Below are 108,660 nucleotides of genomic sequence, written 5' to 3' on the forward strand. Positions count from 1 at the left end.
CGAACACGTGGTCTTGTCGCGCACCGCCCTGCTCGACGGCTTCCTCACGTTCTTCATCATCGCCGGCTTCGCCCTGCTTGTGGTGGACAGGGAACGCACCAGGGAACGGCTCATGGCCGCGGCCGCACTCGACCGTGCGGGGCTCGGCGGCGACCCACCCCCGCGGTTGCCCGGCGAGGGCCCGAACCTCGGCTTCCGCTGGTGGCGCCTCGCGGCCATCGTGACGCTGTCGCTCGGTGTCACGGTGAAGTGGAACGGCCTGTACTTCATGGCCGCGTTCCTCGTGCTGAGCGTGGTGTTCGACTGGTACGACCGCCGCGCCGCGGGCTACGAACAGTGGTTCCTGGGCGGATTCGTCCGCGCCATTCCCGCCTTCCTCACCACGGTGGTGGTGCTGCCCCTGGTGTATCTCGCGTCGTGGATCCCGTGGTTCACCTCGGAGAACTCGTGGGGAAGACGGTGGGCGGAGCAGAATCCCGGCGAGGGCGTGACCTGGCTTCCGGAATCCCTGCGTTCGCTGGTGCACTACCACCGCCAGATGTGGGACTTCCATAAGGGCCTCGACACACCTCACAACTACGAGTCGAACCCGTGGCTGTGGCCGTTCCAGTGGCGCCCCACCGCGTTCTACTTCGAGGACGCGCCCGATGCGGACTGCGGCGCCGAGCGCTGCGTCAGCGCCATCCACGCCGTGGGCGACCCCCTGGTGTGGTGGGTCGGCTTCGCCGTCCTGCTCTACGCGCTGTGGAGGGTGGTACGCCACCGCGACATGCTCGCGCTCACCCTCGCCGTGGGCTACCTCGCCGCGTGGGTGACGTGGCTGCCCTTTGCGCACCGCACCATCTTCACCTTCTACACCGTGACCTTGGCGCCGTTCGTGGTGCTGCTGGTGGTGTGGATGCTCCAACGCATCGCCCAACCTCCACGCCTCGACGGCGCGTGGAGCCCTCGAGGCCTCGCCATTGCGGGGACATACGTGGGCCTGGTGCTGGTCCTCGCGGGCTTCTTCGCGCCCGTGTGGGTGGGCGACGCCATCCCGTTCCAGTATTGGCAGGCGCATATGTGGCTGCCGTCCTGGATTTAGGCCTGTTACTGAGCGCGACGCTCAATCAGTCGCGACAGCACGATCGCCGACCGCGTCGAGTCCACCTGGCTGGGTGAGCGCACCTTCTCGAGGGCCAACTCGAGGTGCCGGGTGTCCGCCGCTCTCAGGGTGACCAGGGCATCGGCCTGGCCCGTCACGGTGGTGGCTTCGATGACCTCGGGGATATCGGTGAGGATGCGGCGCAGGCTCCTGCGGCGCGACGATGCCTCGGCAGAAGAGCCTCGACGTAGGCCTCGGTGCCGTGCCCCACTGCCTCGGGGTCCGTCACCACGGTGAAGCCGCGGATCACGCCGTCCGCCGTCATGCGGTCCACCCGCCGTTTGACGGCCGATGCCGACAGCCCTACCCGGGGACCGAGGTCCTGGTAGGCGGCGCGGCCGTCCTCGCGCAGCAGGTCGAGAATGCGGTGATCGAGAGCGTCCATGCGGTCCGCGCTCCTTCCGTGCACGCGCCGCGCGGTTGCGCCGCGATTCCCTCGATAGTTGCAGGAATCACGCGTCGTTTCTCGTTTTCGCGCGGGCGATCTTTGCGATCCTGGAGCCAGGAGGTGAACCATGGTGATGCTGGTGGACGTGCCGCGCATGGCGGCGTGGATTGGACAGGTGGGTCCCGAGGCCGCGATCGCGGGAATCCGGGCGCGGCTCGAGGCGGACTATCGACGCTGGCCCCAGTTCGACAAGACACCCCGCGTCGCCTCGCACTCACCCCTAGGCGTGATCGAACTCATGCCGATCGCCGACGCGGACCGGTATGCCTTCAAATACGTCAACGGTCACCCGTCGAATCCGATGCGCGGCTACCAGACCGTGACGGCGTTCGGCGCGCTCGCGGAGGTTCACCACGGCTATCCCCTCCTGGTCGCGGAGATGACGCTCCTGACCGCACTGCGGACCGCCGCCACGTCCGCGATGGCCGCGGCCGCACTCGCGCGTCCCGGCTCACGCACGATGGCACTCATCGGTAATGGCTCGCAAAGCGAATTTCAGGCGATCGGGATGCGGGACGCCCTCGGCATCGATCGCCTGCAGATCTGGGACACCGACCCCGCCGCGATGGACAAGATCTCCCGCAACCTGTCTCCGCTGGGCTTCGAGATCGTGCGCGCCACGAGCGCACAGGACGCCTGCGCGGGAGCAGATGTGGTCACCACCTGCACCGCGGACAAGGCCCTCGCACGCATCGTGGAGGATGCCTGGATCGGCCCCGGAACCCACCTCAACGCGATCGGAGGCGACTGCCCCGGCAAGACGGAGATCGACCCGGCGCTGCTGGAACGCAGCCAGATCTTCGTCGAATACACGCCCCAGACACGTATCGAAGGCGAGATCCAGCAACTCTCGGCCGATCACCCTGTGACCGAACTATGGACCGTGCTCGACGGCAGTTCGCCCGGCCGCACCGATCCCTCCGCCATCACCGTGTTCGACTCGGTGGGATTCGCCCTCGAGGACTTCTCGGCGCTGAACTACCTGGCCGATGCCGTGGCAGGCACGGAGTTCGCCGGGAGCATCGACCTGGTCGCCGCTCCGGATGACCCACGCGACCTGTACTCCCTCATCGCGGCGACCGAGGCACGCGACTCGTGGGGCGCATCGGCCGCCTGACGGAGCGCTCACCGTGGCGCGACGCCACGGCACTGGCACCATAGGCCTCATGAGTGACGACACCACGGAAGTTCCCAGCGCGGTCGCGCACGCCGCGCAGGCGGTCAAGGACGAACGCCCGGCGGCGTCCCCGCCTGCCTGGGTCAACACGTTCGTCTGGCAGGCGGCGTGGAAGGTCGTCATTGTGGTGGCCCTCGCCGCGGTCGCCGTCGCGGTCGTGCTGCAGCCTGCGCCACCTCATCGGGGTGCTCCTGATTTCGCTGTTCTTTGCGCTCGCGATCATTCCGGGCGTCGAGGCGCTCGTGAAGAAGTTCAACATGAGGCGCGGCGCGGCTGTGGGCATCATCTTCATCACCGCCATGGTCGCCGTGGTCCTCATGGTGGCGTTCCTCATCCCGGCCATCGTGCAGTTCGCCGAGGCGGTGGGCACGCACTTCAACGAATGGATGGATCAGGCTCAACGCCTGGTCGAGCGACCTTGTGGGCGGCGAGGTGGTGGACACCACCACCGCCGAGGAGGTCACGGCCCCCATGCTTCACGCGGTTCAGGCGTGGGGTGACAACGTCCTCGGCGTTCTGTCCAGCGGCCTTGGCCTGGTGTTCGACGTGTTTACGGTGCTGACGTTCACCTTCTACTTCGCCGCCGACTTCCCGCGTCTGCTGCGCGCCATCATGCGCAGGATGCCTCCCGAGCGTCAGCAGGTCGTCGGCTGGGTGGCGCGCACCTCGATCGAGCAGACCGGTGGCTACTTCTACTCGCGCCTGCTGCTGATGATCGTGTGCGGCACGGGCGCGTTCTTCGTGATGCTGCTGGTGGGCCTGCCGCTCGTGTACGCCCTGCCCATGGCGCTGTTCATGGGCTTCGTCTCCGAGTTCATCCCGTTCATCGGCACGTATCTCGGCGCCATCGTGCCGTCACTCGTGGTGCTGGCGGTCGAGGGCTTTGTGCCCACCCTCATCCTCGTGGCATACGTGCTGGTCTACCAGCAGATCGAGAACTACGTGCTGAACCCACGGCTCTCATCGAAGACCATGGAACTGAACGGAGCCGTCGCCTTCGGTGGCGCCATGGCCGGTGGAGCGATCGCGGGGCCCATGGGCGCGTTCATGGCGCTGCCCGTCGCGGCCCTCATCACCTCGATCGCGAAGAACACCGGCCGCACCTATGAGGTGGTGGCGCAGATCGAGGCGGCGGAGCCCCAGCCCGAGGACCAGTCCCCGAGCGATGAGGCCACGTCGCAGACGTAACGACGGCTGACAACACGACAGCGCCGGTGCGACTCCCCAGGGAGCCGCACCGGCGCTGTCGTCTTTGCGGCGAGTGTTACTCGCGGCGAGGATGTCCACGACGAACACGAGGGTCGAGCCACCCGGGATCGACGAGGTGTCGGTGTCGCCGTAGCCGAGGTCAGACGGGATGATCAGCATGACCTGGCTACCCACGGTCTGGCCGGACAGGCCGTCGACCCAGCCCTGGATCAGCGACGAGCCTGGACAGCACGAAGGATGCGGTCGCGCCACGGTCCCACGACGAGTCGAACTGATCGCCGTCCCAGATCCAGCCGGTGTAGTTCACGGTGACGGTGTCGCCCTCGGCGACCTCCTCGCCCTCACCCTTGATGAGGGTCTGGGCCACGAGCCGGTGGGCTCAGACTCGGCGGTCGAGAAGTCGACGCTCGGGGCGCCGGTGTCGTCGAGCGTGACGGTGGGAAGGCCCTCCTCCGGCGTCACCGTCTCACCCTCGGGGGCGGCCAGCGGCGTCACGGCGGACTGGACGGTCACGGCCATGAAGGTCGAGGCGCCCACGGTGCCGTCCTCGGCGGTGGTGCCGGGCGAACCGTATATGAGGTTGACGCCCACCTTCTGGCCCTGCAGCGCCTCGTACAGCACGGGGTCGAGGCCCGACTCGGAGTAGGTGAGGTCCTCGGTCGCGTCAGTGTCGTAGGTCGAGTAGGTGAGGGTCTGGTCCTCGCCGGACCAGACGGTGTAGGCCAGCGAGATGACCTGACCCTCGACGATGTCTTCGCCGTCGCCCTCGGCGACCACGCGTGCGGCGGTCGCGTCCACGGCGAGAGGGGCCTCGAACTCCAGCGACGGCGCGTCGCCGTCGGTCCAGGTGATCTCCTCGCCTGTGCCTCGGCGGCGGAGTTGTCGACGACGGCGTCAGCGGAGGCGGAGGTCGACGGCGAGGCCGATACGGAAGCATCGGCATCCGCGTCGGAACCGCTCGCGCAGGCGGTCAGGCCCAGCAGCGACACGGCACCAATGGCGGCGATGGTGGTCCAACGGGGTGAAATCAAGAGTGAAGGCTCCTCGATCAGCGCGCGAAGGCGCGGTACGTCCGGGCACAGTCCTGCCCTGGGGTCACGGTCAGTCAACCGATGAGCGCCCGCCATCGTTCCCAGCGACGCGCACTCCTAGCATTCTCTCAGGATCGCGCGGCGCGTCCCACCACCGTGGCCACGGCCCAAAAAAGGACATCGACGGCGGCGGACCAGACCCTGCTGACGATGACGACGAGGGCGGCCGTGGGCGCGGGCAGCACCACCAGCAGGAGGACCATCTGCGCCGCGTCGCGCGTGCCGAGTCCGCTCGGGACAAGCGGCGTCAGCATGCCCACGACGCCCGCGAAGCCGAATGCGCCCACGAGGAACAGCAGGTCGCCTGCGCCCGTCTCGGGCACGATGGCCTTGAGCAGCAGCGCATACGCCAGCCCCGAGACTGCGGCGCCCACGCCATACAGACCCAGCGATGAGCCGACGACGTCCCACCCCACGTGGGTGGCCTCGCCACGCTTCAGCAGACGGAAGCCGAGCGTGAGAAAGCGATTGAAGACGGGTGGCGTCATGGCGACGAAGCCGAGGACGGCACCGACGGCGACCAGGACCCGCAGGGTCGGCGAGATCTCACCGATGCGCGGGTCGAGCGCGAGGAGCGTGAGCGACACCGCGCCGACGGCGACGATCTGGGCGGCGGCCTCGACCAGGGTCGAGACGGCAAGCCGGGACTTGGAGACTCCCTGTTCCGCGGCCAGGTACACCTTGCCAGCGATCCAGGGGATGGTGCCCGGGATGTAGCGGGCGAGCCAGGCCTTGGCGTAGATGTCCGCCATCACGGCGAAGCGGGGCAGGTGCGCGGCTCCTAGCCGAGCGAGCACCACCCGCCACACGACGACCCCTAGGTAGCGGAACGCGAGGGCGACGAGCGACGCCACGATCACCCAGGCCCAGCCGACCTCGAGCCCATCGAGCGCATGCCAGTCCACGCTGGTGAGGAACCAGGCGAAGGCCGCGACGATGGCGGCGTAGAACACCCACCGCACGGCAATCGCCCACGGTCGCTGGGGCGACGGCGCCTCCACGTTCGCTGCCGAGGACTCCGCCGCTGCCGGGTCTGGCGCGACCGGTTCGGGGGCAGAGGGCTCACTCACCCGCGCACCGCCGCGGCAAAGTCCTCGCGAAGGGTGGCGCGCATGTCCGCGAGCGCGGCGGCGGTGCGCTCGCGCTGCTGAACGTCTGCGACCACCCCGGCGGCCATCGTGGTGAGGTCGGCGAGCGCATCGTCCTCAAGCAGCCGCTCGATCGGCCGGGTGTAGCCGGCGGCGCCCACCTGGTCCGCGTAGAGGCGGCCCTTGTCGACATAGAAGTAGGTCACCGTGGGCACACCCACGGAGGTGGCGACGATGCCCGCGTGGAGACGGAGAGCAACCATGACGTCGGCGCCCGCATAGACGGAACGAATCTGGCCGGGAGACAGCGCATCGTCGTCGAGCACGTGGACGGCCTCGGGGCGTGCGGCCCGCGCACGCAGGGCGTGGGCGTAGGCCGGGTCCTGGACCATGTGCATCGGCGCGAGCACCACGGCGCCGTGGCTGTCCACCAACGCATCGATCGCCTGGACGAGCCGGTCCGTCAGCAGGTCGGCATCGGGCTGGGGGCCTCGCGGCGCCAACGATGCGGCAGCCAGCCCCCTTGCGGTAGTGGAACCACTCGCGGGGCGCCACGATCGCGTAGCGCTCAGCCGGCGCGGCGACCGGCTCCAGGTCGGTGGCGTACACCGCACAGTCGAAACTCGCGGTGACGCGCTCGGCAGGAACGCCCCAGGCGATCAACTTGTCGCGCGACTCCGCGTCGCGGGTCAGGAAGGCACGGGTGCGTCGCACGGTCGCGGCGATCAGCCTGCGGCTCGAGGCGGCGGAGGTGGGGCCGATGCCCTGGAAGACCCCCACCAGGTTCCGGTTCGCGGTCCGCACGGCGGCCATCTTGACCGCCCAGTACCAGACGCCGAGCCGGTTCGTGTAGTCCTTGAGAAGGCTCGCCGCCACCCCACAGGACCAGGTCGGCGCGGCGCGCGGCGCGCATCAGCCGCAGCAGGTCGAGCGGTGACAGTGAGTGAATGTCCTGGTCGAGAGCGTCCGCATCGAACCAGGCACCGTCGCGCTCGGGCTGCTGCGACACGATGGTGATCCGCGCCTCGGGAAGGGTGTCTCGCACGAGCGCCACGAGCCCTGCCGCGATCGCGCGATCGCCACGGTTGGCCGCGAGGTCGGAGTTGATGACGAGCACCTTCACGCCGGTCATCCTTCCACGCCGTGCCGCTGGCTTGCCTCACGCATCCTGGCGAGCATCTCCGGGGCCAGGCGTTCCCAGGTGAGGGCCGATGCCCGCTCGCGTGCCGCCGTCGCGCGCACGTCGCGCTCGGCGGGCTCACGGGTCATCTCGGCAACGATGGCCGCGGCGAGCGCCTTGGCATTTCCGGCCGGGACGATGGTGACGACATCGGCGAGCAGGTCCTGCGCCCCGGAGGCGTCGGAGGCCACCACCAGCGCACCCCTGGCCAGCGCCTCGAGGGCCGCGACCGGTAGGCCGTCGGCGTCGCCGTCGGGGGCGACGATGGACGGGGCGGCGACGATTCCCGCCTCGGACTCAAGGGCCGCCTTCGCGTCGCCCGTGACGTAGCCGCGCAGTTCCACGCCGTCGAGACCGGCGGCCAGGCTCTCTAGCCGTGCGCGCTGGGGGCCATCGCCGCCGATGATGAGGCGGGCATCGGACACGACGTCGCGGACGAGCGGCCACGCCTCAAGGAGGACGTGAAGGCCCTTCTTCTCGACCAGGCGCGCGATGACCGCGACCGTGTGTGGGTCACCGGGCACCGGCGTGACCGCGGGCAGGCGCACGCCCATCGGCTCGATGTCCAGCGCAGCCCCCACGCCGTCGCGCGCGTCGCCGTCGAAGAAGGCCAGCAACTTCTGAGCCGTCTGCGGGCTGACGGCCGTCATGAACGCTGCGCGCTGCGTCACGGAACGGACCGTGCTGGCACCAAGGGGGCCGAGCCGCCTGAGGACCGCGACGTCCGAGGCGTGCGTGGTGAAACCGAACGGCACCCTCAGGCGCCGCGCAACCCCCGCGGCCACGATCGCCTGGGGAGTAAACCAGTGCGCGTAGATCACGTCCGCGCCGGTGGCGCGCACGGCACGCTTCAGGGCCCGCCTCTCCCCCGCGACGAGCAGCGGAACCACCCCGGCCATCGCCTTGCGCTCCGAGATCGCAGGCATGATGCCGCGCGCCGTCAGCGTCTCCCACCGGCGGGGCGCATACCCGAACCGGTCCTGCTGCACGCGGCCATCGGCCGACTCCGCACGCGGCCATGGGAGGGCGCGCGACGCGGGGGTGTGCGGCGCGAGGAGGGTAACCGTGACCGTCGGGTCAGCCTCCGCGAGCGCGAGCGCCTGGTCGAGGACAAAGCGCGGCACGGCATCGGCCGCGTGGGCCGGGAGCGTCGACGCGACCACCAGGATGTGCACGTGCCCACGGTAGTCGGTGCGCGTGCCGTCGCTAGATGCCGGCGTCTTGACCCTGCACGCGATCCTCGGCCCACGCCAGGAAGTCCTCGGCGGCGACGACGGGCTTGCCGTACTCGGCCGCCTTGCGCGCCTTGCCCGACTGCGTGCCACGCTCGGCAACCACCAGCACGTCGGTGCGGGTCTTGGTCACCGTCGCCACCGGCACAAGCCCGAGACCTTCGGCGATCGTCTCCATCCGGTCCCGGCCCAGCACTCCGTGCGCCGCTGTGACCACGGTGCCGGTGAAACACACCCTGGTTCCGTGCGTGAGGAGCGTCGCCACGTCCACGGGAGTCTCGATCTCGACGTCGTCAGGCACGATAGCGACCCCGAAGTGAGCCTCGGCGGCCCGCACGCGGTCGAGGGCGGCCTGGTCGCGGTCGATGACGCGCTCCCAGGCGAGGGCAAGGAACTGGGCAAGGACTGCGGCCGCATCGTCCTGCGCCGAGAGGTTTCCTCCCACCACGAATCCCTCGGGCCCGTCCACGCCGCCTGGCCCCGTGGTGCGCGCCATCAGGTATCCCGTTCCTCGCGGCAGCGGCGAGAAGCCCGTGCCGTTGCCCGCAAGCGGGTCCGAGGTGAACTCCTGCCAGCGGGCGGCGGCGTCCCGGATGGCTCGCGCGCGCTCCAGCGCGGTGGAGGCCGTGAGCCGCTCGCGTTCCTCGGCGGTGAAGGCTCCGCGCGGCACCTCTGCCCCGAGCGCCATCGGCTCGACGACGCCGTGGCGCTTGAGTTCAAAGTCGATCCAACCGAGTTGCTGGTCGATGCCCACCCCCACGGGCACCCTGCCCGCTAGCAGGGGCGACAGCGACGCCCATGCCTCGGCAAGCACCGGCGCGAGCCTGGACATCGCGCGTGGTCAGCCCCAACCGCGTCTGAGCCTCATAGAGGTCACTGGTGGGATTCACGACGGTCGTCGCCTCGTCTCCGTCGTCCGTGACCACGGCGATCTCGACGGGGCGCGGGCGATAGCGGTCGCCCACCTGCCCCACGGTCAGGACGGCCAGGTACGCCTCCCCCACCACGGCATCGGCCGACCGTGCCCCGCCGGTGAGGAAGCGCCGGATACGGACGTCCGTCTTGAGGTCGCGCGGAAGGACCGGACGCTTCAAGACCAGGCCGGCCAGGCTGGTGCAACGGCTCAGGGCCACATATAGGCGGCCATTGGCGAAGGTGCCGCCCGTGAGGTCGACCACCACATTCTCGAGCGTCTGACCCTGGCTCTTGTGAATCGTGATGGCCCACGCGAGCCTTCATGGGCAACTGTGTGAAGGTGCCGATCACCTCCCTGTCGAGCGATCCCCCCGAGAAGGTGGGCCGGGTGACGTCCCAGGTGTGGGGCTCGACATCGACCACGTCACCGCCGCGGGTCAGGACACGCACCAGCGGCCCATCGCGCGTGTCGAGCAGGGCGTCGACGCGTCCCAGTGTGCCGTTGACCCAACGGTCCAGGGGGTCGTTGCTGAGCAGCATCACCTGGGCACCCTCGGCGAGTTCAAGGGTCTCGTCGGCGGGGAGCTCGAAGCCATCCATGTCGCCACGCACGCTCGCGCGATAGGTGCGCCGCGGCGTCTCGAGGCGCTCCAGCATCTGCCGGTTGCGGGTGCGGACGATGCGGTTGGTGGTGGCGAGTGTCAGCCAGAACTCCGTATCGGGCGGCTCGAAATCGGGATCGGTGCGGGCGTTCAACTCACGGCGAGCGTCCTCGAGCAGCGCACCCTCGCGCACGGCGTTGAGGATGTCGACCAGGCGAGCGTCGCCGCGCTGGCGGAACACGTGAGTGAGGCTCGACCACGGGGAACGCGGCCTCGTCGAACCGGCGGGCGGAGAAGAAGTACGGGGTCCCGTAGCGCTCGTCGAAGTAGTCCACCTCGCCGTCGCGCACCACGGGGGCAGGCGATGGAGGTCGCCGACGAGGACCAGTTGCACCCCGCCGCACGGCTCGCCTGGGTGGGGCCCGAAGCGTTCGAGCGCCGCGACGAGGGCGTCGAACAGGTCCGCCCGCACCATCGAGGCCTCGTCCACGATGAGGATCTCAAGTTCCTTGAGGGTGGCCGCGAAGCGCGAGGGGTAGTAGCCGCGGCTACCGACGGTGTCCTCTGTGATGCCCATGGGGAACGAGAACAGGCGATGGATCGTGTAACCGTCGACGTTCAGCGCGGCGATGCCGGTGGGCGCAACGGTGACGGCCTTGCGTCCGGTGGTGGCCAGGAAGTGACGGATGAGAGTCGACTTTCCCGTCCCCGCACGGCCCGTCAGAAAGACGTTGGCGCCGGCGTGGAGGAGGGCGAGCGCGTGCTCGAACTCCTCGGTGAGCGTGATCGGTGGGACGCGCTCCTGCGACTGCGAGGTGCGGGCCTGGGCGCTCATGGTGGTGCGAGCCTATCCGCGCCTGCGCACCGCATGCCGCACAGCCGGGTTCCCACGTGGCCTCCCGTACTCTGACGGCCATGATCCCGGATCCCGCCACGGTCTACGCCATCGTCTCTGCGGTGCTCATCGTGGCAGCCATCATCGTCATCCCACCCCGTAGGCGTCCGACCGCGGGAACGGCCTGGATCCTCCTCATCGTCATCCTGCCCATACCCGGATGGCTGGCTTTCCTGCTGCTGGGGCACTACAAACTGCCCCGGGCGCGCCGCGACGTCCAGGCTCGCATCAACGCCACCATCGACGCACAGGTGGCGGAGGCCAAGAAACACATGGGGGACGGCGTCATCGACGCCGCCGTCAGCCCGGCGTACCGCTCCGTCGAGCGACTGGCGACGGACTACGGGCGCCTGCCCGTCATGGCGGGAAACTCCGTCGAGATCCTCACCGACTACGGCGCGTCGCTCGAGGCCATCGTGCGCGACATCGACGCCGCTCATCAGTCGGTGTGGGTCGAGTACTACGCGATGACCCTCGACGACACGACGCGGCCGTTCTTCGAGGCGCTCGCGGCGGCGAAGCGACGTGGAGTCGACGTCAGGGTGCTCTATGACACGTGGGGATCGCGGAGCCTACGACGGCAAGAAGCCCATGCTGCAGGCTCCTGGAGTCCGCGGGAATCGCGTACCGCGCCATCCTGCCGCTGCGCCTTCCCGGCAAGGGGTACGTCCGGCCCGACCTGCGCAATCACCGCAAGATCGTGGTAGTCGACAACGCGATCGGATACACGGGGTCGCAGAACATGATCGACCGCACCTACCACCGCAAGGACGACATCTACTACGACGAGTTGGTGGTCCGCGCCTCAGGACCGATCTCGCTCGAACTCGCCACCCTCTTCATGACCGACTGGGTCTCGGAAGGCGGCTCGTTCGACGATCCGATTCGGCCGATGAGCGGCGACCCGTCCGCCCTGCCGGGCAGGCTCCCTGCAGGTCCTGCCCAGCGGACCCGGCTTCGACGGCGAGAACAATCTCGCGGTTTTCACGCACCTGTTGCACCTGGCAAAGACCGACATCGTCATTGTGAACCCCTACTTCGTGCCGTCCGAGGCGCTGCTGGAAGCGATCGTCTCCGCCGCGCATCGGGGCGTGCGGGTGAGCATGATCAACTCGGAGGCAATGGATCAGTGGATGATCGGCTACGCGCAGCGCTCCTACTACGGTGTGCTGCTCGAGGCGGGGGTCGAGATCTACCTCTACAAGGCGCCCACCCTTCTGCACTCGAAGTACATCGTGGTCGACGGCGAGGTCGCGATCGTGGGCTCCAGCAACATGGATATGCGCTCGTTCGAGCTCAACTCCGAGCTCTCGCTGATCTCCTACGACGAGGCGGTCGCGAAGCAGATGACCGCCATCACGGCCACCTACCAGGCAGCATCGAACCGGCTCACGCTCGACGCGTGGCGTCAGCGGCCCCGGTACCGGCGAACGCTCGAAAACATCACGCGGCTCACGTCGGCGATCCAGTAGCGCCTCGGGGCCCGCTCGCGCGGTGCGACCTCGGCGTGCGGATGATATTGACCGCGTGGGCCGGGGCGTCGATGGCCTCGTAGGAGTGCGGGCCGTCGGCGGGGAACACGTGCATCTCGCCTTGGCTCACGGCACGCTCCTCGCCCGCCGTGCCTGCACGCACGCAGCCGGCCGTCACGATGATCTGCTCCATCACGCCGGACCCGTGGGCGTCCGAGCGGTGGATGGCGCCGGGGGTCAGCGCGAGCGCGAACACCTCGACCGTCGCGTCGGCGTCCTCGCGGACGTCGAGCAGCCGCGCCACGATGCCGGGTGACGCGACCTGTGCGCCCGCGCGCTCGGCCAGCAGTGCCGAGAGCGGCATGTCCAGGGTGTGAGCGAGGGCGTACAGCGTGGATAGCGTGGGGTTGCGCATGCCGTTCTCGATCTCGGACAACGACCCCTTGCCGATGCCTGCCGCGGCAGCCACTGCGCCGAGACTGAGGCCCCGCGCGGTGCGCGCCTGCCTCGCACGCAGACCCACCTCGACGGCAAGACCACCGCCGCCTGCTGGCGGGGTGGGGTCGAGTCCTGTGGGTGGCATGCCGCCACTGTAGCCGGGGTTCTGTTTGTGGAACAGTCGCGCTAGGGTTCCATCTATGGAACGCACAATGCTTCAGGCCGCCTCGACCGGCGTCGTCACGGCGCTCGTGGGATTCGGAAGGCTCCTTCGCAGTGGTGCTTGCCGGGCTCGGCGCCGTGGGGGCAACCGACGCTCAGGCCGCATCGGGCCTCATGGCGCTGTGCGTCACCCAAGCCATCGCGATGATCTACCTCTCGTGGCGGTATCGCATGCCGCTCACGATCGCGTGGTCCACGCCGGGCGCGGCCCTCCTCGCCACCCAGGGATACGTGGACGGCGGCTGGCCCGCCGCCGTGGGGGCCTTCCTCGTCACCGGCGTGCTGATCATCGCGTGCGGACTCCTCCGGCCGCTCGCGCGCCTGGTCGCGGCGATTCCCCCTCGCTCGCGCAGGCCATGCTCGCGGGCATCCTGCTGCCGCTGTGCCTCGCGCCCTTCCTCGCCCTCGAGCACGAGCCGTGGCTCGTCGGCGGGCTCCTGGCCGTCTGGGTCGTGCTGATGCGGTTCTCTCCGCGCGCGGCGACGCCGGTGACCTTCGCGATCGCGATCGCCGCCATCGCGGCGACCGCGGGCGGCGCATCTCTCGCGGCCCCGACGCTCACCTTCACGATGCCGACCCTCACCTGGCAGGCCGCCATCGGCATCGCCGTGCCCCTAACCATCGTGACGATGGCCTCGCAGAACGTGCCAGGCGTCGCCATTCTCGCGGCGCACGGCTACACGGTCCCCTGGCGCAGCGCGATGGTCACCACAGGCGTGGGCACGCTCATCGGCGCACCCGCCGGAGGGCATGCGATCAACCTCGCCGCCATCACCGCCGCACTCCCCGCCTCCGAGCAGGCCCACCCCGACCCGGAGCGCCGCTGGATCGCCACCAGCGCTGCGGGAGCGTCCTACCTCGTGCTCGCCCTGGCCGCGGGGTCGCTCACCGCCCTGATGGGTGACGCACCCGAAGGCCTCATCGAGGCCGTCGCGGGACTCGCGCTGCTGGCGACCTTCGCGACCGCCATCACAGGCGCCATGGCCGATGCCTCCGGCCGCATCCCCGCGGCCCTGACTCTCCTCATCGGCGCCTCGGGAATCGTGGTGGCCGGCATCGGCTCCGCGTTCTGGGCGCTCGTGGCGGGCCTCGTGGCACGCGCCCTGTGGGGCCGGACACGCTCCACGGAACCGAGCGCCAAGGAGGACGTGCGACCATCGTGACAGGGGCATCGGCCCGCGGCAGGAGGAATCACGTGACGACGGACGATGCCCCAGCACCCCACCTCTCGGCCGCCCACACGCTGATCGCCGGCCGCACTCTCGCCGTGCTGACGGGCGCGGGCCTGTCCACCGACTCAGGCATCCCCGACTACCGCGGCGCCAACTCGCCGCGGCGCACCCCCATGACGTTCCAGGACTTCGTGAGCGACGAGGCCCATCGGCGGCGGTACTGGGTGGGCTCCCACCTGGGGTGGAGGGCCTTCGCGGGCACCCAGCCCAATCCCGGACACACGGCCCTCGCCGCCCTCGAAGCGGCCGGACTGGTCACCGGCCTCATTACTCAGAACGTGGATGGGCTGCACCTGCGTGCGGGATCCCAGCGCGTCGTCGAACTCCACGGCCACATGCGCAGCGTCGTCTGCCTCGCCTGCCACACGGAGTTTTCCCGCGACGAGATCGCGGGCAGGCTCGAGCGCGACAACCCCGCGCTCGCGGTGCCCGATGCGGTCGAGCCTTGGCCCCGACGGCGATGTCCTGCCCCAGTCGTGGCAGCACGTCAGCGTGCCCGACTGCGACGTGTGCGGAGGCATCCTCAAGCCCGACGTGGTGTTCTTCGGCGAGCCTGGTCCCCGCGGAGAGGACTCGCGCCGCCGAGGCCATCGTCGACCAGGCCGAGGCGCTCGTGGTCGCGGGTTCGTCGCTCGCCGTGAACTCGGGCCTTCGCCTCGTGACGCGCGCCTCGCGCCGGGGCGTGCCGATCGTGATCATCAACCGCGGCGCCACCAAGGGCGACCGCCTCGCGGACCTCACCATCGATGCCGGCACGAGCGAGACCCTCGCCGTGTTGGCCGGGGTGCTGACGGCATCGGCCGTCTCCCGCTGAAAGACCCGTGCCGCTCACGGCCTCGCGAGGAAAGCGAAAGGGCCGCACCTTCCGGTGCGGCCCTTTTCCTTGGTGGAGCCTGAGGGGAATCGAACCCCTGACCTTCTCATTGCGAACGAGACGCGCTACCAACTGCGCCACAGCCCCAAGGCGGGAACTAGGTTATCACCCTCGCGGAGGTCCTGGACACCATCGCGCCCGCCCGACCGTCCTGCGGGATCGAGTGGCACCTTCGCGCGTTCGTGCCACTCGACCGCACATCTCGGAGCAACGAGCCGAGCGCACTACAGGCTCGCGGTGGACCACCTTGGCGCTCGTCTGCGCGGTCGCGAGCATGAGGATCTGGTCGATGTTGACGTGCTTGGGCCGCGACGCCACCCAGCGCACGGCATCGGCAATGTCCTCTGCCGTCATCGGCTGGACGCCCTCGTAGACCTTGGCGGCCTTGTCCTCGTCACCACCGAATCGCACGATCGAGAACTCTGTCTCCACCATTCCGGGGTCGATCTCGCTGACACGCACGGGCTGGCCGATGAGTTCGAGTCGCAGCACGCGCGTCAGCGCCGCCACGGCATGCTTCGCGGCGTTGTAGCCGCCACCGCCTTCGTACGGCTCGCGGGCCGCGATTGACCCGATAGTGATGACCTGGCCGTCGCCCGAGGCGATGAGGGCGGGCAGGAGCGCCTTCGTCATCCGCAAGGTTCCGAGCACGTTGACGTCGTACATCCGCTGCCACTCATCGACGTCGGCCTCGGCCACTGAGGCAGTGCCGAACGCTCCACCGGCGTTGTTGAGGAGAAGGTCGCAGCGCTCGATCGCGGCGCAGAACGCGTCGACGGAGGCCTCGTCGGTGACGTCCAGCGGGATGGCCGTGCCGCCGATCTCGGCCGCGAGCGCCTCGATCCTGTCCACGCGACGCGCGCCGATGACGACATCCCAGCCGTCCGCGGCCAGCGCCCGCGCACTGGCGGCACCGATCCCGCTCGAGGCTCCCGTAATCACCGCGGTCTTAGCCATGCCGACTCCCATCGTTTGTGAGGCTGTCCGCCGTCCAGTATCGACCCTCCCGCGAGAGCCACACACCGGCCGATAGCATGTGGCCGTACACGCACCTGACCTGGAGGCACCATGTCTCAGCAGTCCTTCCCGCACTCGCCCTTCGACACGATGGAGATCGATCCGGAGAAGATGGCCCGCTCGGCCATCAACGCGGCGCGCACGATGCTCGGCGTCCTGGGAGTCATCGGCATCCTCATCGGTGTGGCACTGCTCGTGTGGCCGGGTAAGTCGCTCGTCGTCGCCGCGACCTTCGCGGGCGTGTTCTTCGTGATCACCGGCGTGGTCCGCATCTCCGTCGGCATCTTCACCCGCGAGGTCTCGAGCGGCTTCCGCATCCTCAACCTGATCCTCGGCCTGTTCCTGCTGTTCGGCGGCATCGTCGCCCTGAAGAACCTGACGGCGGCCGCCGGCGTGCTGACCGTCATCACCGTGGTGCTGATCGGTATGGGCTGGTTCATCGAAGGCATCGCCACGCTCGCCCAGGCGGGCCGGGGCAAGAGCCGGGCATGGCCTGGGCCCGCGGTGCGATCTCGCTTATCGCGGGACTCGTGGTGATCATCGTCCCCACATGGTCCGCCCTCGCGCTCGTCGTCATGACCGGCGTGACCCTGGTACTCATCGGCATCATCGGCCTGGTGCAGGCCTTCTCCCTGGGCAAGAACCTGCCGCCCGTGGGTGAGCAGCACACCACCATCGACGGCTGAGCCTCGACGCGACTCCCGGCCCGCGCATCGGCCGCCCTCACCGGCGACCGGGCGCGGGCCTTCGCATGTCACCCTCAGCCCCACCTGCCGCACATGGCCACATTTGCGGCACTTCAGGGCCTAAGGAGCCGCACATGCGGCCGTGTGCGTCACGGGTGGGCGTGCGCGGAGTGTGGATGCGAAGCCGAGAGCATGCCCCAGAGTTAAAGCGTTCGTCACAATTCGGCAATGACGCCGCAATGCTCGCCACCTACCGTCACCGGTAGCGGCGCGGCCTCGGCCACGTCATGCTGGTGCCACACGACCCAAGGCGAGGTGCGCATGCTCGACGACGTGGACCCGTTTATCGGGGTGGATGCGACGGCCCTTCCCGAGCCGTCGGGTCTCGCCGCGACCTGGTGGTGGCCCAAGCCTCAGGTGGGCAACACGCACCCCGGCGCGGCCCACCCACTCGGCATGGTGTCCGCGTGCGCCTACTCGGGCGCCTACCCCACCGGCTACGGCCTCTACGAGCCTGTCGACCGAGGGCGTCCCCGCACCGCTCCACGGCCGCCTCGTCGCGAGCGGCTTCACCCACTTCCAGCAGTCCGGCACGGGCGCCATCCGCAAGTACTACAACTACATGCGCGTCACGCCGATGCTCGAGCCACTGGACGCCCTTGGCCGCACCTGGGACCTGGAGGACGAGGACGCCTCGCCGGGCCGCTACCGCGCCCGCCTCGAGTCCGGCATCACCGCCGAACTCACGGTCGGTCCCAAGTCCGCGGTGCACCGCTACACGTTCCCCGCGCATGCCGACGCCCGCGTGGTCATCGACATGTCGATGGGCGGGCTCGCGATCCCCTACGGCGCGACAGTCCCGCTGCGCGCACATCTCGAGTCCGTCGAACCTGGCGTCATGCAGGGCGAGATTGTGGTCGAGGGCGCACCGCTGGCGGTACACATCGAGTGCGACGTCGAGGGCTGGCGCCGCCTGCTGTGGTACGACCGGCGCCTCATGCCTGGCGGCTCCACGCTCGCGTTCGACCACATCCGTCCCACCACGTTGCGCCCCTTCGGGTTCATGTGGGCGGGCCCCACAAGTGAGGGCCAGAGCGTGGAGATCCGCATGGGGTTCTCGCTACGCGGCGTGGAGCAGGCGCGCAAGAACCTGGAACGGGACGGCGCCTCGGGCGGGCCGTCGTTCACGCGCCGCGCCCAGGCCACGCGGGCCTCATGGGATGAGGCCCTCAGCCGCATCCACGTCGATACCCACAATCCGGCTCGCCGCGAGGTCTTCGCCACGGCGATGTACCACTCGCTCATCAAGCCATCCTTCGCTCCGGACGAGAGCCCGTTTTGGCCGACCAAGGGCCCGTGGGTGTTCGACGTCTCCACCATGTGGGACATCTACCGCACGCAGTTGCCGCTCCTCACGGCGCTCGCCCCCGAGCGCGCCGTGGAACTCGCGAACGCCCTGCTCACCATCTGCGAGCAGGAAGGCAACCTGCCCATCGGCTATCGCATGGCCCGCGGTTCCGACAGGTTCGGCCGCCAAGGCAGCGCCCTCGCCCACACCTTCATCGTCGACCTCGCCAAGCCTTGGCCTTCCCGGCATCGACTGGGAGTGGGCGCTCGTCCATCTCGCAGGTGACCTACGCCGCACCTACGGCGAGGACTACCTCATCCACGGCGTCACTCATCCCATCAGCCACACGCTCGACATCGCGCACGGCTACTGGTGCACCGCTTACGTGGCGCGGATGATGGGCGACGACGCACTGGCCGCCGAGTTTGAGCGCCTCGCGGGACGCTGGCTGAACGCGTTCGACGAGTCCACGGGCCTCCTGCGCGACTCCACGTTCTATGAGGGCACCAAGCACAACTATTCGTTCCGCCTGGTGCATGACATGGCCACCCGCATCGCGCTCGCAGGCGGGGACGACGCCTTTGTCGCGCTCTTGGACGACTTCTTCGGATTCGGGGCCGATGCCGTGGTCCAGCCCGGTGTCGCGCCCGGCCTGGAGGAGATGACGGCCGGGTATGCCCTGGGGCGTTTCGAGGGCCTGAACAACGAGCCCGATATGGAGGCTCCGTGGGCTTACCACTACGCGGGACGGCCCGACCGCACCGCTGAGGTGGTGCACGCGATCGTGAACCACCAGTTCGGCACCGGCCGTGGTGGCCTCCCGGGCAACGACGACTCCGGCGGCCTGTCGAGTTGGTACGTGTGGGCCTCGCTCGGGATCTTCCCCGTCGCCGGCCAGTCGATCTTCCTGCTGCATCCGCCGTCGTTCCACTACTCGACCGTCGCGATGGCCCACGGCACCCTGACCATCGACACCTCGGGCTTCGTGGAACCCACGCCGGGAGGCGCGGTGCAGTACATCCAGTCCGCCAGCCTCAACGGAGAGGCGCTCGAGGGGTCGTGGGTCGATGCGGCCGCACTCCACGAGGGTGGACGCCTTCACCTGTCCCTTGGCCCCGAGCCGTCCGCTTGGGCCCGTGACGTCCGTCCCCCGTCCTGGGGTCCCATCAAGGAGGTACCCGCATGATCGCTCTGCCCGACCGCCGGCTTGTCATCGTGGTGCGCGCCGACCCTGTGATCTGCGGCCACTCGGGGAAGGCTCGCAACCTCGCCGAAGTTGCCCTCACTCGCGGCTTCGACGACGTACGGATCCTGACCTGGCCTCTGGACCGGCTCGAGGAGACGGGACTGCCCCTCAAGCCGCTCGACACCGTCCTGCCCTACTCGCCGGGCATCACCGTGGAACGGCCCGAGCCGGTCGGCGGCTACAAGATCCCCGACGGCCGCTACCTCGCAGGCCTCACCGGCCGGCTCATCGAACTGTTCACGGATGGCGTGCCAACGGTGTGCCTGTCGCTGTATCTGTCGCCTCACACGGTGGCGGTGGCCGATGCCGTGCGCGCCGCGCGCTCCACTGGCCTCCCGGTGAACGTCACCACGGTGGCCGAAGCGGTGGGGTCGGACGTCACCGACATCGTGCGCGCGTGCGTGGAGGACGATCGCTTCGGTGCGGCGGCGCACGTGCTGTCCAGCCTACCTCAGCCAGGACCACTGCGTCGCGGTGTCGGACTACACCAAGGACGTCATTGTCGAGGCCGCCACCGCGATCGACGAGCGCCACGGCACCCGGTTCGCGCCGCAGTGCGCCGCGCGCATCGCTGTGTCGTACCCCGCCATCGACACGGGGGCGTACACCTCGCTCGATCCCTCGGTAACGGATGCTCACCTTGCGGCGCGCGGCCTGTCGCGCGGCTCGTACGTGTTGTTCCTGTCGCGCCTAGGGCTCGCCAAGGGGGTGGAGGACCTCATCGACGGCTTCGCCGCCTCGATGACGCGGCACTCCCGCACGCTCGTGATCGCGGGTCGTGGACCCGATGCCGCGGCGCTACGCGAGTACGCGGCCTCGTCTGCGGCTGCAGAGAGCATCGTCTTCCTTGATGACGTGGGCGACGAGGAGAAGCCGCACCTGATGGCGGGCTGCGCGGCCTATGCGTTGCCGTCAAAGCCGCGGCCAGAGTTCACCGAGACGTTCGGCATCGCGCTCGTAGAGGAGATGCTCGCCGGAGGCGGCCCTGTCATCACGTGCGCCACGGGCGGCATCCCCGAGGCCGTGGGCGACACGGCACTGATGGTTCCCGTGGAGGACCCTGGCGCCATCGCCGCTGCCCTGGACCATGCGGTCCTCGGCATGACCGACGGCGAACGCGCGGCCCACCGCGAGCGGGCGCGCGAGCACGGCCTGCACTTCGACCGCGAGCGCGTGTTCGATCGCCTGATGGCGGGGGTGACGGCGGCCGTCTGAGGCGGTGCGACGGTGACGGGCCTAGGGGCTCGTCAGCGCTGAGCCCTCGGCGCCGTCACGCGTGCGCCAGGAGAGGTCGCGCTTAGGCGGAGGCGCGGCGGCGGCGCGCGAGAATCGCGTCGAGCGCGCCGGTGGTGGTGGCTGCCTCGTCGGCGGCGACGGCCTGGTCCTCCTGCGCCTCACCCCAGCGGGCGGCACGGGCGCGGGCGGCGTCGTAGTCCTCAGCGGAGATGGCGCGCGCCTCGCGCTGACGCACGGTGGGCTTCAGCGTGTACGACGGTGCGGGCATCTCGCGGGGGCTCCACGCCGCGGAGTCCTCGGGGGCAAGGCTCCTCGACGGCGTCGACCACCTCGGGGGCGGCGACGGGTGCGGGAGCAGCCAAGGGCGCGAGGTCCTCGGCGGTCACGATGCGGATGGCCTGAGTGGCGACGTCGGAGGGCTCGGCCTCGCGGCCCGCGGCACGCTCGCGACTCACCACGCGCAGGGCCTGAGTAGCGGTGGCGGCGGCCTCAACCTCGCGGGCGACGAGCAGCACTCGCTCGTCGGCACGGCGCTGCGCGGCGGCGGCACGGGCGCCCTGAGCCACCACACCCACCAGTACGGCGGTCGCGATGGCTCCCACCACGGCGGTGACGGCGGTCAGCGCGACGATGCTCCACGCGGCAACGGTCAGGACCGCGACGACGCCGGAGACGGCAAGGCGCCTCCGCGCCTGGGCGGCCCGCTCGGCAAGGATGCGCTGGCGGTCGCGGCGCAGGTGGAAAGACTCACGCTGAGCGAAGGTCGCGGCGCGGTCGAGCGGCCCCGACGGACGCGACATCGACTCCGCACGGGTGGACGATGCCTTGATGGCGCGCGTCGCTCCCGTGGCCAGCAGCGGCACCTCACCAGAATCCGTCGAGGGGCGCGTCGCGCCACGCTCAATACGCTCGGCGGAAGAGCGGACCACGCGCATCTGGGCGCTGTAGCGATCCTCGGTGCGCACGAGCGCGTACTCGGAGCGTTCCTTGATCTTCTGGGGAAGGACGTACGCCACGACGAGCCCGAGGGCGATGATGGCGAGAAGTCCGACCGGAACCATGACTCAGAACGGTACGGCCACAGGTGCACTCAGCCGTGCATGGCGCGCGGCGTGTCAGTCCCCTTGTGTCCAATATCGGCCGATGCGCGGCATGTCTTGAGTCCTCGCGAAGACGCGGTGGTCTCGCCACGCGCCGTCGATGTACAGATAGGACCGTCGCAGACCCTCATCGACGAAGCCCAGTTTCTCCGCGACCCGCAGCGAAGCGAAGTTTTCTGGTCGCACCGCAATCTCCAACCGATGCAGGCCGGCGGCGAACGCGTGGTCGGCCGCGAGCGCCACGGCGGTGGGGGTCACGCCCCTGCCCGCATGCGCCTGGTCCACCCAGTACCCGATGGATCCGCCACATTCGGCCCCCCACCGGATTCCCGCCACCGCAACGCGGCCCACGATCTCCCCCGCCACGGTCACCACGTAGGGCTGTGCGCTGCCCTCACGCCATTGCTTGCGTTCGCGCCTGACGAGACCCGCATATGTCAGGGGCGCCTCGCGTCGTCCTGGCGGAAGGATCGCCTCCCACGGCCGCAACCACTCGCGGTTGCGCGCACGCACGGCGTGCCACGCGCGCTCGTCGGAGCGGCGCAGTGGCCGCAGCGTCACGCCCCCGCGAGAGAGTTCCACGGGTGCCACGTCAGCCCCAATACGCACAACGCACCTGGTCGCCCGCGGCGACCTGGAGCCCCTGCACGCCGGACCACACCAGCGCATCGGCCCTGGCGAGGTCAGTGACGCTGAGGCGCGCGGCGGGAAGCGGGGTGGCCACGGCGACCCCGTCGACGTCGTCGAGGATCACGGGCGTGGGGCGCACCATCCCGGCGGGCACGGACCACCCCTGCGCGGCTCGCGCCACGACGGTGTCGCGTTCGCGGGTCCGGTGGCCGCACATGGCCCTCAGTGCGGGACGAACGCAGGCCTCGAACCCGATGGCGGCGGCGCCCGGGTGGCCGGGCAGCGCCACCACGGGCAGCACCCGGTCACCGAACTCGATGCCGCCCAACCCCTGCCTGCCGCCCGGCGCCAGGTCCAGATCCACCACCTGGAAGTCGCCCAGGCTGAGCCAGGACCGTCGCAACCGTGTCGCGCGGCCCGTCGGAAAGTCCGCCCGTGGTGATGAGCACATCGGCGCGGACCAGGCTGGTCCTCGATCGCGGCGCGCAACGCGCGGGGCTCATCGGGCACCGGGCCCACTCGGAACGCCTGCGCTCCCGCCCGGCGGATGAGTCCGGCAAGCAGGTGGCTGTTGGCGTCGGAGACCTCGGCACCCCGATGCCGGGCACCGGGATCGATGATCTCGTCGCCCACGGCGAGCACCACCACGCGCGGCACGGGGTGCACCCGAAGGCGCGGCATCCCGAGTGCGGCGGCGGCGGCCACCTGGCGCGGGCCCAGCCTGGTGCCCGCGGTCGCGAGAACCGTTCCTGCGGCGACGTCGGCCCCCACGGGAAGCACGCCCTGACCTGGCGCCACGGGCACCCCCACCGCCACCCTGGCGACGCCACCGTCGGTGGCGGCAAGCGCGACCACGGCATCGGCCCCACGGGGCAGCGGGGCCCCCGAGGGGATGCGAGCGGCCGTGGACGGGATGTGGGTGCGCGGCGAACGCGTCGCAAAGTCGATGTCGTACGAGACGGGGAGCACCGCGGGCGCATCGCCCCGGGCGCCGCTCACGTCCGCGGCAAGCACCGCGTACCCATCGAATTGCGCGACGGCGAAGGCGGGGACCGGCTCGCGCGCGACGATGTCCTCGGCGAGCGTCCCTCCCACGGCATCGGCGATGAGCACATCCATGGCCGGATTCGGGATGAGTGCCTGTGACACTGCGGCGTGATGGTCGGCCAGGCTCCGCGTCGTCATGCGGGCCATTGTCGTGTCCTGCGCACACGCCTCGCAACAATCGGCGCAATGTGAGGGACACGACACTCCACTGTCACATGGCACTGGCACAATGGATGGCATGACACCGCAGTCGGCCCACGGCACCCGTGCGCCCGCCCCGGAAGACGCCAAGGCCCAGGCGAGGGCATCGATCCGCAAGGACCGCTTGCACCGCTCCGCGCGGCGCAACGCCGAGCTCGCGGAGCGGCTTCGCGACCTCATCCTCGAGATCCCTGCGGTCGCGCAGGCACGATGCGTCTCCGTCTACGCCTCTCGCCCTCACGAGCCCGGCACCCTGCCGCTGATCTCCGCGCTCCACGAACGCGGAGTGCGCGTCCTCATCCCCCGCCTCGGCGACGGTCTCCAGCGCGGCTGGTCCACCTATCACGGTGCCGAGGACCTCGTGGAGCGCGCGCCCGGCCGCCCGCCCGAGCCGTCGGGTGACTTCCTGCCGTCGGAGGAACTCGCCCACGCCGATGTGGTGGTGGTGCCTGCGCTCGCTGCCGACTCCTACGGAACGCGGCTGGGTCAGGGTGGCGGCTGGTACGACCGCGCCCTCGAACTCGCGCGTCCCGATGCCCCGGTCATCGCGCTCACGTTCACGGCGGAGTTCCACGGCCCCGGTGAGACGGTGCTCCCGCGCGAGGATCACGACCTCCCGGTGACCATGGTTGTCACGCCCGAAGGCGTCACCGCCGTGCCCGCGTAGAATACGGACCATGCCCACGTACACCTACGCCTGCCGTGAGTGCGCCCACCGCTTCGACACGGTCCAGTCGATCCACGATGCCGCCCTCGAGACCTGCCCGGAGTGCGGCGGCGCGCTGCGTCGCGTGTTCGGCAACGTCGGAGTGACCTTCAAGGGTTCCGGCTTCTACCGCAACGACTCGCGCGAAGGCGCAAAGAAGAGCGCGTCGGCCTGACGCCCCGCCTCCGCTCACCAGTGCGGAGGCTTCTCCCTCAGGATCTCCTCGTCGCGAGAGCCGCCTTCGCGGCCGCCCCACGCCTCATCGGAGTCCTCCCATGCCTTGGTGGGGATAAGGGGGCGTTCGGCCCCCGCCACGCGCGGCTGGGCTGAGGACGGACGGCCAGCCGATGCCTGCGTCGCCGCCTCCGGTGTTGCTTCCGAAGTTGACTCCGGTGTTGCTTCCGAAGTTGACTCCGGAGCCTTCCTCTGGCGTCGCCGCGTCGCTCGGCGCTGCGGCGTCCTGATCGTCGGGCTCGCCCGCCGCTGACTCCTCAGGCTGCTGCGCCTCGCGCAGTGACTCCACCACGGGATCGTCTCCCTTGCCGTCTGATGTGGCGCTGACGCCTGCACTGGCCACCGCATCCGCCACCGCGAGAGTCGACAGGCCGATCGTCAACGGCTCGGGTTCCGCGGGCGCCTGGGGCTCCGGTGCGGTGAGGTCCGGCAGCGGGAGTGCCTGCTCGGGCTCGGGAAGGCCAAGGTCGAGCGACTCCTGCACTTGCTCGGGCTCGGTGGCGTTTTCGGGCAGCGCGGCGAGGACCTGTGCGGCCGCGGCATCGGGGTCCATGAAGACGTCGAGCGTCCACAGCGGCACCACGCGCCACCCCAGGCGCTCGAGCCCGGTGCGCTGACGCCGAATGCGATCGCGCAGCGAGACGGAGCCCGCGGCGGTGGCCTCATCCGTGACCACAGCAACGGTGTAGTCGCGGTCGTGACGGCCGCCCACCACCATGGGGATGGCATCGGCGCCGGTGCCGTAACGCACGTGGACGCCGTAGCCGTCGCGGCGCAGGCGCTGGGCCACGTCGGCAAGGAGCCAGTCGGACGGCGCAGGCTCGGGACGCTCGGGCGCCACCGGAGCGGCCTGGGCGGCCCGCAGCAGCTCGCGCAGATCCTCAACGCCGGTCGCGTCCTCACCGCCGATGCCCTCGAGCGAGGCCACGCCGAGCGTCGTGAAGACGGTGACATCGTGACTGGCCGAGGAGAGCGCCTGAACCAGCGACTCGCGGCCCCACTCCTGAGTAAGAGCCCCGAGGTGCGCCGGCGCGCGGCTGGCGCCGTCGGCGGCGAAGCCAAGCGTCACGATCACCTCGTGGACGTGGTGGCCGCCACCTTCGCCCAACACCTCGACGGGAACCTCGGCGAGGCGTTCGTCGCGCTCGTGGAGGGCGTCGCGCAGGCGCGCGGCATGAAGGCTCGTTGCCCGCGACGACCAGGAGGTCCGAGCGCGGCGCGGAATCGTACGCACGTGCCACGTGCGCCACGACGGCCTGCACCTCGGCGGCCGTCGACTCCACCACGTCCGTGCCCGCGACGGGCACACCCGTCGCATCGATCACGGTGACGTCGAGGCGGCCTTGGCCGCGAGCGGCCGGCTGCGTGGGAAGTGCCCTGCCGTACGCGACCTCGGCCAGGAGGGCGCTCACGCGCGGGTCACGCGGCTGAGGCGTGGCGTGCATCGTGACGCTGGGCAGCATCGCCGCCATGGCCGCCACCGCGGACCGGGTCGCCGAATGCGCGTCACCCACCACGACCACCTGCTTGGCGCGCGCGAGCGTGGGCACCAACTCAGCGAGCGCGAGCGACTCGGCGCCCACGATGACCGCGAGGTCCACGCATCGGGATGCCGGGGCCAGGCGCGAAACCTGCTCGGCCTTAGCGAGCATGACGGGCCTGAGGCTTGTCACGAGCGGCGCGAAGTCTCGCCACAGGCTCCTTGAAAGAGGCGTCGGCTCCCTCGACCAGCGCGGAGAAAAGGTCGCGCGCCAGATCGGGGTGGCGGGCGATGGCGCTGCGCCTGCGTTCCGCGGCGGCACGCATCAGGGGGCCGATGCGGGCGCCAGCGAAAGCGTCGTCGCGCGTGCGGAACTCCTCCATCGCCACACCGAGGGCGCCGTACTCGGTAAGCGTCGGGTCTGCGGTGACGATCGCGTCAAACGCGGCCGCCCACCATGCGAACTCGAGGTCGCGGCGAATCTGTTCGGGACCGGCACCACGCGCCCGCAGATCCGCGACGAGCGCCTCAAACCCTCCGGTCTCGACGTCGATGTCCACGTCGGAGACCTCGGAGGACTCAAGCGATCCCGGCACGCCAAGCGCGAGCCTGTCGAGGCGCTCGACGAGGTCATCCCACGGCTGCTCGGGGAGGTCGTCGGCGCCGGTGACGGCGGCGACAGTGGCGGCAATGGTGTCCCACTCGTGACGGGCACGCCCCACGCGCTCCACAAAGACGTCGTAGTCATCGGGGACCACCGGCCAGCCGCCCGCCGAGCAGTGCGACCGCCACGCGACAGCGAGGTCGTGGGCGCGCACCAGGTCCTCGTGCAGGGTGTCCTTGCTGCGGCCCGGGCGCAGTAGTTCGACGGCGCGTCGCACCAGGGCACGGCGGTCGCGGCGCGGAAGGTCCACGAAGCGCGACGATCCGTGCGGTGCCGTGGCGCCCACCAGGTCCGTCAGCGACCGGTGGAACACGGCGGGCGAGAAGATCTCAAGGATGTCTCGCAGATCCGCGAACATGTCGACCTGCGACGTCCAGTCCGCGAAGGACACGGCCTCGTCGACGCCGGTCTCATGAGCGGCAATCGCCGCCTCGGACCGCATCTTCGGAAGCGAACGCCCAAGGAACGCCGAGAGAGCCTTCGTCCAGTCGCGGGGCCTGCTCCGGCTCGGCGTGTCCGGTCCACCACGGGTCGATGCCGCTGAGGTCGAGCGCTCCGGAGCCGGCGGCCGTCTGCGCCGCGTCATCTGTCTCAGGCGCGTCGTCGGGGGCAAGCGCCCGAGCGAGCGCCGCCGCCACGGAGGCGAAGCCGTGCTCGGCGACCGCGATGGCGGCATCGACGCCGAGCCTCGCGGTCGTCTCGGGCGCGGGCGTCGCCGTGGTGACGCGCACGATCGCCTGCACGGCCTCGAACGCGCTGACACCCCAGGGCCGATGCGAGCGGTGCAGGGCGTCGAAACGGCGGTGAAGGCCGGCCCGCGCGCGCAGCAGTTCCTCACCCGCGCGACGCATGGCGGCATCGTCCACATGCGGCGTGCCCATGGTGATCGCCTCGAGCAGGCGCGTGCGCGCGCCGATGTTCCACGTCTGCACGGTGCCGTCGATGACCAGGTCACCCGCTCCGATGGCGCCGAGGCGGCGCGCGATGGCGCGCAGCGAGGCGTCCTCTCCGCCCACCACCATCACGGTGCGGCCCGAGGCCGCGCCGTCGGCTCCCACGGCGGCCGCGGTGCCCACGGCATCGGCCCCAGGTGGGGTCTGGAGGAACACGTCACGGCCCGTCGCGATGAGGTCGAGCGCGGCGAACTGCACGTCGTCAAGATCGCCAGCACCGCGCTCGGCGAACGGGTCACGATCGCCCTTGGGGAAGGCGGGAAGCGGCTCGGACAGGGCCGCGACGGCGTCGCGGTCGCCCGCGGCCGCCGCGATGATCGACGAAGCCGACAGGATGCTGTCGAGGTCATCAAGGTCGTCCAAGAGCCGCTGCTCGGGGTCGTCGTAGGCGCCGAGCACCAGACGGTCCCTCACGGTCACCGAGTCGCCGAGCAGATCGGTGCGCTCACGCACCGCATCCCACAGGGGGCGGGGGTCGAAGTCGCGGCCCGGAGTCACGGCAGGCAGGAACGGCGGCTGCTCGTCGCCGTTGCGTGCGGCCCTCTCGCGCAGCATCGCGACCACGATGGGGTTGACCCAGTTCTCGTCGCGCAGGGTGAGGTGAAGGTCACGCTCGCGGTAGCGCTCGAGCTCGACGGCGCGCAGCAGCAGCGGCATCTCGACGTCGTGCTCCGCCTCGCGCCACGCCAGCGTGCCGATCGCAATGGCGGCGGTCCACGCACCGGTGGCGGCCTTCACGCGTCCCGCTTCGTCAAGGATGACGCGTCCGCGGTGAAGAACGGTGTCGCGGGTGGCCTCGTCTCGCAACAGACTGGTCAGCGCGGTGGCGCGCCCCGCGAAGAGCCTGGGCAAGACCGGACGGGTGCGAGTGTCGCAGGTCGATGACGTTGGCGCTGGTCGCGACGAGGTCGCGCAGCGGCGACACTGTCGCCTGAGTCTGGAGCCTGCTCGCGCCATTCCTGCAAGGCGTCGGCGACGAGCGCTCGGCCGATGTAGTCCACCACTCCCCTACGGTATCCGCTTCGTTGCCAGGCTCCTGTGATTCCCACGCCGCGCACGGGCCTGCGACCGCACGCTACACGCCCCCGAAAGCGAGACAGTGCACGCCCGCTTGTTCAGCCGACGTGCACCGTTGGAGAGATTGTGTGCCTCGCGACACTTTTCGTCAAACTGGCGCCGCATCGGCCCTGGAACCGGTCCCAGACGTGCCGCATCCGCGCACCGGTACCCTCCCCACTCCGCGTAGGAACGCGGCGGGGTAGGTGCGGTGGGGTAGGTGAGGCGACGCAATGCGGTGGGTGACCCCGGGGCGAATCGCGGTGCTCTGGCGCCGCGGGGGAACGGCGCCGAGAGCGCGTCCGCTGGATCGCAGAATAAGAGTGCGCCTGGGCAGATTCGAACTGCCGACACCCGCTTTAGGAGAGCGGTGCTCTATCCCCTGAGCCTACAGGCGCGTGGGGCACCTACGAGGGTACCCGGTGCGGACAGCCCTCGGCGCAAGCGATGCCCCGAGCGGGGTCACCACCGTGCGTGCACGTGCTCCCTGATCTGGTCGTTGTAGATCTTCGCCAAGGCGGCGAGAGTCTCGTCGTCCAGGCCACCGAGCGCGCCTGCGGCGGCGTTGGCGCGCGCCTGAGCCGGGGTCGACGCACCGGGAATGATGGTCGCCACGCCCGTCTGGGCAATCCACGCGAGCGCGAACTGGGCCGTGGTCCATCCCTCGGGCGTCAGCGCGGCCACCTCACGCGCGGCGCGCACTCCGACGTCGTACGGCACCCCCGAGAACGTCTCACCGACGTCGAAAGCCTGCCCCTGGCGGTTGTACGACCGGTGGTCGCCTTCACCGAACCTGGTGTGCTCGTGATAGCGGCCGGAGAGGAGGCCCGATGCCAGCGGCACGCGCGCGATGATGCCCACGCCGGCCTCGCGCGCGGCGGTCACGACGTGCTCGAGGGGCTTGCGGCGGAAGATGTTGAGGATGATCTGGATCGAGGCGAGGTCCGGCTCCCTCAGGGCGGTCAGCGCCTCGTCGCAGGTCTCCACCGAGACCCCCACTGTGCCACTCGCCCCTCAGCCTGCAGCGTGCGGAGGTCATCGTAGGTCTGCGGATCCGCCAGCACCGAGCCTGGGAGGGCAGTGAAGTTGCACCAGATCGAGGGTGTCGACGCCGAGGTTCTCGCGGGAGCGGTCGGTCCATCGCCGGAAGTTGTCGAGCGTGTATGCACCGGCAACGTGAGGGTCCGCTCGCCTGCCCATCTTGGTCGCGACCACGATGGACGCGTCGCCGCGCTCGGCAAGGAAGCGTCCGACGGCGCGCTCGGAGCGGCCGTCGCCGTACACATCGGCGGTGTCGAAGAACGTGACGCCGGCGTCGGCAGCGGCATGGAGGATCTGCTGCGCGGTGTCGTCCTCGACATCACCCCAGTCGGCGCCGAGCCGCCAGCACCCCTGGCCGATGACGGAGACTTCGCGGCACAGGCGCGGCACCATGTTGGTCTGCATGGCACCAGGGTACGGCGAGCCGATGCGTCAGCATGCGACAACGGCCGCCGTCCCTGGCGGGAGCGGCGGCCGTTGTGACAAGCAGAGTTCCGGTCAGGTGACGCGGACGTAGGTGGGGTTCGACTGCCAGATCGCGCGGAACTGGATGGTCTTACCCGGACGCGGAGCGTCGATCTGCAGGTTGGGTCCGGCGTAGATGCCCACGTGACCGGGGGTGACGATGATGTCGCCCGGCTGGGGGTCCGAGACCACGGTGCCCACACCGTAGTAGGCGCCCGACGAGCGGGGCAGCGAAATGCCCAGGCTGGCCGTACACGTACGAGGTGAAGCCCGAGCAGTCGAAGCCGCTGGGGGAAGAGCCGCCGCTGACGTAGGGCACGCCCACGTACTTCGACGCCTCGGCGATCACGGCAGAGCCGGAGATCGCTGCGGTGACCGATGCCGAGTTCGACACCGGGCGCGACGAGCCTGCTCGACGACGAGCCTGCTCGACGACGAGTCGGACGAGTCATCGCTCGAGGTGGTCTCGGGGATGACGACCGGCTCAGGGTCTTCGGAGACGTCAATGTCCGGCGTCGCGACGTCGTAGTCGAGTTCGTCCGGAGCGGTCACCGATGCGGCGACGGAACCGAGATCGGCCGATGCGGCGTCGGCCTCGAGGGCCACTTCGCTCGTACCGGAGACCGCAGTCACGTCCTGGGAGACGAGAGCGGCCGCAGCGGCTCCCGTGAGGGGCACCACAACGAGTGCTGCACCGGCCGTAGCCGCCACCGCACGCGTCCTGGCGCGCATGTATCCGTACCTCAAAGTCCTTGCGTTCCTTCCGCGCAGCCATCCGCGCGTCGATGTTCCCGGCGCACCTGTCCCGAAGGGGGTCTTCGGAGCCATCTCAGGTGCCCGACGAGGTCGTGTCCTCTCGAGTAATAAGCGCCTATGTTACCTAATCGTGATGAAAACCCAAGTCCTGGATGCAGAACACATGCCTCGCGGCCTCCGGCACGAGGGTGATCTCGCCGGCTTCGGCGACCACCCGCACGCCCTCGTCCGCAGCGCTGATACAGACCGTCTCCCCAGGTACGAGGCCTACCAGGAGCGCATCCTCCAAGAAGCCGATAGCAGCCTGGGGGTTCTCCCCGATGCGCGTCACGGTGACCTGAGAAATTCCTTCGGCAACTGCCTGTTCGAGTGAGATCTGGGCCGCGACAGGCGCGGTCGGGGCGTCTTCGATGCCCAGGCTCGTCGAGGCCAGGAATGGGGTTGCCGTATGGCGAGACGCGGGGTTCGTCGAGCATCGTCACGAGGCGGCGCTCGACGCGGTCACTCATGACGTGCTCCCACCGGCACGCTTCTTCGTGCACGTACGGAAGATCAAGCCCGATGACGTCCACCAGGAGCCGCTCGGCGAGACGGTGCTTGCGCATCACCCGCATCGCGGTGCGTTCGCCGAGGCTCGGTGAGCCTCGAGCCGGCGATCCGCCGTGACGATGACGAGGCCGTCGCGTTCCATCCTCGCGATGGTCTGCGACACGGTGGGCCCGGAGTGCTCCAATTGCTCGGCGATGCGCGCGCGCATGGGCACCACACCGTCCTCGATGAGCCTCCCAGATGGTCCTCAGATACATCTCGGTGGTGTCGATGAGGTCGCTCATGAGGCGAACCGTCCCATGCCTCGGTACTCCCAGCCCGCGTCGATCCACGCCTCAGCGGGGAGGCAGTTGCGTCCGTCGATGATCCGGGGGCGGGACACGATGCTGCGCAGAGCGGCGGGATCGAGGTCGCGGAACTGCTGCCACTCCGTGGCCACGACCACGAGGTCAGCGTCGCGGCACGCGTCGAGAGCGTCGTCGCTGTAGGTCAGGGTGGGCCACACGCGGGCGGCGTTGGCGTTCGCCTGAGGGTCGTGGACCGTGACGTGAGCGCCACGCAGGTGCAGGCTTGCCTGCGACGTCGAGCGCGGGCGAGTCACGAATGTCGTCGCTCAACGGCTTAAAGGCTGCGCCCAGGACGGCGATGCGGGTGCCCGTGAGTTCGCCCAGGAGTTCCTCGGCCAACTCGACGGCGTGCTCCCTGCGGCGCATGTTGACCGTGTCCACCTCGCGCAGGAACGTGAGGGCCTGGTCGACGCCCAGGCTCGCCGGCGCGCGCCATGAATGCGCGGATGTCCTTGGGAAGGCAGCCGCCTCCGAAGCCCAGGCCCGCGCCAAGGAACTTGCGGCCGATGCGGGCGTCATGCCCGATCGCGTCCGCAAGATCGATCACGTCGGCCCCCGTCGCCTCGCACACCTCGGCGATGGCGTTGATGAACGAGATCTTGGTGGCGAGGAAGGCGTTGGCCGAGACCTTGACGAGTTCGGCCGTTGCCAGGTCGGTGGTGAGGAAGGGTGTCTCACGCGACAGCGCATCGGCGTACACGCGGCGCGCCACCTCCTCGACGCGTCCGGGACGCTCGGGGTCGATACCCACCACGATGCGGTCGGGGCGCAGGGTGTCCTCGACGGCGAAGCCTTCACGCAGGAACTCCGGGTTCCACCCCAGGCTGTGCGTCGTCGCCCACGGGGGCCAGTTCGCGCAGACGAGCGGCGAGACGGGCTGCGGTGCCGACGGGAACGGTCGACTTGCCCAGCAACGTCGCGGGCCGCTCGAGCATGGGGGCAAGCGTCTCGATGACCGCATCCACGTAGGTGAGGTCGGCCGCGTACTCGCCCTTGCGCTGCGGCGTGCCCACTCCAATGAAGTGGACATCGGCGAAGTCCGCGGCCTCAGCGGCGTCGGTCGTGAAGCGCAGGCGCCCGGACTCGACGTGCTTGCGCAGGAGTTCGGGCAGGCCGGGCTCGAAGAAGGGCACCTCGCCGGCGGAGAGGCGAGCGATCTTTTCGGCGTCGATATCGACGCCGATGACCTCGTGGCCGAGTTCGGCCATTCCCGCAGCATGGGTGGCACCGAGGTACCCGGTGCCGAACACAGACAGACGTTCAGCCATGTCGAAACCTTATCGGTCCGCGCCGACACCGTTCTCGGCAGCCTCGGGGGTGCGCGCCACCACCACGAGGCCATCGGCGCTCACCGTCACGTCACCCAGCGATGCCCTCGCGAAGATCGCCTGCCCGGCTGTCATCTTCTTGGTCTCACCGCCGGCGGCGACGATCGCCTCACCGGAGTGACACAGGACAATGCGCGGGGCAGCGGGAACCACGGCCTCACCGTCCTTCACGAGCGTCAGCGCGAACTCCTCCGCGGCCGTCACGAGATGGCGTGCCGCGCCGTCGAGCCTTCGCCACGGGCATCGAGGGCGGTGCGGGACGCGCGTCGGCGAGGGTCAGCAGCAGCGGCACGTCGACGTGCTTGGGCGTCAGCCCCGCACGCACCACATTGTCCGAGTTCGCCATGATCTCGAGGCCCACACCCGACTGATACGAATGCAGCACCCCTGCCCCCGTGTACACCGCCTCGCCCGGGTCCAGTTCGACAAGGTTGAGCGCGAGCGCCACCACGGCACCCGCATCGGCCGGGAAGAAGCCGAGAGCGTCGGCTGCGGCACGCAGCGACGTTCCGGGGGCCGATGCCGCTCCCACCGTGGCTAGCGCGGCAAACGTCGCGTCGTCGACCCCCTCCGTGAGGACGGAACGCAAGAACTCGGTGGCGTCCTCGGCCTCATCGAGAACGGCTGCCAGTTCCCACGCACGGTCCGTGTCGAGAGTCCGCAGGTCCGCCGCCACCCACTCGAGGGGGCGGATGCCTGCCAGCACGCGCATCGGCGTGATCGCCACCACCATCTCGGGCTTGTGGAAGGGGTCAAGGAAGGTGTGGGGTGCACCGCCGGTGCCGCGCTGCTCGAGCGCGAAGCCCTCACGTGCCTGATCGAGCGTGGGGTGCACCTGAATCGAGAGCGGCTTGGCGATCGCCAGGATCTTCAGGAGGTACGGAAGTCTGCCGCCCCAGCGCTGCGCCGCCTCGGCTCCCAGCATGTCCTCCGGCTGCTGTGCGATGCGCTCGTCGAGCGCCAACGGCAACGCCTCATCGGGCAAGGCCGACGGCGCCGAGGTGTGCGCGCCCCACCAGGCTTCGGCGCACGGCCGGCCGTCGGGCTCGGCGCCCAGAAAGCGCGGGATGTCGTCGGTGGTTCCCCAGTCGTAGTGCCGGATGACGGGAGTGATGCGTTGCACCCGCGACAGTCTGCCAGTCCCGCGCGCACTACGCTGGCGCCATGTCGAGCGAACTCACCATTCCTGCAGACCTCCTGCCTCGCGACGGCCGCTTCGGCTCGGGCCCCTCCCGCGTGCGCGACGAGCAGGTTCAGGCCATCGTGGCCGCGCAGCCGCGTCTGCTGGGAACCTCGCACCGCCAGGCTCCGGTGAAGTCGCTGGTGCGCGAGGTGCGTGAGGGGCTCGCCGCCCTGTACTCGTTGCCGGACGGCTACGAGGTGCTGCTGGGCAACGGTGGGTCCACCTCATTCTGGGACGCCGCAGCGTTCTCGCTGGTCGAGCGCCGCGCACAACACTGCGCGTTTGGAGAGTTCGGCGCGAAGTTTGCGAAGGCCACCACCACGGCTCCGCACCTGGAGGCGTCCGATGTCATCGAGGCGCCCGCAGGCGACGTAGCCGTCCCCTTGGCTCGTGACGGCGTCGACGTCTATGCGTGGCCGCATAACGAGACGTCGACGGGTGCCATGGCGCCCGTGGTGCGACCCGCCGGGATCGGCGACGCGCTCACGGTGATCGACGGCACATCGGCCGCCGGCGGATTGTTCCTCGACCCCACGCAGGCGGACGTGTACTACTTCGCCCCTCAGAAGAGCCTTCGGCTCGGACGGTGGCCTGTGGTTCGCGCTGGTGTCCCCCGCGGCGATCGAACGCATCGAGCGCATCGCGGCCTCCGGCCGCTACATCCCCGAGACCCTTGCCCTGAAGAACGCCCTGGATAACAGCCGCCTGGACCAGACGCTGAACACTCCCGCGCTGACCCCGCTGGTGATGATGCGCGAGCAGGCTCGCGTGGATGAACGGCAACGGCGGCATGGAGTTCGTGACGGGCCGCACCGCGGAGTCCGCACGCCGCATTTACACATGGGCCGATGCGACTCAATACACCGTGACCTTTGTCACACAGCCTTCAAACCGGTCCCAGGTGGTAGTACGGTCGACCTGCTCCCGCCGGTGGACTCGGCCCAGTTGAGGTCGGCCCTCCGTTCCGCGGGTGTGGTGGATATCGATCCTTACCGCAAGGCTCGGACGCAACCAGATCCGCGTCGGCATGTTCCCCTCTGTGGATCCTGACGACGTGTCCGCGCTCACGGCATCGATCGACTGGCTCGTGGAGAAATCTCTGACATGACTGAAACGCAGGACGTTCTCGACCCCCGGCGGCCCCGCCGCCGCACCGTCGCACTCGTCCTGCTAGGCATCACCCCGCTCGCCGTTGCGGGCACCGCGGGTGCGGCCGCCGGTCAGTGGCTTCCCCAGGAGGCGCCTGCCGTGGTCGCGGAGGCGACCACCACCACGCCCCCCGAGGCCGATGTCACGGCGGCGTTCGTCGCCCCCGGCGACGTCAAGAAGGTGGATCCAGCCTCGTCGGTCCAGCAGATCAAGGTGACGGTTCCCGAGCCCGTCGAGACGGTCGCACCGTCGACGCCGTCGTCGTCAGGCTCGACCTCGGGCGACTCCTCGTCCGGGAACTCGGGTTCCACGTCATCGAGCAACGACTCGTCGGACGGCGAGTCCTCGGGCGGTGGCTCGTCTACTGAGACGTCATCGAGCCCCTCATTCGAGGCTTACTGCTCGTCGCCGAGCGCGCCCGCGAGCGCGGCGGGCGGCGTCCAGGCACTCCTCGCCGCGGCGAACACCGAACGCGCACGCCTCGGCATCGGCGCCCTGAGTTGGAGCGGTTCCCTCGCCTCCGCGGCCGCATCGTGGTCGCAGTCGATGGCCTCCCAGGACGACTCGACGGACGGCACCATGGACGCCTTGGCTCACAACCCCAACCGGCCTGGAGCGGAGAACGTCGCCGTGAGTTACTCGAGCGGCGGCGTGAGCGAGTCCTCGGCATCGGGGCGCGCGCACTCGGGCTGGATGTACTCCAACGGCCACTGCCTCAACCTCATGAACCCCGCGTACACGCAGATGGGCGCGGGAGCCGCGACCACTTCGGACGGCACCACCGTCTACACCACCGCGAACTATCGCTAACGCCGGAGCCGTCGCGGCATCGGCGGGCTACCTGGAGGCGCTGGCGCCGCGTGCGATGGCGTCGGCGTCGCCCTTGTCACCACTGGGAATCCAACGCCACAGCGCCGCGGAGGCCACCACGCCGAGCGCTCCCACGCCCCACAGGGCGCCTGAGAGCGTGGCGGCCGCAACGCCGGACACCAGCGCAGGTCCAGCCATGCCGCCCACGTCCGCGAGCATCATCCATAGCCCCACGAACATGTCCCGCCCGGTGCTGGGCGCGACGTCGTTGCCGAGGGTCATGAGCACCCCGGAACCCCAGCCGTTGCCAATCCCCAGAACCAACGATGCAAGCGTGACGCCCGTGACGCTGTCGGTCATGGTGAGCGCCACCGTGCCGAGCGCGAGCGCAAGGGTGGAGGGCACGGCGGTCCAGACCCGCCCCCACCGGTCCATCACCACCCCCGCGGGGTAGAAGAGCAGCATGTCCACGGCCGCCGATGCGGAGAAGATGAGCGACACGGTGTGGTCCTCGACGCCCACCGACGCCGCCCACAGGGGAATCACGACGAGGCGCGCCGCGCGCACCGCGCCCGTGAGTCCCACCGCGAGGCCTAGGGAGCGCAAGGTGGCGAGGTTGTCGCGCATCACGTCGCGCGCCCGCGAGTGTGGGTGCGGGGACGGGGTACGGCGGGTGCGCCATGCGCCCGTCAGGCGCAGGGTCGCCATCGCCGCGACCACGGTGAGCGCAGCGAAGAGGTAAGACGCGTCGAGTCCGCGCCAGGCGATCACCGCGGCGCCGATGACGGGGCCGATGAAGTTGGAGATCCGCCACGTGCCAGCGAGCGTGGTGAACGCGCGGGCACGCGCGGCGTGCGGCACCGCGAGTGCGAGCCTGCCCCTGACGCGCCACGTGATAGGCCGCGTGACCGCCTCCCACCAGGACGATGCCGGCGAGCAGCCCTCCCAGCCGATCCGACAGCCCACACACCACGGCCCCGAGCGCGAGGGTCGCCAGCGACAGCATCGCGGCCCGCGCTGGCCCCAGGACACCGGTCAGTCGGCCTCCCCAGGCGCTGCCCGCGATGCGGCCGAGCGAGTACAACGCCACGGCGGCGGCCGCCATCGCGGCCGGCTTGTCGAGAGCCAGGACGGACAGCGCGAACAGGGGCAGCATCGCGCCAAGGCCGATCTCTGCGAGAAAGGTGGGCGCGTAGGTGGCGGTCGCGAGGCTGACGATCCTCGCGCGCCGCCCGGAAGATTCCGGCGTCGCCGGACTAGTCGCCTGTCGCCTCGGTACGCGGGGCATCGTCGGCCGATGCCGCGGTCGCCTCGGGCTCGGGATCAGCAGCCTCAGGCTCCGCCACCGGCTCGGGTTCCGCCACGGGCTCGGGGGCGACGGGCTCGGCGGCAACGGTCGCCTCGGGCTCGGGGGCACCCACCTCCGCCTCGGCTTCCGGCTCCGCAACGGCCTCAGGCTCCGACGCGGCTTCGGCTTCCGGCTCCGCAACGGACTCGGGCTCAGTCTCCGGCTCCGGCTGCACCGCGACGGGACCGCCGAGCACCATCTCCACGAGGGCCTCGGTGTCGAATACGGGGTCGTTCGCGGGCCACAGGGGGTTCGTGCGGTCAGGGGCCGCCTGCTGCTGCCCTCCGCACTCGTGGTCGACCGGGACAACGGTGCCGTCAAACGGGCACCACTTGTTGGCGCAGACGCCGAAGTGCAGTCGCATCGCTCCCGACAGGGGGATCACGAACTCACCCACGGCACCGGACGGCGTCGCCGACCGAGTCGAAGCCAGGTGAAGGTCCTGGGCTCGCTGGTTCCAGCGTTCGAAGGCCTCGTCGCGACCCACCGGACCAAGCACGCGCTCGCGTCCCAGGCCAAACTCCCAGATCGCGACCTCATCGGCCTCGTCGTCACCCGTGACGGTGTACCCGGGGACCAGGCGAGGGTCGCCATCGATCTTCGGTACTGCCATGCCGGGCTTGATGTCCCCGGGCTGGACGCGGTCGGCCCACGGCACCCACGGCGGCGACAGCAGTGCGTCATCGGCCGCGACCAGGTGAGCCTCACACACGCGTGCCTGCTTCAGGCGCGGGGCACGTGACAGCGTCACGGACCAGACCCACCCGCGGTACCCGGGCATCGTGCACCCAAACAGGTGCGTGACGAGCCTGTCCTCATCCTGATGAGAACCGAGGTGTTCGCCTACCCATTCAGCACCCTCGGCCACCTCGATGGCGGATTCGCGGGCAAGGTCGACGGCGGAGTCCAGCACTGCGTCCATGACGTGAGGTCACGCCTCCAGTTGATCGGCGACGGCGCGGAGCACGGACGCGACCTTCTGGCCGCGCTCACCGTCGGGGTAGCGGCCCCGACGCAGGGAGTTCGACACGCCATCGAGCATCTTGATGAGGTCCTCGACGATGACCGTCATCTCCTCGGGCTTCTTGCGAAGCCCCTGGGAGACGGTCTTGACGGGCTCCAGCAGGGTCACCGACAGCGCCGAGGGGCCACGACGCCCGTCAACGATCGAGAAGTCCACGCGGGTGCCCGGCTTGGGCGAGGGCGTGCCCGCGGGCAGCGCCGAGGCGTGGAGGAAGACCTCATCACCATCGTCGCTGGCGATGAAGCCGAACCCCTTGTCAGAGTCGAAAAACTTCACACGGCCGGTAGGCACATCTACCTCGCTGGTCTCATCGGGGTGCCGCGGATTCGGCACCCGGCCCAGTCTAGCCGCCCACCCCGACACGGCGGCGCGGCCGATGCACGAGCGCGCCGTCGGTGCTACGGTCACCCGGGCGCGGCACCCGGGTTTGCCTCCGGACGCCGCACCGACGCACACTGGAACTGCGCACACCGCGCGCACCAACTGGCTGAGGTGGAACATGGGCACGACCGTCATCCCCGGGTGGCTGGTCCCGGCGTACTCCCGCGCAGCAGTGGGCGCGGGTGCCACGGCCGACCCTCGCGACGTTCAGGCCGCCGGTGACCGGCTCGTGTACCGGTGGTCGGAGCCGACTCGGCGGTTCCACGGCATCGGCCATCTGGTGGATCTGTTGCAGTACGTTGACGAACTTCAGCAGGAGACCCAGCACCCGCACATCGTGCGACTGGCCGCCTGGTATCACGGCGCGATCTTCGATGCGGCGGAGCGCGCCGCGTATGCGAAGCGCGGCGGAGAGGACGAGGTCGCGAGCGCGCAGTACGCGCGCGACGAGTTGTCGCAGGCTGGACTCGAGGCTGCGGCGGTCGATAAGGTCGCCAATCTGGTGGCTGGCCTTGCGCGTCACGCCACGGGCCTCGGTGACGCGGCCGTCCTGTCCGATGCCGACCTCGCCGTGCTCGCGAGCGATCCTCAGCGCTACAAGCACTACGTGAAGTCGGTGCGCGAAGAGTATGCGCATATTCCTACCGAGCGTTTCCTTGCCGCACGCCGGGCGATCGTGACCAAGATCCTGTCGCGTGAACGCATCTATACGACGCCGCTGGGCCAGGGATGGGAGGCGCAGGCCAGGCAGAACCTCCAGGCCGAACTCGCATGGCTGAGCCGCGAGGACCAGGTGCTCCTCGACACCGCCGCCCTGGTCACACTCACCGAGGACCGCGCGCTCCACGCCTCGTCGGCGTCCTAGGTCTGTCTGCCTCGTCCCCAGGCTTCGCGGCGGCACGCTGTCCTCCACCGGCGAGACGCGTCCCGGCCGACGATGGAAGGTCGCCACCTAGCGTGATGAGAGTCATCCCACCCACACCAGAAGGAGACTCTCATGACCCGCTATCACGTTGACTCTGCCGAGGTCGCTCAGGCCGCGGCCGCAGCCCAGCAGTCGGGAAGCGGCATTCGTGCCGAGGTGGCCACCCTCGTGGGCCGCCTGTCCTCGTTGGAGGGCAGGCGGCAGGGCACCGCCTCGACGGCGTTCTCCCGAGCCCTCGACCAGTGGCGGTCCGCGCAGGCTCAGGTCGAGACGGCCCTGGAGTCCCTCTCCCAGGCGCTCAACCAGGCGGCAACCACCTACCAGGACGCCGAAGACGCGACCACGCGCCTGTTCGGCTAGTTCCGACGCCCGGCGTAGTCTCGCTCGGGTGACCGTCCTCATCGATCCCCCTTGTGGCCACGGCATGGCCGCGTGTGGGGGCACATGGTTTCGGACGTATCGCTCGACGAGGCTCCACGCGCTTGCGGCGTTGGCGGAGATCCCACCGAGGGCCTTCGACCGCGACCACTACGACGTGCCCGAGGAGCTCTACCCTCGCCTCACCGCGTTGGGCGCAGAACTCGTCGACACCCGTGAGTGGTGCGCAGGCTCCGGGCGTCGGGCCTGCGCGTGACCGCCGCCGCCCGCCGGTGACGCGCGCCGGTGACGCGCGCCATGGCGGGCCGCGGCGCCTGTCCCTGACGGTCCGAGCATCGTCCATGCACGACGAAGGCCCCAGGGGTTGAACCCTGGGGCCTTCGTACGTGAGTCAGCGTGTGGCGCTGAAGCGGTGTGGCTTAGAAGCCCATGCCGCCCATGTCGCCACCGCCGGCCGGCATGGCCGGCTCGGGCTCGGGGATGTCCGCGACGACGGCCTCGGTGGTGAGGAACAGAGCCGCGATCGACGCCGCGTTCTGCAGCGCCGAGCGGGTGACCTTCACCGGGTCGTTGACGCCGGCGGCGAGGAGGTCCTCGTACACACCGGTGGCCGCGTTCAGACCGTGGCCCACCTCGAGACCCTTGACCTTCTCGACGACAACGCCACCCTCAAGGCCGGCGTTGATCGCGATCTGGCGCAGCGGGGCCGAGATGGCGGCCTCGACGATGCGAGCACCAGTGGCCTCGTCACCCTCGAGGCTCAAGCGAGGCGAGCGCGGTGGCACCGGCCTGGATGAGGGCCACGCCGCCACCGGCGACGATGCCCTCTTCGACGGCAGCCTTCGCGTTGCGGACGGCGTCCTCAATGCGGTGCTTGCGCTCCTTGAGCCTCGACCTCGGTGGCCGCGCCCGCCTTGATGACGGCGACGCCACCTGCGAGCCTGGCGAGGCGCTCCTGGAGCCTTCTCGCGGTCGTAGTCCGAGTCCGAGTTCTCGATCTCGGCACGGATCTGGTTCACGCGACCGGCAACCTGCTCGTCCGAGCCGGCACCGTCCACGATGGTGGTGTCGTCCTTGGTCACGACGACCTTGCGGGCCTGGCCCAGCAGGTCGAGCGTGGCGCTCTCGAGCGACAGGCCCACCGACTCCGAGATGACCTGACCACCGGTGAGGATGGCCATGTCCTGCAGCATCGCCTTGCGACGGTCACCGAAGCCGGGCGCCTTGACGGCGACGACCTTGAGGTTGCCGCGCAGGCTTGTTGACGACCAGGGCCGCGAGGGCCTCGCCGTCGACGTCCTCGGCGATGATCGCGAGGGGCTTGCCGGCCTGCATGATCTTCTCGAGAACGGGCAGCAGGTCCTTGAGCGACGAGATCTTCGACTCGAGGAGGAGCACGTAGGCGTCCTCGAGGACAGCCTCCTGGCGCTCGCCGTCGGTGACGAAGTAGGGGTTCAGGTAGCCCTTGTCGAAGCGCATACCCTCGGTGGCTCGGCTCGATACCGAGCCTGGTAAGCCTCCTCGACGGTGATGACACCTTCCTTGCCGACCTTGTCCATCGCCTCGGCGATCTTGTCGCCGATCTCCTGCTCGCCGGCGGAGATGGCGGCGGTCGCGGCGATCTGCTCCTTGGTCTCGACCTCCTTGGCGGAGGCGAGGAGCTCTGCGGTCACGGCGGCGACGGCCTTCTCGATGCCCTTCTTCAGGGCGATCGGGTTGGCGCCTGCCGAGACGTTGCGCAGACCCTCGCGCACGAGCGCCTGGGCGAGAACGGTGGCGGTGGTGGTGCCGTCGCCAGCGACGTCGTCCGTCTTCTTGGCGACCTCCTTGACGAGCCTCAGCGCCGATCTTCTCGTACGGCTCCGACAGGCTCGATCTCCTTGGCGATGGAGACACCATCGTTGGTGATCGTGGGGGCGCCCCACTTCTTCTCGAGCACGACGTTGCGGCCCTTGGGGCCGAGGGTGACCTTGACGGCGTCAGCGAGGGCGTTCATGCCCCGCTCCATGCCGCGACGGGCCTCCTCATCGAAGGCAATCATCTTTGCCATGGGTGTGAGTCCTCTTTCGATGACGGTGGCTCGCGAGTCGCCCGCGACGGACGGCGCCGTGCTCCCACCGTTCACGTCACGATGGGGCCCTGCGCCTCGACTGCGAAGCCGAACTTCTTAGCACTCTCAGGGTGTGAGTGCTAATGCTGATTCTGGCACTCTCCCCTGGCGAGTGCAAACCCTTCACGCCCCGTTCACCCAGGGCGAGATTCGTTGGCTCGGCCGCCGCGCTCCGCGAAGCGGACGTGCGCTATGCGCGACCTGCGTCGAGGCGCGCTAGTTGGGGTCGGACGCGAGGAGAACTTCGATCTCAGCGCCGCCGGGAGTCCCGGATCCATCCACCGCTTCGATACCCAGGGCATCGGCGATGGCTTGGGCGGTGTCGGCGAGGCGATCGTCGTCGTAGGCGACCGTGTTCACACCGTCGGGGATGTCCGACGACGAGATGTTGTTCGCCTCCACATTGGTGAAGCCCTCGTCTTCGAGGATCGCCTGCTGCTCGCCGGCAAGGCCGGTGACACCTGCGCCATTGCGCACGTGCACCTGAGCGTCAAGCACGATTTCGGGCTCCGCCTCAGCCGAAGGCGAGGCGGAGGCGCTGGGCGAAGCAGACGCGGACGCAGACGCAGAGACTGACGGGCTCGCCGATGGCTCCGCGGAGGCCGACGGCTCCGACGACGCACTCGGGTCGGGCGTGGCGGTGACCGTCACGGACGGCTCGGAATCGTCGCCACCGCGGCCAGAGTTCCACACCAGGACGGCGATGCCGTAGGCAATGAGACCAGCCACCAGGAATGCGAGGATCGGGGGAAGCACGCGCGACCACCACGGGATGGGGCGGCGGTGGACGCCGACGGGCCCACCCTGGTCGGCGATTTCGTCGAACTCGTCGCGCTCGTATTCCTGTGGCACGGAGGTCAGCCTAACGAACCGAGGCCGTTCCCCACGCACGCGTGGAGCGGCCGCGCTGGCGCGCCGCCCGCATGCGTCGCAGGCGCTTGACCAACATCGGGTCCGCCTCGAGGCCCGCAGGCGAGTCAATCAGGGCGCCGAGGACCTGGTAATACTGCGTGCTCGACATCTGAAAAAGGTCGCGGATGGCATCTTCTTTTGCGCCCGCGTACTTCCACCACTGGCGCTCGAAGCGCAGGATGGCGGCGTCGCGTTCGGACAGACCCTCGGGGAGGTTCTCGTCGATCGCCGCGTCGCTCATGCGCCACCTCCTCGTGAGTGTTTCTCGCCGTGGTTCGTGTGCCAGCGTAGGGCCCGAACGGGACAAATCCGCGCAGGCACCCCGTGGCACACCTGCGCGGCGCGGCTAGGGTGGCCGCCATGATCCAGGCATGGCGTGACCAGGTGGGCCCGGGCTGGGTGGAGGCGCTTGAACCCGTCGCCGATGCCTTCGATGACGTAGCGGAATTCCTCGCCGACGAGGCCCGCGCCGGGCGAGAGGTTCTGCCCGCCCCAGCAGCAATCCTCCGCGCATTCTCCACGCCACTGAGTGACGTCCGGGTCCTCATCGTGGGGCAAGACCCCTATCCGACGCCTGGCGACGCCGTCGGCCTCGGCTTCTCCGTCGCCGCGGGCCACCGCCTGCCACCGTCGTTGCGCAACATCGCGAAGGAACTCGCGGATGACACGGGAGAACTCCTCGCCTCGGGCGACCTCAGCGCCTGGCAGGCTCAGGGCGTCTTGCTTCTCAACCGCGTGCTGACCGTCGCGCCGGGCGAGGCCGGCAGCCACCACGGACACGGCTGGGAGCAGATCACCGCGCGCGCCATCGAGGCACTCGTGGAGCGCGGCGGGCCCTTGGTCGCCGTGCTGTGGGGCAAGCCAGCCCAGACCCTGAGCCCGCTGCTGTCCGGCGTGCCGATCGTCGCATCGGCCCACCCCAGTCCCCTGTCCGCTCGCCGCGGCTTCCTCGGCTCGCGCCCGTTCTCGCGGGTCAATCGCCTGCTCGAGGAGCAGGGCTCGGCCCCGATCGAGTGGGCGACCTACGAAGGCCTGATGCTGGCCTAAGGCCCGCAGAACTGCCCGGTCTGGGCAACGGTCGTCACTCGAATCCCACCACTCAGGGTCTGGGCGCCCCAGGCCACATTCGGGTGCGTGACCACCACCTTCACCACCGGTCGCTGGCTGCAGGTGTAGCCCGTGGCGATGGCGCCACCCCCGTTGTACGGGGACAGCCGGTAAGACGATGTCGCGGGCGCGCCTTGGTAGGCGGCAAAGGCAGGATCGGCGAAGTTGAACACCAACAGAGAACGTGCTTGCACTGTGGAGAGGGCGTACTCGGCCAGCATGGTCGGAACAGTGCCGCCATCGAGCCACGGATTTCCCGGCGACACCGTGGGTGTCGTGGGGCATCGGACGCCCATACCGGCGGCGTCGAGCACGGGTGCGCCCTTCGAGTCCAGGCTGGTAGCAGGCGACGGGCCCGACGGGCGGGGTGGGATCTGTCACAGGCGCGGTCCAGGTCACGGGGAACACCCATCCGTTGACCTTGACCACTACGAACGCCACAGCGGCCGCGGTGAAGGAACTGGTCGTCACGGTCCGCGTCGCCTGGCCGGAGGCGGCCGAGGCCGTGCCCGTCGCCAGGGTCTGACCGCTGGCTCCGTGGACGTACACCGACGCCGCGAGGCCCTGACAGGCCGCGGGAATCGCCGAGAGACTCAGGGACGTCGCACTGGCCGATGCCGTGGTCGCCTTCAGCACGGCGGCGCCGCCGGAGTACACCGCGGCTGAGCACTTCTGGAGCACCGACACGGTGGGTTGGTAGGGCGCGGTGACATGGAGCCTGGGCCGCGCTGGCGGGGCTCACCCCGGCCGCGACCGTCAAAGCCGCGGCACACAGGAGCGCGGCGAAGGCCATGGGCGCCCGGCGCGAGGCAGGGGCGACGCTGGCGGGAGCCGCTGCCGTCGCCCTGGCTGTAGCCACCGCCGTCGCGTTGGCTGGGTCACCGTCGGGATCCTCGTCGGACTCGTCGTCATCACACTCGTCCTCGTCGCGCGCCGGCCACAGGAGGATGGCACCGCCGATGAACAGGAGAAACACCCACGTCAGGGGGTTGAGGACCCACACCGCGAGGTGACCCACGAGCGGGAGGTGGAGCCTGAACGACGCCCTTGACCTCGTCCCCGGTGGGCTCGAAGGGGTCGATGAAGTCGTTATTGTCGCCCTGGAGCACCCAGCCGGACTCGGCATCGCCGCCGATGATCCGGTGAACAATCTGGGCGCCCTCAAGCGAGGCGGGGGCGTACACGATGACGTCGCCCACCTGGGGCTCGACGTCACGCGCGATGACCATGTCCTTGGGGTCGTACGTGGGAAGCATCGACTCCCCCGACACGAGCACGTAGGACGTCAGCCCGCCAAGGGTCGCTGGCCAGGCGAGCCATCCCACGACGACCAGCAGCACCCACCCGACCGCTTCCGCGGTCACGCGGGCAGCCCGATGCAACCCGCCGGGGCGGGTGGCATCGGGCTGCTGCTGCGTCATCGTGGGTGAAGGCGACTGCTAGCCGATGACGACGGTGACGTCACCGAGGTCGGTCGAGATCGCGTTGCCTGCGAGGGCACCCGCGAACGTCGTGGTGCCGCCGGTCACGGTGGCCGCTGCCGCCGAGGTGAACAGCGTGGAACCGCCCGCGGACTCCACGATCACCGAGATGGGCTCGCCCACGCACTCGGCAGCGATACCCGCGACGGTGAGGTCGGTGAACTCCTGGGTGGCGGCGTCGTACGCGTAATCCACGTTGACCGCGGTGTCGCAGGCTCTCGAAGGTGTCCGAGCCGAGGGCAACCTCGTTGGTGGTGTTGACCGTCAGCGTCGATGCCGAGGCGACCGACAGACCGGCGACGCCGACGATGCCGAGCAGTACCGCGGCGAGCCTTGCGCTTGTTCTTGTTGTTCTGAGCCATCGCTATTCCTTTGCGTTGTCCGTGCACACGTCTTCCCTCAGTTCGGACGTGTGTCTCACGCAGGCCCGCTGCCGACCGACGGCCGGATGGTGACCTACTTCACATAGAGAGGCGTGAGACTTCGGATCATGACGCAACTCGCGTGGGATTTTTCACACGACAAGCGTAGACATGGCGATTTCGAGACCGGAACGTGACCTGTGGGAACCTTCACATGTTCGGAAATCGGGACAAAACGCCCACGCGACGAACGGCAACGTGAAGTGAGTCACACCGCGCGAAACGCGCGGGACGGCGCCGCTTGACGGCGGGGCGTGGACGAGGGGTGCAGCCAGAGGAGAGCCTGACAGCGGGACTCGAACCCGCAACCCCCGTATTACAAGTACGGTGCGCTACCAATTGCGCCATGCCAGCATCGGCGCGCAGGGCACGCCGTCGCCCAAGGATACCGAGCGCGGGCGGACACCCCCGCCCACGCAAAGACCCCGCCGGCCCACAAGGGGGCCGACGGGGTCGTCGCGTGAAGGCTTACTCGCCCGCGGACGGCGAGGGCGACGTGCTCGTCGGAGCCGTCACCACGATCTCGCCTGCACCCACCGCACGGGCGTACTCGAGCAGCGCGCCCTCCTGGAAGTACATGACGTCCGTCTCCTGGTCGAGCACCTTGCCGTCGGCAAAGGCGTCACCGGCGTCGGCCATCCGCATCATCGGAGTGCCGGAGATACCGTCCTGGTTCGACTGGTCCGTGGCGGCGATGACCCACTTGGTGAAGGTGCCGTCAACGAAGGTGTCGGCGACCTCCTGGGGCACGCCAGCCGTCACCGCGATGCTCGCGATCTGGTCGTCGGACAGGCCATCCGAGTTCTCCTCGGGCTGGTTCTCGTACATCGCGGCCTGGAAGGCGAGGAACGCCTCCGGCGCCTGGTCGGCAACCGTCGCGGCGGCGTTGGCCGCACGGGTCGAGAACTCGGTGCCGTTCGAGTAACGGTCGAGGATCGAGATGGGGTGGTAGTAGATCGCGACGTCGCCCTCTTCGCGCAGCGTGTCGAGGTCCGCCGCGTTGAGGTCCTCAAACTGACCACAGATGGGGCACATGAAGTCCTGGTAGATGTCCAGGCGAGCCGTACCTTCGGGCACGTCCTCGCCCGCCACGCCGCCGGTGCCCACCGCGATACCGCCGGTCACGTCCGCTGCTGCGGGGGCCACCACGTCATCGGAGTCCAGGGTCGGGATGTCGGACGAACGCACGATGAAGTAGACGATGCCCGCGAACAGCAGCACCACGGCGATGGCCGAGATTCCGATGATCGCGGCGGTGCGGCGCTCCTGCGCCTTCATCTGCGCCTGCGCGGCCTTGCGGGCCTGCGCTGCACGGTCGTTGCCCTGCGGCTTCTTGTTAGCCATGGTGCGGATTCCTCCGAAGGAATGGGTAGGTAATGAGCAGTGAGTCTAGACAGCCTTGGGAGACATCCAGGAGTCCAGCGAGAACTTCGATGCGGGCCAGATCGCGAGATACAGGCCGAGCACGATGAACCCGGCACGCTCCAGCATGTGCGCCGGGTAGTTGGTGGTGCCCTCGGCCACCTCGCCGCCGCCACCGAAGCAGCCGCAGTCGATCGACAGGCCCTGGCTCCACGCCCAGATCACGCCCGTCGCGAAGGCCGCCATCATGACAAGCCACACGATCGCGGCCCAGCGCGTGAACAGGCCCACGAGTAGCAGGGTCGCGAGGGCGAGCTCGAGGAACGGCAGCATGGTGCCGACGAACGGGACGATGGCCTCGGGCAGCAGGCGGTAGGCCCGCACCGCGATGATCGACTGGGGGATGTCGAGCAGGGGGATCGCCGCGGCGATCAGGATGCCCGCCATGGCCAGCCGCACCACAAGCGACAGCCAAGGCTGGACGGCGCTCCATCGATGAGCGACGGTCATGTACGGGCCTCCTCAAGGCGCGGTCACAGGCGGTTCCGCGGACGGAACTCGTCGCTTGAACGTACCGTAGGCATCGCGCGTTCCCAGGACCTTTGGTCCACCGCGATGGCCGATGCGCGGGTTACGCAGGCAGGTCAGGCAACGGCCACCACAGGGGCTCGACGAGCAGCAGGACCACCAGTGCCATGACGGCGAGCGCCGCGATCGCGACGATGACCCATGCCGTCGCAGGGCCGCGGCTCGGCGCCGCCGCGGCGGTCACCCGGTGCGCACCCTCGCGGGTCAACTCGGCCCACGGCCCCCACCACAAGGTCGCCTGCGCAGCGAGCGCCGCAACCACCAGCACGATCGCGTGGCCCCAACTCTGAGCCTCGGTACTTGACCCTGCCACCATCTCCGAGCCGACGAGCCACCAGCCGAGAGCCCCCACTCCGACGCCCACGATCGCTGCCAGCAGGATCGACGGCAGGGCCTCTCCCGTGGCCCGCAGAATGTGCCACGGCAGGCCGATGGTCTGCAGCGCCGCGTCGCCGCGTCGCTGACCTCGCCTGGCCCTGGCGGCCGCGAGCGCCAGCGCGCGGCGCTGCACGCCACGCACCACCACCGCGCACAGCACCATGAAGATGAAGGTGATGAACGGCGCAAAGGCCGCGGCCGATGCCGTGGCGAGGGCAAGCATCGCGATCACGAACTTGCGCCGGGGTGCGGCGGCCATGACGACCTGGGCGCTCCCGTCGCTGAGCAGGTCACCGAACTCGTCGACTCCCTCCTCGCTGCCGGGCTCCGCGGCGACACCGGTGGTGAACGTCTCGGTGAGGTCGCCATCGGCCCCCATCACTGCCGTGGGCGCCATGCCGGCGACCATGGTGGGCGCGATCTCGCCCGAGCGCGGCAGCACGGTGGTGGCTCCCCGCAGGGCGGCCACCACGTCTCGCGGGCCAGGGCGTGCACCGATGTCTCGGCCAAGGGCGGCCGTCAACGCCTCGACGCCCGGAAAGTCGGGCAGGTCAACCTTCGCCTCGAGGGTCTTCGAGATGGCCCCGGTGCCGGAGCCGAAGGGCGCGGTACCGGTCGCCGCATACGCGATGGTTGCCGCCCACGACCAGCGATCGGCCACCGCGCCGGGCTCCTCGCCATCGATCACCTCGGGAGCCACGTAGCCGGCCGTCCCCGAGACCAACCCGTCCCTGGTGAGGCGGTCATCCGTGGCGCGGTGCGAGAGCCCGAAGTCGATGAGAACGGGGCCGTCGGGCCCCATCATAATGTTGGATGGGGTCACGTCGCGGTGAATCACCCCGGACGCGTGCACCGCCTCGAGGGCCGAGGCCGTGCGATCGGCGACGTCCGCGAGGACGTCACCGCGCATCGGCCCGTTGTCCTGCACGTGGTCCCACAGGCTCTTGCCAGGGATGTACTCGAACACCACGAAGGTCTCATCGCCATCGAGCCTCTGCATCAAGAATCGAGGGCAGGGCCGGGTGCTTCAGCGACTGGAGGGCGTGGACCTCGCGCTCGAGGCGCAACGCCGCCACCTCGTCAGCGCGCGCGTCCACGAGCGAGCGCCGCCTCAGCCCCGCCGCCGTCGACCACCTTGTAGACAGCCCCAGAGCCGCCACGTCCCGCCTGCTCGACGACGCGGTAGCCGCCGATCTCGTCACCGGGCTCTCGACCTGCTGCTGCCATGCCAGCAACGCTACATGCAGGCCAGTTGGACTTGACGGAGCGGTGTGCGAAGATATCGGAAGCCGTCGCAATGGTTGCGCCGGTCAGTGTCATTGTGGACACCACACAGGCACTCTTCACCACGGATCGTCTGGCACGTACCTGCCAGTGAAGGGAAGCATCATTATGGCCACCGTTACCTTTGACAAGGCATCGAGGATCTACCCGGGCACCGAGCGCCCTGCTGTTGACTCGCTCGAGGCTCGACATCGCGGACGGCGAGTTCCTCGTTCTCGTCGGCCCCTCCGGTTGCGGAAAGTCCACGTCGCTGCGCATGCTCGCCGGCCTCGAGGACGTCGACAAGGGCTCCATCTGGGTCGGAGACCGCGAAGTCACGCACGTGCAGCCCAAGGACCGCGACATCGCGATGGTGTTCCAGTCCTATGCGCTCTACCCGCACATGACCGTTGCCGACAACATGGGCTTCGCGCTCAAGATCGCCAAGGTCGACAAGGCGGAGATCCGTCAGCGCGTCGAGGCAGCCGCCAAGATCCTGGACCTCACCGAGTACCTGGACCGCAAGCCCAAGGCCCTGTCCGGTGGTCAGCGCCAGCGTGTCGCCATGGGCCGCGCCATCGTGCGTCAGCCCCAGGTCTTCCTCATGGACGAGCCGCTGTCGAACCTCGACGCCAAGGCTCCGCGTGCAGACCCGTACCCAGATCGCCGCGCTGCAGCGTCGCCTGGGCACCACCACCGTCTACGTGACCCACGACCAGGTCGAGGCCCTCACCATGGGCGACCGCATCGCGGTCCTCAAGGACGGTCTCCTCCAGCAGGTCGGCACCCCGCGCGAGATGTACGACGCTCCCGCCAACGTGTTCGTCGCCGGCTTCATCGGCTCGCCCGCCATGAACATCTCGACGTTCGCCATCGAGGTGGCGCTGCCAACATCGGCGGCAACAAGATCGCCCTCGAGCGCGACGTCGTGGGCCGCATGACCGACGCGGACAACGGCCAGGCTCATCCTGGGCTTCCGTCCCGAGTCGCTCGACCGCGTGGCACCGAACACCGATGGCGCGTTCCCCGTTGAGGTCGTCGTCGTGGAGGAGCCTCGGCTCCGACGCGTTCGTCTACGGCCAGCCTGCCCCAGGCCCTCGCGGCCCCGGGTGCTGCGGTCAGCAACGACGGCCAGGTCATCGTGCGCGTTGACCCCCGCGACGTCCCCAAGAAGGGCGAGAACGTGTGGGTCAAGATCCGCAACGGCGAGCAGCACGTCTTCTCGTCGGCCACCTCGGACCGTCTCTCGGACGCGGTGACCACCGACAAGTCGGCGTCCGTCTGACTCCAGCAGTAGGCTTCACGCCGAGGGGCGGTCCGGGTTCACCCGGGCCGCCCCTCGGCCTTTGTCCTGCCGATGCCGTGGCGGGTCGACGACGCCATCCCGCCATGGCATCGGCCGGGCGTCATGGGCTGGCTCTAGAGTGGTGACATGCCCTTGAAGATCACCGGCGCCGTGGACCCTGAGCCTGCTCGATCTGCCGTGGTCGGTACCGCTCGAGACGTGGCCCAAGGACACCCTCGCCGCCCTGCCGCGCGGCATCTCCCGGCACGTGGTGCGGTTCGTGCGTTTCCGGGGGCGCGTGCTGGCGGTCAAGGAGACGGTCGCGCCCATCGCGCAGCGCGAGTTCGACATGCTGAAGGAACTGGGTCGCATGGGCGCCCCGTGCGTGGTGCCCTTCGCCGTGGTGGACGGTCGCGTCGACGGTGACGGCGAGGAACTGCCCGCCGCGCTCGTCACGGAGCATCTGCAGTTCTCGCTGCCCTACCGGGCCCTGTTCAGCCAGGCGCTGCGCGACGACACGCTCGGGCGCCTCATCGACGCGCTCGCCGTCCTCCTGGTCCGCCTGCACCTGCTCGGCTTCTACTGGGGAGACGTATCGCTGTCCAACGCCCTGTTCCGGCGCGACGCCGAGGCATTCTCGGCGTACCTGGTCGACGCGGAGACCGGCGACCTGCACCATGACCTCACCCCGGGTCAGCGCCACTACGACATCGACCTCGCACGGACCAACATCATCGGCGAGATGTTTGATCTGCAGGCGGCGGACGAACTCGACGACACCGTCGACCCCCTCGCCGTGGGCGACCGCATCGAGGAGCGCTACAAGGAGCCTGTGGGAGACCCTCACGGCCAAGCACACGTACCGCGAAAACGTCCGCAAGCACGTCGCGGAACGCGTCCAGGCGCTCAACGAGCCTGGGCTTCGACGTGGCCGAGGCTCGACATGAGCCAGACCTCCGACGGCTCGGAGCTCACCATCCGCCCCAAGGTCGTGGACGCGGGGCACCACTCCCGGCGCCTGCTTCGCCTGACCGGGCTCGACGTCCAGGAGAACCAGGCCCGACGCCTCCTGAACGACATGGACGAGTTTCGCGCTCTCACAGGCAACGAGGTGGACGAGGTGCTGGCGGCCCATGAGTGGCTCGCCGAGGTGTTCGAGCCGACGGTGCGCGCGGTCCCACGCGAGTTCCGCCGCAAGCTCGAACCCGCCCAGGTGTTCCACGAGGTCCTCGACCACCGCTGGTTCCTGGCGGAGAAGGACCCCGCCGTCACCATGCCCGCCGCGGTCGCGTCCTACGTGAAGAACGTGCTGGCGGCGCGCCCCGACGAGCAGTCGGTGCTGGGCCAGGAGATCTCGGTGGGCGACGATGAGGCGGGAACCGTGCCAGAGGCGCCCACCGTCACCACCATGATCCACGCGTGGCAGAGCCTGCCGCGCACCGGACAGCCTGGACTAGGCGCCTCGGCGCCCGCCGTCAACGACGGTGGGCGCGTCCCGCCTCGTACAGCGCGATCGATGCCGCCACGGAGGCGTTGAGGCTTTCCACCTCGCCGATGGGGATCGACACGATCTGGTCGCAGGTCTCGCGCACCAGGCGCGAGATGCCCGCGCCCTCGGAGCCCACCACGATCACCAGCGGCTCACCGAGCAGCGTGGACTCGTGCAGATCGACCTCACCGCCCGCATCGAGGCCGATGACGAACCGCCCTGCGCTCTTGTAGGTCTCGAGCGTGCGGGTGAGGTTGGTCGCGCGGGCCACGGGGATGCGGGCGGCCGCACCGGCGGACACCTTCCAGGCGGCCACCGTGACGCCCGCGGCGCGACGCTCGGGGACCACGATGCCGGCAGCGCCGAAGGCGGCGGCGGAACGCATGATCGCGCCGAGGTTGCGCGGGTCCTGGATGCCGTCGAGTACCGCGATGGGGGCATCGGACGCCAGCAGGTCTTCGGCGTCGGCGTACTCGTAGGACGGGACCTCGAGCGCGACGCCCTGGTGAGGCGACCCGCCAGCCATCGCGTCGAGGGTGGCCTTGGTGACCTCACGGACGTGCACACCGTGCTCCACGGCGAGCGACACGATCTCGGTGATGCGCGCATCGGCGTCAATGCGGTTGAAGATGCTCAAACCCGTGGACGGGACGTTCATGCGCAGCGCCTCGAGCACGCTGTTGCGGCCGATCGCGAGTTCCGCGGATGCCGACGTCCGGTCGCGCGGGGTCACGCGGCCCTTCGGCTTCTTCGCGGCCTCGACCTCGGCGCGCTTCTTCGCCTTGTAGGCCTTGTGATAGGGCCGGTCCTCGGCCTTCGGGGTGGGGCCCTTGCCCTCAAGCGCCTTGCGCCCGTGACCGCCGGTGCCGACCTGCGCGCCCTTCTTGGAGCCCGCGTTGCGAGTGGCGCCGCGGCGCTTCGAGTTACCTGCCATAGGGACAAGGGTAGTCGGACCGGGGCGTCCCCCTCGATTCGCAATCCGTTTGGCCCACACCTGTGACGCATGGGACGTATGCGAACAATGATTATGGGGCACCAGACACAGCCGCCACTTCAGCCCCACGCGTGGGCCAAACGGATCCCGTGCCGAACGGTGCGGGACGGGCGGTGCGGGCCGGGCGGGGCGGGGCGGGACGACCGGTGTGGCCGGCCGCCGGATGACGAGGGGGCTAGCCCTGCAGCGACCACCGGGCGCCGTCGGCGGCGTCCTCGATCACGATGCCGGCCTCGGCAAGGCGGTCGCGGATCGCATCGGCAGTGCCCCAGTCCTTGGCTGCACGCGCATCGGCCCTGGCCTGGATGTCAGCCTGCACCAACGAGTCGAGTGCCGTCATCGCGGCGCCAGCGCCCGAATCCGCCGACGCCCACGTCTCTCCCGCCGGGTCAAGCCCCAGCACGTCGAGCATGGCACGCACGGACAGCAGCGCCTCGGCGACCGCGGCCTCGTCCCCGCCGGTGAGCGCGGCATTGCCCGCACGGACCGTCTCGTGCACGTGCGCGAGGGCGCGCGGCACCGACAGGTCATCGTCCATGGCCTCCACGAACGCCTCGGGGAGGTCGGTGGCCTGCACCTGGGCAAGCGTCACGTCACCCACCCGATCCGAGGCCCGCTGAACGAAGCCCGCGAGGCGGTTCCAGGTCGCGGTGGCGTCCTCCATGGTCTGCTCCGAGTACTCGAGCATGGACCGGTAGTGAACCCCCGCCAGCGCCAGCCGCAGTGCCGCGGCCGGGTAGCGCGACAGCACCTCGGACACCAGCAGGCCGTTGCCGAGCGACTTCGACATCTTCGCCCCGGACTGCGTCACCCACGCAGAGTGCATCCACAGTTGCGCGAAGGCATAGCCGGCACCACGCGACTGCGCCTGCTCGTTCTCGTGGTGCGGGAAGCGCAGGTCGAGGCCTCCGCCGTGAATGTCGAACGCGTCGCCCAGGAACCGGCGCGCCATCGCGGAGCACTCGATGTGCCAGCCGGGCCGCCCCGGTCCCCACGGTGAGTCCCACGATGCCGTCTCGGGCTCCGAAGACTTCCTCGCCTTCCACAGCGCGAAGTCGCGCGGGTCGTGCTTGTCGTCAGCGGGGGCATCGGGCGCAGGCGTCAGGTCGTCGAGCGCCTGGCGGGTCAGCGAGCCGTAGTCGTCGAAGGATCGCACGTCGAAGTACACGGAACCCGAGAGCTCGTAGGCGTGGCCGCGCTCGACCAGGCGCTGCACCAGGGCGATGATCTCTGGGATGTGTCCCGTGGCGCGCGGCTCGGCGGCCGGGGGCTTCACTCCCACCGCAGCGTAGGCGGCCTGGAACTCGCGCTCATACGTCAGCGCCCACTGCCACCACGGCACGCCTGCCTCGGCGGCCTTGGCAAGCGTCTTGTCGTCGATGTCGGTGACGTTGCGCACCATGGTGACCTCGTGGCCGGTGCGCTCCAGCCAGCGCTGCAGCACGTCGAACGCGACGGCGCTACGCAGGTGACCGACGTGAGGAGAGCTCTGCACGGTGGGCCCGCACAGGTAGATGCCCACCTTCCCGGGCTCGAGCGGCGCGAAGGCACGCTCGGTACGGGTAGAGGTATCGAACAGCGTCAGAGTCACGCGAGCCAGGCTACCGGTCCGATGCGGGGAAGACGAGTGCCGTCGCGATCCCCGCGATCCCCTCGCCGCGGCCCGTCAGGCCAAGGCCGTCCGTGGTGGTTGCCGAGAGGCTGACCGGGGCGCCGATGGCTGCGCTCAGTACCGCCTCTGCCTCGGCTCGGCGCGGTGCCACCTTGGGACGGTTGCCCAGGACCTGCACCGCCACGTTGCCGATCTCGAAGCCCGCAGCGCGGACACGCCGGGCTGTCTCTTCCAGGAGCGCGACGCCGCTGGAGCCCGCCCATTCGGGCCGGTCGGTGCCGTAGTTCGAGCCGAGGTCACCAAGGCCCGCGGCGCTCAGGAGCGCGTCGCAGGCCGCGTGCGCGGCGCAGTCGCCGTCGGAATGGCCCGTCAGCGGGGTCTCGTCCGGCCAGGTCAGTCCTGCGAGAGCGAGGTCGCCGTCGCCGGGGGCGCCGAAGGCGTGAACGTCGACACCTTGGCCGATGCGGGGCATGGTCATGCGGGCTCCTTCGCCTGGGTGGCGACGGCCGATGCCAGCGCAAGGTCCAGCGGGCGCGTCACCTTAAACCCGCGTTCGTCGCCGGGAAGTTCGACGACCCGGAAACCCGCCGCGAGGGCGAGTTGGGCATCGTCGGTAGCAGCCGCATCGGCCGCCTGGGCATGCGCCGCGGTGGCCGCGGCCATCGTGAAGACCTGGGGGGTCTGGACGGCGCGCAACGCGTCACGGTCCACGGTGGCACCGAGTCCGCCATCGTTCGAGGCGGCGACGAGGGTATCGACGACGGGCACCACCGGGACGGCGCCATCGGCCCCGGCCTCGACGGCGGCGACAAGCGCGCGCATGACGGTCGCCGGTTGGAAGGCGCGCGCCGCGTCGTGGATGAGGACGATGCTCGCCTCGGCGGGCAGTGCCGCAAGGCCGGCAGCGACGGACTCCTGACGCTCCTCTCCGCCGGCCACCACCGTGGCGCGAGGAACGGCCGCCCGGAACTCCGCCAGGTGTGCGCTCGGCGCCGTGACGACCACGGCATCGGCCACCTGGAGGACAGCCTCGACAGCCCACACGACGAGCGGGCGCCCCTGGACCTCCACGAGGGCCTTGGGGACGTCCGCTCCCAATCGCGAACCCGAACCGGCGGCCGTGACGACCGCCGCGACGGTCACGACGCGAGGACCTCGTCGAGGCGCTTCTCGGCGGTGGGCTCGTCGCACTTCTCGGCCAGCGCGAGGCTCGCTCACGAGGATCTGGCGCGCCTTGTGCAGCATGCGCTTCTCGCCCGCGGACAGACCCTTGTCGGTGTCACGGCGGGACAGGTCACGGACCACCTCGGCCACGCGGATGACGTCGCCGGAGGCGAGCCTTCTCCACGTTGGCCTTGTAGCGACGCGACCAGTTGGTGGGCTCCTCGATGTAGGGCTCACGCAACACATCGAAGACCTTCTCGAGGCCTTCCTTGTCGACGACATCCCTCACGCCGACGAGGTCGACGTTCTCCGCGGGCACCTCAATGGTGAGGTCTCCCTGCGCCACCTTGAGTTTGAGGTAGGTCTTCTCCTCGCCCCGGATAACGCGCTTCTTGATGTCCTGGATCTGCGCCGCACCGTGGTGCGGGTAGACGACGGTCTCGCCGACGGCAAAGTTCATGGTGCTGTGTGCCCCTTCGTAGAGATTCATAGTCTAACATTCCGCCCCTGTGAATAACAGGGGCGTCATTTACCAGCGCGGCCCTCGCGCGCGCGTGGATCCGCGCGCGCGAGCAGAACAGACGGCCCGCGGTGCGCGGTGCCCGCGCGGGCCACTATCCTGGTCGCAGCCGTCTCCCCGGAAGGAACCGCAGTGAAGGCTCACCGTCCCCGCCCGACTCGCCGCCGCGTCGATGGCCGCCGTCGCGCTCGCCGGATGCTCCTACGTGAACCCCATCACGACTCACAAGAACTACTCGGCGTCCGATGGCACGCAGGCTCGTGGTGGGTGACGTCTCGGCGCTCAACCTCATCGTGTTGACCGCGGCCGAGGGCTCGCCCGCGACCCTCATCGGCACGCTCGTCAACGACACCGCCGAGGACATCGCCGTGGAGGTGTCGATCGACGGCGAGACGTCGACGTCCCTCACCCTCGAGGCGGACTCGACCCTCGCCTGGGCCCCCAGGACGGTGACGCCGAGGTCTCGGGCACCGCGACCGCCGCGCCCGGCTCCATCGTTGTCGTCGGCTTCACCGCCAACCTCTCCGAGGTTGATTCGGTGGACGTCCCCGTTCTCGACGGCACGCTGCCCGAGTACGCGGACACGCTGGCCGCTATCGGCTAGCCGCACAGCCTTCGTCGCGCCGGCCCCGCTTCCCTTCTGGGACGCGGGGCCGATGCGCGTGTGGGCACGGGTGTCCGAACGCCGCGCCTCACGATCTGTTTGGCCCCCGGCTGGGACCTGTGTGACCGCTGAGACCCGTGGGAATGCCCACGCGGCACAGGAACACACATCTGTCACCACCGTGGGCCAGACGGAGGGTGTGCTGGCGGGGTGGCCGGGGAGAGAGCCTGGCCCCTGCGGACCGCCCACATGACTACGGGGCGCCGATACCGCAGCACCGACGCCCCGAAGCGGGTCACGCGTGGATCAACCGAAGCGGCCCGAGATGTAGTCCTCGGTGGCCTTCTCCGACGGCGTGGAGAACATGGTGGGCGTGTCGTTCATCTCGATGAGCCTTGCCCGGCTTGCCGGTGCCCGCGATGTTGAAGAACGCCGTGCGGTCGGACACACGCGCGGCCTGCTGCATGTTGTGGGTCACGATCACGATCGTGTACTGGTCCTTGAGCTCCGCCATCAGGTCCTCGATCGCGAGGGTCGAGATGGGGTCAAGCGCGGAACAGGGCTCGTCCATCAAGAGCACGTCGGGCTTGATCGCGATCGCACGCGCAATGCACAGACGCTGCTGCTGACCGCCCGAGAGCGACGACCCCGGACGGTCGAGGCGGTCCTTGACCTCGTTCCAGAGGTTGGCGCCGCGCAGCGACTCCTCGACCAGGTCCTCGGCTTCCGACTTCGAGACGCGCTTGTTGTTGAGGCGGTAGCCGGCGATGACGTTCTCCGCGATCGACATCGTGGGGAACGGGTTGGGGCGCTGGAACACCATGCCCACGTGGCGGCGCACCGTCACCGGGTCCACGTTGTCGCCGTAGAGGTTCACACCGTCGATCAGCACCTCACCCTCGACGCGAGCGCCGGGGATGACCTCGTGCATGCGGTTCAGGGTGCGAAGGAAGGTGGACTTGCCACAGCCGGACGGGCCGATGAAGGCCGTGATCGACTTGGGCTCGATCGACAAGGACACGTCCTCGACGGCCAGGAAGTCGCCGTAGTAGACGTTCAGGTTGTTGATGTCGATGCGCTTGGTCACTGCTGGCTCCGGTTCTGGCTCTAGCGGCCGGACTTGGGGGAGAAGTACTTGGCGATGAGTCGGGCGATGAGGTTCAGCGCCATGACGATGAGGATCAGGACGAGCGCGGCGGCCCAGGCCCGGTACTCGGGGATGGCGGCAATGCAAGCAGCATCCTCGGGGCTACACGGCAGCGTGCCCTTCTCATACTCCGAGATGATGTACACGGGCAGGCTCATCATGCGGCCGTCGAACAGGTTCCAGTTGAGCGAGTCCGCGACGCCGACCGCCACCAGGAGCGGCGCGGTCTCGCCCACCACGCGGGCAATCGACAGCGTGATACCGGTGGTGATGCCCGCGATGGAGGTGCGCAGCACCACCTTGAGGACCGTCAGCCACTTCGGCACACCCAGCGCGTATGCGGCCTCGCGCAGGCTCGTTGGGCACGAGGCGCAGCATCTCCTCGCTCGAGCGCACCACGACGGGGATCATGAGCACGCTCAGCGCGATCGCGCCGACGATGCCCAGGCTTGGTGCCGGGACCCATCACGATGGCGAACAGCGAGTAGGCGAACAGGCCCGCGACGATCGACGGGATGCCGGTCATGACATCCACAAAGAAGGTGATCGCGCGCTGCAGCCAGCCGCTGCCGTACTCCACCAGGTAGATCGCAGTCAGCAGGCCGATCGGCACCGAGATGAGGGTCGCGGCGAGCGTCATCATCAAGGTGCCGACGATGGCGTGGCTGATGCCGCCGTACGGTGCGTCGCCACCGAAGATGCCGCGCATCGTCTGGTTGAGGAACTCGAAGTTGAAGCCCGCGTCCATGCCCTCCGCGTCGGAGATCATGAAGCGGTCGAGGCCCTTGACCACCACGGTGACGCACAGCCACACCAGCGGGATCACGGCCAGGATGAAGGCGCCATAGATCAGCGCCGTCATGGCGCGGTTCTTGGCGCGGCGCGAGGCGGAGATCTCGCCGAACGCGGAGGGTGCCTGGATAGCCATCAGTTCGCTCCCGAGAAGTCCTTGCGGCGCGACACAATCCAGCGCGCGAGCATGTTGACGAGCAGCGTGATCACAAACAGCGCGAGACCCATCGCGATCAGCGAGCCTCACACCCATGGCGTTGGCCTCGGGGAACTGCAGCGCGATGTAGGCCGCGATGGTGTTGTGCTGGTTGGGCTGCAGGATCTGGGCGCTGAAGGCTCAGTCCGGGGCTGATGATCATCAGGACGGCCATTGTCTCACCGAGCGCACGGCCAAGGCCCAGCATCGTCGCACCGATCATGCCGGAGCGGCCGAACGGGAAGACGGCCATCTTGATCATCTCCCAGCGGGTCGCACCCATGGCGAGCGCGGCCTCCTCGTGCAGGCTTGGGAGTCTGCAGGAACACCTCGCGCGAGACCGCCGTGATGATCGGCAGGATCATGATGGCGAGCACGATGCCAGCGCTCATGGCGACGCGACCCGTGAAGATGTCACCCGACTCCGGCGGAGCGAAGAGCGGGATGAAACCCAGGTAGTCCGCAAGGAACTGGTAAAACGGCGTGAGGAAGGGCACCAGCACCGCAACGCCCCACAGGCCGTAGACCACGGAGGGCACGGCCGCGAGCAGGTCGATGAGGTAGCCCAGTCCCTGCGCAAGCCTGCGCGGGGCGTAGTGCGAGATGAACAGCGCGATGCCGATGGACACCGGGGTGGAGATCAGCAGCGCGATGATCGAGATCACCAAGGTGCCGAAGATCAGGAAGCCGATGATCTCCATCAGCGACTGACCCGACTCGGGCTTGATGAACGACACCGACTCGCCCAGGCTCCTCCGCAGACGAGCCTGATCGCGGGCCACGCCTCGACAAGGAGGAACGTGGCAACCGCCGCGAGGGTGATGAGGATCAGGGCGCCGGCGCCGGTGGACAACCACCGGAACACTCGGTTCGCGGAGGCACCGGGATGGGTGCCGTAATCACTCGCGGCCTGGGCTTCAGGCGTCGAGGTGCTCGATGTCACGCGCGGGTCTCCCTCAGGGTGAACGTCGTGGGTGATGACAGAAGGCGGTGGGCCCACCCTAACCGGGCGGGCCCACCACCGTTAAGCCCTGTACTGGATTAGGAAGCCACTTCGATGCTGTCGAGGATCGAGGCGATCTGCGTCTGCAGGCTCCGCGGTCAGCGGCGCCGAGCCGGCGGCATCGGCCGAGACCTGCTGGCCCTCGGCGGAGGCGACGTACTTCTCGAAGCCGACGACCAGGTCGCGGGTCTCCTGGTCCGAGTACGACGAGCACACGATGTGGTAGGCTCACGAGGGTCAGGGGGTAGGCCGACGAGTCGGTCGTGGTGCGGTCGATGGCGTAGGCCAGGTCGTTCTCACCGTTGGCGTCCTCCGACAGCGGCGACGCGGCGACGATGTTCGCGGCGGCCTCGGCCGAGAAGGGCACGTACTCCTCGCCCACCTTCAGCGACACGGTGCCAAGCGAGCCTGCACGCGAGGCGTCGGCGTAGCCGATCGAGTTCGGGGTGGCGGTGACGCCCTCGACGAGTGCCGAGGTGCCGTCGAAGCCGACGCGCTGCGCGGAGGTCTCGGGGAACTCCTTCGAGGCCTCGTAGCCCCAGGCGCCGTCGCCGGCCTGCTCGAGGTAGTCGGTGAAGTTCTCGGACGTGCCGGACGAGTCCGAGCGGTGCGCGACCGTGATGGTCTCCGCGGGCAGGCTCGACGTCGGGGTTCTGGTCGGCGATGGCCGGGTCATCCCACGAGGTGATGACGCCGTCGAAGATCTTGGCGATGGTGCCCGCGTCGAGGTTGAGCGACGTGACGCCCTCGACGTTGAAGATCACCGCGACGGGCGAGATGTACATGGGGAGGTGGTAGGCGCCACCGTCGCCACAGACCTCAACGGCCTGCTCGTACTCGCCGGCCTCGAGGAGACCGTCGGAGCCGGCGAAGGGCACGGCGCCGGAGAGGAACTGCTCGATGCCGCCACCGGAGCCGACCGGGTCGTAGCCCACGGTCACGTCGGGGTTGGCTTCCTGGAACTTCGCGCGCCACGCGTCCATGGCCGACTCCTGCGACGACGCGCCAGCGCCCTGCAGGTTGCCCGCGAGCGCGGTGGTCTCGGTGCCCGCATCGGCGGTGGCCGACGAGGTGGCCTCGGCGGAAGCCGACTCCGACTCGGCGGGAGCCTCGTTCGAGGGCGAGCAAGCGGCCAGCGCGAACGTCAGCGCGGCAGCCGAGACAACGGCACCGCTGCGGTATGCGATCTTCACAGTCTTGATCCTCACATGGATGGAAATCTGCAATGTGCTCCGGCCCCTTGCCGGACGACTCCAAGGTAGGGACGCTAGGTAACGCCTCGAAGGGGTGAAACTGAACTCCGGGTGAACGTTGGGTGAACACGGCGGCCCTCGCCAGGCGTCGTGACCGTTTCGTGATGTAAGAACGGCCGATGCCCGGGTGCGGCGACGTCTGTCACCGCACCCGGGCATCGGCCCGCGCAATGCTGAGGCGAGTTACGCCTCGAAGGTGTACCCCACCCCGCGCACCGTCTGGATGAGCACCGGGTGCGACGGGTCGGCCTCGATGCGGCCGCGCAGACGCTTGATGTGGACGTCGAGGGTCTTGGTGTCGCCGAAGTAGTCGGCACCCCACACGCGGTCGATGATGACCTGGCGGGGCAGGACGCGGCCGGCGTTCTGCGCAAGCAGGTGCAGCAGCGAGAACTCCTTGGGCGGCAGCGACTGCACCTCCTCGCCACGCGTCACGGTGAGACGCTCGGGGTCGAGCGTGATGCCCGCCACGGTGAGGCGCTCGGGCTCGTCGGGGAAATCGACTGAGGCGGCGCTCTGGCGGCGCAGCACCGCCCGGATCCGCGCCACGAGGCTCGCGCGCCGAATAGGGCTTGGTGACGTAGTCATCGGCGCCCAGGCTCGAGGCCGATGATCTTGTCGACCTGATCGTCCTTGGCGGTCACCATGATGATGGGCACGTTGGAGCGCTCACGGATTTCGCGGAACACCTCGGTGCCGGACATGCGCGGAAGCATGAGGTCGAGGAGCACCACGTCCGCACCGTCACGCGTGAAGGCCTCCACGCCCTGCACGCCGTCCGCCGCGAGGATCACATCGAACCCCTCGCGACGCAGCAGGTACTTCAGGGAGTCGCGGTACGACTCCTCGTCCTCCACAACAAGGATGCGGGCCTCGCTCATTTCTCCTCCGGGTGTGCGCTGAGACGAATGGTGAAGGTCGAGCCGACTCCCGGCTTCGACCACAGTTCGACGGTGCCCGAATGCTGGAGCACCACATGCTTGACGATGGACAGACCGAGGCCGGTGCCTCCCGTGGAGCGCGAACGCGCGGCATCCACCCGGTAGAAGCGCTCGAAGATGCGTTCCTGGTCCTCGTTCGCGATGCCGATGCCCGCGTCAATGACCTTGAGGGTGGCGACGCCGTCGAGGTCTTCGAGGGACACGGTCACGTGGGCAGAGTCGTCGGAGTAGGCGATCGCGTTGTCCACGAGGTTGCGCACCGCCATCACGAGGAGGTCGTGGTCACCCATGACCCACGGACGCTCGCGCAGGCTCGGCAACGAGCGTCACCTGCTTGGACTCGGCGTGCATCTCCGCGCCCTCGCACACCTCCTCGACCACGGCCCCGAGATCGATGACGTGGTGATCGACCACGGACTCCCCGCCCTGCAGGCGGGAGATCTCGATGATCTCCTGGATCAGGCTTGGTGAGGCGGCGCGATTCCTTGCGGATCTTCTTGGCGAACTGACGGACCATGACCGAGTCATCGGGGTTCTCCTCGATGGTCTCGGCCAGCAGCGACAAGGCACCCACCGGCGTCTTGAGCCTCGTGCGACACGTTCACCGCGAACTCGCGGCGCGTGAGTTCGGCGGCGTGACGTTCGGTGTCGTCGTTCGCGACGGCGAGGGCCAGGTCATCCGACAGTGGGGTGACGCGCACGTGAACAACAGAGTCCACCCCCAGCACTCCCCTGCTGACCGTGACATCGTCCTCGCGCTCCGCATCGGCCGCCCACGCCGCCTCGGCGAGGTCCGCGACTCCGGGGTGCAGGGCACCGTCGGGGCGCGTCACGCCCAGGGCGCTGGCAGGCATGTTGGAGAACGCCGCGCGACGGTCACGGCGCACCAGGATCGCGCCCGAATGCAGGGCCGCGAGGACCTCACGGGTCCGATGCGGCACGAGGGTGTTGGCCTGAGTCGCCTTGCGGTCCTCGCGCCAGCGGTACAACGCGAAAGCCGCGGCGCCGAGGACTACGCCGGCCGCGAGGGCCAGCCAGTTCTCCAAGGTCATGTGGTCACAGTAACGAGCAGATGTCGAGTTCACCCAACGTTTCCCGAACGTCACCCGATGTTCACCAAGTGGTCGCGGCGACCCTTCCTGATCGTCACGGCCGGATGCCACACTAGGGGCGGACGCACGAAGCCTGAAGGAGAATCATGCGCACGCTGTTCAACGCAGAGATGTCGGACCTCGCCGGCGATCTCATCACCATGAGCCGCCACGTCGAGTCCGCGATCACGCGGGCCTCCGAGGCGCTGCTCACCCAGAATGTCGAGCCTGGCGCAGGCCGTCATCGCCGACGACGGCGCCCTCGACGAACTCGAGCGGACCGTCGACGAGCGCTGTGTGCTGCTCATCGCTCAGCAGCAGCCCGTGGGGCTCGACCTGCGCACCATCATCTCGTCGCTGCGGATTTCCGCGTCGCTCGAGCGCATGGGCGACCTGGCGCAGCACATCGCGGAGGCCGCACGCCGTGCGTTCCCGGAGTCCGCGGTGCACACGGGCCAGGAGGAGATCGTGGCAGGCATGGCGGAAGCCGCCAAGACCGCTGCCCGCGAGCCTCGTCACCCTCCTGGAGGAGCGTGACCTCAACACGGCGGCGGGCATCGTCTCCGACGACGACGCGCTCGACTCGCTGCACTCGCAGGCGTACAAGAAGCTGTTGTCGGCCGAGTACGACGGCACGGTGCAGGAGACCCTCGACATCGCGCTGCTCGCGCGCTTCTTCGAGCGCTTCGGTGACCACGCCGTCGCGGTCTCGCGCCAGATCGTCTATTTGGTCACGGGTGACCACTCCGGCTCGCGCTCGGTGTTCTAACCCGCCAGCCAGTCGCCACGAGGGCCCCGCACCGCGATGGTGCGGGGCCCTCGTGCGTGTCGGCACGCGCATCGTCCTGATTGCGCAGGGAAAGCGCCCGGGGACGACAACGGGGCCCCTGCCTGAGCAGGGGCCCCGTCCGCGGCCACCAATGAGAGGGTGACCGACCTCTCGACTGCCCGGAGTTCCGGGCGAGCCTTACTTCTTGCCCTGGTTCGCGACCGCCTGGATCGCGGCAGCAGCGGCGTCCGCGTCGAGGTAGGTGCCGCCGGCCTTGATCGGCTTGAGGGTGTCCTCGTCGAGCCTCGTACACCAGCGGGATGCCGGTGGGGACGTTCACGCCCACGATGTCGTCGTCGGCGATGCCGTCGAGGTGCTTGATGATGGCGCGCAGCGAGTTACCGTGCGCGGCCACGAGGACCGTCTTGCCGGCCTTGAGGTCGGGGACGATCTCGCCCTCCCAGTACGGCAGTGCGCGCTCGAGGACGTCCTTGAGGCACTCGGTCTGGGGGACGGGCTCGCCTGCGTAACGCGGGTCGCCGTCCTGGCCGAACTTGTTCTCGGCAGAGATGACGGGCGGCGGCACGTCGTAGGAGCGACGCCAGGTCATGAACTGCTCCTCGCCGAACTGCTCAAGGGTCTCGGCCTTGTTCTTGCCCTGGAGGTCACCGTAGTGACGCTCGTTGAGGCGCCAGTCGCGCTTCACGGGGATCCAGTGGCGGTCCGCGGCGTCGAGCGCGAGGTTCGCGGTCATGATCGCGCGACGCAGCAGCGACGTGTGCACCACGTCCGGAAGGAAGCCCTCGGCCTTGAGCAGGCTCGCCGCCGCGCTTGGCCTCGCCCCAACCCTTCTCGTTGAGCCTCGACGTCCACCCAGCCGGTGAACAGGTTCTTGGAGTTCCAGTCGCTCTCGCCGTGGCGGAGCAGGATCAGTGTGTACGTCATGGTTTCAGCCTAGCGCCGATGCGCCTGGCACGAGCCGGGACCGAGGGCTCAGGCGGGCATGACAAAGGCGGGGCTCGGCAACGGGGCCGATGCGTACGCCAACTCCTGCACGAGTCCCACCTCGGGCTCGGGTGCCAGGGCAAGAACATCGGCCAGTGCGTAGGTGCGGACCTCGTGCCCCCGCTCGCAGCCCACGTGGAGCCGGTCGCCGATCACCGCGAAATGACGCGGCCAGTATCCGGCGTCAAAGGAACCCCGGTAGCGAGCCTCGCCCTCGGGCGACAGGTCATGGACCGCGATGACGTCCGCGCCGCGTACGCCCACCAGCAGCACCTCACGGCCCGCGTGCTCGACGTGGAGGATGCCGGAGGAGTCGCGCGCGTCGGCGCTGCGCGCCGCCACAGTGGTCGCGGGGATCTCCGCGATGAGGTCCGCCTCGCCTGCGCCGTGGTCCCACCGCAGCGTGAGCACCGAGGTGGACAGGCTCCCCGAGGACGTAGATCAGTTCGCCGCGTACGGCGAGGTGGCGGGGTCCGGTGCCAGGGGGCAGTGTCGCGCCGATGCCGTGGTCGTCGAGCAGTCCGTCGGGCCGGATGGCGTAGCGGCGCAGTTCATCGGTCCCGAGGTCGCACACCAGGAGGTGATGGCGGCCGGGCGCATAGGCGACGAAATGGGCATGCGAGGCGTCCTGGCGGGCCTCGTACGGCCCCGTCCCCGCGTGCGCGAAGGACTGGGCGGGCGAGTTGTCGAGGAACAGCCCGTCTTCGCCCAGCCGGATCACCACGAGTTCCGAGGAGACGTAGTGCGCCACGTACAGCGTGAGGGCACCTCCTGCGAGGAGCGCATGGCAGGCCGATGCTCCGCCCGTGGGGATGGTGGCCGCGATCCGCGGTGCCTCCGGATCGCTCACGTCGATGGCGTGGATGGCCGATTCATCGGCCTCGGAGACCGCATAGACGAGCGGAAGACTCGGGTGCGCCACGAGCCACGAGGGAGCGTCGAGCGCCAGGACCAGGCGTGCATCGTCCGGGCTCTGCTTCCAGAGTCCCTCACCGGTGCCGGTGGGCGTCCCGAGCCCCGCCTCGGGGTAGGTGCCCCACCACAGTTGTTCCGACATGACGACCTCCATCTGTGAAGCGTTCGGCCCCGCTCCCAGTGGGGCGGGGCCGAACGCTGAGAAACGACTAGCGGGACGCGGCGTAGGCGTCGCGAACCTCGGTCGAAATACGACCGCGCTCCGAAACCTCGAAGCCGTTGTCCTTGGCCCACGCTCGAATCTTTGCGGTGTCACCGCGACGCGGAGTGGCGGCACGGGCAGCGCTGCGACGCGAGGTCACCTTGCGCGACACCGCAACCCACGGCTGAAATGCGGCGCGCAATTCATCGGCGTGCTCGGCCGAAAGATCAATCTCATAAGAGACGCCATCGAGGGCGAATCCGATGGTCTCGGTGGCGTCGCCACCATCAATATCGTCGACGAGAACGACCTTGACTCGCTGTGCCATGCGAAATCCTATTCTGTGGAAGGTATTCCTAGCGTCACATAACGGATATCAGTGCGTCAACTCGTCAAATAGGAATGCATTCCTGAGCAAAGGAATAGTCGCGCGCGATTACTGCGCGTTCTCCGCCGCCCGCGCGGCGGCATCGGCCTCTTCCTGGCGCGCCAAGGCCTGCCGTTCGTTGCGATCGGCCCGCACCACCGCACGCATGGCGAACCAAAACACCAGGCCCACGCCAATCGACGGAATGATGCCGACGGCCACGGCGGTCCAGTTCATGCTCACGCCTCCGAGGGCTTCACCAGCGGGAAGGTGATGGTCTCGCGAATGCCGAGGCCCGTCAGTGCCATCAGCAGGCGGTCCATGCCCATCCCCATGCCACCGGCGGGCGGCATCGCGTACTCCATCGCGGTGAGGAAGTCCTCGTCGAGCGGCATCGCCTCGTCGTCACCCTGGGCGGCCATCCGCGCCTGCTGCTCGAAACGCTCGCGCTGGATCACGGGGTCGACGAGCCCGAGTACGCGGTGGCGAGCCTCGAATCCTCGCACGTACAAGTCCCACTTCTCGACGATGCCGGGAATGGACCGGTGATCGCGGGTGAGCGGGCTGGTCTCCACCGGGAAGTCGCGCACAAACGTGGGCGCCGAGAGCGTGGACCCCACGTGGTGCTCCCACAGGCTCCTCGACCAGCCTTGCCGTGGTTGACGCGCTTGGGGTCCACGGACACCTCGACTGCATCGCACAGTGCCTGCAGCCGCTCGACCGTGGTCTCGGGAGTGATCTCCTCACCGAGCGCCTCCGACAGCGACCCATACATGGTCATTTCTGCCCACTGGCCGCCGAGGTCATACTCTTCGCCGTCCGCAAGGGTCACGGCGGTGGTGCCAAAGACGTCAGTCGCGGCGCCCTGAATGAGTTCGCGCGTCAGCGTCGCCATGGTGTTGTAGTCGCCATAGGCCTCATAGGCCTCCAGCATCGAAAACTCCGGCGAGTGCGACGAATCCGCGCCCTCATTGCGGAAGTTGCGGTTGATCTCGAAGACCTTCTCGACACCACCAACGACCGCCCGCTTGAGGAACAGTTCCGGGGCAATACGCATGTAAAGATCGATGTCATACGCATTCATGTGCGTAATGAACGGGCGCGCTGCGGCACCGCCGGGCTGCGTCTGCAGCATCGGCGTCTCGATCTCCAGGAATCCGCGCGAGTGCAGCGACTCACGAAGCGACCGCATCACGCCCGCACGGTGACGCACGGTGTCGCGGGCCAGCGGACGCGCGATGAGGTCCACGTAGCGCTGGCGCACGCGGGATTCCTCGGACAGTTCCTTGTGCAGCACCGGCAGCGGACGCAGCGCCTTGGCAGCCATCGCCCAGTCCGACGCGAACACCGAGACCTCGCCGCGACGCGACTTGATGGCGCGTCCCTTCGCGAAGAGGTGGTCACCAAGGTCGACGTCCGCCTTGAACGCGGCAAGCGACTCCTCGCCCACCTCGGCGAGCGACAGCATCACCTGGAGGCGCTCACCGGCGCCATCCTGGACGGTCGCGAAGCAGAGCCTTGCCGGTGTTGCGCACGAACACCACGCGGCCGGCGACCGCGACCACGTCGTCGGTCTCCTGGCCGTCCTCAAGGTCCGCGTAGGCGGCCTTCACGTCGGCGATCTCGTGTGTCCTGTCCACCGACACCGGGTATGCCTGGCCACCCTCGGCGATCAGGCGGTCGCGCTTGGCGCGGCGCACCTTCATCTGCTCGGGAAGGTCGTCGGCTACGGGGGCGTCAGTCACGTCAGTCACGCCCTCTAGGTTACCGGCGCGCGAGCGGGACCTGCGTGCGCACCCCTCCGCACCCCGCTCACCCCCTCCCGCCTCACTTTGAACCGAAACGGAGCCCGACACGCCGGGTGGGCCACCGCATCGGCCATCCGAACCCCGCGTGTCGCGGCGGAACTGGTTCAAATTGTGGGGAGGCGAGGGGAAAGGCGGGGAAGCGTGGGGCGGGCCGATGCCGTGGTCCCGCTGCGGACGCGGGGCTCAGTCGAGGTCGAGCGCCAGGTCGATGATGGGGCTCGAGTGCGTGAGCGCCCCGACCGACATGAAGTCCACGCCCGTCTCGCCGACGGCACGCGCGGATGCCAGCGTGAGCCCGCCGGTCGCCTCGAGACGGATGGGGCCCGCCTCGCCCTCGAGCCCGCGGATGACCTCGACGAGCCCACGGAGCCTGGTCGACCGCGAGGTTGTCGAGCATGAGGAAGCGTGCGCCTGCCGCGACGGCCTCGCGCGCCTGGTCCTCGGACTCGACCTCCACCTGGACCGGGACATCGGGGAATCGACGGCCGATGGCCTCGACGGCGCCCGTGATGGAACCCGCAGCGACGATGTGGTTGTCCTTCACCATCGCGCAGTCGAACAGGCCGAATCGCTTGTTGACACCGCCGCCCATGCGCACGGCGTACTTCTGCAGGCTCGCGCAGGCCCGGCGTGGTCTTGCGGGTGTCGAGTACCCGAGCGCCGGTGCCCGCGAGCGCGTCCACCCACAGGCGGGTGTGAGTGGCGACGCCCGTGGCGCGCGACAGGAAGTTCAGCATGGTGCGCTCGGCGATGAGGACCGCGTGGCCGGGCCCCTCGATCGAGGCGACGGCGGTGCCCGCCGCGAGGTGGTCACCATCTGCGGCGTGGAGCTCCACCTTGGGGTGGGGAAGGCTCAGCCGCTCGGCCACCTGGCTCAACGTCTCCTTGATGACGGGAGCACCCGCCAAAACGCCCTCGGTTCGCATCACGATGCGGCCCGCCACGGTGTCCCCCGCAGCGATGGTGGCCTGCGTGGTGACGTCGCGTCCCGGCTCGTCGCCGAGGTCCTCGTCAAGCGCCTGGGCCACGGCACCTGCCAGCCATGAAGCACTCAAGGGGCGCGTCTGGTCCTTGTCCTCCGGGTGCACGGGGCCGCCGGGGTGCGTCGTGTCATCAGCGTGAATCACGGCGTCTAGCGTAACCGCGACAGGAACTAGCACCGACCCCTTTTGGTCCTACGTCAGATCTGCAGCGGCGCGCGCAGCACCTGCAGGTCGCCGTCGGGATCGAGGTGGGTGGCCAGGCGCACCTTCCAGCGGGCATCGTCCGTGTCGGGGAAGTCCGTCCGGAGGTGACCGCCGCGCGTCTCCTCGCGCGCGTGGGCTGCGGCGACGAGTGCCGAGGCGCATGCGAGGACGTTGGAGGTCTCCCATTCGGCGATCTGCGGTTGCCCGGTGAGGGCTCCCTCGTGATGGAACCGGCCCCGGATGGCGGCGAGCCGCTCCCCTGCCCTCGCGAGCCCCGCGCCGTCCCGCACTGGACCAGCGCCCCGGTGAGCCAGCGACTGAATCTGCGGGCGCATCGTGGCCGGTACCAGGGCCGATGGACCCGGACGGTCCACGGGCTCACGCTGGGTGACGGTGCCATCGGACACGGTGGAGGCCGCATCTGCCGCCGCCCTCGCACCGAAGACGAGCCCCTCCAGAAGGCTGTTGGACGCGAGCCGGTTGGCGCCGTGCACACCCGTGCAGGCCGCCTCGCCGATCGCGTAGAGACCCTGCTGGGTGGTGCGGCCGCGAAGGTCGGTCAGGATGCCACCGGAGTGATAGTGCTGGGCGGGCGCCACGGGAATGAGATCGTGCGCCATGTCGATGCCGCGCTCCGCGAGGCGCTCCCAGATGGTCGGGAAGCGATCCTTGAGATACCGGGTGCCGAGGTGCCGGCAATCGAGGAAGACGTTCTCCGACCCTTCCTCCTCCATCATCGCGACGATTCCCTTGGACACCACGTCACGCGGCGCGAGCTCGGCCATCTCGTGACGCGCGACCATGAAGCGCTCGCCGGCGCCGTTCAGCAAGTAGGCGCCCTCGCCGCGCACCGCCTCGGAAATCAACGGCTGCTGGCCGCGAGCGCCGGCACCCTGCCACAGGACCGTGGGGTGGAATTGGACGAACTCGATATCGGCCACCGCGGCGCCGGCGCGCAGCGCGCTTGCCAGGCCGTCGCCCGTGGAGCCTCGCGGGGTTGGTGGAGGAGCGGAACACCTGGCCGATGCCGCCGGTGGCCATGATCACCGACTTGGCCAAGGCGGCGCCGACGCCGTCGCGGGAACCTTCGCCGATGATGTGCAGCGTGACGCCGCACACGGGGCCGGGACGGCCGTCGGCATCGGGCGCGGCGGTCAGGAGGTCCACCACCATCGCGTGCTCGATGACCTCGATGCCGGGATCGTTTCGCACGGCCTCGAGCCTGCGCGACCAGCGCGCGTGAGATCTCGGCGCCGGTCGCGTCGCCGCCCGCGTGCGCGATGCGGTCGCGGTGGTGGCCGCCCTCGCGCGACAAGGTGATGCCGCCATCGGGCCCCGTGTCGAAGTGCGCGCCGCGGGTGACGAGGTCCCGGACCCGGTCCGGCCCCTCCGTCACGAGGGCCCTCACCGCCTCGGGCGAACACAGGCCCGCGCCCGCGACGAGCGTGTCCTCGAGGTGCTCCTCCGGCGTGTCCTCCGGGTCGAGCGCCGCGGCGATGCCGCCCTGTGCCCACACCGTGGAGCCGGAGCTCAGGACGCCCTTGGTGACGACGAGCACGCGGTCCACTTTGGTGCGCAGTTCGAGGGCGGCCGTGAGTCCAGCGATCCCCGAGCCGACCACGAGCACGTCGGCGGAGATGGTCCAACCCGGTGTAGGCGCGGCAAGGTGACGCACAAAGGAGGTCATGGCCCCAACCTAGCGGCGTGCTCCCCGACAGTTTGAACCGCTGCAGGAGTCGACACGCCGAGCCAGCCGGCGCATCGGCCCTCCGTACCGGCGCGTCGCAGCGCGGAACGGTTCAAAGTGAGGGAGTTAGTGCTTGAACGCGTCCCAGCCCTGCTCGCGGAAGCCGTGAATCGGCACGCCGGAGCGCTCGAGCCCCGAGCCTTCCGGCACGGTGCCGGGGTCATCGCACTCGGAGACGATGCGGTTCTCGCCATCCACGAACACCACGTGAGGCTCAAACGTGCGCGCGTCGGCATCGGCGAGCATCCCGTAGGCGATGACGATGATGACGTCACCCGGCTTGACGAGGTGCGCGGCGGCGCCGTTGATGCAGATCTCGCCGCCGTCCGCCTCGCCGGGGATCGCATACGTCGTGAGGCGTGCGCCGTTCGTGACGTCCACCACGTCCACCTGCTGGCCAGGCAGCAGGTCCGCGTGCTCCATCAGGGTCGCGTCGATGGTGATCGAGCCCACGTAGTGCAGGTCGGCCTGGGTCACAGTGGCCCGATGAATCTTGGAGATCATCATGGGGCGCTGCAGCGATGTCATCGCTGGTCTCCTTCCGCGCAGCCGGTCAGCGGCCGACGCGCGTGGTGATGTTGTCGATCAGTCGGGTGTCGCCAACGCGCGCAGCAACGGCGATCACCACGTCTCCACGGTAGTCGCCCGCGAGCCTCGCTCGCGTCCGCAGGGTTCATGGCGACGAAGTAATCAAGGTTGACGCCCGGCTCTGCGGCCAGGACGGCGCGGCCCGCGGCGAGGACGTCGCTCAGGCTTGCGCCCTGCTCGGCAGCAGCGGCGGCGGCGAACACCGCACTGCTCAGGGCGAGCGCGCTCGTACGCTCCGCGGCGGACAGGAAGACGTTGCGGCTGGAACGAGCAAGGCCATCTTCGTCGCGTTGCGTCGCGACCGTGGCGATCTCGACAGGGATGTTCAGGTCGCGCACGAGGGCGCGCACCGCGATGACCTGCTGAGCATCCTTGGCGCCGAACACCGCCACGTGCGGCGAGGTCAGGTGGAGCAGGCTTGGCGACGACGGTGACGACCCCATCGAAGTGACCGGGACGTGCCGCTCCCTCGAGCACACGGCCGATAACACCGGCGCTGACGGACACCGCCGGCGCTCCGGAGGGATACATCTCCGCCTCCGACGGCGCGAAGACGGCATCGACCCCCAGCGGCTCGAGCAGAGCCAGATCGGCCTCGAGCGTGCGGGGATAGCGTTCATAGTCAGTCAACTCATCGAACTGCAAGGGGTTGACGAAGACCGTCACGATGACCTGGTCTCCCAGGTCCTTCGCGCGCCGGATGAGCGACAGGTGCCCCTCATGCAGCGCCCCCATGGTCATCACGACCACACGGCGCTCCCCTCGGGGAAGAGCGGCGAGGTCGGCTGCGGTCCTGGTGAGGATCATGAGTCCATTGTCGCGCGACCGCCGGCCCCGCTCACACCACTCAGCCCTCGGCCCCGAGCGCGGCGATGATGTCGGCGTACTGCGCGGGGCCGATGCGACCGCCGGACAGCGCCAGGTCCGCCGTCGCGCGTGCCATCGCGCGATACGCAAACAACGCCTCGTCCTGGCCACGCAGGGCCGCGACATGCGCCGCCACCGTCCCGGCGTCACCGCGCACCACCGGACCCGTCAGCGTCGTCACCGCGCCCGGCGCCTCCCCCAGCGCGCCGTCGACAGACGCGTGCACTAGCGGGCCGAGCACGCGACCGGGCTCCTCGATACCCAGTCGCGCCAGGATGCCGCCCGCTTGGCTCACCGCCGTGACCACGTGATTCGCGCCGTGCACCAGGGCCGCGTGATACGCAGGCCGGTCCCGGTCATCGAGCACGAGCGGCTCGCCTCCCATCTCCACGGCGAGCGCCTGGGCGATGGGCAGCAGCGGCGCCGGTCCCGAGACAGCGAACGCCGCCCCCGTCATCCTCGTGAGGTCCAGCGACGTGCCCGTAAAGGTCATCGCGGGATGGATCGCGAGCGCCATCGCGCCGGCCCCCTGCGCATCGGCGAGCGCCTCGGTGCCGAGCCGACCGGACGTGTGCACCACAATCTGCCCGCCGCGCCACGCCCCCAGCGACGCCAGGCCCGCGCTGACGGCGGCGATCGAGTCATCGGGAACCGTCAACAACACCAGATCCGCGGCGCGCACCACCGCCTCCGGATCCATGACCGGCACCCCCGGCAGCAGCGCGTCGATACGGGCAAGGGACTCCTCCGACACCCCACTCGCCGCGACCACGTCGTGCTCCGCCTGCCGCAGTGCCGCACCAAGGACGGCCCCCACCCGTCCGGCGCCCACGATGCCCACCGCGAGGCGGCCGGGGCGGCTCATGCGCTCTCCGCAATCCCGACCGCGGACATCCACTGCTCAGGCGTCTGACGTCGGCGACCCTCCGCTGCCCGCAGCGCCTGTGCCTCCATCAGGCTCCACGGCATCGGCCACATCCAGATGCTGCGCCACCGGACGTACCGGCCCATTCGTCGAATGCACCGTGAAGGTGGCGACGCCGCGTGCACGCTGCAGCGGACCCTGCTCCAGGCCGAGCGACTGGGTGCGCTCATGGGGCACCACAAACACATCGCGCACCAGCCAGCCCCGACGAATCAGCAGGGCCCGCTCGGTCGCCTTGACCCCCGGTAACGCCACTGCAGCGGGTCAAACAATCGCGCACGTGTCGACGCCGCCGTAAAGCCGCCCTCATCGCCGATGCCCGAGAGCGCAAGCGACACGGTGCCCGCGGGATCGGGATCACCGAGGTCGGGCAACACCAGCCACAGTGCGGTCAGCGCCTCCTGGCGCGTCCCGACCGGCAGGAGCGTCGAGACGGCCTCCTGATCCTCCTGGTAACCGGCCACATTGATGGTCACGCGCCACCAATCCTTGCGGCGCCACAGGAGCGACTGCTGCAACTGCACCGCCTGCACTCGGCCGGGAGGGACCGTCTGGCGGCGCGTCTCCAGCAGGCCGTGGCGCAGCCGGATGCCGTCCTGGGAGATCGCCGCGCGGAAGCCGTAGCCCGTGGTGATGCGCGACCAGAAGTAGCCCAGCAGACCGAAGATCACGGGCACCACGGTGAACAGCGACGCCCCTGCCACCGCCACGATCTGGTTGATGTCGACGGGGAAGATCCACACCGCGAGGCCGATCCATACCGGCAGCGAACAGATCCACAGGAAGGGCCACGACAGCACGATCGACTGCAGCAGCCGCCCGAGCCTGGAGTGCGAACACCTCGCGCTCGGGCGCGGCGGCCGTCTCCGTGACACCGCGAGGCACGCCATGGGTCAGGTCACGCAGGGAACCTGCGGCGGCATAGGCCTCCCCAGGTTCACCGTCGGCTCCCACGCTGGCCGATGCCTGGGCATCGGCGTCCTGAGGCCCCGCCACGGCATCGGCCGTGAGGACGGCATCAACCGTCGCGTCTCGCCCCTCCGCCTTGGCACGCTTCACCCCGGCGGCGAGGGCCAGCAACTCGTTGCGCATCGCCTCGGCGTCACCGAGGCGCAGATACTCCAGGGCGATGCCCGAGTTCTCGCCTCCCGCGACCTCAATCTTGAGCGACGCGAACCCAAAGATCCGCGCCAAGAGCGGCTGCACCACGTCGATCGCCTGCACGCGGTCCAGCCGCGCCTGCTTGTGCTGCTTGAAGACGATTCCCTTGCGATGCTCCACGGCGACATCGGACAGCCGATACTCGCTGACGCGCCACTGCAGGAAACCAAAACCCATCGCGAGCGCGATCAGCACCACGGCACCCACGACGAGCCACACCACCGAATGCCACAGCCAGTGCGCCGCCTCCTGCACGGCAGGATCCGGGCCCGTCCACGATGGCGCGTAGTTGTACAGGGCAATGGACGCGACTACACCGAACACCGCCCAGCCCCCGATGAGCGGGGAGACCGGGTGCAGGCGAGTCCATTCGCGCGGGGCGCGATAGACCGTGGGCTCCGACATCACAGACCCGCCGCCTGCGCCTCGCCGCGGCTGGACAGGCGGTCGCGCAGGCGCGCCGCCTCCGCCTCCGGGACTCCGCTGATGGACGCATCGGTGCCCGGCGAGGCGGTGTGGAGCCTGAACCTTGGCGATGCCGAACGCACGGCTCAAGGGGCCCGCCTCGACCTCCACGTACTGCATGCGGCCGTAGGGCACCACCGTCACCGACCGCCACATCCGCCCGCGCTTCACGATGAGGTCCTCCTCGCGCTCAATCCACGCGTGGGCGGTCACCTGCCGGTAGATGATCCACGAGATCCACAGGCCGACGGCGAGCAGCACGGCCACCCCGGTGAACACCCACGGGCTGGTGAGGGCCGCGATGACCACCAGGCCCGCCAGCGGCAGCGCCAGCGTGATCCACCACGTGATGAGTCGCGCGGGGATGAGCCTTGCGAGAAACGTAGGTCCAGTCGGCGCCCTCAGGGTCATACCAGGTCATGTCGTCCAGTGTGCCAGGCGGAACCTCGAACAGTTTGAACCGGTTCGCGGTGCGACACGCCGGTACGGAGGGCCGATGCGGTCGCTGGCACGGCGCGTCGGTCCGCTTTCTGGTTCAAAGTGCGGGGGGAGCGAGGCAGGGGCGGAGGGCCGGGGCTTAGGCGGGGGTGGCTTCCCCGCGGTCGTCGTCCTCGTCGGAATGCTTGCACCAGTGCTCGGCAACTAGCCCGGCGATGACGAGCAACAGTGCCGCACCGGCAGCGATCAGCGCCGAGATGATGACCTCACGCCGCGGGCCGTGCGACCAATCGTCAAGCAGACCGAGCGCGTAGCCCCCGTACGCCCCGGTGAGGACCGCACCCGCGTACGCGCACGCCTGTCCGAACACCACCGTGCGGGCCGCCCGCAGCGCCGAGAGGTCGGGCTTCTTGCCGATGAGGAACCGACGCACCTGCCACCCGAACCACAGCGCGCACGCGGCGGCCACCAAGTTGAACACCACGGCCGTCCACGGCACATGCGGCGGGGTGGTGCCCGATGACCCCAGCGACGCGGAGAACAACCACGCCAGAACAAGGACCACGAGGGCGACGATGGTGAGGCGCTGCCACGACAGAGGCGACACGACGCCCCTTACTGTGCGGACGCGGGGGCCGACTCATCCCAGCCGTCGCCCACGCGCGTCGCCGCATCGAAGCCTGCCTGGCGGACCAGGTCTGCGACCGCTCCGTGCGGCTCCAGCCGGGCGCCGGGCTCCAGCGCGGCCCACGGCTCCAGCACAAAGCGGCGCAGATAGGCGCGGGGGTGCGGAAGCGTCAGGTCCTCCGACTGCGCCACGACCCCGTCGTACTGAATGAGGTCGAGGTCGAGGGTCCGCGCCGCGTTGCGCACCGACCGCTCCCTGCCGTGCGCCAACTCGATCCCCATCATCGCGGCCAGCAGTTCGCGTGGCGCCAGCGACGTCTCGACGCGCGCGACGCCATTGAGGTAGTCGGGCTGCTCGAGCCCGCCCTCGGGCACCGAGCGCACCAGCGGCGACACCGCGACCACACGGATGCCGGGAACACGATGTAGGTCGTTGAGCGCTGCCTGGAAGGTTTGCTCGACCTCGCCGAGGTTGCCACCCATCGCGATCACCGCGCCGCGCGGCTGGCCGGGACGCGCGTCGAGGTCATCGCGCACCGGACCTGCACCGGGATCCAGCGGGTCGTCCGACTCGCCCGCGGAGGAGCCGATGCGCTTGTCCGCCCACAGCGACCCCTCGCGCTGGTCGCGGCGAATCGTGACCGTCACGTCCTTGAACTCGACGTGGAGCGGCGCCTGCGGCTTGTGGACGGTCACGTCCACGCACTCGACGTTCTCCAGCGACAAGACGGCGCGCGCGATGCGCTCCGCCACCGCCTCGATGAGGTTGATGGGCGCCCCACCCAGCACGTCCGCTACCGCATCGGCCACCGCCGAGTAGTTGACCGACCGGGTGAGGTCATCGTTGGCGCCGGCGGTGCGGGTGTTCACGTGGACCACCACGTCAGCGAAGAAGAGCCGACCGGTCTCACGTTCCGCCTGGTAGACACCGTGGAATCCCTCGAGGCGAATCCCCTCGACGCAGATCTGGTCCAGGCTCGATGCCGTCCTTGACGTACGGGCGCATGTGCACAGTCATGTCCTCACTCTTGCGTGTGATCGGCGTTCTGCCAAGCGGACACCACGGCGATGGCGTCCCGCGCGGCACCCGCATCGTGAACTCTCACGGCCCACACGCCACGCTCGGCGACGAGCGCGGTGATGGCCGTGGTGGCGTGGTCACGGGAGGCGGCCGATGCGTCACGCCCCTCACGCTCGATGGCGGCACCCACGAACCGCTTGCGGCTCGCCCCGATGAGGATGCGGTGTCCGATTCCTCGTAACACGTCGAGATGCGCGAGCAATGCCCAGTTGCTCTGGCCCACCTTCGCGAAGCCGAGGCCCGGATCGACGATGATGCGCTCGTTGGCGATGCCCGCGTCCTGGAGGGCGTGCACTCGGCGCACGAGTGCGTTGTGGACGTCTGCGACAACGTCGTCGTACACGTCGAGCGCGTCCATCCTCGTCGAGTGCGCTCGCCAGTGCATCGCGATGTAGTCGACGTCGAGCGCCGCGACCGTCACGGCCATCTCGGGATCGGCGAGGCCGCCGCTGACGTCATTGACGTAGGCTCGCTCCCGCCTCGACCGCCGCGCGGGCGGTGGCCGCACGCATCGTGTCGATGCTCGTCGTGATGCCGCGCGCCGTGAGGGCCTCGATCACGGGGACGACCCTGGCGAGTTCCTCCTCGGCGCTCACCCGTTCCGCTCCCGGGCGCGTCGATTCGCCGCCCACGTCGACGATGCCCGCGCCATCGGCGGCGAGCCGAACGCCCTGGGCGATGGCGGCATCGGCCGTATTCCAGCGACCCCCGTCGCTGAAACTGTCAGGGGTGACGTTGAGAATCCCCATGACGAGGGTCATGAGGCTACTTCCCGAGGATGAGGCTCATCGCCTCCGCGCGCGTGGCACCGTCGCGCATGATGCCGCGCACGGCGGACGTGACGGTGCGCGAGCCGGGCTTGCGGATGCCGCGCATCGACATGCACAGGTGCTCGGCTTCCACCACGACGATGACGCCGCGGGCGCCCAGGTTCTTCACCAGGGCATCGGCCACCTGGGTGGTGAGGCGCTCCTGCACCTGAGGACGGCGCGCGTACATCTCGACCAGGCGGGCCAGGCTTGCTCAGGCCCGTGATACGGCCGTCCTCGCCGGGAATGTAAGCAACGTGCGCGACCCCGTGGAACGGCACCAGGTGGTGCTCGCACATCGAGTACAGGCTCGATGTCCTTGACGAGGATCATCTCCTCATGGCCCAACTCGAAGACGGTGCTGAGGATGTCGCCTGCGTCCTGGTGCAGGCCCGCGAAGAACTCCTCGTAGGCCCGTGCGACACGGCCCGGCGTGTCCTTCAGTCCGTCGCGCTCCGGGTCCTCGCCGATCGCGAGCAGCAGGCTCACGGACGGCGGCCTCGGCGCGCGCGTGGTCGACGCTCACTTGTCGCCCTTGGCCTCGGGAGCCTCGGCCTGGGGCTCCGTCGCGGTGTCCGCAGCGTTCTCCGCCTGAGCCTGAGTCTGAGCCGGGGCCTGCTCCGCGTGAACCTGAGCCGGGCTCTCCGGGGCGGCGGCATCGGCCGTCACCACGGGCTCCTCGCCTGCCGTGTCCTTGGGCTCCTCGAGCACGGGCGCGGGAGCGGTCACCGGCTTCTTGCGGGGTGCCGTCTTGGGCGCCCACTCGCCGCTGACCCAGTGCTTGCGCTTCGCGATCTTCTTCACGTCGGTGAACAGGCTCGGCGAGTTCCGTCTCGTTCAGCGTCTCCTTCTCGAGGAGCCTCGGCGGCGAGGCGGTCGAGGATGTCGCGGTTGTTCTGCAGGACCTTGGTGGCCTCCGCCATCGCGTTGTCCATCAGCGTGCGCACTTCGCGGTCCACGATCGCGGCGTTCGACTCCGAGTAGTCGCGGCCATGACCCATGTCACGTCCGAGGAACACCTCGCCGGAGCCTACCGGCCAAACGGACGGAGCCGATGTCCGTGGACATGCCGTACTCGGTGACCATCTGGCGGGCGGTGTCGGTCGCCTGGCTGATGTCGTTCGAGGCGCCGGTGGACGGGTCGCCGAAGACCAGGCTCTTCCGCCACCCGGCCACCCATCGCGTAAGCGAGGTTGTCGAGCAGGCTGGTTGCGGGTCTTCGAGTAGCGGTCCTCCTGCGGCATCACCATCGTGTAGCCGAGCGCGCGGCCGCGCGGAAGGATCGTGACCTTGGTGACGGGGTCCGTGTGGTTCATCGCTGCGGCCACGAGCGCGTGACCGCCTTCGTGGTACGCGGTCACGGTCTTGTCGTGGTCGTTCATGACGCGCGTGCGCTTCTGCGGGCCGGCGATGACGCGGTCGATGGCCTCGTCGCCTCGTGAGGTCCGATGGTGGCCGTCCTTGCGGGCGGTCAGCAGCGCCGCCTCGTTCAGCACGTTCGCCAGGTCCGCGCCGGTGAACCCCGGCGTGCGGCGCGCGATGGCCTCGAGGTCAACCTCGGGCGACATCGGCTTGCCCTTCGAGTGCACCTCCAGCACCTTCAGGCGGCCCTTGAGGTCGGGGCCGTCGACGCCCACCTGGCGGTCGAAGCGACCGGGGCGCAGCAGCGCGGGGTCGAGGATGTCGGGCCGGTTGGTGGCCGCGATGATGATGATGTTGGTGTTCGAGTCGAAGCCATCCATCTCGACCAGCATCTGGTTGAGGGTCTGCTCGCGCTCGTCGTGGCCGCCGCCCATGCCGGCGCCACGGTGGCGACCCACAGCGTCGATCTCGTCGACAAAGATGATGGCCGGGGCGTTCTTCTTCGCCTGCTCGAAGAGGTCACGCACGCGGCTCGCACCCACACCGACGAACATCTCGACAAAGTCCGAACCGGAGATGTGGAAGAACGGGACGCCCGCCTCACCCGCGACGGCGCGAGCCAGGAGCGTCTTACCGGTACCGGGAGGGCCGTACAGCAGGACGCCCTTGGGAATCTTGGCGCCAACGGCCTGGAACTTCGCGGGGTTCTCGAGGAACTCCTGAATCTCACGAAGGCTCGTCAACGGCCTCATCCACGCCCGCGACATCGTCGAACTTCACGGTCGGGGTGTCCGGGGTCACCAGGGACGCCTTCGACTTGCCGAACTGCATGAGGCGGCCACCGCCACCCTGCATCGAACTCATGAGGAACCAGAACAGGCCCACGAGCAGCAGGATCGGCAGGAAGGTGAACAGGATGGACGTCCAGATCGACGTCTGCGGGACCTCGGAGTCGTAGCCACCGGCGGGGTTCGCGTCGGTGATCGCCTCGACCACCTGGGTTCCCTGCGGCGCGACGTAGAAGAACTCGACACGGTCCTGGTAATCCGCCCACTCCTTGGGCGCATCGTCCGGGAGCCTTGTCGGCAAAGTCCTCAATCAGCACCAGGCTCCACCCGCTGGTCGCCGTCGACCATCTTGGCCTGGTCCACCAGGTCGGCGTTCAGGAGCGCGATGCCCTGCGACGTGTCGATCTGCTGCACGCGCGGCGAGAACAGTCCAGACACGAGCCAGCCGAGCACAACGGCCAGGATGATCAAAGGGATGATGCGGCGAAGACTGAGGGCATTCTTCATGGTGGTAAGAGACTACGCGAGTGCACAGGGTGGCTGTGAAGGGTTTCGCTGAGGGCTTGGCCCCGTTTCATTTGGCCCCCAGATGGGACTCATGGGCACGGTGTGACTCGTGAGGCGTCCTCGTCCTCCACTTCCTCACACTCAGCACCCATCCGTGGGCCCAACAGATCGCGTAGCGAGCAACCGCTTCACATCTTGAACGAGCAACTCCGGGTGGAACACCGCGTCGGCGTAGGTAAACCGCATCACGGGGAGGCCCAGGGCCAGAAGGCGACGGTCGCGCCAGCGATCTCGCGAAAACGCCCTGTCGTCAGAGTGGTACTCGCGCCCGTCGCACTCCACCACCACTCGGCCCTCGACCACCATGTCGACACGGCCAATTCCCTCGAACCACTGCTGAAGTGTGACTCGCATTCCGGCGCTTACGAGCGCCACTCGGGCGCAGGTCTCCGGCACCGACTCCGCGCGTCCGTCCGCATGACGTTCTAGCCACGCCGCCACGGGCCCCGGGGTCAGCACGAGCCCCGCAAATCGGACCTCGTGACAAGGCCACGACGCAGCGCCGAGTCGATCATGACCAATTGCGTTCTCGGTTCTACGCAGCGGCTCGCCATGTCGATCGCTCGCATCGGAGTTGCCAATAGCCCGCCTCCGTGATGGGACCGCGATCGATGAATGACCGTCTGGGCGCGTGCAGCGGATGGGCGATAGTGGCTGCCGCGACCCTGCTCTACCTCGAGATGAACGAGGTCTGGCGCTTCGAGTAGTGCGATTCCGTAGGCCTGTGCCGCAGTGACGCAACTCTGCTGCGCACGAAAGTAGGTGGCGAGTGACACCTGCGGCGGCACGCCTCTGAGCGCGAAAACGCCACGATACGGCTTGATGACGCTGCCCGACTGGAGGGCTGCAGCCATCTCGTCTGGCCCTACCCCGATTCGTATGAGATCCGCTCGGTGGGCGGCGCCTCCGCGATGCCTCAACGCCCGCTCAATCTCCACGCCCCGAGTGTCACGTTGTCGCCGCGCGCTGTCGTCGAGCGTGCTCAACCCTGGGGACGGCGCTGTCAGTTAGAGCGACTGGGGACGACGCGAGTGGGGACGACGCGAGCGTCGCTTGGCCACATCCATTTGACCCACACTTGGGACAGATGCGACGACCGTGAACGATGTGACTGTCACACCGGCCCACACCGTACACATCTGTCCCAAGCGTGGGCCAAACGGAAGAGAGGGACGGCTAGATCGTGTAGTCGCCGCCGGCCGACGCCGTGAGATAGCGGACCACCACGGCCGCGCATTCCTCGACGGTCTCGCCGTGAGCGCCCACCACCACGTCGGCGTCCTCGGGCGTCTCATAGGGGTCCGAGATCCCGGTGAACTCCTTGATCTCGCCAGCGCGCGCCTTCGCGTACAGACCCTTGCGGTCGCGCGCCTCACACTCCTCGAGCGGAGTCGCGACGTGCACCAGGACGAACCGGCCGGCGCGCTCCGCCATCGCGCGCATCTCGGCACGCATGGACGCATACGGCGCGATCGGTGCACACACGGCCATGCCGCCGTGGGACGCCACCAGCGACGCCACCCAGCCGATGCGGCGCACGTTCAGTTCACGGTCCTCGCGAGAGAAGCCCAGGCCCGATGAAAGCATCGCGCGCACCTCGTCGCCGTCGAGCAACGTGACGCGCTGCGAACCCTCGGCACGCAGGCGGCGCGTGACCTGACGCGCGATCGTGGACTTGCCGGAGCCCGACAGCCCGGTGAACAGGACCACCACGCCCTCGCCGGGAGCGTGTGCAGAGCCGCGCTGCACCACCACGGTCGAGGCGCACGCGACGCCCGCCAGGTGTTCGAGCAACTCCACCTCGGCGTCACCGGTCACATGCTCGGCCGCGGGGCGGGGCAGGACGCGCACATCCAGTCCGTCGCGCTGGAGCGAACGCACCGTCGAGGACAGCGCCGAGGGGTCGCCCTCGTCCATCACGATGACGGTGCCACTCAACCGGCCCGACCGGGCGCCCATCAGCAGCACCGCATCCTCGGCAAGATCATCGAAGGCCGAGGGGCGCAGTTCAGGGAACGGCGGAATCGCGGGCTCACGCAGCATCGTGACGGGCCCCGCGATCCAGGTGCCGTCCACCGAGGTGCGCCGGTCCACGACCTCCACCTCGGCGATGGGGGTCGCCTCGGTGTCGAGGAGGGTCACGGTCTTGCCCGGCGCCTTATCGGCGATGCGAAGGGTGGCGACGTGGGACCCCAGGGACGCGGCCGATGCCACGGCCGCCCCGGCGGCAGGCAGCGAGTACCGCACGGCCACGCCGTAGGCGCCGGAGCGCAACAACTCGAGTTCGTTGAGCCTGGCGAGGGGAGAGCCGGACGCCGTTCATGAGCACTTACTCCTTGGTCTCGCTGACGGCCGGATTCCGCGTCGCACGCTTGTCCAGGAAGGTGAAGAACGAGAATCCGAGCGAGTGACGGATCCACGCCCACGCGAGCGTGCCAAAGACGATCTCCGCAGCCAGCACCGAGAAGGCGATGGTGTTGGACAGCCCCATCATCTTGAGGCCGGACAGCGTGAGAACAAACACGAGCGCGCGGCGCACCAGTCCACCCGCGATGCGGGAGGACAGTGGGCGCCAATGTACGTTCCGGGGATCGAGCCGATGATGACGGGGAGGGTGACCGACCAGTCAACGTCACCAAAGATGAGGTGCGCCACCGCGGCGGCCACCACGAGCGGGACGGCCTGCACGAGGTCAGTGCCGACCAACTGGTTGGCCTTGAGCGCGGGGTACAGCGCCATGAGCGCGATGATGATCAGCGAGCCTGAGCCGACCGAGGTGAGGCCCACCATGAGGCCACCGATCACGCCGACGATGATGGTCGGCACAGGGCGCGGCACCACCTGGGGGCGCTCGGTGGGAAGCGCGGGTGCCCGTCCGTCGCGCACCATCGCATGCTCGCGCAGGCGCAGGTACGCACGGACGGCAAGACCGCCGGCGGCGATGACCAGCACGACGCCAAGGGCGTGCTTCACGAAGCTCTGAAGCGCCTCGGGGTCAATCAGGTAGTGCGCCGCCACCACACCAAGGAAGGCTGCGGGCACGGAACCGTAAACCAGCAGCCTCACCAGCTGCCAGTTCACGGTCCCGTTCTTGATGTGAACCCACGAGCCCGCCGGCTTCATGGCCGCGGACGCCACGACATCGGACGAGACGGCCGTCACCGGCGGAATGCCGAAGAAGAACACGAGCGTCGGCGTCATCAGCGCGCCGCCGCCCATGCCTGTGAGGCCGACGACGACGCCGATGCCGAGCGCCGCGAGGACGAGGAGGCCGACTTCCATCGTTAGTTGCGGATCACTCCGGCGCCGACGGTGCGGTTGGTCGCCTCGTCGATCAGGATGAACGAGCCCGTGATGCGGTTCTCCGCGTAGTCGTCAACGAGCAGCGGCGAGGTGACACGCAGCCTTCACGCGGCCGATGCTGTTGAGACCGAGCTCGTGGACGTCCTGGTCGCGGTGAAGCGAGTTGACGTTGAGGCTCGTAGGCGATCTCCTTCACCATGGCGCGAGCCATGCGAGTGGTGTGGAGGATGCTCACCTTGCGGCGCTCGGTCAGCGGGGTCGAGTCCATCCAACAGACGGTCGCCTCGATGTCCTGCGTCGGCTCGGGGTGGTTGCCCTTGCGGCAGATGATGTCGCCGCGCGAGATGTCGATCTCATCCTTCAGGCGCACGGTCACAGACATGGGCGGGTAGGCCTCGTCGAGCGGTCCGTTGGGGCCGTCGATCGCCGCCACGGTCGTGGACAGGCCCGACGGGAGCGCCATGACCTCGTCGCCCACCTTGAGGATGCCGGACGCCACCTGACCCGCGAAGCCGCGGTAGTCGGGGTGCTCAGCGGTCTGGGGTCGCACCACGTACTGGACGGGGAAACGCACATCCTGGAGGTTGCGGTCCGACGCGATGTGGACGTGCTCGAGGTGGTGCAGCAACGAGGTGCCCTGGTACCAGTCCATGTTGGTGGAGCGGTCCACGATGTTGTCGCCGAGCAGCGCGGACACCGGGATGGCCGTGAGATCGGGGATGTCGAGCTTCGAGGCGAAGTCCGAGAACTCCTGGTAGATCTCGTCGAAACGCTCCTCCGACCAGTCCACGAGGTCCATCTTGTTGACCGCGAGCACTACGTGAGGAACGCGCAGCAGCGACGAGATGGTGGCGTGGCGACGCGACTGCTCCGTGAGGCCCTTGCGGGCGTCCACGAGGATGATCGCGAGATCGGCGGTCGAGGCACCGGTCACCATGTTGCGCGTGTACTGCTGGTGTCCAGGAGTGTCCGCGATGATGAACTTGCGCTTGGGCGTCGCGAAGTAGCGGTACGCCACGTCGATGGTGATGCCCTGCTCACGCTCGGCGCGCAGGCCGTCGGTCAGGAGCGCCAGGTCGGTGGTCTCGGCGCCACGGTTCTTGGACGCGAGGCTCGATGGACTCGAGCCTGGTCCTCGAAGATCGACTTGCTGTCATACAGCAGACGGCCGATGAGGGTCGACTTTCCGTCGTCGACGGAGCCGGCGGTTGCGAAACGCAGAAGGTCCATTAGAAGTACCCCTCCTTCTTGCGGTCCTCCATGGCGGCCTCGGACACGCGGTCGTCGCCGCGGGTGGCACCGCGCTCGGTCAGGCGGGTGGCCGCCGTCTCCTCGATGATCTTGTCGATGGTGTCGGCGTCGGACTCGACGGCGGCGGTGAGGGTCGCGTCACCCACGGTGCGGTAGCGCACCATGCGGGTCTCGGTCGCGACACCCTCCGGCGGGACGGCCCACTCGTTCGATGCCATCCACATGCCGTCGCGCAGGAACACCTCGCGCTGGTGCGCGTAGTAGATCGAGGGAACCTCGACCTCGCGCGAACGGATGTAGTCCCAGATGTCCAGGCTCGGTCCAGTTGGACAGCGGGAACACACGGATCGACTCGCCCTGGTGGACCTTGCCGTTGTACAGGTTCCACAGGCTCGGGACGCTGGTTGCGCGGGTCCCACTGGCCAAACTCGTCGCGGAAGGAGAAGACGCGCTCCTTGGCGCGGGCCTTCTCCTCGTCACGACGGGCGCCGCCCATGCAGGCGTCAAACCTGTTCTTCTCGATGGTGTCGAGGAGGACGGGAGTCTGAATGCGGTTGCGCGACCCGTTGGGCTCCTCGCGCACCTCGCCACGGTCGATCGCTTCCTGAACGGAGCCGACCACCAGGGTGAGGCCGTACTGCTCGACGATCCGGTCGCGGTACTCGATGACCTCGGGGAAGTTCTGGCCGGTGTCGATGTGCACCACCGGCATCGGCATCGGGGCCGGGGCGAACGCCTTGATGGCGAGCCTGCAGGAGGCAGATGGAGTCCTTACCGCCGGAGAACAGCAGTGCAGGACGCTCCATCTGGGCCACCACCTCACGGATGATGTGGATGGCCTCTGCCTCGAGCGCGTCGAGCCTGGCTCAGCGCGTGGGCAGGCTGGGTCATGAATCTTCTCCAGACGTAGCGGTGTGTGAAGCGATGAGAGAGAGGATGCGATCCGCGATCTCGGGACGGCACACGACCAGGTCGGGCAGGTACGGGTCGGCCTCATTGTAAACAAGTGGTGAACCGTCGATGCGCGAGGTGTGCAGGCCTGCGGCGCGGGCGATGGCGACGGGGGCGGCGGAGTCCCACTGATACTGGCCGCCTGCGTGCACGTAGGCCTCGACCTGTCCGCGCACCACGGCGGCGATCTTGACGCCCGCGGAACCCATGGGGACAAGTTCGGCGCCGAGCCCTTCACGGACGGCCTCGGTGATGGCCGGCGGGCGCGAACGCGACACCGCCAGACGGATGGGGGCGTCGTCGGCGAGCGCCGGAAGCACCTCGACTGACGCGGTGTCGAGCACCACGTCCTCGCCTGGGATGGCGACCGCGGCGGCGGTGAGTTCGCCGGGGAAGTCCGTGGCGGCATCGGCCGGGGTGGCGCCCCTGGTCCACAGCGCGACGTGGACGGCCCAGTCTGCGCGGTCCTCGGAGTATTCACGGGTGCCGTCGAGCGGATCGATGATCCAGACGCGGTCTGCGCTCAGTCGTGCGGCGGAGTCGCGGGCTTCCTCGGAGAGGACGGCGTCGTGCGGGAACCGCTCGGCGAGCAGCGCGGCGATGCGCTCCTGCGCCTTGGCGTCGCCCGCCTTGCCGCGGGCCTTGCCTTCGACATCGGGCGTGAAGCCTGGAGCGGACCTCGAGGAGGACCTCACCTGCCTCCCGGGCGATGTCAACCGCTGCGTGGGCATCGGTAGTAGCCAGTGGGATCTCCCCCTCGGTGCTGGGTCGTCCCGCGAACTCTACCAACGCGGTGGGAAAGGAAAGACGGGAGGGCCCGCAAGGGACGTTATTCCCAGCAGACTCTGCGGCTGAGGCTCCTTCGCGCGGGGGCCGTGCACCGGCCCTCATCCTCACTTTGAACCGACTCGGCTGGCGACACGCCGGACGACCAGTCCCGAACGGGCAGTTCACCGGGGTGTCGCGGCGCGGACCGGTTCAAATTGTGGGGTGGCGCGTGGCGAGGGGCGCAGAAGGCGCGACCACCGGCGACGCCGGGGCGTCAGTTGTCGCCGTAGACCTCGGGCTTGAGGATCGCGACGAAGGGAAGCGTCCGATAGTGCTCGGCATAGTCGAGGCCGTAGCCCACCACGAACTCGTTGGGGATGTCGAAGCCCAGGTACTGCACGGGGATGTCGACCTGGACCGCGTCGGGTTTGCGCAGCAGCGCAGCGACCTCGACCGATGCCGCACCGCGCGAGCGCAGGTTGCCCAGCAGCCAGTGCAGCGTGATGCCCGAGTCGATGATGTCCTCGACGATGAGGACGTGGCGGCCGGTGAGATCGGCGTCGAGGTCCTTGAGGATGCGCACCACGCCCGAGGACTTGGTGCCGCTGCCGTAGGAGGACACGGCCATCCAGTCCATCTGGACGCGCGGGGGAAGGCGGCGTGCGAGGTCGGCCATCACCATGACGGCGCCCTTGAGGACTCCTACCAGGAGCAGTTCCTTGCCCTCGTAGTCGTCCCGCACCTTCGCCGCGATCTCGTCGAGCTTCCGTCGGATCTCGTTCTCGGTGACGATGACCTTGGTGAAGTCGTCCATGTCGTACTGGGGTTCCACGAATCCTCCGGAAGGGGTGGGGCCGATGCGGTGGCGGCGCCTACGAGCGCTCGCCCGTGGGGCGGGAAGGGTAGGAGATGACCAGCCTGCCATATTCACGCCGGGCCTCGTAGCCGCCGGGGAGCGAGACCGCCCCTTGGCCGCGGTAGCCGACGATGAGCCTGGTCGACGGCGTGCACGTGCGCCGCGGTGAGCGAACCGGCGCCGCGGTGTTCGGCGAGCATCTTGATCATCCGCGAACGGATCGCGTCGGGCAGCGCGGCGAGCATGTCGCAGCGCCACTGCTCGTCACGCGAGGACGGTGCGGTTCCCAGCGCGGACCTTGCCTGGCGGTCGAGCTCGTCGGCATCGGCCTGCAGAAGCGCCGCGGAGCGCGCGAGTCCCGAGACCACGCCTGGCCCGAGCACCTCAACGAGCGCGGGCATCACCTGGGTGCGCAGCGCGGACCGGCGGGGGCCGTCGGCGGCCGTGTTGGTCGGGTCGTGCCAGGGATCCAGCCCGAGCGCCTGACAAGCCGCCACAGTGTCTTTGCGGCGCAGCGACAGCAAGGGCCGCACGATGCGGCCACGGCGGGCGGGAATGCCCGAGAGGGCTCGCGCGCCGGAGCCGCGAGCGAGCGCCAGCAGCACGGTTTCGGCCTGGTCATCCATGGTGTGGCCGGTGAGGAGCCTGAGGGTTGTGGCCGCCCACCTCGTCGATGCGGGCGTTGAGGGCCGCGTACCGGGCGTTGCGCGCCGCGGCCTCGAGGCCGCCGTCACGGCCGACGGTCACGCGCTCCACGAACACGGTGTGGATGCCCGCGCGCTTGACCTCCGCGGCTGCCCGCTGGGCGACCTCGGCGGAGCCGGCCTGGAGGCCGTGGTCCACGATGATGGCGCCGGTCAGGTAACCCTCCTTGCGGCCCACGTAGCCCGTGGCGGCCGCGAGCGCGAGGGAGTCGGGTCCGCCGGAGACGGCAACCCAGACGCGGGTGCCGATATCGCAGCCGTCGAGGGATTCGCGGACGGCGTTGCGGATCGCAGCGACCGAAGGGTGTGGCCCGGTCACGCGTTCACGCTCGCGCCCACCGCCGCAGCCTCATCCCTCACAGCCACATTCTGCCAGGGCGACCACCATCTCGTCGAAGGCCTGACGCGGCCCCACGGGGTTGTACTCCATGCCGTCCGCCATCGTCGCGAACGCCAGCAGGCGGCCATCCGCGGTCTGGACCGTGCCCGCAAGAGACGAGACGCCCGTCAGCGACCCGGTCTTCGCGCGCATCTGCCCCGCGGCAGCGGTATCGATGTAGCGCTCGTCGACGGTGCCCTCGAGCGCCCCCACGGGGAGCCAGTCGAGGATGTCCTCCGTGGCCTCGGTCGCGTACGCGGCGACCAGGGTGCCCGTGAGGTGGTCAGGCGCGATGCGGTTGTTCTCGGAGAACCCCGCGCCGTCGAAGAGCCTTGAGCCCGGTCACGTCCACGCCCATGGACTCCAGTCCCGCGATGGTGGCGTTGGCGGAGCCCTTGGCGGTGGTCTTGCGCCCCACCTCCATCGCGTGCACGAGCCCGGTGATCTCGGCGATGGTGTTGTCCGACTCGTACAGCGTGAGGGCGGCGACCTCGGACAGGGGTGCCCCTAGCACCGAGCCCACCGTTTCCCCCACGGCCGATGCCCGGGCCACGTCCCCCTCGACGCTCACCCCTCGCTCGCCGAGCCGTGTCGCGAACACGTCACCGGCCGCGAGCGACGGGTCGTCGTAGCGCGGGGCGTAGTGCTCGTCGGTCATGCGGGCGGCGTCGACGGCGAGCCCGGTCGCGGGAGCGACGTAGCCGGAGGTGCGCGCGTAGTCGGGCCATTCGGGGTTCCAGGCGGGCGCCTCGAACACGGAGTCGTCGACCGCGAGCGTGACCGGAGCCGCACCGAGCACGTCGGCGCCGACGGTCTCGACCACGGCATCGGCCAGGTCTCCCAGGCCAGCCCAACCGTTGGCGTCCTCGCCCTCACCGCCGTGGCCAGCATCGGCCGCCAGCAACATGTCGCCGCCGGCGACCACCGTGAGCGTCCTGGTCGACTCGTCCCACGTTACGGACGTCTCCATCCGGTAGTCGGCGCCAAGATCGGCTACCGCCGAGACGGACGTGAGAAGTTTGGTGGTGGAGGCGGGCACCTGGGTGTCGTGGGCGTCGAGGTCGCCCAAGACCTCGCCGGTGAGGAGGTCCACCACGGACACATTCGTGGATTCACCGGTGCGGTCGTCGTCCCTCACGGCCTTCGCGAGGCTCCTGCACGGCCGAGGCATCGGGCAGCGGCGCCTCGGTCCCCACGGCCGTCACGGGCACCGGCGATGCCGACGCCGCGGAGACCGGCAACGCGGTGCGGAAGGGGGCGGGCTCCGAGGTGAGAGGCTGCGAGGTGAGGATGCCGGGGACCACGTCGGCGGCATCGGCCACCGCGTATCCACCTGCCAGAGCCGCCACCACGACGGCCCCCACTGCTAGCCTTGCGCGCACGCGTCACCTCTTTCTTTGGGCCACACTAGTGTCCAGCATTGTCACCGAGGACTCACAAGGACTTCATACATGGAATTCGACGTCACGATCGAGATCCCCAAGGGATCGCGCAACAAGTACGAGGTCGATCACGAGACCGGGCGCATCCGCCTGGACCGCATGCTCTTCACGTCGACCCGCTATCCGGACGACTACGGCTTCATCGACGGCACCCTGGGCGAGGATGGCGACCCCCTCGACGTCCTGGTGCTCCTCGAGGAGCCCACGTTCCCCGGCTGCCAGATCCGCTGCCGTGCGCTCGGCATGTTCCGCATGCGCGACGAGGCCGGCGGTGACGACAAGGTCCTCGCGGTGCCCGCAGGCGACCAGCGTCAGACCTGGCGCCGTGAGCCTGAACGACGTCTCCGACTTTCACCGCCTGGAGGTCCAGCACTTCTTCGAGGTCTACAAGGACCTGGAGCCCGGCAAGTCCGTCGAGGGCGCCCACTGGGTGTCCCGCGAGGAGGCAGAGGCCGAGATCCGCGCCTCCTTCGAGCGTGCCAAGGGCACCTCGTTCGAGCACATGAACCCCCTGGTGCCGCCGCCGGGCCACTGAGTCCGCGCGCACCACGAAAGGCGCCGCTCCCCTGTGTGGGGAGCGGCGCCTTCGCGTTGGCTGGGGTGGTGCGGGTGGCCGATGCGGTGGCCGGGCTTAGACCCTGCCCACCACCGGCATGAGGTTGTACGAGCCCCCGCGGTACATGCTTCCTACCTGCGACTCGACACCGGGGCGACGCGCCTCCATGACCTGGCCGTTACCGATGTAGATGGCCACGTGATAGACCCCTGAGCCGGAGCCGTTGGAGCTCCAGAACACGAGGTCACCGGGACGGGCCTGGCTGATGGGCAGGTGTGTGGTCGCGTCGTACTGGCTGCGCGAGGTGCGCGGGATGTACTTGCCCGCAACCTGCCAGGCTTCCTGCACCAGGCCGGAGCAGTCGTAGTACGTGGGGCCGGTGCCGCCGTCAAGGGTCTGCGAATACGGGTGGCCCTGAAGGGTCAGCGCGTGCGCGACCGCCTTGGCCCCCTGCGAGGCCGACGACGACCACGACGGGTCGGGGTCGGGCGTCGACGTCTGGGTCGGCTTGGGCTCCGACGTCTTGGTGGACGTGGGCTCGGGTTCGGAGGTCTTGGTGGACGTCGGCTTGGGCGTCGACGTCTTGGTGGAGGTGGGCTGGGGCTCGGACGTGTCGGTAGACGTCGGCTTGGGAGTCGACGTCTTGGTCGACGTCGGGCGCGGCGTCGAGGAGTCGTCGTCTCCCACCATGTTGTCGACCTGCTGCGCGTTTTCCTCGCGCTCTGCCTTGGCCTCGAACTCCGCCTGGGCGCGAGCCTCACGCTCGGCGGTGAGCCCCGCCTGACGCTCGCGCTCGAGGTCCTCACTCACGCCGCGCAGCGTCGCCAGACGGGTGACGGCGGCATCGCGTGCAATGGCGACGGAGGACACGGCCTGCTCGGCGGAGGTGCGCGCGGCCTTGGCGTCGGTCAATGCGCCCTCGGCGGTCTGCTCGGCCTCCTTGGCCTTCACCGCCGCCGTCTCGGCGTATTCGCGGGTCGTGGTGGCGACCAACTCGGCGGCCGAGACCTCCTGCACCGTGACATCGGCCTTGGCGGACGCCTGGTTGACGGCCTCGGTCCGCGCGATGACGTCGTCGAAGCCGCCCGCCTGCGTGATGGCCTCGAGCGAGCCCATGGAGCCGGCGTTCTTGTAGGACTGCATGGCCGAGCCCGCGAGGCCACGACGCGCCGTGGCGAGCGCCGCCTCCGCCTCGTCCGCACGCTTGTTGGCGGCCGCAAGGCTCGGTCTGGGCCGTCGCGGCGTCCTCCTGCGCGATGAGGTAGTCCTCCTCGGCGCTCGAGGCGGCAACCTCGGCGGTGGCGAGGGCTTCCTCCAGGCCCGCAATGGCGGCATCCAGGCTCGGAGACGGACGATGCGGCATCGGACACTGCGGCCTGGGCGGCGGCGATCTCGTCCTCGCCCGGGTAGCCATCGGCGACCGCGGTACCGCCAGAGGTCAGGCCAAACCCGGTGATGGTCAGACCGATCACGGCGAAGGGGACGAAGGCGCGGTGAGCAGAGCGGCGCACGGAGGCGTTGCGGGCCATCGTTCTCGCTTCCTGAGTCGTCACGTCTGTCACATGTGTCACATGCGAAGCAATTGCTCACACTATAAACATGCGCCCCACGGCGCGCCAACCCCTGTGACGCTTCCGACGGCGCAATCTGGAGTGTCGCGGTGCCCTATCGTGGCGAACATGGATGACGACGGCATCGAATCGGACGCCTACGCAGCAGACCAGGGCCCCGGCAAGGGAGACCTCATCCCGGCATCGGCCGCGTGGCGCGAAGGCGACCACCCCGGTCACCGCCAGTTCTTCGCGCTGGGCGACCTGCCACTCGAGGCGGACCCCATGGGAGTCCTGCCCGACGTCACCATGGCCTACGAGACCTGGGGCGAACTCAACGCCGCCCGTGACAACGCGATCTACATCGCGCACGCGCTCACCGGCGACAGCCACGTCTTCGGCCCCGCGGAGCCCGGCCACCACACCGGAGGCTGGTGGCATGCGTTCGTGGGCCCCGGAAAGCCAATCGACCCGGAACGCCACTTCATCGTGTCTGCCAACGTCATCGGCGGCTGCCAGGGCTCCACCGGCCCCGCCTCGGCGCATCCCGTCGACGGCCAGCCGTGGGGCTCCCGGTTCCCGTACGTCACGATGCGTGACATGGTCGCGGCGGAAATCCGTCTCGCCGACCACCTCGGCATCGACCGCTGGCGCCTCATCGCGGGCCCCTCCATGGGCGGCATGCGCGCCATCGAGTGGGCGGTGACCGTACCCGAGCGCGTGGGCGCCATCGCCCCCGTGGGCTCCACGGCAGCCGTGACGGCCGACCAGATTGCATGGTCGACGGCGCAACTCGCCGCCATCAAGGCCGACCCCCGCTTCAGGGGCGGCGACTACTACGGCGCCGCGGACGGCGAGGGGCCCCACGTGGGCATCGGCATCGCCCGCATGATCGCGCACACCAACTACCGGTCCGAGGGCGAGCTCGCGGACCGCTTCGGCCGCCGCTACCAGGGCGACACCGACCCGCTGGGCAAGGGTGGCCTGTTCGCCATTCAGTCATACCTCGAGCACCACGCACGCAAGGCTCGCCCGCCGGTTCGACGCCAACACGTACGTGCGCCTGTCGCAGGCGATCCAGTCCCACGATGTGGGACGTGGCCGCGGCGGCGTTGAGACCGCGCTCGCGCGCTACACGGGCCCCGCGCTCGTGGTGGCCGTGGACTCCGACCGCCTGTACCCGCTCAAGAACTCCATCGCGCTCGACCGTGGCTTCGCAGGCTCCCAGGGCGTGAAGGTGGTGCACTCCCCGTGGGCCACGACGGCTTCCTGGTGGAATCCGGTCAGGCTCAACGCGTTTATCTCGGAGTTCGAGACCTCGCTGTAGCGCGCGAGTCGGGGCCGCGAGGGGTCAGCAGTCGGCGGATGCCTCGCTGCGGTCCACCTCGGGGTTCCCACTCGCCGCACCGGGGGTGACCGCAAGGTCGCCGCGGGCCACCGACTGTCCGCTCGCGTCGAAGCGGTACTCGACGGTGGTCGTGTCTCCGGGCGCGAGGACGATGCGAACCGACGTGAGCGAACGCCCGTGATGGATCTCACCGTTGAGCATCGCGGTCTCGCCGTCCTGCGTTGCCTCGGTCAACGAGAGCCCCTGAGGCGGGTACACGAGCAGGTTCGCATGGAACTCACCGGCCGGCACGAACGTGCCGCCTCCCGACACGTACTCGGGCATGGCGGCCACGTCGCCATCAAAGGTGTGGGACAGGGTCACCGAGACGTCCTGTGCGGCCACGGAGCCATCGGCGCAGACGTGGTCCACCACGTCAACACTCGTCGCGACGTAATAGCCGATCTTGGATCCGGAACCATCATTGAGGAACACTCCGAGCGCGGGTTCGTTCTCGATCCACTCGGCGCCCAGGGGGTGGTCACGATGAGGTCCTGCTCCGTGTCGGTGGCCGACCACAGCAGGAAGCGCCCCTCCCCGATGGCCTTCTCGATGCCACCGACGATCGCGGTGTCCCCCGACATGAGCACGCCGAAGAGTTCGCGGCTCGCGAGCGCAAAGAAGGCGTCTGACTGCTCGGGTTCCGGGTACTCCCAGTACGCGTCGCTCAGCAACACCTGTGCGACGTTGTCCGCGGTCACCTCAATGCCGCCGATGTCGGTGGAGGGCATCCCCTCGAGCATGTACCCGAGCGCCACGGGGTCGAGAGAGACCACCCCATCGGGCACCTGGCCCGTCTCACGCTCCCAGAATGCGGCCATGATCTCAGCCGCGCGGGGGAACTCAGGCGTGAAGTTCACGTCCTGCGGATACCAGGCCATCTTCTCGGTGAAGATGCGGCGTTCGTCGTCGGTGAGTGGCGTCACCTCGTCAGAGGTGTCGACCATGGAGTTGCCTTCCACGTACTGCGTGACCTCGAAGCGGCCGTCGTCCACCGCCAGGCCGATGACGGTGCCCGAGATCCCGCCCGACGTACGCGGTTCCGCGTTGTTCTGAATCATCACCACGTAGTTCCGCGGCCCGTCGCCACCGAGCATCGTGGAAAGTAGGCTCGGCCGCCACATGCGCATCCGCCACGAGCGCACCCATCTCGTCGAGCCTTGCCCTTGAGGTCCTCGAAGGGCCCACGGACCGGATCGACGGTGCCCTCGAGGTTGACGTCACCGAGCGCAGCGACCTGCTGAGACAGCACGGCGTCCGCATCCGCGAGCACCGCCCGGTACGGCTCAAGAAAGTCGGGGTCCACCCGGCCGTCAACCACGGGAGGCGCCTCCAACGCGGACAGGTCGTCAAGGCCCGCCAGCGGTCCGAGCGCATCGTCTGCGACGGCCCTCACTGCGCGTCCCGCCTCCTGCAGCGGAACGGTCTGGTCCTTGACCCATGGCGTCCGCGCGGCAAGCCACCAAGGGAAGCCGTCGGTGGCGCCCGCAAAGGTTGCCGCGGCCTCCTGGAGCGCCTCCACCTCCGCCGTCAGCGTCGTGGCATCGCGATCGGTCACGGCCTGCTGAGCGCCGCTGGCATGCGCCTCGAGATCGGCCGCAGAACCCTGCAGGCGGTACGCATCGAGCGCCAGCAACACGGCAGGGATCATGACGACGATCGCCACACCGGCCACCACACCGGCCACCACCCATCGCCACCGTCGACGCTTGGAGGCGGGCGCATCAGCCGGTACGTTGGACATGATCCGGGTACTCCTTCGACGCGCCGGCCAAGGGAGGCGAGCCGTGACCAGCATCGTCACCGTGTGCACGGGAAACATCTGCCGTTCGCCTGCCGCCGCACTGCTGCTCCGAGACTACCTGGGAGACCTCGCCGAGGTCTCGAGCGCGGGAACACACGCCCTGGAGGGCCACCCGATCCCCGACCAGATGCTCGCCGCACTCGATCGCGTGGGACTCGACGGACGCGCCCACCGCGCCCGGCCACTCACCGGTGAGGTGACGCGCGGCGCCGACCTCATCATCGCGATGGCGGGCGACCACAGGGCCTTCGCGGTGCGACAGGCCCCGGCGGCCCTCAAGCGCACCGTGCTCCTGGACGAACTCGCGCGCGCCGCGCGCGAGGGCATCGTGCTCGAGGGAGCATCGGCGCAGGAGCGGCTCGGCCAGGTCGCGGCCACGGTGGCGGCCCACCGCACCACGCTCGCCGACCCACCCCCGCAAGACGTTCCCGACCCCTACCGGCGCGGCCAGCGAGCCTACGACGACGCGTTCACCATGATTCACGACGCGGTACGCGACGTGGCCGCGTGGTTCCGCGGCTAGCGAAGACCCTGCCTCGGCAGCGGGCAAGCGTCACGGCTCGAGGCTGACGGCCTCACCCTGCGCCACCCACGAGCACGCCATCAGGGCGCCATCGACCACGCATCCCACGCCTGCATCGACAAACTCCGTCGAGACCACATTCGCCTCGTGACCCGGCGACGCCATCCATCGGTCAACGATGGTGGCCGCGTCCTCCTCGGAGTACGACAGGTTCTCGCCGGCAGCGGCGTTGTCCGCACACGGCGCCTGGAGCGGCTGGTGTTCAAGGGTGTCGGTGTCGGCGACCACCTGCGCGCGAGCAAGGGCAGCGGCCGCCACGCACTCGTCCCACACCAACGGGTCCAACCCCGCCTCCGTGCGCGCGGCATTGGTGCCGACGAAGAGCTCGTGAGCGTAGTCGGCCGGATCATCGGCCCGCGTCGTGTCAGGCGCGCCGGTGCAGCCGGCTAGGACCGCGACGGCGCTCGCCGCGGCGGCCAGGCGGGCGCCCCCGGTCATGGCGCGAAGCCCTGAAAGATGACCGAGCAGGCCATGCCTGCCACATCCTCGCCGTCCTCGGCCACTCGCGAGTTGTCGGCGGCGGCGACGGCGACGCACCCGACGCCTGCCACCTCGAATGACGGGTCGACCAGGTTGGGCTGTTGCGTCTCGTTCGCCGCCCAGGTCGCCACCACCTCGGCCGCCGTCTGATCCGACCGCGAGATGTTCTCCCCCGCGTAGTCGAAGTCGCCACAGTCCGCCGGCAGGTCCTCGAGCGGAGCCTCGACCGCGCCGGGAAGGCGAGCCGCGCGCTCACGCGCGTGGGCAGCGAGGCATTCGTTGGCGTCGAGCCTGCGTCACGTCGGCGGCGAAGCGCAGGGCGTTCACCTGATCGAGAATCGCCCCCTCGAAGTCCGCGGCGGCCGGCAAGTCGACTGCGTCAGACGACTGAGTGCAGCCGGCGAGGAACACGACGGAAGCAGCAAGGACCAGGGCCGATGCGACACGAGGGGAAGGCACAGGCCTAGGTTACGTGGCACCGCTGCCAGGCAGGAAGCGGGAAGCGCTCAGCAGTCGATGGCGAGACCGGCACGCATGAACGCACCCGTCTGATAGACGTACTGGTACACCCAATCAAAGGTGTTGAGCGACTCACCCGAATCGATCATGGCGAGGTCGCCGGAGAAGCACCGCTCCATGAGCGTCTCCGCCCGCTTCACCTGCGGACGGAACGTGATCACGGAGGCGGACGTCCAGCCGTTCGCCTCGACCTCACGATCCAGCCACTGGGCCTCGCCGCGGGTCGAGAACGGCTCGGGCTTCTCGCACAGCACCGTGTAGCCGGAGAAGGGCGCCGCCCCCGCGCAGGCCGCCTGGGCCAGTGAGTACTGCGCGTCCGCCGTGTCGACCGAGACCATCAGAGTGTCGGTACTGCCGGACTCGAGCAGGTCGAGCGCAGCCTTCATCCGCTCGTCGGTGGGCGGGCCAATCACGTACGCCACGTCGGTCTCGCCCGGCTGATCGGTCCCGGGAGACACGTACAGCGGCCACCCGGCGGCAGCCACGGCGATGACCAGGACACCCAGCCACGCAAAACGGCGAATCCACGCCTTCGACATTGTCAGATCCTTGTCGCTAGAAGTTCGGCGAGGTGCATGCCGCGCGTGCCGTGGAGGTCCTCGGCCTGGGTGCGGCAGGCGATCCCGTCAGCAAGGTAGATGGAACCCTCGGGCGCGTTGCGGAGCGCAGGCAGCAGCGAATTCTCTGCCACCGCCACCGACGTGTCGTAATGACCTTTCTCGGTCCCCCAGTTGCCCGCAAGGCCGCAGCATCCCGCGGTCTCCGTCACCGTGGCGCCCGCGCTCGCGAGCAGTTCGCGGTCCGCGGTGAAGCCTGTGACCGAGTACTGGTGGCAGTGCGGCTGCACCACGGCGGTGACGTCGTCGAGTCGCGGCACGCTCCACCCCTCACGCGGCTTGACAGGTGCGCGTCCGGTGAGCACCTCGGCCAGGGAGAAGGTACCGCGAGCCACCGCGTGCGCGCGCGGGTCCTCGGGCAGAAGTTCCGTCAGGTCGCCGCGAAGAGCGGCGGTGCACGAGGGCTCGATGCCGATGATGGGGATGCCATTCACGGCGTACGGCCCCAGCACACCCAGCAGATCGTTCATGCGAGCACGGGCCGCATCGAGCCTGGCCCGTGGAGATCCACGTCACGGCACAGCAGGCGGACTGGTCAGGGACCACCACCTCGAACCCTGCGTCCTCCAGCACCGCGACGATGGCTGCGGGGATCTGGGCGTCGAGGCCGTCGGTGAACGAGTCCGCCCACAGCACCACGCGGTTCTCGACTCGGGTGCTGCCGGGGGTCGAGGGCGCCTGCGCGGGAGCCCGATGAGAGCGCGCCACCGCGGACTTGCGGAAGGGCGTCGCCGAGAAGTGCGGGAGGGTGCGGCGCTTGTCGAGGCCCGCAAGGTTCACGGCGGTGCGCTGGATCCACCGGGGCCGCAGCACGGCGTTGACCAAGCCGGGGGCGATGCCGATGACCTTCAGCCAGCGCGGCAGCCACCCCACCGAGTAGTGCGCGACGGGTCGCAGGCGTCCCTTGTAGGTGCGGTGCAGCACCTCCGACTTGTACGCCGCCATGTCCACCCCGCTGGGGCAGTCGGACGAACAGGCCTTGCAGGACAGGCACAGGTCGAGGCTTTCGCGCACCTCGGGCGCCTTCAGCCCTCCGATGAGGGTGCCGTTGATCGCCTCCTGAAGCACGCGCGCACGCCCGCGCGTGACGTCCTTCTCGTCCTTGGTGGCCGTGTAGGCGGGGCACATAAAGCCGCTGCCGCCGCCGATGGCATCGGCCCTGCACTTGCCCACACCGGTGCAGCGGTGGACCGCTTCGGCGAGGTCGCCGTGATCGTGGGCGAACGCGAGTCCCGTTCCCCGCGGGGTGGCGGGGGCGGAAGGCCGCCGCAGGTCCGCGTCGAGGGGAGCCGGGTCCACCACGATGCCGGGATTCAGCAGACCCGCAGGGTCGAACAGGCGCTTGACCTGCTCCATGACGTCGAGCGCCTCGGCCGAGTACATGGTGTGAAGGAGTTCTCCACGGGCACGACCATCACCGTGCTCGCCCGAAAGCGACCCGCCGTGGCGGGCCACGAGCGCGGCCGCATCCTCCATGAAGGCACGCAGCGGGCGCCCGTCGTCCTGCAACGGAATGTCGAGTCGCACGTGAATGCACCCGTCACCGAAGTGTCCGAACGGCTGGCCGGTCACGCCATGCGACTCCATCAGCACGTCGAACTCACGCAGGTACGTGCCCAGATGCTCCGGGGGCACGGCAGCGTCCTCCCAGCCGGGCCAGCATTCCTTGTTGTCAACGCTGCGACCGGCAAGCCCGGCGCCGTCGGCGCGGATCGCCCACAAGTTCGCGGCCTCCCGCGGATCCTCCAGGACCCGCACGGACGTGGTGCCGGCATCGGCCGTGATGGCGGCGAGGATGGCGCGCGCCTCCTCCTCGGTGTCGGCACCCACCTCGACGAAGAGCCAGCCTGCGCCTGGCGGCAGCGCGGGGATGGCCTGATCACCCTTCGCGGCCCTGATCCGGTCGATGAGACGGGCATCGAGACCCTCGACCGCGTGGGGCTTGTGGACCATGATGGGCACCACGGCATCGGCCGCCGCCGGCATGTCCTCGTAGCCAAACGCCACCGTGAGTCGCACGGGCGCGATGGGCACCAGCCGCACGGTCGCCTCGAGCGTGGTCGCCAGCGTGCCCTCGGTGCCGACGAGGAACTTGGCGAGATCGCCGCCGAGCCTCGGGCAACAGATGCTGGAGGGAGTAGCCGCTGACCTGGCGCTCGAAACGGCCGAACTCCGTGCGAATGAGGGCCAGGTTGGCGCGCACGAGCGCGTCGAGGCCATCGATGGCGGCCACGCCCTTGCGGCCGGCGAGGACCCTCCTGCCGTCACCCGTGACGACATCGAGGCCGATGACGTTGTCGCTGGTCTTGCCGTGGGCCACCGCGTGGGGTCCGCAGGCGTTATTACCGATGAGGCCGCCGAGGGTCGCCCGATTGGTCGTCGAGGGGTCCGGGCCAAAGCGCAGCCCGTGCGGCGCGGCCGCCTTCTGTAGGCTCACTCAGGACGAGCCCCGGCTGGACCCGCGCCGTGCGGGCCTCCACGTCGAGGTCCAGCACGCGGTTCATGTGGCGGCTGGTGTCGATGACGACCCCGGGGCCGATGCTGTTGCCCGCCACCGACGTGCCACCGCCTCGCATGGTGACGGGAGCCGCGATCTCCCTGGCGGCAGCGAGCGCCGCAGCGAGGTCGTCGGCATCGCGAGGAAAGACCACCACCTGCGGAGGCACGCGGTAGTTCGAGGCATCCGTCGAATACTCAGCGCGGCGGCGGTCGCTGCCGTCCACCTCGCCGTCGACGCGCGCGCCGAGGTGTGCGGCGAGGTCGGTGAGCTCCGGGGCGATGGTCACGGGCGCCATTGTTCCACCGGCGGCGCCGTGGACCGCACCGACTCTCAGCGCGCGCCGTCCTCCACCGGCACCAGGTCTTCTCCGTCGAGGCGCTCGGCGGCAGGGATGTCGGGCCCCAGGTCCGCGGCACCGGCGGCGAGATCGTCGAGGTGGACCCCCTCACCGTCCGGATGGGGGTCCTCGTCCGACTCTTGCTCACGCGCGCGTGCCGCGCCGGTCGCGGAACCGTCTCGCGGCGCGATGCCCTCGACGGGAGCGGCCCCCGCGGGAGAGGGCGTGCCGTAGGCATACCCGTACTCACCCTTGACTCCCGAGCGGCCCGACCTCGACACCCCCTCGAGCACCACGCCCAGCATGCGGCCGCCCACGGCGTCGATGGACGCCATGGCCTGATCGAGGAGATCCACGGTGGTGCGCCCGGCTCGGGCCACGATGACCGCGCCGTCCGTGCGTGCGGTCAGCACCGCCGCGTCCGTCACCGGCAGCAGCGGCGGGGTGTCGATGAGCACGAGCACGTCGTCGCCAAAGCCCCGGACCAACTCGTGCATCGCGTCGGAACCCAACAATTCGGAGGGGTTGGGCGGGATAGGGCCGGCCGCCAGGATCGAGAGGCGACCCGACGGCCCGTAGGATTGGAGGACATCGGCAGGATCGACGCGCCCCACCAGCACATCCGTCAGGCCCGCGGCATCGATGAGCCCCAGGCTTGGTGGCGATCGACGGGCGCCGCAGATCCGCATCGATGAGGACCACCTCACGGCCCGCGGCGGCGATTGCCTCGGCCAGCATGATGGCCGTAGTGGACTTCCCGTCCCCCGACTGGGCCGACGTCACGACCATCGCACGCGGCGGATTGTCGACATCGATGAACTGAATGTTGGTGCGTACCTGGCGCACCGCCTCCACGATCAGGGGCGAACGCCCCACCGCGCCTCCCCTGCGCTGCAGCGACCTGTCGAACGGCACCTCGCCAAGGACGGCGACGGTGAACTCTCGCTTGATGTCCGCGGCGGTGCGCAGACGCTTGTCGAGGGACGCCCGCACGAGCGTCACGCCGACCGCAACAAAAAGCCCCGCCAGCAGGCCAACGGCGATCGCCATACGCGTATCGGGGCTGGTGGGCGCCGTCGGCAACTGCGCCTCCGAGACGGGGTGGAGGGTGACCACCGTGTCGCCCGAGCCGTCGGACTCGATCTCGGTGACCACCGTGGACAGGCCCTCGACCCAGGCATCGGCCAATGCCTGCGCCTCCTCGGGCGCAGCGCCCGTGGCCGCCACCCGCAGCACCGCCGTGTCCTCGGGGCTGGTGACGCTGATGCGGGCCGCGGCGGCCGTCGTGGAGATCTCCAGTTCGCCCGCCTCGATGGCGGCTTCCGCGACCTCGGCCGAGCCCGCGATCGAGAGGTACGACTGCACGCGCGACCGCGCGAAGTCGTCGCCTGTCTGGGCGTCTTCCAGGGTTTCGAGCGCACCGGTCGACACGATCGCCATGGCATGCGCGGTGTACACCTTGGGCTGCAGCGCCGCCCAGCCCCATCCCAGGGCCGCTCCGACCGCGGCTCCCACGATCAGCACCCACCAGTACCGCCTCAGCAGACGGGTGTAGTCGTCCAGCGCCATGTCGCCCTCCCCTCGCCGGCATCATTGCCGGGTGTCGTCGACGAGTCTCCTCGCCGCGGTGCGGGCACGACTCCCCGTACCCGAGATATCGGCACAGTCATGCTGCGCCTCCAGCGTTGGCCGAGAGCCCGCCTGTCTCGGCTGGGGTACGCCGCCACGCGCGGCGCCACCCCGGCACCGTCTGCGCCGCCAGCGCCGCCGCCGCACTCGCGAGCGCGGCACCCGAAGCGCCCAGCGGGCCGATGAGCGCCCACGCGAGCGGCAGCGCCACCGCGCCGGCGACCACGCCACACACCGCCTGGAACCGCAGTCCTGGCGCGTCCGTGAACCACATGGCCTGCGTCGCGTTGGCCCCCACCACCACCAACAGCGCGGCACACGCGAAGAACACACCCGCGTGCACGTCCACCCTGCCGCCGCTCATGAACCGCGTCAGCCATGGCCCCAACACCACCAGGCCAACACCGGCGCCTGCCGAGAGCCCGGCCAGCGCCGCGTTGGCCCGCCAGGCCTCCGCGCGTCCGGGCTCGCGCACCGCAAACCGCGCCCACAGCACCGTGGACGCCATGTAGATCACCGACCACAGCGGCAGATACAGCCTGCAGCACCAGCGAGTACTCGGTGAGGCTCCGCAGCGTCCCCCCGATGCGCCAGCACGATGCGCGAGCCCTGAATCAGCGCCGCGTTGGCGACGGTGAGCACCAGCATCGAGGACGCCACCGCGCCGATGCGCACGGTCGGCAGCGCGGGGCGAGTGGCCCGGCGTCCCAGCCGCCGCCACGCGTCACGCGCCGCTCCCCGGCGCGACGCCACCGCCATGCACGCCACGTCATAGGCCGCCATGCCCACGGTCGGGGCAAGAGCGAAGGCGAAGGCGGGAGTATCGGCCACCGCGAGTCCGGCCGCCACCGCGAGCCCCACCAGCGGAGGAATCACGCCCATCAGCGCCAAAAGCGTCGAGCGGCCCTGCCCCACCAGCACACGCCTGGCGGACGAGACGGGGAGGAACGCGAGGAACAGACACAGCGCTCCCGTAGTCGCGGCATTCGCCGCCGCGCCGTGCGGCTCAGGAATGCCCAACAAGGTGTCCCAGCCGACGGTCATCCCGACGACGCCGACCAGGAGGACGCCCGCGAGCGCGGCGACGGCGAGCACCGTCCACCCTCGCCACACCGTTGCCTCCGCCACAGCGGCGTCCTGCGGCGACTCGTTCTCCCGCGCCACGGCCCGCGTGATCGCGGCACCGATGCCGAGGTCGGAGAAGGTGAACAGCATGAAGAGCCTGACCGATCAGCGCCACGTAGCCGTACAGTTCGATCCCGGTCGCGTCGACGGTGACGCGTGCCGTGCCGAGCGCCGCGGCCGCGGTCACCGGCAGCACCACGAGGCGTGCCCCTGCGGCGAAGGACATCTGCCTCCACCACGGGGTCGCTCTCGCCGGCGCGTGCACGGTCATCCCACCAGCCCTCCCAGCCCCACGGCAACGGCCGCGGTGTGAGGACGCAGTTCGACCGTGCGGCGCATCGCATGTCCCACCCCGCGGAAGTCACGCGCCCGCAGCGCCGACCGCAACACGATGGACGCGACAAAATCGCCGTGGGCCCGCCGCGACGCCGTGGCACCCACGGCATCGGCCCACGCCAGCGACTGCTCCCAGTCGCCTGCACGAGAGATGGATCCCTGCGACCCCTGGAACACGCTCACCAGAACCTCGGGCACGGTGTGGATGGGCACTCCGACGGCATCGAGGCGGATGAGGAGGTCCCAGTCCTGATGCCGCGCGAGCGACTCGTTCCACGGCACCCGCAGCAACGTGGCGCGCGGGATCATCAGCGAACTCGTCTGGAGAAAGCCTGCGTCGCAGGCGCAGCGTCGACCGCTCCCACAGGTAGTCGACCACGGGTGTGGTGCCGTCATAAGGACGCTCCGGCAGGACGCGGACGCCGCCGCCCGCCTCGCGGAACTCCGTGAGGCAGGTGATGACGGCGTCGCCATGCGCGTCGAGTGCGGCGAGTTGTCTCTCCGCCTTGCGTGCGTGCCACGCGTCGTCGTCGTCGAGAAACGCCACCGCGTCTGTGTGCGCCGCCTCGACGCCCCGCTGACGCGCCGCGGCACCGCCCGTGGCCCCCTCGGTTTCGACCAGTTCGTACGTCAGTCCGTTCAGCATGACCTCGATCTGACCGCTGAGTTCTGGCCTGTCGTTCACGACCACCGTGCGGCACGGCACGGTCTGTGCGCGCACCGACTCGACAGCACGGCGCAGTTCCGGCCGCCCGGTGGTGGGGATGACGGCGGTGACACGGACGGTCATGATGCCCCCACTCGAGTGCGGCGAGACGCGATTATCCAGACCAGCAGGAACGGTTCGACCAGGTAGCGATGGGCGAGACGCCGGGGCTGCGAGGCGAGGCGCCACGCCCACTCGAGTCCGATGCGCCCGAGCCACCGGGGGGCATTGCGCTGTGTCCCCGCCAGTTGGTCGATGGCGCCTCCGACGGTCGCGTAGACCGCCGGAGGGAGCAGGTCGCCGTAGTCATCGAGGAACTGCTCCTGCAGCGGCATGCCAAGGCCCACGAGCACGAGGTCGGGGTTACTGGCGCGCAGCCAGCGCGCCACCTGCCCGGCCCGCTCGGGTCCCCAGTGCTGCCCTGACGCTCCTGTGACCACCGCATCGGGGCAGCGCTCCTGGAGCCGTGCTACCGCGAGACGGTTGGCCTCCTCCGTGGTCCCCACCAGGGCGATGCTCCGCACGTGAGGCGCCTGTGCGAGGAGGGGGATCCAGTCTGTCGACCCGATGCGGTGCTCCACCGTGAACCGGTGTCTGCGCTCGGCGCGACAGGCGAGCAACACGGGCATCCCGTCCACGAGCGACAGGTCGCAGCGGCGCGCGAACTCGGCGAAGCGGGCATCGTGCTGCGCCAGGTAAACCGAATGCAGATTGTGGGCTCCGATGACGAAGCGGCGGCGCGCTTGGACCGCGTGGTCGAGGGCGGTGATCAGGCTCGCGGGAGGTGAGCGGCGTCACGGCGACGCCGAGTGCGGGCAGTTCCAATAGGCTCTGTCATGGCGTGTCCTTCCTGCTCGTCGAAGGGAGTCGGGCGCTCATGGGTTCGGGTGGCCGATGCCTGCGCCACGGTGTCGCGGAGTGGTCCGGACCGGTGACGGCTGGCCCGGGGGCATCGGCCACACGGGCGTTGCCTGCGAGAATCGCGAGGACGATGGGCAGCGTGATGAAGGGGTTGTTGATCCCCGAGACGGACGCGGAGTTCGAGAACGCGATGAGCGTGAGCGCGGTGACGACCGGCCACGGGACGTGGTTGCGCACCATCACGTAGGCGGGAATCGCGAAGGCGGCGACGAGGCCCACGAGGCCAAAGTCGAAGAGCACGCGCAGCAGGAAGGCGTGGAGGACCACTGAGTAACACTCGTTCGCCGACTGGTCGGCGATCAGCACCGCGTAGAAATCGAGCCGGGCGCATGACTCCGTGGTGAGGGCTGTCATCGGCGGCGGACCAAGGAGCCAACCCACGAGGCCACGCTCGCCCGTCTCGTCACCGAAGATGGCCGCGAAGTTGAGGCGGTCTACCTGGCCTTCCGCTTCATATCTGGCGGCAAACAGCAGCGCGGCGGCGACGATGGCGCCGGCTGCGGTCAGTGCCGCCACATAGAGCCGCACCGCCTTCGCACCGATCAGCGTGTGCACCGCAAACAGCGCCGTGATACCAAACGCGATGGCCCCGGAGCGCGAGCCCGCGAGCACCACGGCGACGCCGAGCATGCCCAGCAGCACCAGCCGGTAGTGGACCATGTCGCGCAATGCCACCACCACGAGGCCACACAGCAACGCGATCTCGAAGTTGTTCTCGTACAGGAGGCCCGGGCGGTCGTGCCCGAGCGCCACCACCTCCACCACGTACTTGAGGAGGGCAAGCGGAATAAGTACCCACGCCATCCGGGCCGCGAGGTCGGGGATGCGCGCCACTCGCCCCGAACAGAGGAGGACGACCGCGATGTTGAGCAACCACTTGTGCGCCTGGACCACGTCGCCGAGCCCCGCCTCCGTGCTGGTGAGGGCGAAGGCGGCACGCACCGCGATCAGGGCGCCGACGGCCACCACCAGCGGCAGCATGCGCCGGTCCACCCAGCCGAGCAGCGTCAGGGCGGTGCCGTAGAGGGCAACGTCCAGAATCTGGTGCGCGGGCACCATGTTGAACTCACCCAGGGAGGCAAGACCCACCACGGCAAGCCCCACCACGAGGGCGAGCAGTGCGCGCTCGACCCCTCTCGGCATCGGCCGCCGTGCTGAGGTATCGGCGGCCGATGCCTGGGGCTCCGGGGAGTCGGAGTCTGTGAATGTGGGCGCTGCTGACGGGCGCGGCGCGGTGCGCCATGGGGGCGTCGCGCCGCCGCGCGCGGTGCGCGTCACGGCTAGTACGCCCCTCGCCCTGTGAGGACGGCCCACACGGTGCGCAGCACGATGACGGCGTCGAGGCTCATCGTCCAGTTCTGCGTGTAGTGAAGGTCGAGCCGGACGCTGTCCTCCCACGAGAGGTCGGAGCGTCCGGAGACCTGCCACAGTCCCGTGATGCCCGGCTTGACGAGCCTGGCGGCGCGCCATCCCCTCGGCCTCTTCCCACGCCTCGACTTCTCGGGGCAGCGGTGGACGCGGCCCCACAATCGACATCTCGCCGCGAAGCACGTTGATCGCCTGCGGGAGCCTCATCGAGCGAGAAGCGCCGCAGGAGCCTGCCCGCACGCGTCACCCGAGGGTCATCGTGCATCTTGAAGAGGACGCCGTTGCCGTCCGAGTCGTGGGCGAGCTGTGAGAGCCGGCTCTCGGCGTCCGTGTACATGGAGCGGAACTTCAGCATGGCGAATGGCTGGAGGTCGCGCCCCACCCGTTCCTGCCGGAACAGGACCGGCCCGGGACTGCCGACCTTGACCACGAGGGCGATGAGAAGCATCGGCAGGCCGAGAATGGCGAGGATGACGACCGCACCGGCACGATCCACCGCTCCCTTGACGAGCCGCTTGGGACCAGAAAACTGGGCCGCCTGTACTTGCATCAGGGGCAGCCCACCCAGCCTGCTCACCGACGTGCGCGGAGCGGCGATGTCCGAGACCGATGAGGCCACCAACAGGCCGACCCCTGCGTCCTCGATGTCCCATTCGAGCCGACGCGCGCGGGCGAGCGGAAGGTCATCC

125 protein-coding genes, 3 tRNA genes and 29 pseudogenes (2 of these 157 only partly in view) are annotated in these 108,660 nt (G+C 69.4%); 34 read left to right on the top strand and 123 right to left on the bottom strand.

The window, feature by feature from the left end:
- Positions 1–1,084: the 3' portion of a dolichyl-phosphate-mannose--protein mannosyltransferase gene (locus tag QQK48_RS05415; protein ID WP_284327728.1), read on the top strand. The gene continues 152 nt to the left of window position 1, outside the view; the window shows 1,084 of its 1,236 coding nt (coding positions 153–1,236); its start codon lies beyond the left edge, outside the window; its stop codon occupies positions 1,082–1,084.
- 5 nt (positions 1,085–1,089) lie between these two features.
- Here the strand turns inward: QQK48_RS05415 and QQK48_RS05420 are convergent.
- A pseudogene (locus QQK48_RS05420) lies at positions 1,090–1,529 on the bottom strand (Lrp/AsnC family transcriptional regulator).
- Between the two features lie 130 nt (positions 1,530–1,659).
- Here QQK48_RS05420 and ocd point away from each other — a divergent pair.
- The 3 genes from ocd to QQK48_RS05435 all read left to right on the top strand — a co-directional run bounded on the left by ocd (position 1,660) and on the right by QQK48_RS05435 (position 3,957).
- Positions 1,660–2,709, top strand: a complete 1,050-nt coding sequence (gene ocd, locus QQK48_RS05425) for an ornithine cyclodeaminase (RefSeq protein ID WP_284327729.1) — start codon at positions 1,660–1,662, stop codon at positions 2,707–2,709.
- A 245-nt stretch (positions 2,710–2,954) separates the two neighbouring features.
- Positions 2,955–3,269, top strand: a complete 315-nt coding sequence (locus tag QQK48_RS05430; RefSeq protein ID WP_284327730.1) for an AI-2E family transporter — start codon at positions 2,955–2,957, stop codon at positions 3,267–3,269.
- Positions 3,205–3,957, top strand: coding sequence for an AI-2E family transporter (locus QQK48_RS05435; protein WP_284327731.1), 753 nt, complete (start codon positions 3,205–3,207; stop codon positions 3,955–3,957). Before QQK48_RS05430 ends, QQK48_RS05435 begins: the two co-directional genes overlap by 65 nt.
- A gap of 187 nt (positions 3,958–4,144) precedes the next feature.
- Here the strand turns inward: QQK48_RS05435 and QQK48_RS05440 are convergent, their stop codons facing one another.
- The 9 genes and pseudogenes from QQK48_RS05440 to QQK48_RS05480 all read right to left on the bottom strand — a co-directional run.
- Positions 4,145–4,285 (bottom strand): FKBP-type peptidyl-prolyl cis-trans isomerase, encoded by a 141-nt coding sequence (locus tag QQK48_RS05440; protein ID WP_284327732.1) that lies wholly within the window; start codon positions 4,283–4,285, stop codon positions 4,145–4,147.
- Positions 4,282–4,776: an FKBP-type peptidyl-prolyl cis-trans isomerase gene (locus QQK48_RS05445; protein ID WP_284327733.1), complete on the bottom strand. Its 495-nt coding sequence runs from the start codon at positions 4,774–4,776 to the stop codon at positions 4,282–4,284. Before QQK48_RS05445 ends, QQK48_RS05440 begins: the two co-directional genes overlap by 4 nt.
- Positions 4,777–5,137: 361 nt before the next feature.
- The gene (locus tag QQK48_RS05450) at positions 5,138–6,139 is read right to left on the bottom strand and encodes a lysylphosphatidylglycerol synthase transmembrane domain-containing protein (RefSeq protein ID WP_284327734.1); all 1,002 of its coding nucleotides are present in this window, start codon (positions 6,137–6,139) and stop codon (positions 5,138–5,140) included.
- Complete coding sequence (locus tag QQK48_RS05455; RefSeq protein WP_284327735.1) at positions 6,136–6,660, bottom strand: polysaccharide pyruvyl transferase family protein; 525 nt, start codon at positions 6,658–6,660, stop codon at positions 6,136–6,138. Before QQK48_RS05455 ends, QQK48_RS05450 begins: the two co-directional genes overlap by 4 nt.
- 65 nt (positions 6,661–6,725) lie before the next feature.
- Positions 6,726–7,280 (bottom strand): glycosyltransferase family protein, encoded by a 555-nt coding sequence (locus QQK48_RS05460; protein WP_284327736.1) that lies wholly within the window; start codon positions 7,278–7,280, stop codon positions 6,726–6,728.
- A 5-nt stretch (positions 7,281–7,285) separates the two neighbouring features.
- Positions 7,286–8,512 (bottom strand): glycosyltransferase family 4 protein, encoded by a 1,227-nt coding sequence (locus QQK48_RS05465; protein WP_284327737.1) that lies wholly within the window; start codon positions 8,510–8,512, stop codon positions 7,286–7,288.
- A 31-nt stretch (positions 8,513–8,543) separates the two neighbouring features.
- The gene (locus tag QQK48_RS05470; RefSeq protein ID WP_284329461.1) at positions 8,544–9,401 is read right to left on the bottom strand and encodes a BRCT domain-containing protein; all 858 of its coding nucleotides are present in this window, start codon (positions 9,399–9,401) and stop codon (positions 8,544–8,546) included.
- Positions 9,286–9,750: a hypothetical protein gene (locus QQK48_RS05475; protein ID WP_348523485.1), complete on the bottom strand. Its 465-nt coding sequence runs from the start codon at positions 9,748–9,750 to the stop codon at positions 9,286–9,288. The genes QQK48_RS05470 and QQK48_RS05475 overlap by 116 nt, the downstream gene beginning before the upstream one ends.
- Positions 9,751–10,474: 724 nt before the next feature.
- Positions 10,475–10,921, bottom strand: a pseudogene (locus QQK48_RS05480) (AAA family ATPase); the annotation flags it as partial.
- 80 nt (positions 10,922–11,001) lie between these two features.
- On the opposite strand from QQK48_RS05480, the gene QQK48_RS05485 reads away from it, so the two are divergent.
- Complete coding sequence (locus QQK48_RS05485) at positions 11,002–11,688, top strand: phospholipase D-like domain-containing protein (protein WP_284327739.1); 687 nt, start codon at positions 11,002–11,004, stop codon at positions 11,686–11,688.
- A gap of 288 nt (positions 11,689–11,976) precedes the next feature.
- Complete coding sequence (locus QQK48_RS05490; protein WP_284327740.1) at positions 11,977–12,453, top strand: phospholipase D-like domain-containing protein; 477 nt, start codon at positions 11,977–11,979, stop codon at positions 12,451–12,453.
- On the opposite strand, the gene QQK48_RS05495 is transcribed toward QQK48_RS05490, so the two are convergent.
- On the bottom strand, positions 12,434–13,036 hold the full coding sequence (locus QQK48_RS05495; protein ID WP_284327741.1) for a helix-turn-helix domain-containing protein: 603 nt from the start codon (positions 13,034–13,036) through the stop codon (positions 12,434–12,436). The genes QQK48_RS05490 and QQK48_RS05495 overlap by 20 nt on opposite strands.
- Before the next feature lie 131 nt (positions 13,037–13,167).
- Between QQK48_RS05495 and QQK48_RS19315 the strand changes: the two genes are divergently transcribed.
- The 3 genes and pseudogenes from QQK48_RS19315 to QQK48_RS05505 all read left to right on the top strand — a co-directional run bounded on the left by QQK48_RS19315 (position 13,168) and on the right by QQK48_RS05505 (position 15,159).
- Positions 13,168–13,572, top strand: coding sequence for a benzoate/H(+) symporter BenE family transporter (locus QQK48_RS19315; protein ID WP_348523486.1), 405 nt, complete (start codon positions 13,168–13,170; stop codon positions 13,570–13,572).
- On the top strand, positions 13,470–14,276 hold the full coding sequence (locus tag QQK48_RS05500) for a benzoate/H(+) symporter BenE family transporter (RefSeq protein WP_348523487.1): 807 nt from the start codon (positions 13,470–13,472) through the stop codon (positions 14,274–14,276). Before QQK48_RS19315 ends, QQK48_RS05500 begins: the two co-directional genes overlap by 103 nt.
- A gap of 32 nt (positions 14,277–14,308) precedes the next feature.
- Positions 14,309–15,159: pseudogene (locus QQK48_RS05505) on the top strand (Sir2 family NAD-dependent protein deacetylase).
- Positions 15,160–15,229: 70 nt separating this feature from the next.
- Here the strand turns inward: QQK48_RS05505 and QQK48_RS05510 are convergent.
- Together QQK48_RS05510 and QQK48_RS05515 are read right to left on the bottom strand one after the other, a co-directional pair.
- Positions 15,230–15,306, bottom strand: a tRNA-Ala gene (locus QQK48_RS05510).
- An 18-nt stretch (positions 15,307–15,324) separates the two neighbouring features.
- A complete protein-coding gene (locus tag QQK48_RS05515; protein ID WP_284327742.1) occupies positions 15,325–16,176 on the bottom strand; it encodes an SDR family NAD(P)-dependent oxidoreductase in 852 nt (283 codons plus the stop codon).
- Positions 16,177–16,287: 111 nt separating this feature from the next.
- Here QQK48_RS05515 and QQK48_RS05520 point away from each other — a divergent pair, with 111 nt between their 5' ends.
- The 5 genes from QQK48_RS05520 (at position 16,288) to QQK48_RS05540 (ending at position 20,731) form a co-directional block, all read left to right on the top strand.
- A complete protein-coding gene (locus QQK48_RS05520) occupies positions 16,288–16,773 on the top strand; it encodes a DUF308 domain-containing protein (protein WP_284327743.1) in 486 nt (161 codons plus the stop codon).
- On the top strand, positions 16,767–16,922 hold the full coding sequence (locus QQK48_RS05525; protein ID WP_284327744.1) for a hypothetical protein: 156 nt from the start codon (positions 16,767–16,769) through the stop codon (positions 16,920–16,922). The genes QQK48_RS05520 and QQK48_RS05525 overlap by 7 nt, the downstream gene beginning before the upstream one ends.
- A 355-nt stretch (positions 16,923–17,277) precedes the next feature.
- Complete coding sequence (locus tag QQK48_RS05530) at positions 17,278–18,555, top strand: glycoside hydrolase domain-containing protein (protein WP_284327746.1); 1,278 nt, start codon at positions 17,278–17,280, stop codon at positions 18,553–18,555.
- A 100-nt stretch (positions 18,556–18,655) separates the two neighbouring features.
- Positions 18,656–19,456 carry a glycoside hydrolase domain-containing protein gene (locus tag QQK48_RS05535; protein WP_284327747.1) on the top strand — a complete coding sequence of 267 codons (801 nt, stop codon included), beginning with the start codon at positions 18,656–18,658 and terminating at the stop codon, positions 19,454–19,456.
- Between the two features lie 480 nt (positions 19,457–19,936).
- The gene (locus tag QQK48_RS05540; RefSeq protein ID WP_284327748.1) at positions 19,937–20,731 is read left to right on the top strand and encodes a glycosyltransferase family 4 protein; all 795 of its coding nucleotides are present in this window, start codon (positions 19,937–19,939) and stop codon (positions 20,729–20,731) included.
- Between the two features lie 82 nt (positions 20,732–20,813).
- Here QQK48_RS05540 and QQK48_RS05545 read toward each other — a convergent pair whose 3' ends face one another.
- From QQK48_RS05545 to QQK48_RS05565, 5 genes are read right to left on the bottom strand one after another with little or no spacing between them, the layout of a single operon-like run.
- Positions 20,814–20,987, bottom strand: coding sequence for a hypothetical protein (locus tag QQK48_RS05545; RefSeq protein WP_284327749.1), 174 nt, complete (start codon positions 20,985–20,987; stop codon positions 20,814–20,816).
- On the bottom strand, positions 20,953–21,813 hold the full coding sequence (locus tag QQK48_RS05550; protein WP_284327750.1) for a hypothetical protein: 861 nt from the start codon (positions 21,811–21,813) through the stop codon (positions 20,953–20,955). Before QQK48_RS05550 ends, QQK48_RS05545 begins: the two co-directional genes overlap by 35 nt.
- A gap of 54 nt (positions 21,814–21,867) precedes the next feature.
- Positions 21,868–22,434: a GNAT family N-acetyltransferase gene (locus tag QQK48_RS05555; protein WP_348523488.1), complete on the bottom strand. Its 567-nt coding sequence runs from the start codon at positions 22,432–22,434 to the stop codon at positions 21,868–21,870.
- A gap of 10 nt (positions 22,435–22,444) precedes the next feature.
- Entirely contained in the window at positions 22,445–22,699 is a 255-nt protein-coding gene (locus tag QQK48_RS05560; protein WP_284327751.1) for a hypothetical protein, read from the bottom strand.
- A 5-nt stretch (positions 22,700–22,704) separates the two neighbouring features.
- Positions 22,705–23,667 carry a molybdopterin-binding protein gene (locus QQK48_RS05565; protein WP_284327752.1) on the bottom strand — a complete coding sequence of 321 codons (963 nt, stop codon included), beginning with the start codon at positions 23,665–23,667 and terminating at the stop codon, positions 22,705–22,707.
- 100 nt (positions 23,668–23,767) lie between these two features.
- Between QQK48_RS05565 and QQK48_RS05570 the strand changes: the two genes are divergently transcribed.
- Both QQK48_RS05570 and QQK48_RS05575 read left to right on the top strand, forming a co-directional pair.
- On the top strand, positions 23,768–24,397 hold the full coding sequence (locus QQK48_RS05570) for a 5-formyltetrahydrofolate cyclo-ligase (protein WP_284327753.1): 630 nt from the start codon (positions 23,768–23,770) through the stop codon (positions 24,395–24,397).
- Positions 24,398–24,407: 10 nt separating this feature from the next.
- On the top strand, positions 24,408–24,611 hold the full coding sequence (locus QQK48_RS05575) for an FmdB family zinc ribbon protein (protein ID WP_416815976.1): 204 nt from the start codon (positions 24,408–24,410) through the stop codon (positions 24,609–24,611).
- An 84-nt stretch (positions 24,612–24,695) separates the two neighbouring features.
- Here QQK48_RS05575 and QQK48_RS05580 read toward each other — a convergent pair whose 3' ends face one another.
- The 15 genes and pseudogenes from QQK48_RS05580 to manA all read right to left on the bottom strand — a co-directional run bounded on the left by QQK48_RS05580 (position 24,696) and on the right by manA (position 34,432).
- Positions 24,696–25,598 (bottom strand): hypothetical protein, encoded by a 903-nt coding sequence (locus QQK48_RS05580; RefSeq protein ID WP_284327754.1) that lies wholly within the window; start codon positions 25,596–25,598, stop codon positions 24,696–24,698.
- A complete protein-coding gene (locus tag QQK48_RS05585; protein ID WP_284327755.1) occupies positions 25,570–26,343 on the bottom strand; it encodes a hypothetical protein in 774 nt (257 codons plus the stop codon). The genes QQK48_RS05580 and QQK48_RS05585 overlap by 29 nt, the downstream gene beginning before the upstream one ends.
- On the bottom strand, positions 26,312–27,256 hold the full coding sequence (locus tag QQK48_RS05590; protein ID WP_284327756.1) for a hypothetical protein: 945 nt from the start codon (positions 27,254–27,256) through the stop codon (positions 26,312–26,314). The genes QQK48_RS05585 and QQK48_RS05590 overlap by 32 nt, the downstream gene beginning before the upstream one ends.
- On the bottom strand, positions 27,225–28,619 hold the full coding sequence (locus QQK48_RS05595) for a DUF4011 domain-containing protein (protein ID WP_284327757.1): 1,395 nt from the start codon (positions 28,617–28,619) through the stop codon (positions 27,225–27,227). Before QQK48_RS05595 ends, QQK48_RS05590 begins: the two co-directional genes overlap by 32 nt.
- 528 nt (positions 28,620–29,147) lie before the next feature.
- A tRNA-Arg gene (locus tag QQK48_RS05600) sits at positions 29,148–29,221 on the bottom strand.
- A gap of 64 nt (positions 29,222–29,285) precedes the next feature.
- Positions 29,286–30,269 (bottom strand): annotated as a pseudogene (locus QQK48_RS05605) (aldo/keto reductase).
- Between the two features lie 93 nt (positions 30,270–30,362).
- Complete coding sequence (locus tag QQK48_RS05610) at positions 30,363–30,530, bottom strand: NlpC/P60 family protein (protein ID WP_284327758.1); 168 nt, start codon at positions 30,528–30,530, stop codon at positions 30,363–30,365.
- Positions 30,531–30,606: 76 nt separating this feature from the next.
- Positions 30,607–30,723 (bottom strand): annotated as a pseudogene (locus QQK48_RS19320) (glycoside hydrolase); the annotation flags it as partial.
- The gene (locus tag QQK48_RS05615; RefSeq protein ID WP_284327759.1) at positions 30,675–31,061 is read right to left on the bottom strand and encodes a hypothetical protein; all 387 of its coding nucleotides are present in this window, start codon (positions 31,059–31,061) and stop codon (positions 30,675–30,677) included. The pseudogene QQK48_RS19320 and the gene QQK48_RS05615, both read right to left, overlap by 49 nt.
- 148 nt (positions 31,062–31,209) lie before the next feature.
- Entirely contained in the window at positions 31,210–31,416 is a 207-nt protein-coding gene (locus tag QQK48_RS05620; RefSeq protein WP_284329462.1) for a hypothetical protein, read from the bottom strand.
- 160 nt (positions 31,417–31,576) lie between these two features.
- Positions 31,577–31,699, bottom strand: a pseudogene (locus QQK48_RS21305) (metal-dependent transcriptional regulator); the annotation flags it as partial.
- Entirely contained in the window at positions 31,690–31,842 is a 153-nt protein-coding gene (locus QQK48_RS21310) for a MarR family transcriptional regulator (protein WP_431308399.1), read from the bottom strand. The pseudogene QQK48_RS21305 and the gene QQK48_RS21310, both read right to left, overlap by 10 nt.
- Positions 31,843–31,914: 72 nt before the next feature.
- A pseudogene (locus QQK48_RS05630) lies at positions 31,915–33,249 on the bottom strand (UDP-glucose dehydrogenase family protein).
- A gap of 9 nt (positions 33,250–33,258) precedes the next feature.
- Positions 33,259–33,480 (bottom strand): hypothetical protein, encoded by a 222-nt coding sequence (locus tag QQK48_RS05635; protein WP_284327760.1) that lies wholly within the window; start codon positions 33,478–33,480, stop codon positions 33,259–33,261.
- Positions 33,467–34,432: a mannose-6-phosphate isomerase, class I gene (gene manA, locus QQK48_RS05640; RefSeq protein WP_284327762.1), complete on the bottom strand. Its 966-nt coding sequence runs from the start codon at positions 34,430–34,432 to the stop codon at positions 33,467–33,469. The genes QQK48_RS05635 and manA overlap by 14 nt, the downstream gene beginning before the upstream one ends.
- 41 nt (positions 34,433–34,473) lie before the next feature.
- Here manA and serC point away from each other — a divergent pair.
- Positions 34,474–35,600: pseudogene (serC, locus tag QQK48_RS05645) on the top strand (phosphoserine transaminase).
- Positions 35,597–36,451, top strand: coding sequence for a CAP domain-containing protein (locus tag QQK48_RS05650; protein ID WP_284327763.1), 855 nt, complete (start codon positions 35,597–35,599; stop codon positions 36,449–36,451). Before serC ends, QQK48_RS05650 begins: the two are co-directional and overlap by 4 nt.
- A 27-nt stretch (positions 36,452–36,478) precedes the next feature.
- Here the strand turns inward: QQK48_RS05650 and QQK48_RS05655 are convergent, their stop codons facing one another.
- From QQK48_RS05655 to QQK48_RS05665, 3 genes are all read right to left on the bottom strand, one after another.
- Positions 36,479–37,312, bottom strand: a complete 834-nt coding sequence (locus QQK48_RS05655; RefSeq protein WP_284327764.1) for an MFS transporter — start codon at positions 37,310–37,312, stop codon at positions 36,479–36,481.
- Positions 37,313–37,707: 395 nt separating this feature from the next.
- The gene (locus tag QQK48_RS05660; protein ID WP_284327765.1) at positions 37,708–38,721 is read right to left on the bottom strand and encodes a DUF3027 domain-containing protein; all 1,014 of its coding nucleotides are present in this window, start codon (positions 38,719–38,721) and stop codon (positions 37,708–37,710) included.
- Between the two features lie 9 nt (positions 38,722–38,730).
- Positions 38,731–39,114: a cold-shock protein gene (locus QQK48_RS05665; RefSeq protein ID WP_284327766.1), complete on the bottom strand. Its 384-nt coding sequence runs from the start codon at positions 39,112–39,114 to the stop codon at positions 38,731–38,733.
- A gap of 208 nt (positions 39,115–39,322) precedes the next feature.
- Here QQK48_RS05665 and QQK48_RS05670 point away from each other — a divergent pair, with 208 nt between their 5' ends.
- The 3 genes and pseudogenes from QQK48_RS05670 (at position 39,323) to QQK48_RS05680 (ending at position 40,783) form a co-directional block, all read left to right on the top strand.
- A complete protein-coding gene (locus tag QQK48_RS05670; RefSeq protein WP_284327767.1) occupies positions 39,323–40,069 on the top strand; it encodes an HD domain-containing protein in 747 nt (248 codons plus the stop codon).
- 132 nt (positions 40,070–40,201) lie between these two features.
- A complete protein-coding gene (locus QQK48_RS05675; protein ID WP_284327768.1) occupies positions 40,202–40,489 on the top strand; it encodes a WXG100 family type VII secretion target in 288 nt (95 codons plus the stop codon).
- Positions 40,490–40,517: 28 nt separating this feature from the next.
- Positions 40,518–40,783: pseudogene (locus QQK48_RS05680) on the top strand (DUF4031 domain-containing protein).
- 143 nt (positions 40,784–40,926) lie between these two features.
- On the opposite strand, the pseudogene groL reads toward QQK48_RS05680, so the two are convergent.
- The 3 genes and pseudogenes from groL to QQK48_RS05695 form a co-directional block, all read right to left on the bottom strand.
- Positions 40,927–42,557 (bottom strand): annotated as a pseudogene (gene groL, locus QQK48_RS05685) (chaperonin GroEL).
- A gap of 276 nt (positions 42,558–42,833) precedes the next feature.
- Positions 42,834–43,469: a LytR C-terminal domain-containing protein gene (locus tag QQK48_RS05690; protein WP_284327769.1), complete on the bottom strand. Its 636-nt coding sequence runs from the start codon at positions 43,467–43,469 to the stop codon at positions 42,834–42,836.
- 10 nt (positions 43,470–43,479) lie between these two features.
- Positions 43,480–43,770, bottom strand: a complete 291-nt coding sequence (locus QQK48_RS05695; RefSeq protein ID WP_284327770.1) for a DUF3263 domain-containing protein — start codon at positions 43,768–43,770, stop codon at positions 43,480–43,482.
- A 119-nt stretch (positions 43,771–43,889) separates the two neighbouring features.
- Here QQK48_RS05695 and QQK48_RS05700 point away from each other — a divergent pair, with 119 nt between their 5' ends.
- Positions 43,890–44,576 (top strand): uracil-DNA glycosylase, encoded by a 687-nt coding sequence (locus tag QQK48_RS05700; RefSeq protein ID WP_284327771.1) that lies wholly within the window; start codon positions 43,890–43,892, stop codon positions 44,574–44,576.
- Here QQK48_RS05700 and QQK48_RS05705 read toward each other — a convergent pair.
- The 3 genes from QQK48_RS05705 to QQK48_RS05715 all read right to left on the bottom strand — a co-directional run bounded on the left by QQK48_RS05705 (position 44,573) and on the right by QQK48_RS05715 (position 46,312).
- Positions 44,573–44,950, bottom strand: a complete 378-nt coding sequence (locus tag QQK48_RS05705) for a hypothetical protein (RefSeq protein WP_284327772.1) — start codon at positions 44,948–44,950, stop codon at positions 44,573–44,575. The two genes, QQK48_RS05700 and QQK48_RS05705, sit on opposite strands and share 4 nt — an antisense overlap.
- Positions 44,951–45,547: 597 nt before the next feature.
- Positions 45,548–46,057 (bottom strand): S24/S26 family peptidase, encoded by a 510-nt coding sequence (locus QQK48_RS05710; protein WP_284327773.1) that lies wholly within the window; start codon positions 46,055–46,057, stop codon positions 45,548–45,550.
- Positions 46,058–46,075: 18 nt separating this feature from the next.
- Positions 46,076–46,312 (bottom strand): hypothetical protein, encoded by a 237-nt coding sequence (locus QQK48_RS05715; protein WP_284327774.1) that lies wholly within the window; start codon positions 46,310–46,312, stop codon positions 46,076–46,078.
- 1 nt (position 46,313) lies between these two features.
- Here QQK48_RS05715 and QQK48_RS05720 point away from each other — a divergent pair, with 1 nt between their 5' ends.
- A complete protein-coding gene (locus QQK48_RS05720) occupies positions 46,314–46,586 on the top strand; it encodes a hypothetical protein (RefSeq protein ID WP_284327775.1) in 273 nt (90 codons plus the stop codon).
- Between the two features lie 233 nt (positions 46,587–46,819).
- Here the strand turns inward: QQK48_RS05720 and QQK48_RS05725 are convergent.
- The 5 genes from QQK48_RS05725 to QQK48_RS05745 all read right to left on the bottom strand — a co-directional run bounded on the left by QQK48_RS05725 (position 46,820) and on the right by QQK48_RS05745 (position 50,187).
- Positions 46,820–46,893 (bottom strand) — tRNA-Thr (locus QQK48_RS05725).
- Between the two features lie 114 nt (positions 46,894–47,007).
- Positions 47,008–47,883, bottom strand: a complete 876-nt coding sequence (locus QQK48_RS05730) for a DsbA family protein (RefSeq protein WP_284327776.1) — start codon at positions 47,881–47,883, stop codon at positions 47,008–47,010.
- A gap of 45 nt (positions 47,884–47,928) precedes the next feature.
- Complete coding sequence (locus QQK48_RS05735; RefSeq protein ID WP_284327777.1) at positions 47,929–48,411, bottom strand: MauE/DoxX family redox-associated membrane protein; 483 nt, start codon at positions 48,409–48,411, stop codon at positions 47,929–47,931.
- 121 nt (positions 48,412–48,532) lie between these two features.
- Complete coding sequence (locus QQK48_RS05740; protein WP_284327778.1) at positions 48,533–49,867, bottom strand: serine/threonine-protein kinase; 1,335 nt, start codon at positions 49,865–49,867, stop codon at positions 48,533–48,535.
- 80 nt (positions 49,868–49,947) lie between these two features.
- Positions 49,948–50,187 (bottom strand): hypothetical protein, encoded by a 240-nt coding sequence (locus QQK48_RS05745; RefSeq protein WP_284327779.1) that lies wholly within the window; start codon positions 50,185–50,187, stop codon positions 49,948–49,950.
- A 72-nt stretch (positions 50,188–50,259) separates the two neighbouring features.
- On the opposite strand from QQK48_RS05745, the pseudogene QQK48_RS05750 reads away from it, so the two are divergent.
- The 3 genes and pseudogenes from QQK48_RS05750 to QQK48_RS05760 all read left to right on the top strand — a co-directional run.
- Positions 50,260–50,993, top strand: a pseudogene (locus QQK48_RS05750) (ABC transporter ATP-binding protein); the annotation flags it as partial.
- A gap of 278 nt (positions 50,994–51,271) precedes the next feature.
- Positions 51,272–51,415, top strand: coding sequence for a hypothetical protein (locus QQK48_RS05755; protein ID WP_284327780.1), 144 nt, complete (start codon positions 51,272–51,274; stop codon positions 51,413–51,415).
- A 280-nt stretch (positions 51,416–51,695) separates the two neighbouring features.
- Positions 51,696–52,952: a DUF4032 domain-containing protein gene (locus QQK48_RS05760; RefSeq protein WP_348523489.1), complete on the top strand. Its 1,257-nt coding sequence runs from the start codon at positions 51,696–51,698 to the stop codon at positions 52,950–52,952.
- Here QQK48_RS05760 and rlmB read toward each other — a convergent pair.
- From rlmB to QQK48_RS05785, 5 genes and pseudogenes are all read right to left on the bottom strand, one after another.
- Positions 52,891–53,838, bottom strand: a complete 948-nt coding sequence (rlmB, locus tag QQK48_RS05765) for a 23S rRNA (guanosine(2251)-2'-O)-methyltransferase RlmB (RefSeq protein ID WP_284327781.1) — start codon at positions 53,836–53,838, stop codon at positions 52,891–52,893. The two genes, QQK48_RS05760 and rlmB, sit on opposite strands and share 62 nt — an antisense overlap.
- A 235-nt stretch (positions 53,839–54,073) precedes the next feature.
- Positions 54,074–55,489 carry a cysteine--tRNA ligase gene (gene cysS, locus QQK48_RS05770; protein ID WP_284327782.1) on the bottom strand — a complete coding sequence of 472 codons (1,416 nt, stop codon included), beginning with the start codon at positions 55,487–55,489 and terminating at the stop codon, positions 54,074–54,076.
- 10 nt (positions 55,490–55,499) lie between these two features.
- Positions 55,500–55,988, bottom strand: a complete 489-nt coding sequence (gene ispF / locus QQK48_RS05775) for a 2-C-methyl-D-erythritol 2,4-cyclodiphosphate synthase (RefSeq protein ID WP_284327783.1) — start codon at positions 55,986–55,988, stop codon at positions 55,500–55,502.
- Positions 55,985–56,701, bottom strand: a complete 717-nt coding sequence (gene ispD / locus QQK48_RS05780) for a 2-C-methyl-D-erythritol 4-phosphate cytidylyltransferase (RefSeq protein ID WP_284327784.1) — start codon at positions 56,699–56,701, stop codon at positions 55,985–55,987. Before ispD ends, ispF begins: the two co-directional genes overlap by 4 nt.
- Positions 56,650–57,134 (bottom strand): annotated as a pseudogene (locus QQK48_RS05785) (CarD family transcriptional regulator). The gene ispD and the pseudogene QQK48_RS05785 overlap by 52 nt, the downstream one beginning before the upstream one ends.
- Before the next feature lie 305 nt (positions 57,135–57,439).
- On the opposite strand from QQK48_RS05785, the gene QQK48_RS05790 reads away from it, so the two are divergent.
- Entirely contained in the window at positions 57,440–58,051 is a 612-nt protein-coding gene (locus tag QQK48_RS05790) for a hypothetical protein (protein ID WP_284327785.1), read from the top strand.
- A gap of 53 nt (positions 58,052–58,104) precedes the next feature.
- Here the strand turns inward: QQK48_RS05790 and pstB are convergent.
- From pstB to QQK48_RS05830, 10 genes and pseudogenes are all read right to left on the bottom strand, one after another.
- Positions 58,105–58,885, bottom strand: a pseudogene (gene pstB / locus QQK48_RS05795) (phosphate ABC transporter ATP-binding protein PstB).
- Between the two features lie 20 nt (positions 58,886–58,905).
- Positions 58,906–59,873, bottom strand: a pseudogene (pstA, locus tag QQK48_RS05800) (phosphate ABC transporter permease PstA).
- A pseudogene (gene pstC / locus QQK48_RS05805) lies at positions 59,873–60,876 on the bottom strand (phosphate ABC transporter permease subunit PstC). The pseudogenes pstA and pstC overlap by 1 nt, the downstream one beginning before the upstream one ends.
- 81 nt (positions 60,877–60,957) lie before the next feature.
- The gene (locus QQK48_RS19325) at positions 60,958–61,152 is read right to left on the bottom strand and encodes a hypothetical protein (protein ID WP_348523490.1); all 195 of its coding nucleotides are present in this window, start codon (positions 61,150–61,152) and stop codon (positions 60,958–60,960) included.
- A gap of 82 nt (positions 61,153–61,234) precedes the next feature.
- Positions 61,235–61,612: pseudogene (locus QQK48_RS19330) on the bottom strand (substrate-binding domain-containing protein); the annotation flags it as partial.
- Between the two features lie 25 nt (positions 61,613–61,637).
- Positions 61,638–62,348: pseudogene (locus tag QQK48_RS19335) on the bottom strand (extracellular solute-binding protein); the annotation flags it as partial.
- Between the two features lie 24 nt (positions 62,349–62,372).
- Positions 62,373–63,070 (bottom strand): annotated as a pseudogene (locus QQK48_RS05815) (response regulator).
- The gene (locus QQK48_RS05820) at positions 63,067–63,450 is read right to left on the bottom strand and encodes a sensor histidine kinase (RefSeq protein ID WP_284327786.1); all 384 of its coding nucleotides are present in this window, start codon (positions 63,448–63,450) and stop codon (positions 63,067–63,069) included. Before QQK48_RS05820 ends, QQK48_RS05815 begins: the two are co-directional and overlap by 4 nt.
- Positions 63,413–63,658 carry a hypothetical protein gene (locus tag QQK48_RS05825; protein ID WP_284327787.1) on the bottom strand — a complete coding sequence of 82 codons (246 nt, stop codon included), beginning with the start codon at positions 63,656–63,658 and terminating at the stop codon, positions 63,413–63,415. The genes QQK48_RS05820 and QQK48_RS05825 overlap by 38 nt, the downstream gene beginning before the upstream one ends.
- Positions 63,655–64,182, bottom strand: coding sequence for a sensor histidine kinase family protein (locus tag QQK48_RS05830; RefSeq protein ID WP_284327788.1), 528 nt, complete (start codon positions 64,180–64,182; stop codon positions 63,655–63,657). Before QQK48_RS05830 ends, QQK48_RS05825 begins: the two co-directional genes overlap by 4 nt.
- 258 nt (positions 64,183–64,440) lie before the next feature.
- Here QQK48_RS05830 and QQK48_RS19340 point away from each other — a divergent pair, with 258 nt between their 5' ends.
- Both QQK48_RS19340 and QQK48_RS19345 read left to right on the top strand, forming a co-directional pair.
- A complete protein-coding gene (locus tag QQK48_RS19340) occupies positions 64,441–64,758 on the top strand; it encodes a phosphate signaling complex PhoU family protein (protein ID WP_348523491.1) in 318 nt (105 codons plus the stop codon).
- The gene (locus QQK48_RS19345) at positions 64,646–64,990 is read left to right on the top strand and encodes a phosphate signaling complex PhoU family protein (protein WP_348523492.1); all 345 of its coding nucleotides are present in this window, start codon (positions 64,646–64,648) and stop codon (positions 64,988–64,990) included. Before QQK48_RS19340 ends, QQK48_RS19345 begins: the two co-directional genes overlap by 113 nt.
- On the opposite strand, the gene QQK48_RS21315 is transcribed toward QQK48_RS19345, so the two are convergent.
- From QQK48_RS21315 to QQK48_RS06020, 39 genes and pseudogenes are all read right to left on the bottom strand, one after another.
- Positions 64,953–65,777 carry a 2,3-bisphosphoglycerate-dependent phosphoglycerate mutase gene (locus QQK48_RS21315; RefSeq protein ID WP_431308294.1) on the bottom strand — a complete coding sequence of 275 codons (825 nt, stop codon included), beginning with the start codon at positions 65,775–65,777 and terminating at the stop codon, positions 64,953–64,955. The two genes, QQK48_RS19345 and QQK48_RS21315, sit on opposite strands and share 38 nt — an antisense overlap.
- The gene (locus tag QQK48_RS21320) at positions 65,741–65,935 is read right to left on the bottom strand and encodes a histidine phosphatase family protein (RefSeq protein WP_431308295.1); all 195 of its coding nucleotides are present in this window, start codon (positions 65,933–65,935) and stop codon (positions 65,741–65,743) included. The genes QQK48_RS21315 and QQK48_RS21320 overlap by 37 nt, the downstream gene beginning before the upstream one ends.
- Before the next feature lie 48 nt (positions 65,936–65,983).
- Positions 65,984–66,361 carry a beta-propeller fold lactonase family protein gene (locus QQK48_RS05845; protein WP_284329316.1) on the bottom strand — a complete coding sequence of 126 codons (378 nt, stop codon included), beginning with the start codon at positions 66,359–66,361 and terminating at the stop codon, positions 65,984–65,986.
- Positions 66,270–67,064, bottom strand: a complete 795-nt coding sequence (locus QQK48_RS05850; RefSeq protein WP_284327789.1) for a lactonase family protein — start codon at positions 67,062–67,064, stop codon at positions 66,270–66,272. The genes QQK48_RS05845 and QQK48_RS05850 overlap by 92 nt, the downstream gene beginning before the upstream one ends.
- 55 nt (positions 67,065–67,119) lie before the next feature.
- Positions 67,120–67,440 carry a histone-like nucleoid-structuring protein Lsr2 gene (locus QQK48_RS05855; protein ID WP_284327790.1) on the bottom strand — a complete coding sequence of 107 codons (321 nt, stop codon included), beginning with the start codon at positions 67,438–67,440 and terminating at the stop codon, positions 67,120–67,122.
- A gap of 108 nt (positions 67,441–67,548) precedes the next feature.
- Positions 67,549–67,716: a hypothetical protein gene (locus QQK48_RS05860; RefSeq protein ID WP_284327791.1), complete on the bottom strand. Its 168-nt coding sequence runs from the start codon at positions 67,714–67,716 to the stop codon at positions 67,549–67,551.
- Between the two features lie 2 nt (positions 67,717–67,718).
- Positions 67,719–69,185: pseudogene (lysS, locus tag QQK48_RS05865) on the bottom strand (lysine--tRNA ligase).
- A gap of 121 nt (positions 69,186–69,306) precedes the next feature.
- Positions 69,307–69,879, bottom strand: coding sequence for a hypothetical protein (locus QQK48_RS21325; protein ID WP_431308400.1), 573 nt, complete (start codon positions 69,877–69,879; stop codon positions 69,307–69,309).
- A 64-nt stretch (positions 69,880–69,943) separates the two neighbouring features.
- A pseudogene (locus QQK48_RS21330) lies at positions 69,944–70,213 on the bottom strand (nicotinate-nucleotide diphosphorylase (carboxylating)); the annotation flags it as partial.
- Positions 70,214–70,467: 254 nt separating this feature from the next.
- Positions 70,468–71,415 carry an FAD-binding protein gene (locus QQK48_RS21335; RefSeq protein WP_431308296.1) on the bottom strand — a complete coding sequence of 316 codons (948 nt, stop codon included), beginning with the start codon at positions 71,413–71,415 and terminating at the stop codon, positions 70,468–70,470.
- Positions 71,337–72,161 carry an FAD-dependent oxidoreductase gene (locus tag QQK48_RS21340; RefSeq protein WP_431308297.1) on the bottom strand — a complete coding sequence of 275 codons (825 nt, stop codon included), beginning with the start codon at positions 72,159–72,161 and terminating at the stop codon, positions 71,337–71,339. Before QQK48_RS21340 ends, QQK48_RS21335 begins: the two co-directional genes overlap by 79 nt.
- Positions 72,162–72,287: 126 nt before the next feature.
- Positions 72,288–72,749, bottom strand: a complete 462-nt coding sequence (gene panD, locus QQK48_RS05880; protein ID WP_284327792.1) for an aspartate 1-decarboxylase — start codon at positions 72,747–72,749, stop codon at positions 72,288–72,290.
- Positions 72,746–73,252: a pantoate--beta-alanine ligase gene (locus QQK48_RS05885; protein WP_284327793.1), complete on the bottom strand. Its 507-nt coding sequence runs from the start codon at positions 73,250–73,252 to the stop codon at positions 72,746–72,748. The genes panD and QQK48_RS05885 overlap by 4 nt, the downstream gene beginning before the upstream one ends.
- Positions 73,253–73,286: 34 nt before the next feature.
- Positions 73,287–73,616 (bottom strand): annotated as a pseudogene (locus QQK48_RS05890) (pantoate--beta-alanine ligase); the annotation flags it as partial.
- Between the two features lie 40 nt (positions 73,617–73,656).
- Complete coding sequence (locus tag QQK48_RS05895) at positions 73,657–74,541, bottom strand: Rossmann-like and DUF2520 domain-containing protein (RefSeq protein ID WP_284327794.1); 885 nt, start codon at positions 74,539–74,541, stop codon at positions 73,657–73,659.
- A 36-nt stretch (positions 74,542–74,577) separates the two neighbouring features.
- Positions 74,578–74,856 (bottom strand): PH domain-containing protein, encoded by a 279-nt coding sequence (locus QQK48_RS05900; protein WP_284327795.1) that lies wholly within the window; start codon positions 74,854–74,856, stop codon positions 74,578–74,580.
- On the bottom strand, positions 74,814–75,491 hold the full coding sequence (locus QQK48_RS05905) for a PH domain-containing protein (RefSeq protein WP_284329317.1): 678 nt from the start codon (positions 75,489–75,491) through the stop codon (positions 74,814–74,816). Before QQK48_RS05905 ends, QQK48_RS05900 begins: the two co-directional genes overlap by 43 nt.
- 193 nt (positions 75,492–75,684) lie before the next feature.
- A pseudogene (locus QQK48_RS19365) lies at positions 75,685–76,638 on the bottom strand (PH domain-containing protein); the annotation flags it as partial.
- Positions 76,639–76,804: 166 nt separating this feature from the next.
- The gene (locus QQK48_RS05920) at positions 76,805–77,272 is read right to left on the bottom strand and encodes a DUF3180 domain-containing protein (protein WP_284327796.1); all 468 of its coding nucleotides are present in this window, start codon (positions 77,270–77,272) and stop codon (positions 76,805–76,807) included.
- Positions 77,273–77,280: 8 nt separating this feature from the next.
- Positions 77,281–78,243 carry a 2-amino-4-hydroxy-6-hydroxymethyldihydropteridine diphosphokinase gene (gene folK, locus QQK48_RS05925; RefSeq protein ID WP_284329318.1) on the bottom strand — a complete coding sequence of 321 codons (963 nt, stop codon included), beginning with the start codon at positions 78,241–78,243 and terminating at the stop codon, positions 77,281–77,283.
- A gap of 71 nt (positions 78,244–78,314) precedes the next feature.
- Positions 78,315–78,794 (bottom strand): dihydropteroate synthase, encoded by a 480-nt coding sequence (locus QQK48_RS05930; RefSeq protein ID WP_284327797.1) that lies wholly within the window; start codon positions 78,792–78,794, stop codon positions 78,315–78,317.
- Positions 78,795–78,828: 34 nt separating this feature from the next.
- Entirely contained in the window at positions 78,829–79,134 is a 306-nt protein-coding gene (locus tag QQK48_RS05935) for a dihydropteroate synthase (protein WP_284327798.1), read from the bottom strand.
- A 4-nt stretch (positions 79,135–79,138) separates the two neighbouring features.
- A pseudogene (gene folE / locus QQK48_RS05940) lies at positions 79,139–79,708 on the bottom strand (GTP cyclohydrolase I FolE).
- Positions 79,705–81,839: pseudogene (ftsH, locus tag QQK48_RS05945) on the bottom strand (ATP-dependent zinc metalloprotease FtsH). Before ftsH ends, folE begins: the two co-directional pseudogenes overlap by 4 nt.
- Before the next feature lie 141 nt (positions 81,840–81,980).
- Positions 81,981–82,358, bottom strand: coding sequence for a DUF559 domain-containing protein (locus tag QQK48_RS05955; protein ID WP_348523493.1), 378 nt, complete (start codon positions 82,356–82,358; stop codon positions 81,981–81,983).
- 717 nt (positions 82,359–83,075) lie between these two features.
- Positions 83,076–84,176 carry an adenylyl-sulfate kinase gene (cysC, locus tag QQK48_RS05960; RefSeq protein WP_284327800.1) on the bottom strand — a complete coding sequence of 367 codons (1,101 nt, stop codon included), beginning with the start codon at positions 84,174–84,176 and terminating at the stop codon, positions 83,076–83,078.
- Between the two features lie 52 nt (positions 84,177–84,228).
- Entirely contained in the window at positions 84,229–84,423 is a 195-nt protein-coding gene (locus QQK48_RS05965; RefSeq protein WP_284327801.1) for a hypothetical protein, read from the bottom strand.
- Entirely contained in the window at positions 84,390–85,181 is a 792-nt protein-coding gene (locus QQK48_RS05970; RefSeq protein ID WP_284327802.1) for a sulfite exporter TauE/SafE family protein, read from the bottom strand. The genes QQK48_RS05965 and QQK48_RS05970 overlap by 34 nt, the downstream gene beginning before the upstream one ends.
- Before the next feature lie 2 nt (positions 85,182–85,183).
- Positions 85,184–85,255 (bottom strand): hypothetical protein, encoded by a 72-nt coding sequence (locus QQK48_RS21345; RefSeq protein ID WP_431308401.1) that lies wholly within the window; start codon positions 85,253–85,255, stop codon positions 85,184–85,186.
- Complete coding sequence (locus tag QQK48_RS05975) at positions 85,234–86,277, bottom strand: sulfate adenylyltransferase subunit 1 (protein ID WP_348523764.1); 1,044 nt, start codon at positions 86,275–86,277, stop codon at positions 85,234–85,236. Before QQK48_RS05975 ends, QQK48_RS21345 begins: the two co-directional genes overlap by 22 nt.
- Positions 86,265–86,432, bottom strand: coding sequence for a GTP-binding protein (locus QQK48_RS05980; RefSeq protein WP_284327803.1), 168 nt, complete (start codon positions 86,430–86,432; stop codon positions 86,265–86,267). Before QQK48_RS05980 ends, QQK48_RS05975 begins: the two co-directional genes overlap by 13 nt.
- Positions 86,432–87,289, bottom strand: a pseudogene (cysD, locus tag QQK48_RS05985) (sulfate adenylyltransferase subunit CysD). The gene QQK48_RS05980 and the pseudogene cysD overlap by 1 nt, the downstream one beginning before the upstream one ends.
- Positions 87,290–87,340: 51 nt before the next feature.
- Positions 87,341–88,099 (bottom strand): inositol monophosphatase family protein, encoded by a 759-nt coding sequence (locus QQK48_RS05990; protein WP_284327804.1) that lies wholly within the window; start codon positions 88,097–88,099, stop codon positions 87,341–87,343.
- 347 nt (positions 88,100–88,446) lie between these two features.
- Positions 88,447–88,986, bottom strand: coding sequence for a hypoxanthine phosphoribosyltransferase (gene hpt / locus QQK48_RS05995; RefSeq protein ID WP_284329321.1), 540 nt, complete (start codon positions 88,984–88,986; stop codon positions 88,447–88,449).
- Positions 88,987–89,099: 113 nt separating this feature from the next.
- A complete protein-coding gene (locus QQK48_RS06000; protein WP_284327805.1) occupies positions 89,100–89,654 on the bottom strand; it encodes a PP-loop family protein in 555 nt (184 codons plus the stop codon).
- Positions 89,647–90,051: a PP-loop family protein gene (locus QQK48_RS06005; RefSeq protein WP_284327806.1), complete on the bottom strand. Its 405-nt coding sequence runs from the start codon at positions 90,049–90,051 to the stop codon at positions 89,647–89,649. The genes QQK48_RS06000 and QQK48_RS06005 overlap by 8 nt, the downstream gene beginning before the upstream one ends.
- Before the next feature lie 30 nt (positions 90,052–90,081).
- The gene (locus QQK48_RS06010) at positions 90,082–90,405 is read right to left on the bottom strand and encodes a D-alanyl-D-alanine carboxypeptidase (RefSeq protein WP_284329322.1); all 324 of its coding nucleotides are present in this window, start codon (positions 90,403–90,405) and stop codon (positions 90,082–90,084) included.
- Positions 90,395–91,249 (bottom strand): D-alanyl-D-alanine carboxypeptidase, encoded by an 855-nt coding sequence (locus QQK48_RS06015; protein ID WP_284327807.1) that lies wholly within the window; start codon positions 91,247–91,249, stop codon positions 90,395–90,397. Before QQK48_RS06015 ends, QQK48_RS06010 begins: the two co-directional genes overlap by 11 nt.
- Positions 91,224–91,493 (bottom strand): hypothetical protein, encoded by a 270-nt coding sequence (locus QQK48_RS06020; RefSeq protein WP_284327808.1) that lies wholly within the window; start codon positions 91,491–91,493, stop codon positions 91,224–91,226. Before QQK48_RS06020 ends, QQK48_RS06015 begins: the two co-directional genes overlap by 26 nt.
- A 69-nt stretch (positions 91,494–91,562) precedes the next feature.
- Here QQK48_RS06020 and QQK48_RS06025 point away from each other — a divergent pair.
- Positions 91,563–92,088 (top strand): annotated as a pseudogene (locus tag QQK48_RS06025) (inorganic diphosphatase).
- 96 nt (positions 92,089–92,184) lie between these two features.
- Here QQK48_RS06025 and QQK48_RS06030 read toward each other — a convergent pair.
- A complete protein-coding gene (locus QQK48_RS06030) occupies positions 92,185–93,252 on the bottom strand; it encodes a C40 family peptidase (protein WP_284327809.1) in 1,068 nt (355 codons plus the stop codon).
- On the opposite strand from QQK48_RS06030, the gene QQK48_RS06035 reads away from it, so the two are divergent.
- The 3 genes from QQK48_RS06035 (at position 93,251) to QQK48_RS06045 (ending at position 94,986) form a co-directional block, all read left to right on the top strand.
- Positions 93,251–93,565: a hypothetical protein gene (locus tag QQK48_RS06035; RefSeq protein WP_284327810.1), complete on the top strand. Its 315-nt coding sequence runs from the start codon at positions 93,251–93,253 to the stop codon at positions 93,563–93,565. The genes QQK48_RS06030 and QQK48_RS06035 overlap by 2 nt on opposite strands.
- 223 nt (positions 93,566–93,788) lie before the next feature.
- Positions 93,789–94,775: a homoserine O-acetyltransferase family protein gene (locus QQK48_RS06040; protein WP_284327811.1), complete on the top strand. Its 987-nt coding sequence runs from the start codon at positions 93,789–93,791 to the stop codon at positions 94,773–94,775.
- Positions 94,717–94,986 carry a hypothetical protein gene (locus QQK48_RS06045; protein WP_284327812.1) on the top strand — a complete coding sequence of 90 codons (270 nt, stop codon included), beginning with the start codon at positions 94,717–94,719 and terminating at the stop codon, positions 94,984–94,986. Before QQK48_RS06040 ends, QQK48_RS06045 begins: the two co-directional genes overlap by 59 nt.
- 24 nt (positions 94,987–95,010) lie before the next feature.
- Here QQK48_RS06045 and QQK48_RS06050 read toward each other — a convergent pair whose 3' ends face one another.
- From QQK48_RS06050 to QQK48_RS06060, 3 genes are read right to left on the bottom strand one after another with little or no spacing between them, the layout of a single operon-like run.
- Positions 95,011–95,391, bottom strand: coding sequence for a hypothetical protein (locus QQK48_RS06050; RefSeq protein ID WP_284327813.1), 381 nt, complete (start codon positions 95,389–95,391; stop codon positions 95,011–95,013).
- Entirely contained in the window at positions 95,367–96,143 is a 777-nt protein-coding gene (locus QQK48_RS06055; RefSeq protein ID WP_284327814.1) for a DUF4012 domain-containing protein, read from the bottom strand. The genes QQK48_RS06050 and QQK48_RS06055 overlap by 25 nt, the downstream gene beginning before the upstream one ends.
- Positions 96,107–96,790: a hypothetical protein gene (locus QQK48_RS06060; protein WP_284327815.1), complete on the bottom strand. Its 684-nt coding sequence runs from the start codon at positions 96,788–96,790 to the stop codon at positions 96,107–96,109. The genes QQK48_RS06055 and QQK48_RS06060 overlap by 37 nt, the downstream gene beginning before the upstream one ends.
- Positions 96,791–96,833: 43 nt before the next feature.
- Here QQK48_RS06060 and QQK48_RS06065 point away from each other — a divergent pair, with 43 nt between their 5' ends.
- Positions 96,834–97,373, top strand: a complete 540-nt coding sequence (locus tag QQK48_RS06065) for an arsenate-mycothiol transferase ArsC (protein ID WP_284327816.1) — start codon at positions 96,834–96,836, stop codon at positions 97,371–97,373.
- 30 nt (positions 97,374–97,403) lie between these two features.
- Here the strand turns inward: QQK48_RS06065 and QQK48_RS06070 are convergent, their stop codons facing one another.
- The 18 genes and pseudogenes from QQK48_RS06070 to QQK48_RS19400 form a co-directional block, all read right to left on the bottom strand.
- Positions 97,404–97,871: a CAP domain-containing protein gene (locus QQK48_RS06070; protein WP_284327817.1), complete on the bottom strand. Its 468-nt coding sequence runs from the start codon at positions 97,869–97,871 to the stop codon at positions 97,404–97,406.
- Positions 97,868–98,146 (bottom strand): annotated as a pseudogene (locus QQK48_RS19370) (hypothetical protein); the annotation flags it as partial. The gene QQK48_RS06070 and the pseudogene QQK48_RS19370, both read right to left, overlap by 4 nt.
- Positions 98,147–98,165: 19 nt before the next feature.
- Positions 98,166–98,372 carry a hypothetical protein gene (locus QQK48_RS06080; protein WP_284327819.1) on the bottom strand — a complete coding sequence of 69 codons (207 nt, stop codon included), beginning with the start codon at positions 98,370–98,372 and terminating at the stop codon, positions 98,166–98,168.
- A gap of 47 nt (positions 98,373–98,419) precedes the next feature.
- Positions 98,420–98,971: a YdcF family protein gene (locus QQK48_RS06085; RefSeq protein ID WP_284327820.1), complete on the bottom strand. Its 552-nt coding sequence runs from the start codon at positions 98,969–98,971 to the stop codon at positions 98,420–98,422.
- A 2-nt stretch (positions 98,972–98,973) separates the two neighbouring features.
- Complete coding sequence (locus QQK48_RS19375; protein WP_348523494.1) at positions 98,974–99,309, bottom strand: (Fe-S)-binding protein; 336 nt, start codon at positions 99,307–99,309, stop codon at positions 98,974–98,976.
- 10 nt (positions 99,310–99,319) lie between these two features.
- A complete protein-coding gene (locus QQK48_RS19380; protein ID WP_348523765.1) occupies positions 99,320–101,035 on the bottom strand; it encodes an FAD-binding and (Fe-S)-binding domain-containing protein in 1,716 nt (571 codons plus the stop codon).
- Complete coding sequence (locus tag QQK48_RS19385; RefSeq protein WP_348523495.1) at positions 100,929–101,486, bottom strand: FAD-binding oxidoreductase; 558 nt, start codon at positions 101,484–101,486, stop codon at positions 100,929–100,931. Before QQK48_RS19385 ends, QQK48_RS19380 begins: the two co-directional genes overlap by 107 nt.
- Positions 101,392–101,835: an FAD-binding oxidoreductase gene (locus QQK48_RS19390; protein WP_348523496.1), complete on the bottom strand. Its 444-nt coding sequence runs from the start codon at positions 101,833–101,835 to the stop codon at positions 101,392–101,394. The genes QQK48_RS19385 and QQK48_RS19390 overlap by 95 nt, the downstream gene beginning before the upstream one ends.
- A 44-nt stretch (positions 101,836–101,879) precedes the next feature.
- Positions 101,880–102,221, bottom strand: a complete 342-nt coding sequence (locus tag QQK48_RS06095; protein WP_284327821.1) for a hypothetical protein — start codon at positions 102,219–102,221, stop codon at positions 101,880–101,882.
- The gene (locus QQK48_RS06100; protein ID WP_284327822.1) at positions 102,133–103,455 is read right to left on the bottom strand and encodes a YveK family protein; all 1,323 of its coding nucleotides are present in this window, start codon (positions 103,453–103,455) and stop codon (positions 102,133–102,135) included. Before QQK48_RS06100 ends, QQK48_RS06095 begins: the two co-directional genes overlap by 89 nt.
- 97 nt (positions 103,456–103,552) lie before the next feature.
- Positions 103,553–104,032 carry a hypothetical protein gene (locus QQK48_RS06105; RefSeq protein ID WP_284327823.1) on the bottom strand — a complete coding sequence of 160 codons (480 nt, stop codon included), beginning with the start codon at positions 104,030–104,032 and terminating at the stop codon, positions 103,553–103,555.
- Positions 104,029–104,730: a hypothetical protein gene (locus QQK48_RS06110; protein WP_284327824.1), complete on the bottom strand. Its 702-nt coding sequence runs from the start codon at positions 104,728–104,730 to the stop codon at positions 104,029–104,031. The genes QQK48_RS06105 and QQK48_RS06110 overlap by 4 nt, the downstream gene beginning before the upstream one ends.
- Before the next feature lie 271 nt (positions 104,731–105,001).
- Positions 105,002–105,766, bottom strand: a complete 765-nt coding sequence (locus QQK48_RS06115) for a glycosyltransferase family 2 protein (protein WP_284327825.1) — start codon at positions 105,764–105,766, stop codon at positions 105,002–105,004.
- Entirely contained in the window at positions 105,763–106,455 is a 693-nt protein-coding gene (locus tag QQK48_RS06120) for a WecB/TagA/CpsF family glycosyltransferase (RefSeq protein WP_348523766.1), read from the bottom strand. The genes QQK48_RS06115 and QQK48_RS06120 overlap by 4 nt, the downstream gene beginning before the upstream one ends.
- Positions 106,456–106,516: 61 nt before the next feature.
- Complete coding sequence (locus tag QQK48_RS06125; RefSeq protein ID WP_284329463.1) at positions 106,517–107,881, bottom strand: hypothetical protein; 1,365 nt, start codon at positions 107,879–107,881, stop codon at positions 106,517–106,519.
- 2 nt (positions 107,882–107,883) lie between these two features.
- A complete protein-coding gene (locus QQK48_RS19395) occupies positions 107,884–108,132 on the bottom strand; it encodes a sugar transferase (protein ID WP_348523497.1) in 249 nt (82 codons plus the stop codon).
- A pseudogene (locus tag QQK48_RS21350) lies at positions 108,101–108,178 on the bottom strand (sugar transferase); the annotation flags it as partial. The pseudogene QQK48_RS21350 and the gene QQK48_RS19395, both read right to left, overlap by 32 nt.
- Positions 108,179–108,227: 49 nt before the next feature.
- Positions 108,228–108,660 (bottom strand): annotated as a pseudogene (locus QQK48_RS19400) (sugar transferase) (its annotated part continues 155 nt past the right edge of the window); the annotation flags it as partial.

Origin of the sequence: Demequina litorisediminis (assembly GCF_030161615.1) — a bacterium.
In the GTDB taxonomy this organism is placed as follows: domain Bacteria; phylum Actinomycetota; class Actinomycetes; order Actinomycetales; family Demequinaceae; genus Demequina; species Demequina litorisediminis.

What these genes read in the sequence shown, in the direction of transcription:
- QQK48_RS05485 (WP_284327739.1), top strand. Translation starts at nt 11,002, where the DNA reads ATGATCCCGGATCCCGCCACGGTCTACGCCATCGTCTCTGCGGTGCTC.
- QQK48_RS05980 (WP_284327803.1), bottom strand. Translation starts at nt 86,432, where the DNA reads ATGGACCTTCTGCGTTTCGCAACCGCCGGCTCCGTCGACGACGGAAAG.
- QQK48_RS05520 (WP_284327743.1), top strand. Translation starts at nt 16,288, where the DNA reads ATGTCTCAGCAGTCCTTCCCGCACTCGCCCTTCGACACGATGGAGATC.
- panD (WP_284327792.1), bottom strand. Translation starts at nt 72,749, where the DNA reads ATGACATCGCTGCAGCGCCCCATGATGATCTCCAAGATTCATCGGGCC.
- QQK48_RS05860 (WP_284327791.1), bottom strand. Translation starts at nt 67,716, where the DNA reads ATGAACTGGACCGCCGTGGCCGTCGGCATCATTCCGTCGATTGGCGTG.
- QQK48_RS05825 (WP_284327787.1), bottom strand. Translation starts at nt 63,658, where the DNA reads ATGACTCGGTCATGGTCCGTCAGTTCGCCAAGAAGATCCGCAAGGAAT.
- QQK48_RS05565 (WP_284327752.1), bottom strand. Translation starts at nt 23,667, where the DNA reads ATGACGACGCGGAGCCTGGCCGACCATCACGCCGCAGTGTCACAGGCA.
- QQK48_RS06115 (WP_284327825.1), bottom strand. Translation starts at nt 105,766, where the DNA reads ATGACCGTCCGTGTCACCGCCGTCATCCCCACCACCGGGCGGCCGGAA.
- QQK48_RS06000 (WP_284327805.1), bottom strand. Translation starts at nt 89,654, where the DNA reads ATGGATGACCAGGCCGAAACCGTGCTGCTGGCGCTCGCTCGCGGCTCC.
- QQK48_RS05670 (WP_284327767.1), top strand. Translation starts at nt 39,323, where the DNA reads ATGGGCACGACCGTCATCCCCGGGTGGCTGGTCCCGGCGTACTCCCGC.
- QQK48_RS06035 (WP_284327810.1), top strand. Translation starts at nt 93,251, where the DNA reads ATGGCCGAGCCCGCGAGGCCACGACGCGCCGTGGCGAGCGCCGCCTCC.
- ispF (WP_284327783.1), bottom strand. Translation starts at nt 55,988, where the DNA reads ATGACCATGCCCCGCATCGGCCAAGGTGTCGACGTTCACGCCTTCGGC.
- QQK48_RS05575 (WP_416815976.1), top strand. Translation starts at nt 24,408, where the DNA reads ATGCCCACGTACACCTACGCCTGCCGTGAGTGCGCCCACCGCTTCGAC.
- QQK48_RS05850 (WP_284327789.1), bottom strand. Translation starts at nt 67,064, where the DNA reads ATGGAGGTCGTCATGTCGGAACAACTGTGGTGGGGCACCTACCCCGAG.
- QQK48_RS06040 (WP_284327811.1), top strand. Translation starts at nt 93,789, where the DNA reads ATGGATGACGACGGCATCGAATCGGACGCCTACGCAGCAGACCAGGGC.
- QQK48_RS21320 (WP_431308295.1), bottom strand. Translation starts at nt 65,935, where the DNA reads ATGACGTACACACTGATCCTGCTCCGCCACGGCGAGAGCGACTGGAAC.
- QQK48_RS06095 (WP_284327821.1), bottom strand. Translation starts at nt 102,221, where the DNA reads ATGGCGTCCATCGACGCCGTGGGCGGCCGCATGCTGGGCGTGGTGCTC.
- rlmB (WP_284327781.1), bottom strand. Translation starts at nt 53,838, where the DNA reads ATGGCAGGTAACTCGAAGCGCCGCGGCGCCACTCGCAACGCGGGCTCC.
- QQK48_RS05700 (WP_284327771.1), top strand. Translation starts at nt 43,890, where the DNA reads ATGATCCAGGCATGGCGTGACCAGGTGGGCCCGGGCTGGGTGGAGGCG.
- QQK48_RS05515 (WP_284327742.1), bottom strand. Translation starts at nt 16,176, where the DNA reads ATGGCTAAGACCGCGGTGATTACGGGAGCCTCGAGCGGGATCGGTGCC.
- QQK48_RS05935 (WP_284327798.1), bottom strand. Translation starts at nt 79,134, where the DNA reads ATGACCCTCGTCATGGGGATTCTCAACGTCACCCCTGACAGTTTCAGC.
- QQK48_RS05855 (WP_284327790.1), bottom strand. Translation starts at nt 67,440, where the DNA reads ATGGCACAGCGAGTCAAGGTCGTTCTCGTCGACGATATTGATGGTGGC.
- QQK48_RS05735 (WP_284327777.1), bottom strand. Translation starts at nt 48,411, where the DNA reads ATGACCGTCGCTCATCGATGGAGCGCCGTCCAGCCTTGGCTGTCGCTT.
- hpt (WP_284329321.1), bottom strand. Translation starts at nt 88,986, where the DNA reads ATGGACGACTTCACCAAGGTCATCGTCACCGAGAACGAGATCCGACGG.
- QQK48_RS06085 (WP_284327820.1), bottom strand. Translation starts at nt 98,971, where the DNA reads ATGTCGAAGGCGTGGATTCGCCGTTTTGCGTGGCTGGGTGTCCTGGTC.
- QQK48_RS05790 (WP_284327785.1), top strand. Translation starts at nt 57,440, where the DNA reads ATGGCACGCAGGCTCGTGGTGGGTGACGTCTCGGCGCTCAACCTCATC.
- QQK48_RS05730 (WP_284327776.1), bottom strand. Translation starts at nt 47,883, where the DNA reads ATGGCTAACAAGAAGCCGCAGGGCAACGACCGTGCAGCGCAGGCCCGC.
- QQK48_RS05500 (WP_348523487.1), top strand. Translation starts at nt 13,470, where the DNA reads ATGCTCGCGGGCATCCTGCTGCCGCTGTGCCTCGCGCCCTTCCTCGCC.
- QQK48_RS05495 (WP_284327741.1), bottom strand. Translation starts at nt 13,036, where the DNA reads ATGCCACCCACAGGACTCGACCCCACCCCGCCAGCAGGCGGCGGTGGT.
- QQK48_RS05970 (WP_284327802.1), bottom strand. Translation starts at nt 85,181, where the DNA reads ATGGAAGTCGGCCTCCTCGTCCTCGCGGCGCTCGGCATCGGCGTCGTC.
- QQK48_RS05675 (WP_284327768.1), top strand. Translation starts at nt 40,202, where the DNA reads ATGACCCGCTATCACGTTGACTCTGCCGAGGTCGCTCAGGCCGCGGCC.
- QQK48_RS05470 (WP_284329461.1), bottom strand. Translation starts at nt 9,401, where the DNA reads ATGTCCAGGCTCGCGCCGGTGCTTGCCGAGGCATGGGCGTCGCTGTCG.
- QQK48_RS19340 (WP_348523491.1), top strand. Translation starts at nt 64,441, where the DNA reads ATGTCGAGCCTGGCGCAGGCCGTCATCGCCGACGACGGCGCCCTCGAC.
- QQK48_RS06110 (WP_284327824.1), bottom strand. Translation starts at nt 104,730, where the DNA reads ATGCTGTTCACCTTCTCCGACCTCGGCATCGGTGCCGCGATCACGCGG.
- QQK48_RS06060 (WP_284327815.1), bottom strand. Translation starts at nt 96,790, where the DNA reads ATGTCCAACGTACCGGCTGATGCGCCCGCCTCCAAGCGTCGACGGTGG.
- QQK48_RS05710 (WP_284327773.1), bottom strand. Translation starts at nt 46,057, where the DNA reads ATGACGCAGCAGCAGCCCGATGCCACCCGCCCCGGCGGGTTGCATCGG.
- QQK48_RS05740 (WP_284327778.1), bottom strand. Translation starts at nt 49,867, where the DNA reads ATGCAGAGGCTCGATGGCGATGAGACCTTCGTGGTGTTCGAGTACATC.
- QQK48_RS05660 (WP_284327765.1), bottom strand. Translation starts at nt 38,721, where the DNA reads ATGGACGCAGTGCTGGACTCCGCCGTCGACCTTGCCCGCGAATCCGCC.
- QQK48_RS05745 (WP_284327779.1), bottom strand. Translation starts at nt 50,187, where the DNA reads ATGACACTGACCGGCGCAACCATTGCGACGGCTTCCGATATCTTCGCA.
- QQK48_RS21340 (WP_431308297.1), bottom strand. Translation starts at nt 72,161, where the DNA reads ATGACCTCCTTTGTGCGTCACCTTGCCGCGCCTACACCGGGTTGGACC.
- ocd (WP_284327729.1), top strand. Translation starts at nt 1,660, where the DNA reads ATGGTGATGCTGGTGGACGTGCCGCGCATGGCGGCGTGGATTGGACAG.
- QQK48_RS05905 (WP_284329317.1), bottom strand. Translation starts at nt 75,491, where the DNA reads ATGGCGTGCCTCGCGGTGTCACGGAGACGGCCGCCGCGCCCGAGCGCG.
- QQK48_RS05530 (WP_284327746.1), top strand. Translation starts at nt 17,278, where the DNA reads ATGCGACGGCCCTTCCCGAGCCGTCGGGTCTCGCCGCGACCTGGTGGT.
- QQK48_RS19380 (WP_348523765.1), bottom strand. Translation starts at nt 101,035, where the DNA reads ATGCCGGCGGCGGCCGATGCCGTGGTGCCCATCATGGTCCACAAGCCC.
- QQK48_RS05615 (WP_284327759.1), bottom strand. Translation starts at nt 31,061, where the DNA reads ATGCGCGCCAGGACGCGTGCGGTGGCGGCTACGGCCGGTGCAGCACTC.
- QQK48_RS05590 (WP_284327756.1), bottom strand. Translation starts at nt 27,256, where the DNA reads ATGCGGTCCGAGGCGGCGATTGCCGCTCATGAGACCGGCGTCGACGAG.
- QQK48_RS05895 (WP_284327794.1), bottom strand. Translation starts at nt 74,541, where the DNA reads ATGAGCCGCCCCGGCCGCCTCGCGGTGGGCATCGTGGGCGCCGGACGG.
- QQK48_RS21325 (WP_431308400.1), bottom strand. Translation starts at nt 69,879, where the DNA reads ATGGGCGGCGGTGTCAACAAGCGATTCGGCCTGTTCGACTGCGCGATG.
- QQK48_RS05570 (WP_284327753.1), top strand. Translation starts at nt 23,768, where the DNA reads ATGACACCGCAGTCGGCCCACGGCACCCGTGCGCCCGCCCCGGAAGAC.
- QQK48_RS21310 (WP_431308399.1), bottom strand. Translation starts at nt 31,842, where the DNA reads ATGCGCGCGCGCATCGCCGAGCAATTGGAGCACTCCGGGCCCACCGTG.
- QQK48_RS05885 (WP_284327793.1), bottom strand. Translation starts at nt 73,252, where the DNA reads ATGGGGTCGTCACCGTCGTCGCCAAGCCTGCTCCACCTGACCTCGCCG.
- QQK48_RS06070 (WP_284327817.1), bottom strand. Translation starts at nt 97,871, where the DNA reads ATGACCGGGGGCGCCCGCCTGGCCGCCGCGGCGAGCGCCGTCGCGGTC.
- QQK48_RS05650 (WP_284327763.1), top strand. Translation starts at nt 35,597, where the DNA reads ATGACTGAAACGCAGGACGTTCTCGACCCCCGGCGGCCCCGCCGCCGC.
- QQK48_RS06055 (WP_284327814.1), bottom strand. Translation starts at nt 96,143, where the DNA reads ATGCTCGGTGGCGACGGGCCGCGGAACTACGTGGTGATGATTCAGAAC.
- QQK48_RS05560 (WP_284327751.1), bottom strand. Translation starts at nt 22,699, where the DNA reads ATGTGCGGCCACCGGACCCGCGAACGCGACACCGTCGTGGCGCGAGCC.
- QQK48_RS05830 (WP_284327788.1), bottom strand. Translation starts at nt 64,182, where the DNA reads ATGACCTTGGAGAACTGGCTGGCCCTCGCGGCCGGCGTAGTCCTCGGC.
- QQK48_RS05550 (WP_284327750.1), bottom strand. Translation starts at nt 21,813, where the DNA reads ATGGTTCCGGTCGGACTTCTCGCCATCATCGCCCTCGGGCTCGTCGTG.
- QQK48_RS06030 (WP_284327809.1), bottom strand. Translation starts at nt 93,252, where the DNA reads ATGCAGTCCTACAAGAACGCCGGCTCCATGGGCTCGCTCGAGGCCATC.
- QQK48_RS05695 (WP_284327770.1), bottom strand. Translation starts at nt 43,770, where the DNA reads ATGAGCGACGCGGCGATCGACGAGAACCTCCCCGAGGGTCTGTCCGAA.
- QQK48_RS06100 (WP_284327822.1), bottom strand. Translation starts at nt 103,455, where the DNA reads ATGGCGCTGGACGACTACACCCGTCTGCTGAGGCGGTACTGGTGGGTG.